The 111,030-nt window shown below is 37.4% G+C and carries 99 protein-coding genes, 2 tRNA genes and 1 pseudogene (1 of these 102 only partly in view); 32 read left to right on the forward strand and 70 right to left on the reverse strand.

What is annotated here, in order from left to right; genetic code table 11:
* Nucleotides 1-170 carry the 3' portion of an FtsX-like permease family protein gene (locus D017_RS10435; protein ID WP_035336401.1) on the forward strand. 1,063 nt of this gene lie to the left of the window's left edge, so the window shows 170 of its 1,233 coding nt (coding positions 1,064-1,233); the start codon falls outside the window, past its left edge; it ends in the stop codon at nucleotides 168-170.
* A 13-nt stretch (nucleotides 171-183) separates the two neighbouring features.
* Here D017_RS10435 and D017_RS10440 read toward each other — a convergent pair whose 3' ends face one another.
* From D017_RS10440 to D017_RS10455, 4 genes are read right to left on the reverse strand one after another with little or no spacing between them, the layout of a single operon-like run.
* Entirely contained in the window at nucleotides 184-681 is a 498-nt protein-coding gene (locus D017_RS10440; protein WP_035336403.1) for a hypothetical protein, read from the reverse strand.
* Between the two features lie 49 nt (nucleotides 682-730).
* Nucleotides 731-2,350, reverse strand: coding sequence for a M1 family metallopeptidase (locus D017_RS10445; protein WP_035336405.1), 1,620 nt, complete (start codon nucleotides 2,348-2,350; stop codon nucleotides 731-733).
* Between the two features lie 47 nt (nucleotides 2,351-2,397).
* Complete coding sequence (locus tag D017_RS10450) at nucleotides 2,398-2,937, reverse strand: DsrE family protein (RefSeq protein ID WP_051583874.1); 540 nt, start codon at nucleotides 2,935-2,937, stop codon at nucleotides 2,398-2,400.
* Between the two features lies 1 nt (nucleotide 2,938).
* Nucleotides 2,939-3,844: a Brp/Blh family beta-carotene 15,15'-dioxygenase gene (locus tag D017_RS10455; protein ID WP_035336409.1), complete on the reverse strand. Its 906-nt coding sequence runs from the start codon at nucleotides 3,842-3,844 to the stop codon at nucleotides 2,939-2,941.
* Nucleotides 3,845-3,958: 114 nt separating this feature from the next.
* Between D017_RS10455 and D017_RS10460 the strand changes: the two genes are divergently transcribed.
* Nucleotides 3,959-4,699, forward strand: coding sequence for a bacteriorhodopsin-like (locus D017_RS10460; protein WP_035336410.1), 741 nt, complete (start codon nucleotides 3,959-3,961; stop codon nucleotides 4,697-4,699).
* A 220-nt stretch (nucleotides 4,700-4,919) separates the two neighbouring features.
* Here D017_RS10460 and D017_RS10465 read toward each other — a convergent pair whose 3' ends face one another.
* The 3 genes from D017_RS10465 to D017_RS10475 all read right to left on the reverse strand — a co-directional run bounded on the left by D017_RS10465 (nucleotide 4,920) and on the right by D017_RS10475 (nucleotide 7,631).
* Nucleotides 4,920-5,270 (reverse strand): hypothetical protein, encoded by a 351-nt coding sequence (locus D017_RS10465; RefSeq protein ID WP_035336413.1) that lies wholly within the window; start codon nucleotides 5,268-5,270, stop codon nucleotides 4,920-4,922.
* A gap of 121 nt (nucleotides 5,271-5,391) precedes the next feature.
* Entirely contained in the window at nucleotides 5,392-6,966 is a 1,575-nt protein-coding gene (locus tag D017_RS10470; RefSeq protein WP_035336414.1) for a GMC family oxidoreductase, read from the reverse strand.
* A gap of 254 nt (nucleotides 6,967-7,220) precedes the next feature.
* A complete protein-coding gene (locus D017_RS10475; RefSeq protein WP_035336415.1) occupies nucleotides 7,221-7,631 on the reverse strand; it encodes a DUF4293 domain-containing protein in 411 nt (136 codons plus the stop codon).
* Between the two features lie 203 nt (nucleotides 7,632-7,834).
* Between D017_RS10475 and rho the strand changes: the two genes are divergently transcribed.
* Nucleotides 7,835-9,580, forward strand: coding sequence for a transcription termination factor Rho (gene rho, locus D017_RS10480; RefSeq protein ID WP_035336417.1), 1,746 nt, complete (start codon nucleotides 7,835-7,837; stop codon nucleotides 9,578-9,580).
* Nucleotides 9,581-10,320: 740 nt separating this feature from the next.
* Here the strand turns inward: rho and D017_RS10485 are convergent.
* The 3 genes from D017_RS10485 to D017_RS10495 all read right to left on the reverse strand — a co-directional run bounded on the left by D017_RS10485 (nucleotide 10,321) and on the right by D017_RS10495 (nucleotide 13,237).
* Nucleotides 10,321-12,192, reverse strand: a complete 1,872-nt coding sequence (locus tag D017_RS10485; RefSeq protein ID WP_035336419.1) for a SulP family inorganic anion transporter — start codon at nucleotides 12,190-12,192, stop codon at nucleotides 10,321-10,323.
* A 148-nt stretch (nucleotides 12,193-12,340) separates the two neighbouring features.
* A complete protein-coding gene (locus tag D017_RS10490; RefSeq protein WP_035336420.1) occupies nucleotides 12,341-12,547 on the reverse strand; it encodes a DUF2892 domain-containing protein in 207 nt (68 codons plus the stop codon).
* A gap of 75 nt (nucleotides 12,548-12,622) precedes the next feature.
* The gene (locus D017_RS10495) at nucleotides 12,623-13,237 is read right to left on the reverse strand and encodes a Crp/Fnr family transcriptional regulator (protein ID WP_035336421.1); all 615 of its coding nucleotides are present in this window, start codon (nucleotides 13,235-13,237) and stop codon (nucleotides 12,623-12,625) included.
* Between the two features lie 146 nt (nucleotides 13,238-13,383).
* On the opposite strand from D017_RS10495, the gene D017_RS10500 reads away from it, so the two are divergent.
* The 3 genes from D017_RS10500 to D017_RS10510 all read left to right on the forward strand — a co-directional run bounded on the left by D017_RS10500 (nucleotide 13,384) and on the right by D017_RS10510 (nucleotide 16,110).
* Complete coding sequence (locus D017_RS10500) at nucleotides 13,384-14,055, forward strand: hypothetical protein (protein ID WP_035336422.1); 672 nt, start codon at nucleotides 13,384-13,386, stop codon at nucleotides 14,053-14,055.
* Between the two features lie 84 nt (nucleotides 14,056-14,139).
* Nucleotides 14,140-14,769: a hypothetical protein gene (locus D017_RS10505; protein WP_035336423.1), complete on the forward strand. Its 630-nt coding sequence runs from the start codon at nucleotides 14,140-14,142 to the stop codon at nucleotides 14,767-14,769.
* A gap of 6 nt (nucleotides 14,770-14,775) precedes the next feature.
* The gene (locus D017_RS10510; protein ID WP_035336425.1) at nucleotides 14,776-16,110 is read left to right on the forward strand and encodes a 2TM domain-containing protein; all 1,335 of its coding nucleotides are present in this window, start codon (nucleotides 14,776-14,778) and stop codon (nucleotides 16,108-16,110) included.
* 78 nt (nucleotides 16,111-16,188) lie between these two features.
* On the opposite strand, the gene D017_RS10515 is transcribed toward D017_RS10510, so the two are convergent.
* The 3 genes from D017_RS10515 to D017_RS10525 form a co-directional block, all read right to left on the reverse strand.
* Nucleotides 16,189-17,034 carry a TerC family protein gene (locus D017_RS10515; protein ID WP_035328452.1) on the reverse strand — a complete coding sequence of 282 codons (846 nt, stop codon included), beginning with the start codon at nucleotides 17,032-17,034 and terminating at the stop codon, nucleotides 16,189-16,191.
* A complete protein-coding gene (locus D017_RS10520) occupies nucleotides 17,034-17,417 on the reverse strand; it encodes a hypothetical protein (RefSeq protein ID WP_035336426.1) in 384 nt (127 codons plus the stop codon). Before D017_RS10520 ends, D017_RS10515 begins: the two co-directional genes overlap by 1 nt.
* Nucleotides 17,418-17,556: 139 nt before the next feature.
* Complete coding sequence (locus D017_RS10525) at nucleotides 17,557-18,006, reverse strand: helix-turn-helix transcriptional regulator (protein ID WP_035336427.1); 450 nt, start codon at nucleotides 18,004-18,006, stop codon at nucleotides 17,557-17,559.
* Nucleotides 18,007-18,269: 263 nt separating this feature from the next.
* On the opposite strand from D017_RS10525, the gene D017_RS10530 reads away from it, so the two are divergent.
* The 3 genes from D017_RS10530 (at nucleotide 18,270) to D017_RS10540 (ending at nucleotide 20,556) form a co-directional block, all read left to right on the forward strand.
* Nucleotides 18,270-19,337 (forward strand): M14 family zinc carboxypeptidase, encoded by a 1,068-nt coding sequence (locus D017_RS10530; RefSeq protein ID WP_160164970.1) that lies wholly within the window; start codon nucleotides 18,270-18,272, stop codon nucleotides 19,335-19,337.
* Between the two features lie 132 nt (nucleotides 19,338-19,469).
* Nucleotides 19,470-19,952: a winged helix-turn-helix transcriptional regulator gene (locus tag D017_RS10535; protein ID WP_013751723.1), complete on the forward strand. Its 483-nt coding sequence runs from the start codon at nucleotides 19,470-19,472 to the stop codon at nucleotides 19,950-19,952.
* A gap of 82 nt (nucleotides 19,953-20,034) precedes the next feature.
* Nucleotides 20,035-20,556: a DinB family protein gene (locus tag D017_RS10540; RefSeq protein WP_035336428.1), complete on the forward strand. Its 522-nt coding sequence runs from the start codon at nucleotides 20,035-20,037 to the stop codon at nucleotides 20,554-20,556.
* Here the strand turns inward: D017_RS10540 and aroB are convergent.
* A complete protein-coding gene (aroB, locus tag D017_RS10545; RefSeq protein WP_035336429.1) occupies nucleotides 20,553-21,632 on the reverse strand; it encodes a 3-dehydroquinate synthase in 1,080 nt (359 codons plus the stop codon). The two genes, D017_RS10540 and aroB, sit on opposite strands and share 4 nt — an antisense overlap.
* 90 nt (nucleotides 21,633-21,722) lie before the next feature.
* Between aroB and D017_RS10550 the strand changes: the two genes are divergently transcribed.
* Nucleotides 21,723-22,892, forward strand: coding sequence for a proline dehydrogenase family protein (locus tag D017_RS10550; RefSeq protein WP_035338189.1), 1,170 nt, complete (start codon nucleotides 21,723-21,725; stop codon nucleotides 22,890-22,892).
* 98 nt (nucleotides 22,893-22,990) lie between these two features.
* On the opposite strand, the gene D017_RS10555 is transcribed toward D017_RS10550, so the two are convergent.
* From D017_RS10555 to D017_RS10565, 3 genes are all read right to left on the reverse strand, one after another.
* Entirely contained in the window at nucleotides 22,991-23,479 is a 489-nt protein-coding gene (locus tag D017_RS10555) for a hypothetical protein (protein ID WP_035336430.1), read from the reverse strand.
* Nucleotides 23,480-23,583: 104 nt separating this feature from the next.
* The gene (locus tag D017_RS10560; RefSeq protein WP_035336431.1) at nucleotides 23,584-23,955 is read right to left on the reverse strand and encodes a hypothetical protein; all 372 of its coding nucleotides are present in this window, start codon (nucleotides 23,953-23,955) and stop codon (nucleotides 23,584-23,586) included.
* 243 nt (nucleotides 23,956-24,198) lie between these two features.
* Complete coding sequence (locus tag D017_RS10565) at nucleotides 24,199-24,750, reverse strand: SGNH/GDSL hydrolase family protein (protein ID WP_225969297.1); 552 nt, start codon at nucleotides 24,748-24,750, stop codon at nucleotides 24,199-24,201.
* A 320-nt stretch (nucleotides 24,751-25,070) separates the two neighbouring features.
* On the opposite strand from D017_RS10565, the pseudogene D017_RS10570 reads away from it, so the two are divergent.
* Nucleotides 25,071-26,320 (forward strand): annotated as a pseudogene (locus D017_RS10570) (sodium:proton antiporter).
* A gap of 619 nt (nucleotides 26,321-26,939) precedes the next feature.
* On the opposite strand, the gene D017_RS10580 reads toward D017_RS10570, so the two are convergent.
* From D017_RS10580 to D017_RS10635, 11 genes are all read right to left on the reverse strand, one after another.
* The gene (locus tag D017_RS10580) at nucleotides 26,940-28,478 is read right to left on the reverse strand and encodes a hypothetical protein (protein WP_035336436.1); all 1,539 of its coding nucleotides are present in this window, start codon (nucleotides 28,476-28,478) and stop codon (nucleotides 26,940-26,942) included.
* A gap of 333 nt (nucleotides 28,479-28,811) precedes the next feature.
* Complete coding sequence (locus D017_RS10585; RefSeq protein ID WP_152023888.1) at nucleotides 28,812-29,375, reverse strand: hypothetical protein; 564 nt, start codon at nucleotides 29,373-29,375, stop codon at nucleotides 28,812-28,814.
* A gap of 799 nt (nucleotides 29,376-30,174) precedes the next feature.
* Nucleotides 30,175-30,417, reverse strand: coding sequence for a hypothetical protein (locus tag D017_RS10595; RefSeq protein WP_035336440.1), 243 nt, complete (start codon nucleotides 30,415-30,417; stop codon nucleotides 30,175-30,177).
* Nucleotides 30,418-30,707: 290 nt separating this feature from the next.
* Nucleotides 30,708-31,562, reverse strand: coding sequence for a HEPN domain-containing protein (locus D017_RS10600; RefSeq protein WP_035336441.1), 855 nt, complete (start codon nucleotides 31,560-31,562; stop codon nucleotides 30,708-30,710).
* 376 nt (nucleotides 31,563-31,938) lie between these two features.
* Nucleotides 31,939-32,012: transfer RNA gene (locus D017_RS10605), tRNA-Thr, on the reverse strand.
* A gap of 58 nt (nucleotides 32,013-32,070) precedes the next feature.
* Nucleotides 32,071-32,337, reverse strand: coding sequence for a hypothetical protein (locus D017_RS10610; RefSeq protein WP_035336443.1), 267 nt, complete (start codon nucleotides 32,335-32,337; stop codon nucleotides 32,071-32,073).
* Between the two features lie 105 nt (nucleotides 32,338-32,442).
* Nucleotides 32,443-33,141 carry a DUF4369 domain-containing protein gene (locus D017_RS10615; protein WP_035336444.1) on the reverse strand — a complete coding sequence of 233 codons (699 nt, stop codon included), beginning with the start codon at nucleotides 33,139-33,141 and terminating at the stop codon, nucleotides 32,443-32,445.
* Nucleotides 33,142-33,191: 50 nt separating this feature from the next.
* Nucleotides 33,192-34,442, reverse strand: coding sequence for a DUF819 family protein (locus D017_RS10620; RefSeq protein ID WP_035336445.1), 1,251 nt, complete (start codon nucleotides 34,440-34,442; stop codon nucleotides 33,192-33,194).
* Nucleotides 34,443-34,551: 109 nt separating this feature from the next.
* Nucleotides 34,552-36,744, reverse strand: a complete 2,193-nt coding sequence (locus D017_RS10625) for a DUF5916 domain-containing protein (protein WP_035336446.1) — start codon at nucleotides 36,742-36,744, stop codon at nucleotides 34,552-34,554.
* A gap of 56 nt (nucleotides 36,745-36,800) precedes the next feature.
* Nucleotides 36,801-38,705 (reverse strand): hypothetical protein, encoded by a 1,905-nt coding sequence (locus D017_RS10630; RefSeq protein WP_035336448.1) that lies wholly within the window; start codon nucleotides 38,703-38,705, stop codon nucleotides 36,801-36,803.
* Between the two features lie 77 nt (nucleotides 38,706-38,782).
* Nucleotides 38,783-39,742, reverse strand: coding sequence for an alpha/beta hydrolase (locus D017_RS10635; RefSeq protein ID WP_051583877.1), 960 nt, complete (start codon nucleotides 39,740-39,742; stop codon nucleotides 38,783-38,785).
* 128 nt (nucleotides 39,743-39,870) lie between these two features.
* On the opposite strand from D017_RS10635, the gene D017_RS10640 reads away from it, so the two are divergent.
* On the forward strand, nucleotides 39,871-40,644 hold the full coding sequence (locus D017_RS10640; RefSeq protein WP_035336450.1) for a S1/P1 nuclease: 774 nt from the start codon (nucleotides 39,871-39,873) through the stop codon (nucleotides 40,642-40,644).
* On the opposite strand, the gene D017_RS10645 is transcribed toward D017_RS10640, so the two are convergent.
* From D017_RS10645 to gcvT, 5 genes are all read right to left on the reverse strand, one after another.
* Complete coding sequence (locus D017_RS10645; RefSeq protein WP_035336451.1) at nucleotides 40,641-41,522, reverse strand: AraC family transcriptional regulator; 882 nt, start codon at nucleotides 41,520-41,522, stop codon at nucleotides 40,641-40,643. The genes D017_RS10640 and D017_RS10645 overlap by 4 nt on opposite strands.
* Nucleotides 41,523-42,040: 518 nt before the next feature.
* Complete coding sequence (locus D017_RS10650) at nucleotides 42,041-42,640, reverse strand: alpha-ketoglutarate-dependent dioxygenase AlkB (RefSeq protein ID WP_035336452.1); 600 nt, start codon at nucleotides 42,638-42,640, stop codon at nucleotides 42,041-42,043.
* A complete protein-coding gene (locus D017_RS10655; RefSeq protein WP_035336454.1) occupies nucleotides 42,641-42,988 on the reverse strand; it encodes a membrane protein in 348 nt (115 codons plus the stop codon).
* A gap of 64 nt (nucleotides 42,989-43,052) precedes the next feature.
* A complete protein-coding gene (locus tag D017_RS10660) occupies nucleotides 43,053-43,868 on the reverse strand; it encodes a sugar nucleotide-binding protein (RefSeq protein WP_035336455.1) in 816 nt (271 codons plus the stop codon).
* A 111-nt stretch (nucleotides 43,869-43,979) separates the two neighbouring features.
* Nucleotides 43,980-45,071: a glycine cleavage system aminomethyltransferase GcvT gene (gcvT, locus tag D017_RS10665; protein ID WP_035336457.1), complete on the reverse strand. Its 1,092-nt coding sequence runs from the start codon at nucleotides 45,069-45,071 to the stop codon at nucleotides 43,980-43,982.
* 128 nt (nucleotides 45,072-45,199) lie between these two features.
* On the opposite strand from gcvT, the gene D017_RS10670 reads away from it, so the two are divergent.
* A complete protein-coding gene (locus tag D017_RS10670) occupies nucleotides 45,200-46,780 on the forward strand; it encodes a hypothetical protein (RefSeq protein WP_035336458.1) in 1,581 nt (526 codons plus the stop codon).
* A gap of 167 nt (nucleotides 46,781-46,947) precedes the next feature.
* On the opposite strand, the gene thrC is transcribed toward D017_RS10670, so the two are convergent.
* The 4 genes from thrC to D017_RS10690 form a co-directional block, all read right to left on the reverse strand.
* Nucleotides 46,948-48,249, reverse strand: coding sequence for a threonine synthase (thrC, locus tag D017_RS10675; RefSeq protein ID WP_035336459.1), 1,302 nt, complete (start codon nucleotides 48,247-48,249; stop codon nucleotides 46,948-46,950).
* Nucleotides 48,250-48,461: 212 nt separating this feature from the next.
* Nucleotides 48,462-49,250, reverse strand: coding sequence for a DUF6503 family protein (locus tag D017_RS10680; RefSeq protein WP_035336462.1), 789 nt, complete (start codon nucleotides 49,248-49,250; stop codon nucleotides 48,462-48,464).
* A gap of 63 nt (nucleotides 49,251-49,313) precedes the next feature.
* Nucleotides 49,314-49,514, reverse strand: a complete 201-nt coding sequence (locus D017_RS10685) for a helix-turn-helix transcriptional regulator (RefSeq protein WP_035336463.1) — start codon at nucleotides 49,512-49,514, stop codon at nucleotides 49,314-49,316.
* Complete coding sequence (locus D017_RS10690; protein WP_035336464.1) at nucleotides 49,507-49,965, reverse strand: hypothetical protein; 459 nt, start codon at nucleotides 49,963-49,965, stop codon at nucleotides 49,507-49,509. Before D017_RS10690 ends, D017_RS10685 begins: the two co-directional genes overlap by 8 nt.
* Before the next feature lie 145 nt (nucleotides 49,966-50,110).
* Here D017_RS10690 and D017_RS10695 point away from each other — a divergent pair, with 145 nt between their 5' ends.
* Nucleotides 50,111-50,896: a TrmH family RNA methyltransferase gene (locus tag D017_RS10695; protein ID WP_035336466.1), complete on the forward strand. Its 786-nt coding sequence runs from the start codon at nucleotides 50,111-50,113 to the stop codon at nucleotides 50,894-50,896.
* A 26-nt stretch (nucleotides 50,897-50,922) separates the two neighbouring features.
* Here D017_RS10695 and D017_RS10700 read toward each other — a convergent pair whose 3' ends face one another.
* Nucleotides 50,923-51,648 (reverse strand): peptidylprolyl isomerase, encoded by a 726-nt coding sequence (locus tag D017_RS10700; protein ID WP_035336468.1) that lies wholly within the window; start codon nucleotides 51,646-51,648, stop codon nucleotides 50,923-50,925.
* Between the two features lie 2 nt (nucleotides 51,649-51,650).
* On the opposite strand from D017_RS10700, the gene D017_RS10705 reads away from it, so the two are divergent.
* Together D017_RS10705 and D017_RS10710 are read left to right on the forward strand one after the other, a co-directional pair.
* On the forward strand, nucleotides 51,651-52,298 hold the full coding sequence (locus tag D017_RS10705; protein WP_035336470.1) for a CoA pyrophosphatase: 648 nt from the start codon (nucleotides 51,651-51,653) through the stop codon (nucleotides 52,296-52,298).
* Between the two features lie 86 nt (nucleotides 52,299-52,384).
* The gene (locus D017_RS10710) at nucleotides 52,385-53,188 is read left to right on the forward strand and encodes a lysophospholipid acyltransferase family protein (protein WP_035336471.1); all 804 of its coding nucleotides are present in this window, start codon (nucleotides 52,385-52,387) and stop codon (nucleotides 53,186-53,188) included.
* A 119-nt stretch (nucleotides 53,189-53,307) separates the two neighbouring features.
* Here D017_RS10710 and D017_RS10715 read toward each other — a convergent pair whose 3' ends face one another.
* Together D017_RS10715 and D017_RS10720 are read right to left on the reverse strand one after the other, a co-directional pair.
* A complete protein-coding gene (locus D017_RS10715; protein WP_035336474.1) occupies nucleotides 53,308-53,922 on the reverse strand; it encodes a hypothetical protein in 615 nt (204 codons plus the stop codon).
* A gap of 3 nt (nucleotides 53,923-53,925) precedes the next feature.
* Nucleotides 53,926-54,420: a sigma-70 family RNA polymerase sigma factor gene (locus D017_RS10720; protein WP_035336476.1), complete on the reverse strand. Its 495-nt coding sequence runs from the start codon at nucleotides 54,418-54,420 to the stop codon at nucleotides 53,926-53,928.
* Nucleotides 54,421-55,008: 588 nt separating this feature from the next.
* On the opposite strand from D017_RS10720, the gene D017_RS10725 reads away from it, so the two are divergent.
* The 4 genes from D017_RS10725 to D017_RS15485 all read left to right on the forward strand — a co-directional run bounded on the left by D017_RS10725 (nucleotide 55,009) and on the right by D017_RS15485 (nucleotide 58,906).
* The gene (locus D017_RS10725) at nucleotides 55,009-57,174 is read left to right on the forward strand and encodes a TonB-dependent receptor (RefSeq protein WP_035336477.1); all 2,166 of its coding nucleotides are present in this window, start codon (nucleotides 55,009-55,011) and stop codon (nucleotides 57,172-57,174) included.
* A 64-nt stretch (nucleotides 57,175-57,238) separates the two neighbouring features.
* Nucleotides 57,239-57,607 carry a hypothetical protein gene (locus D017_RS10730; protein ID WP_035336478.1) on the forward strand — a complete coding sequence of 123 codons (369 nt, stop codon included), beginning with the start codon at nucleotides 57,239-57,241 and terminating at the stop codon, nucleotides 57,605-57,607.
* Nucleotides 57,608-57,730: 123 nt separating this feature from the next.
* Nucleotides 57,731-58,531, forward strand: a complete 801-nt coding sequence (locus tag D017_RS10735; RefSeq protein WP_035336479.1) for a TIGR00266 family protein — start codon at nucleotides 57,731-57,733, stop codon at nucleotides 58,529-58,531.
* Nucleotides 58,532-58,708: 177 nt separating this feature from the next.
* Entirely contained in the window at nucleotides 58,709-58,906 is a 198-nt protein-coding gene (locus D017_RS15485) for a hypothetical protein (RefSeq protein WP_035336481.1), read from the forward strand.
* A 45-nt stretch (nucleotides 58,907-58,951) separates the two neighbouring features.
* Here D017_RS15485 and D017_RS10745 read toward each other — a convergent pair whose 3' ends face one another.
* The 14 genes from D017_RS10745 to D017_RS10805 all read right to left on the reverse strand — a co-directional run bounded on the left by D017_RS10745 (nucleotide 58,952) and on the right by D017_RS10805 (nucleotide 72,202).
* Nucleotides 58,952-59,890: a hydrogen peroxide-inducible genes activator gene (locus tag D017_RS10745; RefSeq protein ID WP_035336482.1), complete on the reverse strand. Its 939-nt coding sequence runs from the start codon at nucleotides 59,888-59,890 to the stop codon at nucleotides 58,952-58,954.
* 132 nt (nucleotides 59,891-60,022) lie between these two features.
* Nucleotides 60,023-60,439 (reverse strand): DUF2141 domain-containing protein, encoded by a 417-nt coding sequence (locus D017_RS10750; RefSeq protein WP_035336483.1) that lies wholly within the window; start codon nucleotides 60,437-60,439, stop codon nucleotides 60,023-60,025.
* 148 nt (nucleotides 60,440-60,587) lie between these two features.
* Nucleotides 60,588-61,556, reverse strand: coding sequence for a Gfo/Idh/MocA family oxidoreductase (locus D017_RS10755; protein ID WP_035336484.1), 969 nt, complete (start codon nucleotides 61,554-61,556; stop codon nucleotides 60,588-60,590).
* 14 nt (nucleotides 61,557-61,570) lie between these two features.
* Nucleotides 61,571-62,284 (reverse strand): hypothetical protein, encoded by a 714-nt coding sequence (locus tag D017_RS10760; RefSeq protein ID WP_035336487.1) that lies wholly within the window; start codon nucleotides 62,282-62,284, stop codon nucleotides 61,571-61,573.
* Nucleotides 62,285-62,322: 38 nt separating this feature from the next.
* The gene (locus D017_RS10765) at nucleotides 62,323-64,032 is read right to left on the reverse strand and encodes a sodium:solute symporter (protein ID WP_035336488.1); all 1,710 of its coding nucleotides are present in this window, start codon (nucleotides 64,030-64,032) and stop codon (nucleotides 62,323-62,325) included.
* A 105-nt stretch (nucleotides 64,033-64,137) separates the two neighbouring features.
* The gene (locus D017_RS10770) at nucleotides 64,138-66,672 is read right to left on the reverse strand and encodes a PIG-L family deacetylase (RefSeq protein ID WP_035336489.1); all 2,535 of its coding nucleotides are present in this window, start codon (nucleotides 66,670-66,672) and stop codon (nucleotides 64,138-64,140) included.
* 78 nt (nucleotides 66,673-66,750) lie between these two features.
* Nucleotides 66,751-67,314, reverse strand: a complete 564-nt coding sequence (locus D017_RS10775) for a mechanosensitive ion channel domain-containing protein (protein ID WP_035336490.1) — start codon at nucleotides 67,312-67,314, stop codon at nucleotides 66,751-66,753.
* A 3-nt stretch (nucleotides 67,315-67,317) separates the two neighbouring features.
* Entirely contained in the window at nucleotides 67,318-68,037 is a 720-nt protein-coding gene (gene corA / locus D017_RS10780) for a magnesium/cobalt transporter CorA (RefSeq protein ID WP_343215418.1), read from the reverse strand.
* Entirely contained in the window at nucleotides 67,992-68,423 is a 432-nt protein-coding gene (locus D017_RS15580; protein WP_343215419.1) for a hypothetical protein, read from the reverse strand. Before D017_RS15580 ends, corA begins: the two co-directional genes overlap by 46 nt.
* The gene (locus D017_RS10785; RefSeq protein WP_035336492.1) at nucleotides 68,423-69,379 is read right to left on the reverse strand and encodes a hypothetical protein; all 957 of its coding nucleotides are present in this window, start codon (nucleotides 69,377-69,379) and stop codon (nucleotides 68,423-68,425) included. The genes D017_RS15580 and D017_RS10785 overlap by 1 nt, the downstream gene beginning before the upstream one ends.
* 33 nt (nucleotides 69,380-69,412) lie before the next feature.
* Complete coding sequence (locus tag D017_RS10790; RefSeq protein ID WP_035336493.1) at nucleotides 69,413-70,000, reverse strand: Maf-like protein; 588 nt, start codon at nucleotides 69,998-70,000, stop codon at nucleotides 69,413-69,415.
* A complete protein-coding gene (locus D017_RS10795) occupies nucleotides 69,993-70,913 on the reverse strand; it encodes a geranylgeranylglycerol-phosphate geranylgeranyltransferase (protein WP_160164971.1) in 921 nt (306 codons plus the stop codon). The genes D017_RS10790 and D017_RS10795 overlap by 8 nt, the downstream gene beginning before the upstream one ends.
* Nucleotides 70,914-70,923: 10 nt before the next feature.
* A complete protein-coding gene (locus tag D017_RS10800) occupies nucleotides 70,924-71,451 on the reverse strand; it encodes an HAD-IIIA family hydrolase (RefSeq protein ID WP_035336496.1) in 528 nt (175 codons plus the stop codon).
* Nucleotides 71,435-72,202, reverse strand: coding sequence for a DUF2520 domain-containing protein (locus tag D017_RS10805; RefSeq protein WP_035336499.1), 768 nt, complete (start codon nucleotides 72,200-72,202; stop codon nucleotides 71,435-71,437). The genes D017_RS10800 and D017_RS10805 overlap by 17 nt, the downstream gene beginning before the upstream one ends.
* A gap of 116 nt (nucleotides 72,203-72,318) precedes the next feature.
* Here D017_RS10805 and ccsA point away from each other — a divergent pair, with 116 nt between their 5' ends.
* Entirely contained in the window at nucleotides 72,319-75,621 is a 3,303-nt protein-coding gene (ccsA, locus tag D017_RS10810) for a cytochrome c biogenesis protein CcsA (RefSeq protein ID WP_035336500.1), read from the forward strand.
* Nucleotides 75,622-75,850: 229 nt separating this feature from the next.
* On the opposite strand, the gene D017_RS10815 is transcribed toward ccsA, so the two are convergent.
* Together D017_RS10815 and fumC are read right to left on the reverse strand one after the other, a co-directional pair.
* Nucleotides 75,851-77,188 carry a 7TM-DISM domain-containing protein gene (locus D017_RS10815; RefSeq protein ID WP_035336501.1) on the reverse strand — a complete coding sequence of 446 codons (1,338 nt, stop codon included), beginning with the start codon at nucleotides 77,186-77,188 and terminating at the stop codon, nucleotides 75,851-75,853.
* 98 nt (nucleotides 77,189-77,286) lie between these two features.
* Nucleotides 77,287-78,672 carry a class II fumarate hydratase gene (gene fumC / locus D017_RS10820; RefSeq protein ID WP_035336502.1) on the reverse strand — a complete coding sequence of 462 codons (1,386 nt, stop codon included), beginning with the start codon at nucleotides 78,670-78,672 and terminating at the stop codon, nucleotides 77,287-77,289.
* Between the two features lie 147 nt (nucleotides 78,673-78,819).
* Here fumC and D017_RS10825 point away from each other — a divergent pair, with 147 nt between their 5' ends.
* Nucleotides 78,820-79,002 (forward strand): hypothetical protein, encoded by a 183-nt coding sequence (locus tag D017_RS10825; protein WP_013751789.1) that lies wholly within the window; start codon nucleotides 78,820-78,822, stop codon nucleotides 79,000-79,002.
* A 94-nt stretch (nucleotides 79,003-79,096) separates the two neighbouring features.
* Here the strand turns inward: D017_RS10825 and D017_RS10830 are convergent, their stop codons facing one another.
* Both D017_RS10830 and D017_RS10835 read right to left on the reverse strand, forming a co-directional pair.
* A complete protein-coding gene (locus D017_RS10830; RefSeq protein ID WP_035336503.1) occupies nucleotides 79,097-79,594 on the reverse strand; it encodes a hypothetical protein in 498 nt (165 codons plus the stop codon).
* A 218-nt stretch (nucleotides 79,595-79,812) separates the two neighbouring features.
* On the reverse strand, nucleotides 79,813-82,680 hold the full coding sequence (locus D017_RS10835; RefSeq protein ID WP_035336504.1) for a pitrilysin family protein: 2,868 nt from the start codon (nucleotides 82,678-82,680) through the stop codon (nucleotides 79,813-79,815).
* 264 nt (nucleotides 82,681-82,944) lie between these two features.
* Here D017_RS10835 and D017_RS10840 point away from each other — a divergent pair, with 264 nt between their 5' ends.
* A complete protein-coding gene (locus D017_RS10840) occupies nucleotides 82,945-83,751 on the forward strand; it encodes an alpha/beta hydrolase (RefSeq protein ID WP_035336505.1) in 807 nt (268 codons plus the stop codon).
* On the opposite strand, the gene D017_RS10845 is transcribed toward D017_RS10840, so the two are convergent.
* Both D017_RS10845 and D017_RS10850 read right to left on the reverse strand, forming a co-directional pair.
* Entirely contained in the window at nucleotides 83,752-85,119 is a 1,368-nt protein-coding gene (locus D017_RS10845) for an alpha/beta fold hydrolase (protein ID WP_035336506.1), read from the reverse strand.
* Between the two features lie 169 nt (nucleotides 85,120-85,288).
* A complete protein-coding gene (locus tag D017_RS10850) occupies nucleotides 85,289-85,801 on the reverse strand; it encodes a hypothetical protein (protein ID WP_035336507.1) in 513 nt (170 codons plus the stop codon).
* A gap of 264 nt (nucleotides 85,802-86,065) precedes the next feature.
* Here D017_RS10850 and ychF point away from each other — a divergent pair, with 264 nt between their 5' ends.
* Complete coding sequence (gene ychF / locus D017_RS10855) at nucleotides 86,066-87,160, forward strand: redox-regulated ATPase YchF (protein WP_035336508.1); 1,095 nt, start codon at nucleotides 86,066-86,068, stop codon at nucleotides 87,158-87,160.
* 72 nt (nucleotides 87,161-87,232) lie between these two features.
* On the opposite strand, the gene D017_RS10860 is transcribed toward ychF, so the two are convergent.
* A complete protein-coding gene (locus D017_RS10860; protein WP_035336509.1) occupies nucleotides 87,233-87,646 on the reverse strand; it encodes a BLUF domain-containing protein in 414 nt (137 codons plus the stop codon).
* Nucleotides 87,647-87,706: 60 nt separating this feature from the next.
* Nucleotides 87,707-88,021 carry a hypothetical protein gene (locus D017_RS10865; RefSeq protein ID WP_035336510.1) on the reverse strand — a complete coding sequence of 105 codons (315 nt, stop codon included), beginning with the start codon at nucleotides 88,019-88,021 and terminating at the stop codon, nucleotides 87,707-87,709.
* A gap of 409 nt (nucleotides 88,022-88,430) precedes the next feature.
* Here D017_RS10865 and D017_RS10870 point away from each other — a divergent pair.
* Nucleotides 88,431-88,515, forward strand: a tRNA-Ser gene (locus D017_RS10870).
* Between the two features lie 584 nt (nucleotides 88,516-89,099).
* On the opposite strand, the gene D017_RS10875 is transcribed toward D017_RS10870, so the two are convergent.
* Nucleotides 89,100-89,459: a hypothetical protein gene (locus tag D017_RS10875; protein ID WP_035336511.1), complete on the reverse strand. Its 360-nt coding sequence runs from the start codon at nucleotides 89,457-89,459 to the stop codon at nucleotides 89,100-89,102.
* A 241-nt stretch (nucleotides 89,460-89,700) separates the two neighbouring features.
* Between D017_RS10875 and D017_RS10880 the strand changes: the two genes are divergently transcribed.
* The 6 genes from D017_RS10880 to D017_RS14995 all read left to right on the forward strand — a co-directional run bounded on the left by D017_RS10880 (nucleotide 89,701) and on the right by D017_RS14995 (nucleotide 99,069).
* Nucleotides 89,701-92,070, forward strand: coding sequence for a DEAD/DEAH box helicase family protein (locus tag D017_RS10880; protein WP_035336512.1), 2,370 nt, complete (start codon nucleotides 89,701-89,703; stop codon nucleotides 92,068-92,070).
* Entirely contained in the window at nucleotides 92,070-92,855 is a 786-nt protein-coding gene (locus D017_RS10885; protein WP_035336514.1) for a hypothetical protein, read from the forward strand. The genes D017_RS10880 and D017_RS10885 overlap by 1 nt, the downstream gene beginning before the upstream one ends.
* Before the next feature lie 9 nt (nucleotides 92,856-92,864).
* Complete coding sequence (locus D017_RS10890) at nucleotides 92,865-94,295, forward strand: class I SAM-dependent DNA methyltransferase (RefSeq protein ID WP_035336515.1); 1,431 nt, start codon at nucleotides 92,865-92,867, stop codon at nucleotides 94,293-94,295.
* Between the two features lie 213 nt (nucleotides 94,296-94,508).
* Nucleotides 94,509-96,251, forward strand: a complete 1,743-nt coding sequence (locus D017_RS10895) for a restriction endonuclease subunit S (RefSeq protein WP_035336516.1) — start codon at nucleotides 94,509-94,511, stop codon at nucleotides 96,249-96,251.
* Nucleotides 96,252-96,255: 4 nt separating this feature from the next.
* Entirely contained in the window at nucleotides 96,256-97,443 is a 1,188-nt protein-coding gene (locus D017_RS10900; protein WP_035336517.1) for an MBL fold metallo-hydrolase, read from the forward strand.
* 276 nt (nucleotides 97,444-97,719) lie between these two features.
* Nucleotides 97,720-99,069, forward strand: a complete 1,350-nt coding sequence (locus D017_RS14995; protein ID WP_051583878.1) for a RelA/SpoT domain-containing protein — start codon at nucleotides 97,720-97,722, stop codon at nucleotides 99,067-99,069.
* A gap of 239 nt (nucleotides 99,070-99,308) precedes the next feature.
* Here the strand turns inward: D017_RS14995 and D017_RS10910 are convergent, their stop codons facing one another.
* The 4 genes from D017_RS10910 to D017_RS10925 all read right to left on the reverse strand — a co-directional run bounded on the left by D017_RS10910 (nucleotide 99,309) and on the right by D017_RS10925 (nucleotide 103,358).
* Entirely contained in the window at nucleotides 99,309-99,875 is a 567-nt protein-coding gene (locus D017_RS10910; protein WP_035336518.1) for a hypothetical protein, read from the reverse strand.
* A 434-nt stretch (nucleotides 99,876-100,309) separates the two neighbouring features.
* On the reverse strand, nucleotides 100,310-101,116 hold the full coding sequence (locus D017_RS10915; protein ID WP_035336520.1) for an SDR family NAD(P)-dependent oxidoreductase: 807 nt from the start codon (nucleotides 101,114-101,116) through the stop codon (nucleotides 100,310-100,312).
* Between the two features lie 95 nt (nucleotides 101,117-101,211).
* Nucleotides 101,212-102,177, reverse strand: a complete 966-nt coding sequence (locus D017_RS10920; RefSeq protein WP_035336521.1) for a 2OG-Fe(II) oxygenase — start codon at nucleotides 102,175-102,177, stop codon at nucleotides 101,212-101,214.
* Nucleotides 102,178-102,374: 197 nt separating this feature from the next.
* A complete protein-coding gene (locus D017_RS10925; protein ID WP_035336522.1) occupies nucleotides 102,375-103,358 on the reverse strand; it encodes a zinc-dependent alcohol dehydrogenase family protein in 984 nt (327 codons plus the stop codon).
* A gap of 172 nt (nucleotides 103,359-103,530) precedes the next feature.
* Between D017_RS10925 and D017_RS10930 the strand changes: the two genes are divergently transcribed.
* Nucleotides 103,531-104,421 carry an AraC family transcriptional regulator gene (locus D017_RS10930; protein ID WP_035336523.1) on the forward strand — a complete coding sequence of 297 codons (891 nt, stop codon included), beginning with the start codon at nucleotides 103,531-103,533 and terminating at the stop codon, nucleotides 104,419-104,421.
* A 180-nt stretch (nucleotides 104,422-104,601) separates the two neighbouring features.
* On the opposite strand, the gene D017_RS10935 is transcribed toward D017_RS10930, so the two are convergent.
* The 3 genes from D017_RS10935 to D017_RS10945 all read right to left on the reverse strand — a co-directional run.
* Entirely contained in the window at nucleotides 104,602-106,524 is a 1,923-nt protein-coding gene (locus tag D017_RS10935) for an OmpA family protein (protein WP_035336524.1), read from the reverse strand.
* Between the two features lie 12 nt (nucleotides 106,525-106,536).
* Nucleotides 106,537-107,457 carry a type IX secretion system membrane protein PorP/SprF gene (locus tag D017_RS10940; protein ID WP_035336525.1) on the reverse strand — a complete coding sequence of 307 codons (921 nt, stop codon included), beginning with the start codon at nucleotides 107,455-107,457 and terminating at the stop codon, nucleotides 106,537-106,539.
* 24 nt (nucleotides 107,458-107,481) lie between these two features.
* On the reverse strand, nucleotides 107,482-111,030 hold a 3,549-nt coding region (locus D017_RS10945), incomplete at its 5' end, for a T9SS C-terminal target domain-containing protein (protein ID WP_035336526.1).

The raw sequence follows: 111,030 nt of genomic DNA on the forward strand, positions 1-111,030 counted from the left end.
TGAAGTTAGACCCATCTACTTATTATGTGAGTGAGGCGCCAGTGCTCATAGACTTCTGGCATATTCTCTCTCTTAATGTAGGCGTGTTTGTGGTGTGTGTACTTATACTCCTTATACCATCTTACATCATAACAAAAATAAGCCCGGTAAAGGCAATACGTTTTGAGTAAGTAGTAATAGCGTTTAGTTAGATTGAAACCCTTGTTCCCATTCGCTATTAATTATAGTTGCTCCGTAGACGAGCTTGTGGCCAAAGGTCCAGGCAGCCATTGTAAAGTCTTCTTTAATGATGGAAGGTTCCATACGCCATTCCTCGTTGTTATTAGGTTTACCCATTAGCGATTCGGCAAGGGATCGTACGGTGCTCATGTCTTTATATGCAATGGAGATAGCATATAATAACGGCTCTTTATCTTTTGTAAATAAATAGCTATACGATGTAATAGAGCTATCACTTACAGCTTCCATATATTCTATTTTAAACTCCGACTCTTTATCTAAGCGTGTCGCTTTGGGAGCCTTTTTTTTAAACTTTTTTAGAGTCATGCCTAGATATAGCTGCTTCTTTTTAAGTTCTTTTGGGAAGTGTTGTTGCTGTTTTCCTTTTGAAAATTCATCTAAGCTCACTGAAGGCGCAGTAATGAATAAGCATAAGAAGAGTAAACTCCATTTTAATAGCATGTGATAGGTGGTTGCTCATTATAAAGCAACATTGTGTTGTTGTGACTAATTATCGTTTTCTTGTATGTATGTAGAAATCCGCTGGAATACTTAAATCATTTATTTTCTTAGGCATTTTAAGCTCTTGCCACTGATCTGTAGGCTTTATTGACTTTGTTTTACCATTTATCGTTATAGAAAGTGGCATAGAGAAATCGCTTATCACATTTGTGTAGCGATAACTCAGTTTCTTTTTATTCACTTTATATTCAAAGGTTGGGATATTTACCGTTCTTAGGTATTGGTCAAATATAGGAGCAAGATTTTTATTCAGTTTTCTAGACATAAAATCTTCTACCATTGCGCTTGTAGTGGTTTTATGGTAAAACTCTTTATTAAGTCCACGTAAAGTCTCTCGCCACAGCTCATCGTTATCTACAATGGTGCGTATGGTGTGTAGCATATTTGCACCTTTATAGTACATATCGCCACTTCCAGAACGATTTACATCGTAAGTACCTATGATAGGTCTATCATTTCTAATGTTTTTACGCAGTCCAATTACGTACTCACTAGCAGCATCTTTTCCAAAATGATAATCTAGATAAAGATTTTCTGAGTAATTAGTAAAGCTCTCGTGAATCCACATATCTGCAACATCTTTATTTGTAATGTTGTTTGCAAACCATTCGTGACCAGATTCATGTATGATTATAAAGTCAAATTTAAGTCCTTGTCCTGTGCCAGATAAATCTCTTCCTAAATAGCCATTTGCAAACTTGTTTCCGTAAGTTACAGAGCTTTGATGTTCCATCCCTAAGTATGGAGCTTGCACGAGTTTAAAACTATCCTCATAAAATGGATAAGGACCAAACCAATGTTCAAAAGCTTCCATCATCATAGGGGCTTGTGTAAACTGAGCTCTCGCTTTTTCCTCATCTTCACGAAGCACCCAGTAGCTCATATCCAGTGGTCCTTTCTCTCCTTTATATACCTCTGAGAAGTTTACATAATCTCCTATATTAAGGTTAACTCCGTAATTATTTATAGGATTTCTTACTGCCCAGTGATATGTTTTTGAAGATGCTGTGCTGTCTATGCCCACGAGTCGTCCATTAGATACATCTACTAGATCTTTAGGAACGGTAACATGCATGTCTAAACTATCTACCTCGTCTGCTGGGTGATCACGATTAGGCCACCAGACACTAGATCCTATTCCTTGATTAGAAGAGGCAATGAAATGTTTTCCATTAGTGTCTTGTTGCCAAGTAATACCGCCGTCCCATGGTGGGTTTACGGCTATTTGCGGCTTTCCTTCAAAACTTAAACTTATACTTTTTATAGTTCCTTCTGGTTGAGGGTCTTCTAGTTGTATAAAATGAGCAGCACCTTCAGAGCGTACATCAAGAGAGTGTCCATCTTGCATTACAGCAGTGAGTTCCATAGGGGCTTGAAGATCTATTTGTAACTCGGTCACGCCTTCTTCTAGCACCCGATAGGTCATTATATTAGTGCCTATTAAAGATTTTGATTCTGGCATCACCGTGACAGAAAGATCATAGTGAACAAGATCCCACCAGGCTCGTTGTGGAGTGATTGATCCTCGAAGGCTATCTTGACGAGTAACTTCTTGAGAAAATACAGATAATGTGATAAAAGAAAATACTAATGTAAAGAGTAAGCGCATGTGGGTGTAATTATCTAATGGTTTAGATTTATGAAAGCAAAATATCTTTAAAAGGCGATGAGCGTGTATCCTTCCATTTGCGATTGACTTAAAACCGTCATTGCTGAAAGTCCTACGTCTATCATTTCTAGTCTTCGTTCTTTAGTGATATTGCGCGCTCCAGCAGTTTGACCACAAAGTATGAGTGATACGTTTGCTTCTTTCAATGCTTTTAGTAACTCAATGTTCGGATTATTTACGCCAAATTTTTCTTTGTATAATTCATTAGTGAGCATACCATAAGCTGCTTGTCCATGAATAGCGGCACGTATATTCATATTTGCTACAGGAACACCTGCTTTTTCTTGCATGTTGAGAAAGCGCGCCATAGTCTCAATATATGGATTACGCTGGCTTGGATTTTCAGGTGCCTTTGCTACATCAAACACTACTTTGAAAATAGCGCTAGTATCTGTTTTAAAATCAGGGGTGTCTACCTCATAGGTTTTACCAAAATCCTTTATCACATTTCCAGAAGTTGATACAGGTTGTTGTGCATACGCTTTCGCGAAAGCGAGACTTAAAACAAGTAAGAAAGTATATTTCATGTTAATGATTTTTAGTGTTATTGTTTTTCTTTTTGAACATCAATGATATTATCAATGAATGTGGAAATGTAACTGCGGCGATAAAGGAAAAGAAAATTGCAAAGAAAAGCACACTTTCCTGAAGCCAAAAGTAGCTTAAACCAATACCTATAATTGAAATAATCCAATAAGGCAGTGCATTTTTTATATAAAACCAAATGGTTTGATTTGTAAATCTACCGTATATAAAGTGTATTTGTTCAAAAAGAGATGGAAGACTATGCCACAATACGAAGTATATAGTAAAACCCCAGATGAGAGATGACATTTTGAAGATTACAATAAGCAAGCCTAAAAAGAAGAGTTCTTTTAATACTAGTTTTTTAAAACTATCACTTTTAAAAGTTAGTATGGCTCCTGTTATGATAAATACTGTGAGCACAATGTATAAGGTGTATAAGAGAAATAAATGAGGAAAAGTTACTCCAGTAATTGCCAAGACAATATCCTCCACTTGCTGCTCATTAAAATAGAATAATATCATGAGTATAAGCGCACCATAACTGAGTTGTAGTATAGCAGATAATAACTTGTGTTGTGCATCAACTTTAGACTCCCAATGTTGCTCGCCAAAATGATATGCACTAAAAAGAACAAATAAGATTACAGTAATAGAGGGTATGGTATAAAATGCAATAAATGTAAGTAGCACTGTAAGTACATAAAAGAAGAGCGATTTAATGAAGCTCCGTTTTTTCTCTTTAGTAAATAACTTCTTTATTAATAATAAATCATTTGAGCCGTGAATAATTCCAAAAGTTAGAATGAGTAAAAAACCCAAAACCAATTCAGCTTTAGTAGAAAATAGTGTGGCAACCCATAATCCTGCAAAACTGCCTATAATTGTGATATTATGAATTTTTGTCATTAATGATTTTTGTATTGATAATTTTAAGTAAAAAATTATGAGAAAATAATTATTTATTTGTTTAACATTATTTAAATTTACTTAAACAAATGTTTAATTAAAAATATCAATGCTATGAAATTTTTATTACAATTACTATTACTTGCCGACCCTACAAAACTAGATCCAAGTGATTATGTAGGATTTACATTTTTTGTGGGTGCGATGGCTATGATGGCAGCTTCTGCTTTCTTTTTTCTATCCCTCAACCAATTTAACAAGAAGTGGCGAACCTCAGTGCTGGTTTCCGGATTAATTACGTTTATTGCTGCAGTGCACTACTGGTACATGCGAGATTATTGGTTTGCTATTCAAGAGTCTCCTACCTTTTTTAGATACGTAGACTGGGTACTTACCGTTCCATTAATGTGCGTTGAATTCTACTTAATACTAAAAGTAGCTGGTGCAAAACCTGCACTTATGTGGAAACTAATTGTGTTTTCTGTAATTATGCTCGTAACAGGGTACTTTGGAGAAGCTGTATTTCAAGATCAAGCAGCATTATGGGGAGCTATCTCTGGAGCCGCATATTTCTATATCGTGTATGAAATCTGGTTAGGAAGCGCAAAGAAAATAGCTGTAGCCGCAGGTGGAGATATTCTCAAAGCACATAAAATATTATGCTGGTTTGTACTTGTAGGTTGGGCGATTTATCCACTAGGATATATGTTAGGTACAGACGGATGGTATACGAGCATCTTAGGAAAAGGAAGCGTAGATATCGCTTATAATATTGCAGATGCTATCAATAAGATAGGATTTGGACTAGTGATTTATGCACTAGCTGTTAAGAAGAATGAAGTTGAGGTTGTTTAAGTTTGATTAGTAAAAGGTGAAAACACTCAATTGGAAAACGCAACCAGTAATGGTTGCGTTTTTTTATGTTTACTCAATTATTAGATTGTATAGTGGGTTAATAACGCTTTCGCGAAAATAATCTAGTTGACTAAATAGTAAGCAAAACTTTATGTGTCATCATTTATGCATTCATCTCTAATGATGGAGTTCTATATGTTGAGATATTTACAACTAAATTTTACTCTTCCTCTTCTTGAAAAGTCTCTCTTGATAATAATTTGCTAGAAACCTTATATGTTCCAGCATACGTAAGACCAGCCTGACTCTTTCTAGAAGTTAAAAATGCTTTTTTATACCACTTGGCATCTGTAGCTTTCTTTCTGAAGTCCTCGTGCTTGAATACTTTATAAGAACTTCCATTGTGCCATGATTCCACGGTAAAGACACCTAAACCAAAGTGCTCTGCACGTTGAAGTACAATCTCAAAATCTGCTTCAGAGAACTGGTAAGAGTCATCTGCCTCAGATTCTTTGTTGAGATTAGTCAAACCATTAAATAAGTGCTGTTCTAAAAATTCTGTTTTTTCCATAGTGGCGGTGAAGGTACTGTTTAAAAGGGAAAAGTATCACTTTTTTGTTAGCACGAAGATGATTTTTAACGCTTACGGCATTTAAAAATGTTTAAGGTAGGCCCTCAAAGTACACTTTGTTTTATTGCTTGTTTGGTATACGATGCATCGCTCTTTCTGCAATAGCCGTAATGGTAAGTGAAGGATTCACACCAGGATTTGCCGAAATCATAGAGCCATCAACCACAAGCATGTTTTTATAGCCAAAAACGTTGTTGTCTTTATCGATTACTCCATGCTCTGCGTTTTCTCCCATAACTGCACCACCTAGTATGTGGGCTGTAGATGGTATTCCAGCCAGTGTCTCTAAAGCAAAAGAGGTACTTACACCTTTTATAGCCTTACTGTATGATTTAACAAGCGCTATAGATTCGGGTATAAATGGAGTAGGAGCCTTTCCAGAACTTACCGTAGATGTCATCTTACCAAATATATTTCTTTTAAAGCGCAATGTGCTGTCTAGCGTTTGCATGAATAATAAAACAACAGTGTTCTTTGCCCAGCCATTAGTAATGTAGATTTTAAAATAATCTTTAGGGCTTTTAATTAATTTGATAGCTGTTTTAAAAAGGCGTGAGAATATATTAGAGCCCGTAACATATGGTAAGTGAGCGAGCTTCCAAGCGTTAGAGCCTTCTCCATATCTACATATTTCTAGATGGCTATTTTCATCGGTATCGAGTATGCTTCCTATGGCAACTCCTTTTGAGAGGTTTTTGTCTTTCTCAAGTGTAGAGACACTTATAAGTGTTTCATTATTACTTCGTATGTCTTTTCCAAGATGATCTGAAAGCTGAGGTAGGGATTTGGTTTTTAAGTGTAATAAAAGCTTTACCGTCCCTAGTACACCACCAGAAAAGATAACGCCTTTGGTCGTTATTTTTTGACGTTTGCCCAGAATGCGAGTACTTCTTTTTATAGAGACCTCGTAGCCTAGAGCACTATTATTTTTATCTAATGGTTGTACGTCATAGACTTCATTTTCGGCAAGTATGGTAGCTCCTTGTTTTTGAGCAAGATATAGGTAGTTCTTGTCTAGTGTGTTTTTTGCATTATGGCGACAACCGGTCATACATGCACCACAAAAATTACACCCAGCACGATCTGGACCTTTTCCATTAAAATATGGGTCTTTAACGGTTTTATTAGGCACTCCAAAAAAGACTGCCACCCGCGTAGGATTGAACTTTTGTGCGATATTTAAATCATTTGCTACGGCTTTAAGCGCTTTATCTCCATCATATAAGGACGGATTTTGAGCAGCGCCTAGCATTCTCAACGCTTCCTTATAGTATGGTTTTAGGTCGTCTTCCCAGTCATTAAGCGACTTCCAGCTTCCAGAGTTAAAGAAGGTGCTTTTAGGAGTGGGCAACGTATTAGCATAAACTAGTGAGCCGCCGCCCACTCCTGTTCCAGAGATAATGGCAATGTGCTTGAATATGGACAGTTTCATAATCCCAAAAAACCGCAGGTAGGGCATCCAGAGCCATTTTCTTAGATTCCAGTTGGTTTTAGGAAAATCGGTTGCTTTGTACCATTTTCCTTTTTCAACCACGAGTACTTTATATCCTTTTTGAGAAAGACGAAGGGCACTTACAGAGCCACCAAAACCGCTACCTACTATGATATAATCGTATGCTAAGTCTTTTTGATTCATAAGGTTTTGATGTGTGCAAGGTTATTTGTCCTATAATTTACTAAACTTCATGATAACGGATGGTTGTAACTAGTTCAATCAATACCCTCGTCTGCTGCAAAATTTAATACATTTTGAGTAAAAATATAGAAGTGTAGCCTATTTCTATTTAAAAGATTATTGTTCTCGGGTTCAAATTTTCGCGCAAGCATAAAAAAAAAGCCTCTCAAATAAATGAGAGGCTTTACGCACTAATAAAACTTAAGATTATAGGCTTATCGTAATCTATCAACAGATTTTACGAGATCTTCATCGCGCTTGATTGCCTTGTTTGCCAAGACGAGTAAAACGATAGAAACAAGCGGAATGATCATCCCAATACCTTTCTCAAGAACCGCCGTTCCTCCAGATAAGATTTGTGATCGATATACCAAAATACCTAATAATGCAAAGTTTAATAAGATATTGAGACGCCCTAAGACGAATTGGTTCTTTCTATTATTCCATAAAAATATGGAAATAAATGAGAATACAGCACTAAGACTAAAAAGTGTTATGTAAGAAATATCATCTGTTGCCCATACAGCTTCTCCATTCACATCAGAATAAAGGCTAAAGGCATATGGCAATCCTAGTGAAACTAAGGCTGCTAGTAAAAGATAAATAGTTTGTATACGTTGTATCACGTGCTTCTCATTTTAAACTACGGTAAAAATAAGTCTCATTTTGTGATATTGCTAAGAAAACTTTAAAAATAAAATTGTATCATTGTCTTGTAATTATGTAAAAGGCTCTCCGCTTGTTACTTAATTATCTAATTTTTTTTAGTATCAAATTCTTCTTTTGGTACGCAATAATCACCCGATTAATAATTTACCCACATTACTAGATGTTTGATATTTCAGAATTAAAAGCAAAGAAGCTTCCCGAGCTTCAAGAGATTGCAAAAGGGATTAATGTTCCTAAATACAGATCATTAAAAAAGCTAGACCTTGTTTATAGAATACTTGATTTACAAGCGGCCGACCCAAAAAAAATTGAAGCAGTAGTACCTAAAGCAAAAGAAACAGTGGCTAAAACTCCAGCTGCTAAAACTGAGCGCAAACCTCGTACTCCTCGTCCAGCAAAAGCTGCAAAAGACACTAAGGATGCGCCATCATCAACAACTAAAGACGCCAAAGACGTTAAAGATGCTCCCGTAAAAGGAAAATCTCCTGCAAAAAAGGAAGCACCTGTAAAAAGAGAACCTCAAGCAAAAAAGGAAGCTGTAAAACGCGAACCTGCAAAAGGGAAAGGTGGAGATGATACAAAGTCACCACAAAAACGAGATAATCAGAAAGATACTCGTAATAACGACAAGCGCTCAAATAACGATCGTCAAAACAACGATAAGCGCAATTCTCGTGATAACAATCGTAATTCTCGTAACAACTCTCAGCGTAATAATCGCAACCAGAAAGACGGCAATTCACACGGAAATAAAGATAATCGCAACCGCTATCGCGAGCCAGATTATGAATTTGAAGGCATTATAGAAAGTGAAGGAGTTCTAGACATTATGCAAGACGGCTACGGCTTCTTACGTAGTTCTGACTATAACTACCTAGCTTCTCCAGATGATATTTATGTGTCACAATCACAAATAAGACTTTTTGGTCTTAAAACGGGTGATACTGTCCTAGGTGTAATACGCCCTCCTAAAGAAGGAGAGAAGTATTTTCCACTTATTAAAGTAAGTAAGATTAATGGCTTAAACCCTAACATCGTTAGAGATCGCGTTTCTTTTGAGCACTTAACGCCATTATTCCCTACAGAAAAATTTAACCTAGCAAATCGTCAAGCAAGTATATCAACTCGTGTAATGGACATGTTTGCACCTATAGGAAAAGGTCAACGTGGTATGATTGTATCACAACCTAAGACGGGTAAAACCATGTTGCTTAAGGATGTTGCAAATGCTATCGCAGCAAACCACCCAGAGGTGTATCAAATAGTACTTCTTATAGATGAACGTCCAGAAGAAGTTACAGACATGCAGCGCAATGTAAATGGAGAGGTTGTAGCCTCTACATTTGATAAAGAAGCGCATGAACACGTAAAAGTGGCAAATATTGTCCTTGAGAAAGCAAAGCGTCTTGTAGAGTGTGGTCACGATGTAGTGATACTTCTAGACTCTATCACTCGTCTTGCACGTGCGTATAACACTGTGCAACCAGCATCTGGAAAGATTCTTTCTGGAGGTGTAGATGCAAATGCATTACACAAGCCTAAGCGTTTCTTTGGAGCAGCTCGTAATATTGAAGGAGGTGGATCACTTACTATTCTTGCTACAGCACTTACAGATACAGGTTCAAAAATGGACGAAGTAATCTTTGAGGAATTCAAGGGTACAGGTAACATGGAGCTACAGTTGGATCGCAATATTGCAAATCGCCGTATTTTCCCAGCGATTGATCTTACGTCTTCATCTACACGTCGTGATGACTTACTACACAGTAAAGATATTACGCAACGTCTATGGGTATTGCGTAAATACCTTGCAGATATGAACCCTGTAGAAGCAATGGAATTTATGAGTGACCGTATCAAGAGCACAAAAAACAATGAGGAATTCTTGATCTCAATGAATCAATAAGCATCCTCTTTTTAGTATATCAAAAACCCTCTCAATAGGATTGAGAGGGCTTTTTTATGTCTAATATTTTTTTGTAGAAGCACTCGCGTGTTTTACCCTTACAAAAGTAGTTTCCCGCTTTACATTACAATTCCTCGTTACGCTATCGCTACACTTCGGGATTTTCATTTAAGTTTTTAATGTGTAGTTGGAGCGCTCACGTTTTGCTTCCTTACAAGAGTAGTTTCCCGCTTTGCATTACAATTCCTCGTTTCGCTATCGCTACACTGCGGGATTTTCATTGCAATCGGGGCTAGCAGCTAATGCAAGTGTTAATCTGCAAAAGCTCAATTTTATGCGCACTTAAAATCCTTACGTATAAAAAAAGCTCACCCTTCAGAGCTGGGGGAACATTAAAAAGAAAAAAGCTCGCCCTTTAGGGTCGGGGAAAAGCTTTTCGGAATCAAAAGCTGCTCCTTCATTACAATTTCTAGCTACACTGCGGGATTTTCATTGCAATCGGGGCTAGCAGCTAATGCAAGTGTTAATCTGCAAAAGCTCAATTTTCTGCGCACTTAAAAATTCTTACCTATAAGAAAAAGCTCACCCTTCAGGGCTGGGGAAAGCTTTTTAAAACAAGTTCACCCTTTAGGGTCGGGGAAAGCTTTTTAAAAACAAGCTCACCCATTACGGCCGGAAAAAGCTTTTCAAACTAAGCTCGCCCTTTAGCGCAAAGAAAAAGCTCTCCTCAAGCACATCTTTTAAGCCTCTGTCTCTAGCACTCCTGAAAGTACGTGATAACGAGGGTCATCTACACTTTCTTCAATTACTTTGTCAAATTTAGGAGAGGCTTTGCGCATTAAGTCTTTACACTCTGTACTGAGGTGCTTGAGAGTTATTGTTTTACCTACGGCTTCATACTTCTCAAGGAGTACAAAAATAGCTTCTAGGGCAGAGTGGTCTGCGACTTTTGCCTCTATGAAGTCAATTTCTATATGGTCTGGATCACCGTTGATGTCAAACTTAGAATTAAAACTCTGAATACTTCCAAAGAATAATGGGCCCCAGATCTCATATACCTTTGTGCCATCTGCTTTAAATTTCTTTCTAGCTCTAATTTTCTTAGCGCTACTCCAAGCAAATGATAAGGCTGCTATAATTACACCTACAAATACAGCAATAGCAAGATCAAAAAATACAGTCACTGCAGATACTATAATAAGAACAAACGCATCTGATACTGGTATTTTCTTTAAAATTCTAAAACTAGACCAAGCAAATGTCTCAATAACCATCATAAACATTACACCCACGAGTGCAGCAATAGGCACTTGCTCTATAAAGCGGTCTGCAAATAAGATAAAAGTAAGTAGTGTGACTGCCATCATTACACCAGAGAGTCTACCACGACCTCCAGCGTTAATGTTTATTACTGTTTGCCCTATCATACCACAACCACCAGTTCCTCCAAAAACACCACTCACGATGTTACCAGCTCCTTGTGCGACGCACTCTCTGTTTCCGTTACCTCTAGAGTCTGTCATCTCATCTACCAGGTTCATAGTCATCAAGGTTTCTATAAGTCCTACAGAAGCTGCAAGAAATGCATAAGGCGCGATAAATTTAAGTGTGTCAAGGTTAAATGGAAGGTTGCTCCATAGGTCAAATACATTGAGCTTGCTTGAGATTTCTGCCATACCATTTAAACCGGCACCACCACCATCTCTTATAAACTCACCTACGTTTACAGCATCTAAGCCTCCAAAAATCGATATTAAGGATACAATAACAATAGCGGTAAGTGCAGCAGGGATTTTAGGAGTTAATTTTGGTAATCCCCATACAATGAGCATTGTAAGCAGTACAAGGCCTATCATTGTAAAGAGGGATTTGCCTTTCATCCAGGTTTTTACAACTCCTTTGTCTTTTACAGAGTAAAAGCCATCTTGTGAAGCATTAAAAACTACCTTTTGTGTATTTGTATCATAAACTTGTCCGTCTGAGAGTACAAAAACTTCCTTGTTTGTTGCTTTGTTTATGACTGAGTTTCCTTCTATTGTAAATAGTACGGTATTAGAAACTTTGTCTTTTACCTCATTATCAGATACGGTATAAACGAGCTCTTTTGAGGCTGTTTTACGCATATTGTCGCCAGCATAATCTTTCTTATTTTCTTTAAACATCCCTAGTTGTGCAAGAAATATAACGATGGCTAGACCGTTTACAAACCCCATCATTACTGGGTGTGGTATCAAACGCACAAACTTCCCTAGCTTGAATAAGCCAGCAAAAACCTGAATAACTCCCATTAATACCACAGCCGCGAGTAAATAGAAGTACCCCATATTTTCAACAGGCTGATCAAATAGTAATCCCTTTGCGTGGCCTTCTTGTATCATCTGTACAAAAATCACAGCAACAGCTCCTGCAGCACCAGAGATTAACCCTGGTCTACCGCCAAAAAGTGCAGAGATAATACCAATAACAAATGCCCCAAATAAAGCAACAATAGGGCTTATTTGTGCTACAAAGGCAAAGGCAACTACCTCAGGTATCATTGCTAGAGAAACGGTGATACCAGATAGAATATCGTTTTTAGGATTTGCAGTAAAGTTGTTAAAAATACGTTTCATAGGTCGTTTTTAAGAAGCCGCAAAGATAGGGTATTCTTAAAGTATAGACAGTGCTCGTTTTAGGATAATTACGATACCTATTTTCGCGAAAGCGTATAAAAAACAAACCCTCACCATATGACTTGTGAGGGCTTGCGATGTAAGGGGGTTATTTTTTGGCTCTGTAGGTGCTCAGTTTAAATGGAGCATAAAGCGGGCAAAATGAGATAAAACTTGTCGCGATAAATACTAATGCTAGAATGCCTAATATAAGTGCAAGTGTGCCATTTATAACGTGGGTTGCATAGAGTATACCTATTATTACCGCTGCTGCAATACGTAAACCGCGGTCTAGATTTCCCATATTCTTTTTCATAATGTGTTGTTTTAGATAATAATACAGCACAAATGTAATGGGAGCTTTTCCATTAAACAGTGACTATGGTCACACTTACTTGATTTTTATGGTGCGTCCCTCTTGTGTGATATGATTTTCGGCCTCTAGTTTCTTTAAAATCCTGCTTACTACTTCTCGAGCAGTACCTAAGTCTGTTGCTATTTCTTTATGAGTGATATGTAATGTTTGAGAGGAGGTCACACGTGTTTTTTCTTTGAGGTAATCTAGTATGCGGGTGTCCATCTTATCAAACAGGAGGTGGTTTACGGCATTCATCATATCCAGATAGCGAGCATCATAATTTTTAAAGAAAAGGGTGTTGAGCGCTGGATAGGTTTTAAGCCATTGTTGTACATTTTTGACAGGCAGAAGGAGCAATGTAGCCGCTGTCTCTGTGATAGCATAGCCACGGCTAGGTAATTGTGAGATACCAGAAGAAAAAGAAATAATACAACTCTCTGCTGGATGAATGTAGTAGAGCAGGAGCTCTCTATCTCCATAACGAGAGTACACTTTTACAAGGCCTTCTATCACAATAGGTATAACCTTTGCATATTGTCCCTCGCGTAGTAACTCTGTTTGAGCAGGGAGCTCTTTTATGATGCCGTGCGTGTTGATCTCTTCTATAAGTTCTGGATGAAATCTAGGGAAAAGCTCTTTTACAATCATAAGTAAATGTACTGGTTGATACAAAACTACAACTCGGTAGCTTATTTGTTCAATTGGGTCGTATGGTTTTTGAAATGCTTAAGATACGGTTCATATTTGTAGTGTCAATCAATAGCCGATATCCTCAACATCAAAATATATCAATTATGGACTATGCTACTTTCTTTAAGATATTTATCACGCTACACGCATTAGGTGGGTTTATTTCTCTCATCTCTGGTACTATTTCTGTCATAGCTCGTAAGGGTAATGTGTGGCACAAAAAATCTGGGATGATTTTTTATTATGGGATGCTTACAGCGGGTATTTCGGGTATTGTGGCTTCGCTACTGCCAGATCACAACAATCCGTTTCTGTTTGTGGTAGGACTATTTAGTGTATATCTCGTGCTTTCTGGGTACAGAGCGCTTAGGTTTAAGAGCGTACGCAAAATGGCAGATCTACGCTGGGACAAAGTTATCTCTTGGTCTATGGCTATCATAGGTTTAGGTATGATAGGTTATGGATTGTATCTCGTTTTTAAAAGTTTTACAATGGGCTGGGTGCTTGTGATTTTTGGCGCCATAGGTTTACTCAACGCCATAAATGATTTAAGAGCAATGCGAGATTTAAAGCTATTGCGCAAGAAGTACTTACGACTACATATAGCAAAAATTTCTGGAGCATACATTGCTGCTTTTACGGCCTTTTTTGTCACAAATAGCGTGTTACCGTCATTGTTGAGTTGGCTATTACCTTCGGTTTTTGGGATTATTTTCATCTCTTACTGGATGCGTAAGACGAGACTTGGCAAGAAAATTACAGCTGAGACTGTATAAATGACAATTGGGTAGATTACGCTTTCGCGAAAGCGCACTTAAAACCATCTTTACATCATCAATCAAAACAAAAACAATACTATTATGAAACACTTACTTATTATTATCGCATTATGCAGCAGTACCTTCCTTGTAGCTCAAACTAAATATGAGCAGGGTATGCGCAAAGCAATGGAACTCTGGGATCAAGATAAACTTGATGAGGCTTCAAATCTTTTTGAGCGTATCGCAACGGTAGAAAAGGAAAACTGGTTGCCCTCGTACCACGTGGCGCAAATAGCCATTGTGAAGAACTGGCGAGATTTTGAAAACGAAAATGAAACAACGCTTAAAGTAAATGGAGATAAGGCGCAGGAGTATATCAATGCAATGCGTACGATAGAAAAAGATAACCCGTATGCAGATTATCTACAAGCGCAGCTATATACCGTGTGGGTAGCTTATGATGGTATGAAGTACGGAATGAAATATGCCGGTACCATAGGCGAACTTTACCAGAAAATGGTTAAGATAGATCCAGATAATCCCATTTTTATAGCAGATAAGGCACAGTGGGATATGGGGAGTGCAAAGTACTTTGGCAGCTCAATTGAGCCGTATTGCGTAGAGTTAAAACGCGCCATTGAGCTTTTTGCTACCTTTAAACCTGAGACGGAGTTCCATCCCAAAGGCAATATAAAAAGAGCTTTAGAAAGTGCAGAGGCTTGTAATTAAGAAAAAATGAAGTATTATCTAACAGAGTTTGCAAAGGCAAATATTGTAGGCTTAACCATATTTATCGTTCATAGTATTATACTGTACGTGCTGGGTAACCCTTGGTATGGAGATGGAGTAATAACCTTTTTTATCCAAAACCAAATCTTTTCTGTAGCGCTGTATGCAGTAAATACGATGGTTATAGTAAACTTTAGAAAACGTTTTACCGCTACTCTGTGGAATTTTAAGGTGCTTACTTATGCGCTTATTGCGCATATTGCTGTGACTTTAGTTACCGTGTTTGTTCTGCGATTGTTACTTATCACGAAGTATTACAACATTCCTTTAGATCAATATTGGGCTAGTGAAGGTCTGGAGGATTATATATTTCCTTTTATAATAACAGCTGTCGCAACAACCTCGTTTTATGCGGTGAGTCGCTGGAAGAGAAAGCAAGAGAGTAAAGTAAAGGAATCTAAAATTATTGCAGGAGCCGCTTCTGCAAAGTTTGATGCACTTAAAAATCAGCTGGATCCTCATTTTTTATTCAACAGTTTAAATGTGCTGGCAAGTCTTATTGAGGAAAACCCAAGACAGGCAACCAAGTTTACCACTTCGCTTTCAAAAGTATACAGATATGTACTAGAGCAAAAAAATAAAGAACTAGTGCCTCTAGAAGAGGAGCTTGCCTTTGCTCGTACGTATATGAATCTTATCAAAATGCGTTTTGAAGACAGTATTGTGGTAGACATACCTGAGCAATCTTCTCACTCAGAGTACAAGGTGGTGCCGCTATCGTTACAATTACTATTAGAAAATGCCGTAAAGCATAACCAAGTAACTCCTTCAAATAAGCTTCATATAAGAATCTATGAAGAGGGAAATACGCTATATGTGACTAATAACATCCAGAAAAAACAAGTAGTAAAGAAGAGTAGCGGTGTAGGTTTACAAAACATACGCCAGCGCTACGGCCTGCTCACGAGTAGTGATGTTGTTATAAAAGATGATGGAGCAAACTTTCAAGTGGGTGTGCCGTTACTTACACAAGCTGGACAAGCTAGTTTTGAACCTAAACAAACAGAGTATCTAGAGGATAAACGTTATCAACGTGCAAAAAAGAAAGTAGAAGATCTCAAAGGATTTTACATACACTTCACTATATATGCGATTATGGTGCCTGTCTTTATTTATTTTAATGTGATGTCTACCAGTTTTCCTTGGGCACTTTTTCCTATACTAGGATGGGGCTGGGGTGTTGTAGGTCACGCCTCTGAGGTGTACGGCTGGAGCCCTATATTTAATAAAACTTGGGAAAAGCGCAAGATAGAGAGACTTATGGATGATGATGATTTCTAAGTTCCGTAATCTGTCACATAAAAAAAGTGTCTTTAAGCCGTAGCCTAAAGACACTTTTTACATTCTGTAAGAAAGATGTTAGTCCTTTTTGAGGTGCTCTACATTTTTCTTCATTTGTATTTGTGCTCCAGAGTCCTTTGTTTTCATCGCTCTGTATTTGAAGTTTATAAACTCTACCAGTAATGAGAAAGCAATCGTAAAGTATAAATAACCCTTAGGGATGGCTCCTACGCTTGATCCAAAGATTTCTAGGTGTGATAGGTGCGCGCCTTCTGCAATAAGCATAAAACCTATTAAAATTAAGAATGATAGCCCTAAAATCTGTAAAGATGGGTGCTTTGCAATAAAGTTTCCTACAGGGTTTGCAAAGAGCATCATTATCCCCACAGAGATAACAACTGCTATCACCATAATGATTAATGCATCTGTTGGATTGTCAGAGAGTCCATTAGTCATCCCGACAGCCGTAAGTATAGAGTCAAAAGAGAATACAAGGTTGATAACTGCAATTTGTACAATGGCATTACCTAGCGTAGTAGAGCTCTTTTTTGAAATCTCTTCTTCTTCTAGTCCTGTTTCATCCACCTTCTCGTGTATCTCGTGTACAGACTTCCAGATAAGGAAGATACCTCCTGCAAGAAGTATAACCGCTTGCCAGCTTATCCCTCCTGTTATCCAGCTTGCGTTTATATGCCAGAAAGGAGCACTTAAGGCCACAAGCCACGATATCCCAAAAAGTAATGCGATACGCATACCCATTGCAAGTGCAAGACCAATATTAGTCGCTTTTTTACGATCCTTTTGCGGAAGCTTTTCTGCGGCGATAGATATAAAGATGATGTTATCTATACCTAATATGATTTCAAGAAAGGTAAGCGTAAGCAGTGCAATCCAAGCATCTGCAGTGGTAAGAATGTCAAACATTAGTTAGTCGTTTTTTTTGCGGTTCCGCGTTGTTTGTTGGTTTCTCCTACGAGGGAGTACTCAAAGGTATAAAAATCTCCGTCAGTAGCTATGATTTTCATATGGAGTGCTTTTTCCTCACTCATACTTTTTGGGTTCAACTTCTTAACGATGTACTCACAATCATTAATCCATCGCACAGAAGAGGAGTCTGCTTTACCTTTATAGTAATCAATCTCTAGTGTGTCGTTACGTTCAAAAGTGGTTGCTACGAGCTCTCCATCTAGTAGGGTTTCAAAAGTAAATGTGCCTGTTTTAAAATCTTTACAGCTACGTTCTGGGCTCTCACAGCTTAAAGCGAAAACACTAAATATTACAAAAAAAGCTTTCCATTGATTCTTCATAGATTACAAAAATAACACAGGGGCGTGAGTAATTAATAGTAAGTCTGAAGATATTTTTATGAGGATAAATAGCTGAATATTTTTAGTCAAAATTCATCTCACTTTAAGGTGGTTTTTTGAGATGTTGAAGAGATGGTTTTTACATCTCATAGCTCTCAAAAGTTCCATCTTCTAGAAAAATAATCACTCTCTTAATAGGTGATTTTGAGGAGGAAAAAGCAGTGATGTTTTTGACTGGTTTCTCTTCTGTATTTGATGGTAGAGTAGCACTTGTTTTTGATGCGAATTCTTGACCATTTTTTGAATGTGCATCAGTTGAGAAATTAGTGTCAGTTGATGGGGTAGGAGGGGTGGTTTTTGGACTTGCTTTTGTTCCGTAAAGAAGCCATTGTAATTCCACTTCTGGGAAGGTTGAAACTACGGTCATCACAAAGTCTAAACTTGGCTTATTTCTACCAGCCATAAGATGAGATATGGTAGCTCTTCCTACTTGCATTTTTTCGGCAAATGCGGTTGCGCTCAATTCGTTTGCATCCATGATTTCTTGGAGGCGTCGCGCAAATTTTTTGTTATTTATAAGTGTTTCCATTTGTATACAGCAAAGATACGTTACAAATGTAAACTATGAGTATTCTTATCTATAAAAGTCGTTTTAGTTGTATTTGAGTGTTTAATCAACACTTTAGTTTTGAGTATTTAAATATCTGAATTTAAATATATAAAGTGTAAAATAGTGAGATTTGGTTAAGTTTGGTGAAATTGTACGTTGCTACGTTACTACTGTATATAAAACGCACTGTTTACAATTGTAAACAGTGCGTTTTAATGAAGAGTTGTAAAAAAAGTATCTTTGTGCTCCAAAGAATACATATGGAGTTACTTGAGTTATTACAATTGTTTTCACACAGCCGAGAAAAATCTATTTCTGGCAGATATATATCACCAGATTTTATCACCGATTTTGTCTCTCAATTATCGTCAGATTTTACGATTGATACACTAGGTTATTCGGTAGAAAATAAACCTATTCATTCGGTGGTTTTTGGCACTGGGAAAGTGAAGATTTTTATGTGGTCACAGATGCACGGAAATGAATCTACAACCACAAAATCTATGCTTGACTTTTGCCGTTTTTTAGAGCAAAAAAAGGACTCGGATTTTTATAAAAAAGTGATTGAAAATTGCACCTTTTTTATGATCCCTATGCTTAATCCAGATGGCTCAAAAAACTGGACAAGGGTAAATGCAAATGATGTAGATCTTAATCGAGATGCACAAAATTTGAGTCAGCCAGAATCAAAAATTTTGCGTGATGTTTTTGATACTTTTAAACCTGATTATTGTTTCAATTTACATGGGCAAAGAACCATTTACGGTTTTGAAGAAACAGGTAAACCATCTATACTTTCTTTCCTCGCACCCTCGGCAGATGTGGAGAGGAGTTTCACATTTTCGCGAAAGCGGTCTGCAAGTGTAATCGCTCATATCTTTAAAAATCTCAAAGAAGATCTTGATGGGAATATAGGGTTGTATAATGATGCGTTTAATAATAATTGTGTGGGTGATGCTTTTCAAGAAGCTGGAGTGCCCACTGTATTATTTGAAGCTGGTCACTATCCAGACGATTATGCTAGGGAGAAAACTAGAGCCTACGTATTTGCAGCATTATTATATGCGATTGAAGCTTGTAGTAAGGAGCTGGTTTATGATATAAGTGCTTATAAAGAAATCCCTGAGCATAGTGCTTGTTATGTTGATGCACATGTAAAAGATGGAGAAGAAAAGCGTGGGGTCTATTATGTAGAACGAGTAGAGGATGGGGAGATAATTTTTGAACCTACAATGCTGGAGGCATCTCTGAGCAATGGTAAGTTTGCTCATGCTATACTGGATAATGCATCTGCGTTTAAACTTCCCTAATAAAAATCGATTTAATGCCCTTTTTTAGGGGTAAAATGGCTGCGATAACGTTATCGTGAATTAGATTAAAATATTACAGAATAATCAGTATTATTCTATTATTTTTGCATTATACTCAAAATATACAGTTGCATGGCAAAATTTAAATTAGACGAGGTAGACCACCAAATTCTCGATATGCTTATCGAAAATACGAGAACTCCTTTTACAGATATAGCAAAAAAACTTCTCATTTCTGCAGGTACTGTTCACGTACGTGTTAAGAAAATGGAAGAGGCTGGAATCATTACAGGTTCCTCATTAACACTTGATTACGGAAAATTAGGATACTCTTTTATTGCTTATGTAGGAGTATACATTAATAAGACATCACAAACTACATTTGTACTTGAGCGCATCGCTCAGATTCCTTTTGTAACTGTGGCTCACGTAACTACGGGGAAGTTCAATATCTTCTGTAAGATACGTGCAAGAGATACGAATCATGCAAAGAATGTAATATTCTTACTTGATGATATTGATGGTGTGTACCGCACAGAAACGATGATATCTCTAGAGGAAAGCATCAATGATAAAAAACGATTAATGCACTCTATCTTTCAAGATCTAGTGTAATTACAATAAGACTTCATTTACTAAAACCCTTTCTCTGTTGAGAAAGGGTTTTTTGTTACTTTTAGATTTTAAAACAAACAAGATGACACACACTAGCGAGCTTAAAGCAGGAGAGTATAATGAATATTATAAACAGTACATAGACCAAGTACCTGGCTCGCTAGGAATCGCTCAAGCGCTGGAAACAGGTATGGAAGACACTCGAGATTTCTTTACCTCGCTTTCTGAGGATGAGCTGTTATTACGTTATGAAGAAGGGAAGTGGACTCCTAAGGAAGTGTTGCTGCATCTTATAGACACAGAGCGCATTTTTAGCTATCGCGCATTACGTTTTTCTAGAATGGATAGTACGCCTTTACAAGGTTTTGAGCAAGATGATTTTGTGTTGTCTAGTGATGCAAACAGTCGCACTATAGACTCTCTAATTGCTGAGTATGTGGCTGTAAGGCAGTGTAGTTTATTACTATATGCCTCTATGACAGCGCAGACTATTGCAAACATAGGTACCGCTAGCGGAAGCCCTATGAGTCCTCGCGCAGCGGCATTTATCACAGCTGGGCATGAGCGTCATCACATTAGAATTATAAAAGAGCGATATCTTTAATTTGTAGTGCTAGCTTGGTAATAATCAAAGGCTGCGTGGATAAGGTCATTTGAGACTTGTTTATCGATTACAGGTTTTCCTATGCTTTCTAGAAGTACGAAGTTTATTTGTCCATTGCTGTTTTTCTTATCGTATTTTAAATACTCGATAATGGATGTGATGTCCGCTTTCGCGAAAGCTACCGCATCATACATATCATTAAAGGTTGCGGTAATTTCTTCTAGTTCATCCTGTGATAAACCAGAAAGCGCCACCGAAATGAAACTTTCTAAAATCATCCCAATTGCAATGGCTTCCCCGTGTAACAAGGTGGTTCTATCTTCAGATGCTAGACAATACGACTCAATGGCGTGACCTAATGTGTGCCCATAGTTAAGCGCTTTGCGAATGTTTTGCTCCCGTGGGTCTTCTATAACAATATTATTCTTGATGATAATACTCTCGTAGATGAGTTGGCTCAAGTCATCTGTTGTCATGGCGCTCAAGTCTTTGAGCTTATCCCAATACGTTCTATCTGCCACGAGACCGTGCTTGTACATTTCTGCAAGTCCAGAACGTAATTCTTCTGGAGGTAAGGTTGCAAGAAAGCCACCGTCTATCAATACCATCTGCGGATTGTTAATTACCCCGATTAAGTTCTTCAATGTACCTAGATCCACACCAGTCTTACCACCTACACTAGCATCTACCATTGAGAGTAAAGAGGTAGGAACGTTTATAAAATCCATACCACGTTTAAAAGTGCTTGCTACAAAACCACCAAGGTCTGTGACAACCCCACCACCTACATTTATAATAAGTCCTTTTCTGTCTGCATCTAGATTTGCAAGTGCATCCCATACACCAGTACAGGTTTCTATAGTCTTATTAATCTCGCCATGAGGAATCTCTATAACCTCAATAGGAATCTCTGTGGCGAGATTACCTAAAAACGGTGCAAGACAATGCTCGTGTGTATGCTCATCTACGATAACGAAGATCTTGCTGTAGTTGCTCTGTAGTAGTAATACATTAAGGGCATCATATCCAGATTCATTAAAAACGATGTCGTAAGAAGCGGCTTGTATGGCAGTCATTATTTTTGAAATTTTAACGATTGCAAATTACTCACTTTTGAGTAAAAAAAGTTTAAAGTGGGTGTATATTTGTGTAACAAATATATTGATATGCAAACCTCTCTTTTTGAAAATACTGAAACTGCATTTGCTCTTAAATCAGATAGCGAACTAGAACGCGCTTACTTTTTATTTAAAATGATTTCTAAAGAACCGCTTGTGCGCATAGGTACAGCGGCTGCCCGTTTTGCACTTGGTGCAAACTTACCTGTAGAAGGTCTTATACGCTCTACAGTATTTGATCATTTTTGTGGTGGTGTAAATGAGCAGGACTGTATGACCTCGGTAGATAAGCTTTATAGTGCAAATGTATGCTCTGTACTAGACTACTCTGTAGAAGGAAAAGAAGAAGCAGCATCTTTTGATGAGTGCATGAATAAGGTGATTGGTCTGGTGGAGTTTGCAGATGAGAAAGAAGCGATGCCTATTGTTGTTTTTAAACCTACAGGCGTTGGCCGTTTTGCTATCTGGCAAAAGCTTACAGAAGGAGAAGAACTAGATGCCAAAGAGCAAGTAGAGTGGGAGCGCATCAAAGAACGTGTAAACGCAATATGCAAGATTGCTTACGAGCGTGATGTAGAAGTATTGATAGATGGAGAAGAGTCATGGATGCAAAGCGCTGCAGATGATCTTGTGGCAGAAATGATGGCACTATACAATAAGGAAAAGCCTATAGTATACAACACACTACAGTGCTACCGTCATGATCGCTTAGACTACTTAAAGAAATTGCACCTAGAAGCCCGAGCTCGCGGATTTAAGATAGGTATAAAAGTTGTGCGTGGTGCTTATATGGAGAAGGAGAACAAACGAGCAAAAGAAAAAGGATACCCAACCCCTATATGCGATAGCAAACAGGCAACAGATGAAAACTTTAATGCTACTACACGCTATATAATTGAAAACCTAGATGACATATCACTTTTTCTAGGAACGCATAACGAAGACAGTTCGCTACTCGCTGTGAAACTCATGGGAGAAATGGGAATTGCCAAAGAAGACAATAGAGTATGGTTTGGACAGCTTTATGGTATGAGTGATCACATAAGTTTTAATCTAGCTAAGGAAGGCTATAATGTAGCAAAGTACCTTCCATTTGGTCCTGTAAAAGATGTGATGCCTTACTTAATGAGACGAGCAGAGGAGAATACCTCTGTAGCAGGACAAACTAACCGCGAACTCGAATTACTCAAAGCAGAGAAGAAAAGACGCCGATTGTAAAATAAGCGTTATTTAGTTAATTTACACTGAGAAGCAACCACTTATTACTAATTAAATAAAAATGAAAAAGCCCTATAGATTTTATAGGGCTTCTTTCTTTAACCCGCTATCTGTAGCCTTTTATTAATAACTGTACTCCAACTATCTGCAAGTTGTAGTTCGCCGTTAAGCTGCATATTATCTACGTCATATAATGTGAAGCTTACTTCTCGTTCGGTGGCATTAGATGGTGTAAAAGCTAGTGCTACGCGTTCTGTGATAGTAAGTTGCTCACCACCGCTTTTTACATTTCTATGCGCTTTTACTGTCTGGCAGTTCTTAATAGTGGATAAATCTACAGAGGATGATTGTGCTTGTCCATTACTCTCCTTGTAAAAGAAAATGGCATTCAACTCTTTATCTCTTCCTATCACAAAATCTCCACAAAACTCGTAATCACTTATAGTGTGATTTTGAGCATTTGCAATATGATTAAGTGCTTGTAGCATTTTATTTTCTTTCTTCTTTTTATTGATGGCCATGATAACAAATGGCACGATACAAATTGCTACAATGATTGTTCCTACGGTAATACTTCCTAAATCCATGATATTGTTTTTTTGATATTGATATACTGGGCATTGCAATTATTGCAATGCCTTATTTGTTTTCCAGAAGCAATTACTAGCGCCTGGAAGCAATACAAAAAAAATCACCAGAAATAATGAAAAGGAAAGATGTGATCTGCCTTACGATGATGTATTAAAACATTGATCGAGGTCTTTATGTACTGAGCATACGTACTGCTAGCGAGTGCATTTGTAGTATGGGATAAAGTTCCACAGCTAGAAACGAAGTTCTTGAGATGGGGAACACTAATACTACCCGGCGCCTCGATTACAACTTCAGACTGCGGTAACTCTCCAACAATAATTGCCGAAACTGCTGCAGTTACTTTTTCTGTAGACGAAGAAGTAGTAGTATTATCACTTAGATTAACAAATGATGTATCCATAGCACTCATTGCAATACTGCAAAGAGCGACTAGAATAAATACACTTATATGTCTCAGAGTTGTTTTCACGCCGCAAATGTAATTTAGTTTTTAATACTGAAGTTTAATTAATAAAACTTTGTGAGTGATTTTAAGAGTTGCCATTCATCATAAATGGGCGTTTAGGAGAAAGTAGCGCTTTTAAAAGAATAGTATGTGATTAGAGAAGCACTATTAGGGTTGTTGTTACGCTTTCGCGAAAGCGTACTTAAAATCAATCATAACTAATAAGAGTTGGCATAAATTTTAAAACAGCAATGTTGTGTTTTAAGACTAAAATAAATGAGAGATAATAGTAGCAGCAGCGGCTTTACTCCCTTTAAGCGAGGGATGAAAACCATCAGGTCCATAGTAATCATTGCTCTTGCTAGAGTTGAGATACTCTTTCCAAGTCATACCTACGGGAAGTATGATGGCGTTGTTGATAGTTGCGGCATCATGATAATTCTGTATGACAGCGTCTTGGGTGTGGTGATACTGTAATGAGGGCCATACCATAAAGTAAGCAAGTTTGGCATGGTGTTTATTACAAAGGGCAGCATACTTTTTACCATAGTCAATGAGCATGTCGCGACCTTCTTGCTGTGATGACGGCCCTTGCTGAATAATGACATAGTCATACCTGCCAGTGGCGATAAGTTGCTGTATGTTGCCATCATTCCAGTGATCTTCAAGTGCATAATTAGGCAATGCAACCATGTGTGTCTTAATCTTTATACCCTTGGTTTTCGCATGTGATTTTACAAGCTTTGGCAAATCATTAGTGTACGTAAGGCTATTGCCTATAAATAAGATGTGTACGGTGGGGTCTTTAATTTCACGCAATTTATTATTTGCGCTTGTAGTTGCACTGAAGCAAATACAAAGTAGGAAGATGAGGTGCCGCATGGAGGTACAATAAAAGTCTATTATTAAAAATCATACTGTGATACTCTAAAGATATCCAGATTTTAGACACTGTCCTATACTTGTCTCATCCGTTATGAAACAGACGTATAGAAAACTTAACAAGCTTTTATGGCACTAGTAGCGCTATTATTTTTAACATTGTAACGTGCCAGCTGGCTCTACACCTATAAATTAAATACAACATAGCAGTGCTACTATCCATGTGATAGAAGACTTGCGATTTAAGAATAGATACTATGGATTATTACATTATTATAGCAGCTTTGATATTTCTTGCAGCTTTATTTGGGTTCATAAATGCGCGTTTTCTTAAGTTGCCTACTACCATAGGGCTTATGCTCATCACCATTGTTTACACCCTAGCTGTTTTCGCTTTAAGCTATTTTGATGATACCTTACTCAAAGCCGAAATACAACTCATTAAAGAGATAGACTTTGAGAAAGTCCTTATGGATTATATGCTTAGTTTCCTCCTATTTGCAGGAGCGCTACACACTAATTTTGAACAACTCAAAGTGCAGCGCTGGCCTATACTAGCCTTTGCAACCTTAGGTGTGCTTGTATCTACATTTCTAGTAGGGACACTTGTGTTCTACGTGCTGCAGCTACTAGGTATGGAGGTTGACTTTATTTACTGTTTACTTTTTGGGTCTCTTATCTCGCCTACAGATCCTATTGCCGTACTTGGCATTCTTAAAAAAGCCAAAGTGCCTAAAAAACTAGAAACTAAAATCGTGGGAGAATCTCTCTTTAACGATGGGGTAGGAGTAGTGGTGTTTTTGACCATCTTTGGGATTGCAAGTGCAAAAGACAGCCCTGTGACACCGTTAGATATCTTGACGTTATTTGGTCAAGAAGTACTAGGAGGAATACTGCTAGGAATGATTATAGGGTGGATCACGTATAAAATGATGAAATCTATAGATGATTTTAGTACAGAAGTGATTATCACACTTGCGGCTGTGATGGTGGGTACAGTGCTAGCAACACAGCTGCACCTTTCTGCTCCACTAGCGATGGTAGTTGCCGGATTATTAATAGGGAATGATAGAGTGCGCACAGCCGCAATGTCTGAGACGACAGAGCATTATGTAGATAAATTCTGGGAGCTCATAGACATCTTGCTCAACGCTATTTTATTTGTACTCATAGGGATGGAAATGCTCATTCTCACCTATCAAAATAGTTATTTACTTGCCGGAGTAATCGCCATACCTCTCGTACTCATAAGCAGGTATATATCACTGTGGTTACCTATAAGAGTCTTTAAAGACAAGCTCGATTTTGTGCCAAAACAAACCTCATAATGACCTGGGGCGGACTGCGAGGCGGGATTTCTATAGCACTAGCGCTCAGTCTATCTGAAGATATGTACAGAGATATGTTTCTCGTGATGACTTATATTGTCGTGGTATTTTCCATCTTAGTACAAGGGCTTACAGTAGAGAAACTTGTAAAAAGGACCTCAATGTCTCAAGCCGACTAGTATTCTAATCATAAGGTAAAGCTAAACGTCCTATCTCCTTGTTTAGGGTTGAGGTAATAACGCTTTCGCGAAAATATGAATGGGTGATGCTATTTCTGTTTTTTTCAAGATAGCGAAATGGAAATTATTGTTTTTGCAACCATTTCCTGATTTCCTTACGTAATGAAACTTCAGGTTTAGGCAACGGAATTGATTGTCTAGCCTGTTTGCTTTTATTGAATTTTGAGAAAGTAATCTTATGTTTTTTCCAAACTTCGGGAAACAGCTCTAAGAACTTATTAAAGAAACTTTGTTCATTTACACGCCCTTCTATCTGCGATAGTACCTCTTTAAATTTTTCCTCCTGATCTATAAACATGTTGCTATTGCCCTAAAATAGGTTAGTGTAGTGTGGTTTATGGTCTTGTTTAGTCTAATTATGCTATTACCTTGGATATGGCTTATCTTTAGATGAAGAATAGGGGCTATGACAACCATGCGTAAACGATTGAGTTAAGCATATGCGGTGGTCATATATTTACTATTACCAAACACAAATTCTTTTAAAAATTTAAAAGAATTTTTAAAAGTAAATTAATAAATGCAACCATTGATAATCATTCTCGGCTATAGTTAGTTGCTATTCATACTTACCTTCTGGGTCTGTTTTGTAAATTAATAGTTCTGGTTTATCATCATTATAGTAATAATTTTTACCTAAACTTCCAATAATTCTATATCCACCATCTTCTTCTGGCAACACAGAACGACCATAAAGGTAGGTAAAACTTTCTTGATATTTCTTGTTCCATTCCTCAGCACCAGAACTAGAAAATTTGTAAATTCCTAAGGCACCATAATCACCGAAATCAACATGTCCTGTTGTAATGAATCCACCATCTATAGTTTCAGCGATAGAGAAAGTTGAAGATAATTCTGTAGAGACATTCCAAATTTCTGTTCCTTCTGAGTTGATTTCGAATATTCTACCTTCACTTATATCATAAGCACCCCAGCTATGCCCTGCAAAAACATAATTTCCATTACTCTTAACTATTATTTTTCTAGTGAAGTCATAGCGAATATCTCCAAAAGTATTTTCCCATATAACTTCACCTTCACCGGTTAATTTTAATACCCAAAAATCAATTTGTTCTTCATGTGTAGAAGACGCACCGTTAGTTTCAGTAGAGCCTAGAATTATCAGGTTATTTGTATTTGAAATAACAATATCATCAAAAAAATTCCTTCGTGAAGATTCAAAAATCTTCTCCCATTGAATTTCTCCAGAAGAATTAAGTTTTGTTAATACTGCTTGTTGCTTTATATCAGGATTTTCAGAGCCTCTACCGCCTACAATATAAATATTACCCTCAGAGTCCTGAGCAACTGATCTTATATCTGCGCTACCATCACTAATATCGTAACTGTCAATTTTTTTATACCAAATGGTATTACCCTCATTATCTAAACTTAAAACATGATGGTGACTGGCCAATATTATACCAGTCGGTGAATTTATAATTGTTGGTCTCCAGCCATCTGTTAAGCGATAATCATAATATTTTCTCCATAATATATTTCCTTCATAATCAGTTTTTGTAATTGAAAGGCGGTGTCCATTTCCATCTGGAAATACAGATGTTCCTGAAATTAAATAATTTTGGTCATTTGATTTGATCAAGGTGTTACTACTTCCATATGCATAACCATTTGGACCATAACTATATTCGCCATAATCATACTTTTTTAGATATTTTAAGAAATACTTTTCTGTTTGGAAAGAAAAGTTTACTTCAGTTAGATTATTATAGGTGTCTTTTGCAATGATTTTACCAGAGTATGTAGATAGTTCTTCAAGTTGATTTAGGTGATAAGTAAGATCTGTAATATTTTCTACCACTAAAATTTGATTAAGATACACACTGTAAGTTACAGAATCATTTTCTGGGTCAAGAGCCTCGCTCCAATTAATGGTTGCACCATCATGTAAAATATCACGAATGTCTACTTCAAAGTTATCCGGAGGTTGATTTATTATCTCCTCTTGTGCTTCAACTTCAACTTCAACTTCACCTTCTAAGGCTTCATTATTAATATCATCTTGGGAACATCCTATTATCAAACTAGTAATAAGGAGTGTGGTATAAAATTTTCTCATTTTAATAGTATCAAGCATACCTTTAGGTGAAAAGTGTGTAAACTGTAATAGTTCTAAATACTGTTGATTTGTTTAGTATTATGATCTTGTTTATATAGTTTAAATATACAATGAATTTTGGAGTTCTGTGGGGAGCATTTAGCATTTACAAGGTCCCTATTTACAAATAGGCTTTCTTGAAAGCGTAATGGAAGTAAGATAAGAGAGTAAGTATTGGTAACAAGCCTTTGATATCATAAAATCAGGAAGACCCTACGATGAGAATTATAGATCAAAATTAGCTTAAAAGCTTGTGCTGAGCGTAGCCGAAGTAGGCTTGGTTTTTAACTCAGTTCTTTGTTGGTAAACGTTTTATTTAAAATCATTATGAGTTGTTATTACTTCAGATTTTCGATATTCACCAATTTTTAAGAAATAACTGCCATTTGGTTTAATTATCACGAAACCGCCGTTCAGTCCGTCGTATCTAAAAAACAATTCTCTGATTAAGTCATTTTTATCAACAATCCAGTTAATTTTATTTCCGTGATAATAATGCAAGTCTTTAACTCTTTTATTTATAACCCAAAAGTGATTAGATTGACCAGACTTAGTCAAATCATTTTCCATATTTCCGTAAAAGATGTCCCAAGGAACTTGAAAGTTTTTTTTCTGTATACTTGGGTCATTGTCAATGAAGTTTATGATAATTTTTTTATCAAAATCTATAGCCTTGTCAGAAATATCATTTAAGTGATTTTTTAGGGTTTCATAATCCTCATTGTTAAGGCTGTCAGTCAAGTGACTTTTTACTTTAATTTGTGAGCCATCAAGATTTTCTATCGTGTATAAATATGGTTCTTTCTCAATCAAACTTTTAGAGGAAGAACATCCTATCATTGATATAATTAGGGAAATTTGTAGTAAGTTTTTCATGAAATGTTTGCCAACAGACCACTCCATAAAGCGATTACAACTCCCAATAGCTATCGTGATTGCTATTTTGCTTTAGTTTATGGTCTTGTTTGTTTGGTCTAAATATACAATGAATTTTGGAGTTGTGCGCCGCGCGTAGAGCTTTCAAAAATGTCGTATTCGCGTTATGTAATAGTTGTGGCTGGTTGCAACTACGTGTGAGCTTTCTATAATTGAGATGTATACCCTAGGCATTTTTGAGTAGTGGCCTGTGGACGGCTGATTGGTAGGGTGGGAGCTTTAAAATCTTAGCGGATATACTCCTTACTCGATCTATACCCAACTCTTCGATATTTCAACGACTTTTGAGGTGTTCTGATTTTGAAGAGGAGCCATACTCTGGCGGGAATTTACAAGTATGCTACTGCCTTGGATGTGGCTTATCTTGAGATGAAAAACATGTCCTTTGGCAATCAGCCGTCCACGGTCAAGGCTAAGCGTAGTGCGGTAGTAAGGAAACATTGAGTTTCCGTCTACGCACGAAGCTAAAGCTTATTGTTTTGCTTTTTCTTTTTTTTTGTCCAAAGCTAAATCCATAAGATTTAGCGACATTATAAATATACACAGACCTTGCGGTTTTGCCCTAAAGTCCGCATTACGTTTAGGTATTGTTAGCAAAATGTGGCGACACGCATGAGTAAGCACGAACGATTGCGTTTTCTTATTTTTTTCCGTCCGAGTGAAGTCCATCTGCGCACCAGTTGCGTCTGAGTAAAGTCCGTTCTCGTTAAAAGTCCATCTAATTTTTGGTTCCTTTAATCTATTCAGACTTTTCGTTCGTTTTCAATCTTTTCTTTAAATAGTCAATATTAAAGAGGCTCCAGAAAAGAATGACTAGGAAAATAATCATTATTTTATTGAAAGAAATTTTATCATTTAAAAAATATTCGACTGCCAAAATTACAATCGGTATAGTAACAGCCGAAATAAGGAGTCCGCCGTAGACTGCTAAAGCTTGTTTTAAACCCTTATCTGAGAAATTTTCATATATATTATCTAACATATTATTTTTTTTAAGCCATTTTTGCTAACAGGCCACTGCATAAAGCGAGTGCGGCATTTTGCTGGGTAGCCTGTATTTATTTGTTTATTAATTGATTGTCTAAATATACAGTTATTTGTGGTTCTGTCGCCGCGCGTAGAGCTTTCAAACTACTACTCATCGCAGTGGCAAATAAACTCTTAATACAAGCCTTTGCCATCATAAAATCAGGAAGACCATGCAATGAAAACTATGGATCAAAATTAGCTTAAAAGGGCTTGTTTTTGAACTCAGTTCTTTGATAGGTGCTCTTATTTAAATATTGCATTTTCAAAATCAATGTCCTTTATCAACTTGTTCTTTTCAATCATAAATACTATTAATTCAGAAAGTAACTCGAAAGATTCTACCAGAGCTTTTTCAATTTGAGAATCTTTTAAATTCGAACCGTGAACTACTTTAGAGCGTAATGTGTATAGTTTTTTAATTTCCTTAAATTTCTGAATCCTTTCATCTCCCCTTTCATATAAAAGTGATGAGATACTAAGAGATAATCTATAACTAATTTCTATAGAAACATTTACTATACTTTCTATTGCAGCCCATAAAATGGCTATTGCACTTTTAACATCCACACAATATCTCCAAGAATTAATAACCTCTAATGCGTATCTGAATTTTTCATTTTTAAATGCCAAAGTATTTGCATTTTCATAATATTTTTTTAACCATTCAATATCTCCATTCCCAACGTTTAATTCATTAAGACTTTCGGTTTTAAGCATTTTTACGTGATAATCACAAAGATTAGCTTGTACATTATTGATGTCTTTTAATTTATTCCAAGATTGATTGAGGAGAGCAATAGAATTAATACTCGTTTTTTTTCTTAAAACAAGTAAAGTATTTAATAGCCAAGCTCTATTCAAGATATCATATCCGAAACTCGATTCGTTTTCAGAACTTATTATTTCAAAATTGTTTTTTAGATAACAAAAAGGTTCAATTAATGACCATTGCTTGAAACCTTGTGCTCCCAAACCAGCTAATTCAAAAACAGACATTTTGCTTACCTTTCTAATTTTTAAATAAGATGATATTTCAATTTCATCTTCTTCAAAAGTAATTCCATTTCCTAATATGTAATATGTTGCTTTAGTTATCATTTTGAAGTATTATGTAATTGCACCTAACAATCCACTACACAAATCAAATACAGCCCCAGATAACTATCGGGATTGCAGATTTGCTTTAGTTTGCAGTCTTTTTTATGTGGACTAAATATACAATGAATTTTACTGCTGTGCTTTTATCGAGTAGGTCATAACTACACTACTTTATAAACGGTAGCATGACCATTTATTAAATGAGTTATAAAAGCAATTAAACGACAGTCTAGGAGATTATGAGAAGAGGAAGGAGGGAAGTGTTTATTGCGGCTTTTATGAGGTTATAATATCACATTTTCGCGAAAGCGTACCACACCACACCAAGAACTTATATAAAACAAAAAAGGCCTTCTAATAAAAGAAGACCTTTTTGAGCCGATGGAGGGACTCGAACCCACGACCTGCTGATTACAAATCAGCTGCTCTAGCCAGCTGAGCTACATCGGCATTGCGGGTGCAAATATAATATCATTTATTATATATGCAACCCTTTTTTTTAAAAAAATTATAGCTTGTTTATACGAGCTACAAGTGACTGTGCTTCCTTCTCAAGATCTGCACGTACTGCCACTAGATTTTTACTTCTATTCTCTACTTTGCGGTCGTTTACCTTTGCAATTAAAGTGTCAAAAGTTGCGATAGCGTCATCTATAACTGCTTCACTTTCCTTTCTATCTTCTTTAGGATTAAGTGCTTCCCAAACGTATACTGCGTCAATGATGTCACCTAGTACAAAATTGATATCCTTTTTTAAATCTCTAATATTTGCCATTGTTCTAATTTTGACTGCAAAAGTAGGTTAATTTATAATCATGAACCTTACATTTTTATGTAAAATCACATCATGCTTATAATAGTAGTACGATCTTAAAGGTGCTTACTGTTTCTTGCGCTCCTCTATAAGCTTCTTGAGCTGCTTCCCGTATTTAGAATTTCTAGTTTTTCTAGGGAAAGTCTTATATAAAGTGTCTAGGTAAGGAGTGGTAGCATCTGGTATCTGGGTCATTACAAGGTAAGGAGCAATCTCAAGTTCCTTGTTTGTTGTAGCAAAGTTACCCGTGTATAGATACTTTCTTTTAAGTAGTTGCTGTAAAGAATCATCATAAGCAAGAATCTCTTCTTGATCATCTCGCTGTCTAGCGTTAAAAGAACCTTTTATAAGATCAAGATTCTTATCATTAAACTGCTTGTTCATATTCTTAAACTGCGTCCAGTGCATCTGGTTCTCAGATCCTGTTACAGCAGCAAATCCTTCAAAGTTTTTAAGGGAGGTAGTGATATTAATAATACCAGCCTCTGCAAAGAAAGGAATACGGTCATCATAACCAGACTCATCTGCCTTATCAAGGTGTAAGTAGTATACCTCTGGTTCTTTTATGTCAAGTATAAACTCAAATTCTGGCTCACCGTCTATTACAAGAGAGTCTAGATTTACAAGCATGGTATCTTGCACGCGCTGTACATATAAAGTTCCTTTTTTAAGACCTTTTACCGTTCCAGTGACTGTAAGATTTCCTGTTTTTGAACATGAAACCATCAAGATACTTAATAAGAGAATGTATGCTATTTTATTCATAATTGGTTTTAATTATAGACGGCAAATATGCTACTATTTTACATATAATACTAGCCCGCAGCTGCCATTTCCATTAAAATTGTACAGAGTATAGCGCCATAAGTTCCCACCACATAGCCAAAAACTGCTAGCAACACACCCACACTAGCTAGCGATGGGTGAAACTCTGCCGCAACAATAGGAGCAGAGGCTGCCGCGCCCACGTTTGCCTGGCTTCCCACAGCAAGAAAGAAAAAGGGAGATCTTGTAAGTTTTGCCACCAGTATGATGAGTCCCGCATGTATACCCATCCACACAAAACCTATAGCTATAAGCCCTGGGTTTTCAAAAATAGTAGTGAGATCCATTTTCATACCTATACTCGCAACTAGTATGTAAATAAACACACTGCCTATTTTACTAGCTCCAGCACCCTCATAATTTTTGGCTTTTGTAAAGGAGAGTAAAATCCCTATCACAGTTGCAATCGTGACCATCCAGAAAAACGTAGAGCCAAAGGATGCAAGCGCAGAGTCCTTTGGGATATCAGAAAATAAAGCGCTCATAACACCAGCTCCCCAGTGTGCAATACCCACTGCGCCAAAGGCAAGACCCAGCATTACCATAAGATCAGAAAGCGTCGGGTTTTTCTTTACCCCTTCGGCAAAGATTGATACCTTTTCTTTTAATTTTTCTATAGCTGTGTTATCTGCCTTAAGCCATGCATCTATGCGTTTTGATTTGCCTATCCCTAGGAGTAATACCGCCATCCATACGTTTGCTACTACTATGTCTACGAGTACCATTTGCCCATACTTGGCAGGATTGTATTTATAAATCTCTAGCATCGCGGCTTGATTTGCACCGCCACCTATCCAGCTTCCCGCCAGTGTAGAGAGGCCACGCCATATTGCATCTGGTCCTGCACCACCTACTGTTTCTGGTGATACAGCAGAGATGAGAAGTATCGCTAGCGGGCCACCTATCACAATCCCTATCGTTCCTGTAAAAAACATGATAAGCGCCTTAGGGCCTAGGTTTACAATTGCCTTAAGGTCTATACTAAGCGTCATAAGCACCAGCGATGCGGGTAGCAAGTAACGACTCGCCACATAATACAGTTGGCTACTCTCTGCATCTATCAGCCTCAGGCTATTAAAAATCGCAGGGATGAGATAGCATAGCAGTAGGGCAGGCACAATGCCGTAAAATTTCCCCCAGAAGCCTGTCTTCTTACTCGAGGTATAAAATATAAATGCAAGTGCAAGCGCAATGAGGCCAAAAACAATGGCGTCATTTGTAAAATAAGGTGTGTTTTCCATAATAATGTGGGTAATTACGCTTTCGCGAAAATGGGATCACTTTCACTGCAAGAAGCATAAAAAATAAACTAAGGCTTACTGCCAAAGGAAACCGAAAATACCAAAATCCCTATAAATATAGCCAGTAAGTAAGTTTTAAATTAATACTCCGGAAGCGAGGAGCAAAGGTGGTATCTGTAAAATAGTTGTCATTATACACCAAAAATAAGTCTGAAAGCGGGGCAAATCGCCATTGCAAGCGTGAGTTAATCCCAAAGTTATCTTGCAAGGTACTGTACTGCACAAGCGTATTCCAGAACAGGTTTTTACTAAAGGTAACATCCACACGCGGGCTTACAAGCCAGATGCGATTATCTGCATAAGGAGCAGGGAGGTCTATGTTATCATAGCGGGCGTTTATACCTAGCACGAGTTTAGGTTGCAGGCGCAAGGTAGCTTCTGCTCGCAAGGTGAGTATCTCACCGTTAAAAAACTCGCCGTAGGTTGTATTTGCCGTGTAGTAAAACTTCTTCCGTTGGTCAGATTTGTACTCCACTTCCAGATTGGTATAACGGTACTCGCTTCCTTCTGGTAATTCTAGTCCGTCAGATCGCGATGGGTCAAAGCTGTCAAAGAGTTTTGTGTAGCGCGTTCTAGGTTTTGCACTCAGGCTGCTGGTATTTTTAAACTGGGCTTCCCACTGTGGTGAGAGCGTGCGGTCGCCAAGGGTAAAAGCGACTTCTGGCCGCCATACAAAGAAGGAGTTTAAAGAAAATATATGTCTATTAATTGGTCCCCCTTTCGGGAAAAAGAGCCTTTCTACCTTACTGAAGTTCCTAAAGATATCCTTACGAGGTATAAAGCCAAGCTCAGAGTTGAAGTCTTCATTTATAAATAGCGTAGCACTGGTCGCGCGCCAGTTGTTTTTATTGTACTCCATGCGCGCTCCGCCAGAGTAGTCCTTGCTATCAATCCCTGGAGTAAAGGATTTGTGGAGGTAAAATTTACCATTCCAGCTATTGTCTTTATTGGCTAGGTTATAATCAAGACCTATAAGCCTGTTGTATTCTTCATCAGGTTGTACAAAGGCAGCATTACTAGTATTCTGCTTGTTTACAAAAATGGCACTTATGTTTGACCTGCTGAAAACGCTGTGCTGTAAGGCTACAACGGTGTTATTTGTTGCAGCAATCTCAATAGGTTCATCATTTTCAGTTTGCATGTTGAGTATACCCACCCGTAGCTTGTTTGTGAGTTTACCGCTCAAGCGTGCACCTGCTACAATGTTATTCTGTACCGTGTTTCCATCAAGATCTTCGGCTATACCTATGCGCCTCGAGAAAAAAGGATTTGCCGCCCGCGGATCGCCAAAATCTGCAAAGAGGTCACTGTTTTCTATAAAAAACTGCCTGCGCTCTGGCAATCCTACTTCAAAACGAGAGAGGTTTGTAATAGCATTATCTACCTCTACTTGGGAGAAGTCTGGATTTATGGTGACATCAAGATTAAGACTATTGCCTATCGTAAAGCGAGCATCGCCGCCCACTTTAATCTCAGTAAAGTTATCGTCTAGTTCTCTGTCTTGCCCAGCAATGGCATTTACATAAGGAATTATAGAAATAGGACTTCTTGAGCTACCTAGCGGTTTCTCAAAGACCATATCGCCCATGTAAGCGAGATTAAAAATATTCTGATTCTGCGGTATTTGTATCCACGTATTGCGGGAGTTGTCTTGGGTGTCAAACTGATAGCTATTAAAACGCCATCGTGTTTCGCCTTCTCTATATTTAAAGGCGCTCATGGGGATTGCCCACTCACAAACGTAGTATCCGTCGTGTACCGTGGTTTCTCCCACCCACTTGGTATCCCAGCTAGTGGTAAAACCTCTCAAATCTTTTCCGCCGCCAGAAACTAGCGCTTCCCTGCGCACCCCAGCAGGGTTGGAGCCAAAAAGGAATGCATTATTACCATCATTAAAGGTGTCAAACATTAAGGTGATATTGTCACTACCGCCAGCTCTAAAGTCACGGCGCAACGATGGGACTATATAATCGTCGCCCTGCGAAGAGACTTTGATGCCTACATACAAGGTTTTGTCATTGTATAAAAAGCGTATCTCAGATTGATAAGGTGCCTGTATGGTATCTGTAGGGAAATATTGCCAGAAGTTTGTTGCTGGGACGGCTTTGTTCCATGCAGTTTCATCAAGTACACCATCTATCGTAATAGGTGTTTCTATAAAGGATACACCTACTTCTTTGGTTTGAGCGTAGTGCGCTGTACTTACTCCCGCAAGGAGTACACAGAGTAGCAATTTATACATCAGGAATGGTTAGTTCCCCCGAATGTATCAAAAAAATGTCTTGTAAGCGATAAAACTTAAGAACCTTTTAGCCACTTCTCACGTAGAACTTGCTCTAAGCCATCGTCGTACGTCTGTAATTCTACCAGTGTTGCCTGCGGAATTTGTGGTGTGATAATCGTTCCAGTAAGTTGCACATCTTCTCCATTTCTTAAGACCGTCATAGTAATAGCATCGCCTACTTTCCAGCTATTTGAGACTGTTATTAAATCGTATACGTTAGAAAGATCATAAGCAGTTCCATTTACTGCGGTAATCACATCATTTCCTTGTACGCCCAGCGCAGTGAGAAATGTATTGAGGTTTCCTGGAAGTACATAAATGGTATTGTCTTCTTTGTTTCCATTAATATAAGGACGTTCCTTTCCCAATAAGAAGCCTGTATCTACTAGCGTAGTGCTATAATCAAGTCCTACTAGATCAAAAAAGTCTTTGTACTGTATAGGTTGTGTGCCTATCACGTGGTTTGTAAAGAATTCGCCCACTTCAGGGTAGGTGAGTTGGGTGATTTGCGGGATCAGATTACTGTCCTCAAAAGGTCTGTGAGGCCCGTATTGATACGTAAGCTCCTTCATAAGGTCGAGAACACCACGCTCACCATTGCTATTTTTACGCATAAGTATATCAAGACACATCCCGATAAGAGCTCCTTTTTCATATACGTTACCATAATTTGATGCATATGGCTCTTCAAGAATGTTTGCGCTCATCTTAGTAAATGACATGGCATCATCATACCTTTTTGCATTGCTTATTTTTTGAACGAGTGTATTGTAAAACTCTTCTGGAGTAACAAGTCCTTGCTGCACTTGGAAGTGCTGTGCAAAGTACTCCGTAATCCCTTCATACATCCATAAGTGCATGCTCATCTCCGGATTATTGTACTTGAATTTATGAATCTGCGTAGCATGTAAATTAAGCGGAGTCACAATATGAAAAAACTCGTGTGATACCACATCTACCATAGCTGCATCGAGATTTTCTTGAGGCATAGACTCTGGAAGTACCACCACCGTAGAGGTGTGATGTTCTAGCGCTCCTAGATCTTGTGCATCATCTGCTTCGCCTGTGGTAAGGTATAGTAAGATTGTATAACGGTCTGTAGCATTAAAATCACCTAAATAGTTCTTTTGTGCTTTTATCATACGCTCTATATTAGGCTTAAGGCTTGACGCCTTTACCGTTCCAGAAGGACTGTACACACTAAGCTCGATTGTAATATCATCAACAGTAAATACCTCTTTGTTAGGTACATTATACATGATAGGATTATCGACAATGTCAAAATATCGATCGCCTTTGTAGGTATCTGTAATCCCTGTATTTCCAAAATCTTGCGCCACATACAGTGAGTCTGCAAAGCGTGGAAGGCTAGTAGTAGCTTCCATAACTTCTGGTCTATTGATATCTACATAATATGGCATTTCCTCTTGGTCTTTAAAGTACCCAAGAATTCCATGTAAATTGAGCATAAACTGCTCGTTTTCTTTAAAATTAGTCCCCGCAGGAGAAAAAATAGTATGTTCGGCCTCTACATCATAAGTGTCATTAACGTAGTAATCGATGTAGTCAAGAGTGCGGGCATTTTTAATATCCCACGTATTATCTGAAGTTTTTGTAACCTTAAGCTTCTTCCCAAAAGTTCCATAGGCAGCAACACTATCTATAAACATTCCATAATCATCATCAGAGTAAGTGCCTGGCACCGTCTCAGGAATGTAAAAAGTTGCTACGTCCTTATATATAGGTGCAGGTTGCACACGCACTTTAATACGATCATTGCTCAAGCTTACAAGATCTATTGCGCTACGGGTGAGTTTGTTTTTTTGATTTACTAGATTAGAGCTAGCAAGTGGTTTATTGAGAACATCACAGCTTACTATAAGTAATGAGCAAGCAATAATATAATAGATTTTTTTCATCTTAAAGATTGTAAACATGGTTGACTGTGAGTAGTCAAATGTAGTAATTCTATCTTATCTAGACAGCCTAAGGTATACTAGTGTGTTTTAATAAACCCAGCAACGGTATTTATAAGCTTTTCAGCTATAGGAAGCTTCGTATTATTATAAGACTTTGTGTTTTCTAGATCATCACCATCTATAATTCTAAGCACATGGTTCATACCTTCTATGATGGCAAGAGTTGCCTCACTATTTCCTTCTTGTAATAAAACGGCTTCCTGCTTTGAAGTCTGTATGTCGTTTGTACCATTAATAATGAGAGTTGGCACAGTAAGTTTACCTATTTCAACCTTAGGTTCATACTGCATCCAGCTTGCCATAAACGGCTGCACAGATGGACGGAAAATAGAGGTAAGTGCAGGAGAGTAATCTGTCACACGTCCATCTTTTTTGAGTGTGGCAAATGCGCTCATAGCCTTGTCCTTGAGATCTGGCATTTGTAAACCTATCTGATGGATGATGGATTGATCTATCGATTGCCCAGATCCAGAGAGCGAGATAACACCTTGTACTTCTGTACGCTGGGCGGCTACCATTCCTATGAGCGAACCTTGTTCATGACCTATTACATATAGTTCTTTAAAACGTCCTTGTTGTTTTACATAATTTATGGCAGCTACCGCGTCTTCTATAAACATATTAAAATCTAGACGTTCTTCTTGCAATGCGTTTTTCTTGAGAAGCGTAAGTACGCGTTTGTCATATCGTATGCTTGCAATACCTTCTTTTGCTAGTGATTCAGCAAGCAGTTTAAGGCTATTGTTACGCATCATTTGCTGGTTACCATTACGATCTGTAGGTCCTGACCCAGGAATGATAATCGCAATTTTTGAGGTAGGAACTTCAGGAGTAAGTAAGGTGCCATATACCATATCACTTATACGCAGATCACTGCTGCCGCCATATTCTTGCGCGATGAGCCCTTGTTGTATGAGGCCCAGGAGCAGGAGGGTAAAGAGTATTTTGGTTCTAGTGAGAAAAGTATATATAATCATAAGGGTGTTTATTATTGCCATGATAAAGATAGTGTAGTTTCACGCTTTCGCGAAAGCGTATCTATTCTTAATACTTTTATAACACGCAACACAGAAGTTTCATTGTACATTTGGCAAAAAAATATTCAATGCGTACACTTATTTCATTATTACTAGTTCTTGTTTTTACATCAAATGTCTCTGCTTACGACTGGGGAAAGACAGGCCACAGAGCTACAGGAGCTATTGCAGAAAAATATCTGTCTAAAAAAGCAAGAAAAGCTATTGCCGAAATACTTGATGGCGAGTCGCTTGCTCTAGTATCTACCTATGCAGATGAGATCAAAAGTGACTCTAAATATAGAAAGTATGGTACACAACATTATGTAAATGTACCTTTTGATAGTACATACGATGTACACCCTAAGAATGAAAGAGGAGATATTATTACAGGGATTGAATCATGTATTAATATTATAAAATCAGAAACCGCTACAAAGGAGGAGAAGGCTTTTAACTTACGAATGCTAGTACATTTTATAGGAGACTTACACCAACCGCTTCACACTGGCATAGGAGAAGATAAAGGTGGAAATGATTTTCAAGTACAGTGGTACAATGACGGGACCAACTTACACCGTGTATGGGATACACAAATGATTGAAAGCTACGGTATGAGCTATACCGAACTTGCAGATAATATGCCAGAAATTACAAAAAGACAACGAGAAGCAATGGCAGCTGGTACCTATAGAGACTGGATGGAGGATAGTAGAACTCTTGTTAAAGATATTTACTCAAAAACTAAAAAAGGTGATAAACTAGGCTACCGCTATATGTATGATTACTTTAATACATTGAGAGGTCAATTACAAAAAGGAGGAGTGCGCCTAGCTCAACTTCTTAATGAGTTACTGGGCTAGAGTGTATTTTCATCATTAATTACTTCGTCCTCTTTAGTTTTATATTGTTTTGGAGTCATCTCATTGTATTTTTTAAAAATTCTAGTGAGGTGACTTTCATCTGTAAAGCCTAGCTGGTACGCAATTTCTGAAACCGTGAAGTCTGTATTTTTTAATCTGTATTTTACAAGGTGTAATTTATACATGATGATATAATGATGTAGTGAATCTCCAGTCTTTTTCTTGAAGTATGCGCTTAATCCACTACTAGTCATCGATAATTTTTCTGCAATGGCGGCTACTTTCATTTTATCCTTATCATATACATGCTGCCTTATATAGTTTAGAATAACGTCTATAGTAGTATGTTGGTCTTTTCTAGAAGTAAAAGATCCTGGTTTGAGGTCACGTGTAATATTCCTCGCAATAATACTCAAGGTGGTACTTACCATATTTGAGATATTGTGTTTGTAAAACTCTTTGGCCATTTCATATTCAAGTACAATGGCATCATGAATTTGCCAGATGAGTTGCTTATCAGAGTCTGCAGTTATAACATCACCTGGTACAAGATTGGGATGCTGTATGATACGCTCTATGCGGTGCAACCAGTAAGATCGATCAGGCAAGTTCATCTTACTTGAGAATAAAGACTCTGTAAATTGGAAATAGCAAAATGTGGTGACCTCATTTATTTCAAACCAATGAGTATCATCTGGGGCGATTAAAAAAATATCTCCTGTATTATAAGAGACAATAAATTCATTGATAAAATGCTTTCCTTTTCCCTCTTCTATAAAAATAATTTCAAAATAAGTACGCTTATCTTCGTCTTGATGTCTGTCTAATTTCTTAAACTTTTTTATCAGAAAAGTATCTTGTAAACTGAATCTTTGCATATGATTTGGGGATTAAAGATTTGATACTGATTAAGATACAATTTAATTTTTAATAAACATTTAGTCAAATCTTAATGTTTTTCTAAATATTGTACAATTAAAAGTAAATTTTATACAAGTTAAAATATACTATGCACGCATAGCTTTGCACCGCAATAATACGAGAGAGCAGAGGTGCTGTGGTTTTTTTTGTTTTAAGGTTAGTTTGTTGGTTTTTTTTAGACATGTGTTAGAGTGAAGCACAACGTCTAGATGTTTCATAAACAGCACCTCTTTCTTTCTTGTAATAAATGTTCTGTGCAAAAATCCATAGCGGAAAAATACCGAGCATTTATCATAAAATATTTGGCCTTAGAAGATTTTGTTATAACGATGTCGAGTAACCCCTAGATTACTAACAGATAAATAACTTCTAAGGCTTTTTGAAAATACACGGCTTTCACCCCTAAGTTAAGAATGTTCCTTCTTGTAATGAGAAGTTTTTAAGAGCAAGCGTTTCCCCTAAACGTTTGCTTTTTCTATGCAATAATTCTAAAAGTAAGATTAATACGAGGAGCCACCTTTCTCGCAGTTTTAGGTAGCTGGTGATGCCAGTAATGTTGTGTGCTTCCTTGCATTAACAGCAAGCTGCCAGGCTCTAAAATAATCTTAGCTTGCTTAGTTCTATCAACTTTGTTTCTAAATTTAAATAGGCGAGGAGCTCCTAAACTTACAGAAGCTATAATAGGATTTTCACCTAACTCCTTCTCATCATCTGCATGCCAGCCGTTACTATCATTTCCATCACGGTATAAATTGAGAAGACAAGTAGTAAAGGTAACTCCAGCGATCTCTTCTACTCTTTTTTTAATGGCTTCTAATGCATCTGTAAAAGGCTCAGGCATCATGGTAATATTTGAGTAGGAGTATGATTTTGCATTGGAACTATAGAGTGCCGTAAGTCTCGGTTGTGGGTATACTTTTCCAAAAACCTTAATATCGTCATGACGCCACGAGATTTCTTCTAACAGCGTTTCATAATACGATGCTGCCTCTTCCTCTGTGAGCATGTTCTTGTAATAGGTAACGTCTGCATCTGGGAGGTTAAGTGAATATGGTTCTTCTGGAAATAATGACATCTATAAATATTGATAAGCCCAGTAAATTAATCCGAATTGTAATGGTAAGCGCATCCATAATGCCCACAAGGGAAATTTACCCTTCAGCTTTTCATTACTTAGCATATCGATATGAACCGTAAAAAAAACAATGAGCATCGCAATAATTCCCCAGATTGCAATAGCTCTAGTTTCTTCAAAGAGTAATCCTACGCCTCCAGCAACTTCTGCCACACCACTCCAAAAAACCATGCCTTTTTTATTAGGAATATAGGAAGGCATAATCGCTCCATATACTCGTGGTTTTATAAAATGCATGATTCCCGCGAGGATATACATGATAGACATAACATAAAAATGCCAAGGCATAAGCTATAAATTAGGGTGTTTTATAAAGGTACAACTGTGATTTGTAAATTAAGAAAGATGTTTCTTAAAACTCTGCGTTATATTTTTTGCTTCCAGCTACGACACCTTCATTAGTTACTTGTAAGTGTTTAGGTAGTTTATTATCTCTAGGTAAGACCGCAAGGTAGCGATCTGAGTTACTAGTAAATACATTTTTATACATAGGTTTCCTGTTGAGGTCTAGCATAATTACTAACTCATGGATAAACTCTTTATGATGTATAAGATCTGTGCTTCCTAAGTGAAAAATACCAGAGAGTTTCCTATTAATAATATAATGCACCTGCTGGCAGAGTTTAGTGTGCGTAGTAGTATTCATCACCAGATGCGGAAAAACTTCAATGGCATCGCCTAGTAATAATTGGTTTTTGAGCTCCTCAACTCTAGGTGAACCCACGCCAAAAACCATAGGCAGTCTCACAATTGCATATTGCGACTCTGGTAGGTGCCGCATTAAGAGCGTCTCAATTCTAATTTTTAATTTACCATAGATGCTTTCTGAGAGTGTTTTGTCATTCTCATAACTAGGATAATTTGTAAAAGCATCAAAAACGTTTGCACTAGAGATAAATACAATACGACAGCCAGATTCTTGAGCATAAGCAATCATAGATTCATGTGCCTCTAGCTGGTCTCCAAAAGGACCTCTAAGTGCCGCTATAATTACAGATGGTTTTATCTTGAGTAGCACTTCGTACACATCATCTTCTACAAGGTCAAACCGTAAATAGTGTTGGTTATCACTGTATATCTTTCCAGAGTGATAGGTACCATAGGTGTTGTAGTACCTATACAATTCCTTGTATAAAGCACCTCCTAGAAAGCCACTAGCGCCTAGTATTAAAACTTTATCTTTTGATTTTTTAAATGCGATAATTAGATTTTTTTAAATAAAAAACTCCCGAATTCTAAAAGATAGTCCTTTAGAATTCGGGAGTAGCTTTTTGGTTTGTTATCCTTTATAAAAAGGTGTCTTTACAACGGTGGCAGGTACTAGATTCTTACGTATTTGTATGAAAATTTTTGAGTCCGCTTTCGCGAAAGCGGTATCTACATACCCCATACCTATTCCTTTATTTACAGAAGGACCCATAGTTCCAGATGTTACGTGACCAATCTTGTTACTATCTGCATCTACAATATCATATCCTTGACGAGGAATTCCTCTTTCTGTAAGTTCAAAACCTATGAGTTTTTGCTTAGGTCCTTGTTCTTTTTGAGCTTTTAAATGCTCACTGTTTACAAAATCCTTAGTAAATTTTGTTACCCAGCCTAAACCTGCTTCAAGCGGAGAAGTGCTGTCATCTATATCATTACCATAAAGACAATATCCCATTTCTAAACGTAGTGTATCACGAGCAGCGAGACCAATAGGTTTGATTCCCCAGTTTGCACCAGCTTTAAAAACATTTTCCCAGAGTTGTGCAGCATCTTCATTTTTACAGTAAATCTCAAAACCACCACTACCAGTATATCCTGTAGCACTAATAATAACATTTTCAATACCCGCAAAAGGGGCCACCTCAAACGTATAAAACTTAATGCTTGCAAGATCAACATCTGTAAGTGACTGCATGGCTTCAATAGCTTTAGGTCCTTGAATTGCAAGAAGGGAGTGACCCTCAGAGATATTACGTAGCTCTGCATTAAAACTCTTTAAAGTATTTTGAGATTCTAGCCATGCCCAGTCTTTATCTATATTACTAGCATTTACCACAAGCATATATTGATCTTCCTTTATACGGTATACAATAAGATCATCCACAATTCCTCCTGTATCATTAGGAAAACAGTTATACTGCGCACCACCAACTTTTATTTTTGAAACATCGTTAGAACATACCCATTGTAATAATGATAGTGCATTTTCTCCAGATACAAGAAATTCACCCATATGTGAAACATCAAATACACCAACACCATTTCTCACAGTGTCGTGCTCTACATTAACACCTTCATAAGAAACTGGCATATTATAACCAGCAAATGGGACCATTTTTGCACCTAATGATTCATGTACTTGAGTTAAGGCTGTATTTTTCATCTTTATTATAGTTCTTTTGGTTACACAAATGTATGAAAAGGTCGCAGTTTGCGCGGTAAATAAAAAGTAAATTATCGATGTAATACCGCAATAAACGATGTCTGTGGTAATATGGGTAATAACCTTTTATGGCATCATCTGTTATTTATTTAATAATTAAATTTGACGGTTATGCTACAGTAATGATTATGAGAAATGTAACCGTTCTTTTTTTATTTGTTTTATTGCCTGCTCTTGTGTGGTCACAAGAAGGGGTTATATGGGAGAAAAGGCTAGATACTTATCCAGTAGATAGAACCACGGAGGCTCAATTAACCACAGATGGAGGATATATTATAGGTGGGCATACTAATAAAAAAACTACACTAGACCAGTATGCAACTGCAGAGACAGATGTATGGGTTGTCAAACTAGATGGAGAAGGCGTTGTAGATTGGGAACGACTTGTAGCTTCAAGAAATAAAGCAGTACTCAAAAGAATATTTCAGTCACCAGAGGAGGCAAGACTCATTAAATCTACAGTAATAAATGCAGATAGTACTGCATCTACAAATACAGACGAATTTACTATTTCTCAAAATCCAGAACCACCACAAAAGATTAAATCTAGAATGGTGCGTTCAAGTAGATCAAGTTATACTACACTAGAAGATAGCTACAGTGATCCTACATTTTTAGAACAAGAAGTTACAGAGGTTGAAATCACAGCATCTCAAGATGACCTGTGGAGACTGCATCTTGATCCAGCTTTACAGATGAACTGGAATAAAAATAAGCTTGCTGGTACGGAGCGCAAACTACGTAGTGTTACCATCTCTGAAGCTGGAAGTACGCTTGCCGCAGGCTATGCGACCAAGGCAACTGCAGAAAATACAACTACCCTAGGCGATAAAGATTTTTATGTAGCAAGTTATGGTAAGACAGGAAATTTAGAGTGGTCTACTACAATAGGTGGTTCAAAAGACGATCAGATTGTAAAGACCATTGCTACTCAAGACGGAGGTTTTATACTGGGCGGTATCTCTGAGTCTGGAATAGGAGGAACAAAAACAACAAAAAATCTAGGAGGAACAGACTGGTGGGTTGTTAAGATAGATAGTCATGGTAATATAGTATGGCAACGTAGTTTTGGGAATTTTACAGATGATAAGCTTACTTCGCTACAAGAGCTTGATAATGGAGATGTTTTGCTAGGAGGTACCAAGGCAATTATAGCAAAAGATCAATACCGTACCGCTCAGAATGGAGGTGTCACAGAAGACTTTTCTATTATTAAAATCAATAAGGTAGGTATTGTAAAATGGCAATTAGAATTAGGAGGCTCTGGTAGAGAATATCTTACTAGCGCATTGCAAAAAGAGAATAATGAGGTAATCATATCTGGCATGAGCTATACCGAATCAGACAACCCTAGCGGTCAGGAAGATGAGGTAAGTGATATCTGGGTGATTAATTATGGAATTAAGAACCTAGAATCATTTGATGAAATTTTAAAGAAACGATTTGGAAAAAAGCGTACAGTGTTTAGATCTAATGCTACAAAACGTTTCAACCGACTTGAATACTACGACGAGCAAGGTAATCTTCTAGATACAAGATATACCTATAAAATTAAGCGTCTTGCCCTGAAACATGCAGAGATCGTAAAAGGCACAAAATACATACGTGTACTCTCTGGCAATACAGCAGCCATTGTAGACTGGAACTAATCATCTAATTCGTTCATCATCTTGTGTGGTGTTTATATACCTACCCATAGGTGACAGAACTATTGATTCCTCATGTTAATTAGACTTAAAGATAAAGCCTAGCTTAGTTGAAATTAGGTTTTTTACGCTACGAGATGTGAATTTGAGAACATTTTCGCGAAAGCGAACTATGCCAACAAATACGTCTTTAACTCGTCATAATTCTTCACAGGAACGGTATCCATCGTTTTATCCATCAACTCCTTGATCTGTTCGGGGAGATCAATGTTACCCACTACGGGTGTGACTGCTGGTAAAAACTTAACAGGATGGGCAGTTTCTAAAAATACTCCGTAAGCGTCTGGTTTGTCTTGCAAATAGGCCTTGAGTCCTAAGTAACCAACGGCTCCGTGAGGGTCTGCTATATAATTATGATTTTCATGCAAATCGAGCATCGCACCGCGTGTGGCATTATCACAATAGGAGTATGACGAAAACTTTTGAGATAGTAATTGCCTGTCGTTTTCAAATAGCTGTAGTACTCTTATGAAGTTACTAGGGTCACTCACATCCATTGCATTACTTATCGTCGCAACCGTTGTCGTAGGGGTGTAGACTCCGCTTTGCATAAACCTAGGGATGGTTGTATTACTATTTACCGCAGCTACAAATTGGTGCACCGGCATTCCCATCATATGAGCTACCATACCAGCACATATATTACCAAAGTTCCCACTAGGAACAGAAAACACGAGAGAATCTGCTTTTCCTTGCTTCTTTAATTCTTTATAAGCAAATAAATAATACAAGGACTGTGGTAGCCATCGTGCGACATTAATACTATTTGCAGAGGTGAGTTGTTTTGTACTTGTAATTTCTTTGTCTAAAAAAGCCTTCTTGACCATCGCTTGGCAATCATCAAAAGTACCGTCAACTTCAAGTGCGGTGATATTTTCTCCTAATGTGGTGAGCTGTCGCTCTTGCACATCAGATACTTTGCCAGAAGGGTAGAGGATTACCACTTTTATCCCTGGTACTTTGTAGAAGCCTCTAGCTACGGCTCCACCCGTGTCACCACTGGTAGCCACTAATACGGTAACTTCTTCTTGTTGATTACGTTCTTTTAAGAAGTGACCCAGACAGCGCGCCATAAAGCGAGCTCCTACATCTTTAAAAGCCATGGTAGGCCCATGAAAAAGCTCTAGTGTTGCCGCATTATCTTCTATAGGAACTAACGGGAAATCAAAAGAAAGAACATCTGTTACTATTTCTTTAAGTGTAGCTTCGTCCATACTATCGCCCACAAAAGGTTTCATCACTTCGACAGCGATTTCTTCTTTGGATAATTGCTCAAGCTGCTCCCAAAAGGTAGCAGGAAGCACTGGGATATTTTCAGGAAAGTAAAGTCCTTTATCTGGAGCAATTCCTCGTATTACTGCATCATCAAAAGTGACCGTTTGCGCTTGCTTATTAAGGCTGTAGTATTTCATATATAGATAACTAGCTAACTAACATTATGCATTTTGTTTGTAAAGTAAATCTAATAGATTTTAATCAGAAATATGACTAAATAGCACTAAGATGCAGTATGCTGATAGTAATAGATTAGGGTTTTTGGTTTTGATAATCAGTAAGTTGTGGTAAAAATAAAACGCCATTCATTTAGAATGGCGTTTGTTTATATTTTGTGTAAGATGATTATCTACTCTACAAGTACTCCACCTTCAGGCTTTGAAAAAGTAGCAATATCTAGTTTAGTCGCAGTTGCTGTAGGATTTGTAAAATTCATAGCATTTCTCATTTCTGTAGGCTTGCCATCTACTACCTTGTACCATTGTAGTTCGCTAGGTAACTTAAGACCATTTACATTTTGCCATTTTGCATACTTAATAAAACTGTAGCGCTCACTTGGTCCATCACCTCCTGCAGTTACTGTATATGCTAGCCATGCCATTTCGTTTGTAGTTGGGTCATTATATAAGATATAATTGTCATCTGGACTGTCACCTACATCTTTGCCGTAGCTAATTTTTGTCCCAGGGTAGCTTACACCATCCATTTCTAACGCAGGAACCTCTGAGTATGTGATGCCTTCATCACTTAGTACAAATGGCATCGCATAAAAATAAAACATCAAGTTATGATAAAAACGGGCTCTCTCTGGTTGAAAAGCGATGGTATCTTGTTTTAACCATAAGTCTTTACCGTCAAATCCTAGTACAAAATCTTTAGTTTCAATACGTGTATTACGCGATTTAAGATCAACAGTGTGTATTTCATTTATGTCTCCTTTAGGTAAGGTAAAACATAAATTGTTCATGTTATTCCAAGTGTCAATTCCTCCGTGAGCTTCAAATACTTTAGAAATTTGATCTGGGTACACTCTTGATGGAGTCTCCACCACAGCAATTTCTTCTGTTTTTACGGTTGATTCATTTTTACAACTTGCAAAAGCAATAAGTCCAGCAAGCAATAGGATAGATTTGTTCATAGTATATTAATTGGTTAGAATTTGTAAGGTAGTCGTATGGAATTTATAGTCTTACAAAACTCGTCAATCATTTTCAGATAATGAGAAAAATTCATTTACTGGCTTTTTAAATAACTCAGAAAGTTTTAGTGCTAGTACCGTAGAGGGTACGTAGCGATTTTTTTCTATCGAATTTATGGTTTGCCTCGAGACACCTATTTTCTTTGCAAGATCATCTTGTGTAAGATTGAGGATAGCACGCTCTACTTTAAGTGTATTAGTCATCTGCACCACTTTTAAATAGATGAAAAAATAAAATCTGACAGAATAGCAACACCCATAACACAAAGAAATCATTTACTGGCTTTAAAGATGAGCCCCCGTTTATTAAAGCATCTGCTCCTAGATTTATAAAAGGCATCACAAGCGTTTGTAGCACGCCTACAATAAAGGCAATCATATAAGATCTCATGCGCATGCTCTTTATAAACTCATCTTCTATCGGTTCTTTAGATAGAGATACTGTAAGAAGACCAACGAGCATTGTATATTTTACAATAATTATAATGGTAGACTTTAGGGTATAATCTGTTACGATAATACTTGTTGCGATTAGAGAGAGAAAAGAAGCAATAAACAAAATCCAGCCTATTCTTTTGAATTTATGTGGTAATTGAAATTTACTAAGCTTCTCAAGGCTCTTGCGCTCGCAGGCAATTATTTTTTTAAAATTCATAATAATAACGTTTAAGTGAAAACAACCTAGCTTTACTTTATGTAAAGTAAATTTGTTATAATGTCAAATATACTTTACATTTTTGATACTTGAACTATTCTCTTCTAGTTTTTCTCTAATCTTAAGAATATTCTACATTTGTGCTATGTCAAAATATATTTCTAGTATCCAGAATCCAGCTGTAAAAAGACTGTTACAACTTCAAGATAAGTCACGCGCACGTAAGAAGGAGGGTGGTTTTATTATAGAAGGTGTGAGGGAGATAGCGCTTGCTATAGCCGGAGGATACGAGATTACAGAGGTTTATTTTAATGAAGCTGTAATTTCAGAAGATGAGGTTGCTGGGATGGTAAATGACACAGCGATGATGACAAGCTTATCTGCCGAGGTATACCAGAAAGTAGCTTACAGAGCAGGGACGGAGGGTGTTATCGCTTTCGCGAAAGCGGAAACTAAAACCTTACATGAGTTGGCGCTACCTGAAAATCCTCTACTATTAATCGCCGAAGCACCAGAAAAACCTGGAAATATAGGCGCACTATTAAGAACAGCAGACGCTGCTGGGGTAGATGCAGTAATTATTGCAAATCCCAAAACAGATTTATACAATCCTAATATCATACGATCAAGTGTAGGGTGTGTGTTTACCACACAAATAGCAACAGGGTCAACTGCTGAGGTGATTTCGTTTTTACAAGAAAAAGGAATAGCGGTTTACAGTGCTATTTTACAAGAAGCGGTAGACTATGCAGCACAAGATTATACAACGCCTACCGCAATAGTGGTAGGTACAGAAGCCACAGGATTATCTCAAGAATGGCGCAGGGTGGGTACAAATATTAAAATACCTATGCGAGGTAAAATAGACTCTATGAATGTCTCAGTTGCTGCCGGAATCTTAGTTTTTGAAGCACGCAGGCAACGTGGGTAGTAGGTATTTTAAGAAGGAAAAGACGCTTAATCAATAAGGGCAATCTTCATATATACATTGGCTAGTGGCCACTCGCTACCATCAACTTTTAGCTTATTGATTTCATCTACAACGTGCATTCCTTTAGTCACTCGGCCAAAAACGGTGTGATCTCCATCAAGGTGATGCGCTCCACGTGCAGGTTGTACAATAAAAAACTCAAAGGGAGCAGTCGCATTACTCACATTTTGCTCGGTATACTTAGCCGATGAAAATGCTCCACGGGTGTGTGTATGTGTAGGATTTGCTTCATTTGGTATCAAGTAACTCCCAAAGCTCGCTCTGTTGCGCGCAGTGCCTTGCGTATCATTGTTACCTCCTTGTACAACAAAATCAGGCGACACTCGGTGGAACTGCGTCGTATTAAAATAGCCGTTTTTTACGAGCATGATAAAGTTTGCTCTGTGTAGCGGAGTATCTGTAAAAAGCTCCACTTCTATTTCTCCAAAACGTGTGGTAATCTTAACCTTAGTCTCAGGATTCTTTTCCCCATAAGCTGTGAGAAAGTCAATAACCATTTCCTGTCCACTTATGGTAGGATTTTTTAAAGTACCCATTACTAGTGATGGATCTACTGTTTTTATGACTTTTTGTTGCAGTGCTATCGTGTCTTTTTTTGGCACTTCTTCCTCTACAGAAATAGGTGCAGATTTCTTATCTTGACAACTTGAGCTCGCTAGTAGCGCTATAATAATCCAGAGATACGTACGCATAAATGAAATTTGAATCATTTTTAGAATTAGCTTCAAAAATAGGAAATCTCCCGCTTCCAGGGCGCGATGTGCAACTAGAGATGGCGCCCAATGAACGCCTGAGAGAACTAGAAGAACTAGAGATTTCTACCCGCAAGCCTAGACAGGCTGGTGTGATGTGTTTATTTTATCCCACACCAGATGGAGATACGGAGTTTATTCTCATTTTACGTAAGACTTATAAAGGTGTTCATTCTAATCAAGTTGGGTTTCCTGGTGGAAAAGTAGAGCTTACAGATAGGGATCTTGCGCATACAGCATTGCGAGAGACCGAAGAGGAGGTAGGTGTCCCGCAATCTCATGTTACAATTACTCGTAAACTCACAAATATTTACATTCCACCTAGTAATTTCTGGGTGCAGTCATTTATAGGACATCTAGATCATACTCCTGCATTTATTGCTCAAGAAAGCGAAGTGGAGTCTTTAATCCCTGTACCACTTTCTGAATTTCTCACTGACGACTGTATAACCACTCAAAATCTCTCTACCTCGTATATGGATGATATGGAGGTACCAGCATATAAATTACAGGGTCATATCGTTTGGGGAGCTACGGCAATGATGCTCAGTGAGGTACGATCGCTTCTTAACACTTCTTTAAAATTGTAACGCCTTTTGTATCTTTACAGGCTGTTTGTAACCAAGTACGCTTTCGCGAAAGCGCACTCAAACACAACCAATTTTTAAACGATACAATGGGGCTATTTAAAAAAAATCCATTTGGACATATACTATTCTTAAAACGCTGGCTCATAAGAATTGCTGGTGCAATGACGCATAGACGTTATCGCGGTTTTAATGAATTACAAATAGAAGGGTCAGAAATACTGACTAATCTTCCAGATAAGAACGTATTATTTGTTTCAAATCACCAGACATATTTTGCAGATGTGGTTTCTATGTTTCACGTATTTAACGCAAGTTTAAGTGGCCGTACAGATTCTATAAAAAACATAGGATATCTGTGGGATCCAAAACTTAATCTATACTACGTGGCTGCTGGAGAAACGATGAAAACAGGCTTACTGCCTCGTATTTTTGCATATGCAGGGGCGATTACAGTAAGTCGTACTTGGAGAGAAAAAGGTAAAGAAATAGATCGCCAAGTAAACCTTAAGGATACTGAGAATATAGGTATTGCTCTAGATGATGGCTGGGTAATTACATTCCCTCAAGGAACTACAAAACCATGGAAACCTATTAGAAAAGGAACCGCTCACATCATTAAGAACTATAAGCCTATTGTCGTGCCTATTGTGATAGATGGTTTTAGAAGGAGTTTTGATAAGAAAGGACTGCGCATTAAAAAACGCGGTATTCTTCAATCTTTTGAAGTAAAAGAACCGCTAGTAATAGACTACGAAAACGACTCTGTAGAGAAAATTGTAGAGCAATTAGAATACGCAATCGAGCAACATCCGTCTTTCTTAAAGGTAATCCCTATGGAAGAGATAGAAGCAGAAGAAGAGCTTAATAAAAAGAGAAAGTGGGACTATTAATGTTTCAACTTACGAAGAAAAAAAAGCGAGAGCGACCTTTACGGTCGCTCTCGCTTTTTATATGCTAAAAAGGCAACAGCTTGACCTATTGCCTTAATCAGAACTCAAACCCCCTAGATTTAAAGTTCCAATTTTTTAAGTTGATTGTAATTTTCTTTGAGCCTTTTAGTCAAGCGTCCATATATAAGTCTATATATTAAAAGCAGGACTCCAATAAATAAACCTAACATTAATAATACTACAATTAAAAGAACCACTGGGCTGGCAATTTTAAAAGTGTCAGGACTATTATAATATGCTACGCCAGATATTAATAATGAACCAATGAAAATGAAGCTTACATTAAACCATATATAAAGCTTGACAGTACCTCTAGCTTTTAAGATGTTTTTCATCAAGTTTTTTGCATTATCTGTTGCTTTAATCGATTTATAATTCAAGTAAAAACAAACAACGAAGTAGGCTAAGGCGACATAATTTATAACTAATAAAACATTGTCTATCGTAGTTATTCCAGCTTTTTCTACAAATGCTATATTAGCATCTCTTTGTTCTAATACAAAGTTGAGTATAATCCAAAAGGCAAATTCAATGATACTTATAAAAAGTATCCACTTTACTACAGAAGAAGACTTCTTAAGTAGCATAGGGTATAATTCTTCTTTTGTATATTTTGGAAGTGATCCTTCCTGTTTTTGCCAATCTTTCTTTAGCATTTCTAGTTCATCTACCATAGCTTATGGATTTAATATTTTTTTGAGCTTTTTCTTCACTCTGTTCATCTTCACTCTTGCATTCACCTCTGTGATACCTAGGGTTTCAGAGATTTCACTGTAGTTTTTATCTTCTAGATATAAAAAGACGAGTGCCTTATCTATGTCATTAAGCTCTTTTACTGCGCTATACATCAACTTTAATTGTTGCTCGACGGTATCATCATATTCTTCTGATGATATACGAAACATGACAGAATCAAAATCTTGAGTCTGGACCGTTCTTTTAGATTTACGATATAGAGTGATGGCGGTATTTAATCCCACGCGGTACATCCACGTACTGAACTTTGAATCTCCTCTAAACTTAGGGAAGGCTCGCCATAATTGTATCGTAATTTCTTGAAAAAGATCATTGTGTTGATCCCGATTGTTGGTATACAAACGGCATATTTTATGCACAATATTCTGGTTCTCTTCCAGAAGGGTTACAAAATTTTCTTCGACTGTTTTATCCAATGGTTGGTGGCTTAGTTAATGGTAAGTAGAGATTTCTTACAAAGTGTTACAGAATATTGATAAAAGTTTTAGTCAAATCCCGGTAACGTCCAACTATCCCTATATAACTGATCCTTGAGATGATCAATCGGTACATTATTAAAAAGAAAAAAACCTCTGCTCCCTAATTGCAGAGGTTTTTTCTTACATGTTAAATCCTTGAACTTTTAACGGGATAAATATAGATATAATAGTTGTGTAAGTACATCCCCATATGTTACGTTTAAGTAAAATCAATTGCAAATTATTGTTGATTATAGCTTTAGTAAACACGTTTATAGTTCATTAAAAAAGGAATTTTAATTTAATTTTTTTTTTCAATTTTTTCGTTTTTCAGACAAAAGCAAATATTGTGGTAGTTACGCAAACGTTATAAATGATTTTTGATTTCAAAGCCTTCTCAAGTTGCTGTAATCAATAATGACAAAATACGCTCTCTATCGGGATAACTACAACTGAGAACTCAAAAATGACGGTTGGGAGTATTACGCTTTCGCGAAAGCGTAGTTCGCTTCATATTTGCTCAACAATCAATCAACCGAACTATTTATGAAATCGCTTTTACATATTCTCGTTTACCTAATTTGCTATCAACTAGCTGCTCAGACCGTCGTCTCAGGAAAAGTTACAGACTCAAAAGGAATACCCATAGAAGGAGCAAATATTTTTCTAGACGCGACTTATGATGGAACTAGTACTGCAGCAGATGGATCATTCTCATTTACCACGACCGAAGAGGGAACCCAACTGCTTAAAGTTACCTTCTTATCATATGAGCCATTTGAGTTATTCATGGACGTCACAACCTTTAATAATCTTAACATTGTTTTGAGGGAAGATGTAAACTCACTAGATACGGTTGTACTTTCGGCAGGGACATTTGAGGCTAGTGATAATAGTAAAGTATCTGTGCTTAAGCCGCTTGATGTTGTGACTACGGCAAGTGCGCTAGGAGATTTTGTAGGTGCATTACAAACACTCCCAGGTACAACCACAGTTGCAGAGGATGGTAGGCTCTTTGTACGGGGAGGAGATGCTGGAGAAACACAGATATTTATAGATGGCATACGTGTGTTTACTCCATATACACCTACAGCAAATAATACACCTACTCGTGGCAGGTATAGTCCTTTTCTTTTTGACGGGATTACATTTTCTACTGGGGGATACTCGGCCGAGTATGGTGAGGCTTTGTCAAGCGTTTTATTACTGAATACTATAGATGAACCAGATCAAAATAAGACAGATATCTCTCTCATGTCTGTAGGCGGCGGACTAGGAATTACCAGAAAATGGGAGAAGAGTTCGCTTAGTGTAAGTACATCATATATAAACCTTGCTCCCTATGTGGCATTATTTTCTAATCGTAATAATTTTAATAAGCCTTTTCAAACCTTTTCAGGAGAAGCGGTATATCGTTACAGAACTGAAAATGGCTTGTTTAAATTATATGCAGCGGGAGACACGACAAGTTTTGACATAACGCAAGAGGATATTAATAATCCAGAAGGGTTCACGTTAGGCTTAAAAAATACCAATGTTTATGTAAACTCAAATTATACAGGTATGTTAAGTGACACCTGGAGTATACAAACAGGAGGGAGTTATACAAGTGCTCAAAATAATAGGTCACTACAATCGACTACTAATATTGATAACAAAGAAAATAGCGCACATCTTAAAGTCAAACTTAAAAAGCGTTTTTCAAACAGACTTAAACTCGCCTTTGGTGCAGAACATTTTATAACAGATTTTAAAGAAAATTTTAGTGGTTCTTTTGAAGATCAGAATATTGTAGCTGCATATGATTTTAAGAGTAATATTTCGGCAGCCTTTGTAGAAAGTGACATCATCTTCTCTCGCAATTTTGCATTGAAGCTGGGCGCTAGGGCGAGTAATACAGATTATATGGAAAGAGTCACTTTTTCGCCTAGAGCGAGCGTAGCCTATAAAACAGGTAAGAACAGTCAGTTTTCTTTAGCGTATGGTGACTTTTATCAAAATCCGCTTAATGACTTTTTAAAATTCAGTCTTGATCTTGATGCTCAAAAGACAACACATTATATAGCAAATTACCAGTATAGCAATAATGGCCGAATCTTTAGAGCAGAGGCGTACCGTAAGAGTTATAGTAATTTGATTACCTCTAATACTATGTTTAATAGTCCAGAGAGCGTGCTTGCAAATGATGGAAATGGCTATGCTCAGGGAGTTGATGTATTTTGGAGAGATAACACGAGTATAAAAAATATGGATTACTGGGTGAGCTATTCCTACCTAGATTCAGAAAGGAAATACCTCAATTTTGAGGAACAAGCAAGACCGTCTTTTGCTAGTCCTCATAATCTATCAGTGGTAGGTAAGTATTTTATTAAAGATTGGAAGTCACAGGTGGGCGTAAGCTTCCAGCATAGTTCTGGACGTACCTACACAGATAAGAATAGTGTGGGCTTTTTACAAGCAAACACGAAGTCTTTTAATAGTTTAAGTGTGAACTGGGCTTATTTATTATCACAGCAAAAGGTTCTATATTTTTCTGTAAACAATGTACTTGGATTAAGAAACATAAATGGATATCAATATGCAGATACTCCTAGTCCGGCTGGTAACTTTGACCGCAGAGCGTTACGACCAGCAACAGATCAATTCTTTTTTGTAGGCTTTTTCTGGACCATAAGTGATGATAAAACTAGTAACCAACTAGATAATTTATAGATGTCATTTACGTTTTGAAGTAGTATTGTAAAAGAAGTATCTTAGTAAAAAATAATTAGAGTCTATGAAATATTTACTTGTTGTATGCTGTTTGCTGATGTTTGTTTCTTGTGGAGATGATGATCAACCAGACCCAATCGTAGAGATTTGTACTACTGAAGTGGTGCCATCCTTTAGAATTACCGTAAGAAATACTGAAGATAATTCTTTACTAGAAGGAGTAAGTGTAGTGGCTAAAGATCAGCAGTTTGAGGCTACGCTTACAGAAGAAAGTCCTGGAGTATACGTAGGACCAGATGAGCGTACGGGAAGTTATTTCTTAATTATTCAAAAAGATAACTTCCAGACCATCATTACAGAGACCTTTATGGTAGAGGAAGATGAGTGTCATGTAATTACTGTTGCAAGATCATTTACATTACAACCACTGTAATAAATAATTTTTTTATTCATAATGAAGCCCAAAGAAATCTTTGGGCTTTTTTTATGCTTGTATGGTTGTAACAAGTAAGAGCTTATAGCTACCTATAGATACACAATCAAAAAAACAACAAGTATGAATGCACATGAAATAGACTACGAGATCTTTGGAGAAGAGATGCAATATGTAGAGGTAGAGTTAGATCCGCAAGAAGGTGTAATTGCCGAGGCAGGTAGCTTTATGATGATGGAAGAAGGAATACGCATGGAAACCATTTTTGGTGACGGCTCTGCAAAGGATACTGGTGTGATGGGTAAGATTTTTGGAGCAGGAAAGCGTTTACTTACAGGAGAAAGCTTATTCATGACAGCCTTTTACAATGATGTAGTTGGTAAGAAGAAAGTAAGTTTTGCATCACCTTATCCGGGTAAAATAATACCAATAGACCTTGATAAAATAGGAGGGAAGTTTATTTGCCAGAAAGATGCATTTCTTTGTGCGGCAAAGGGTGTTTCTGTCGGTATAGAGTTTTCACGTAAGTTAGGAAGAGGTCTTTTTGGTGGAGAGGGTTTTATCATGCAGCGTCTAGAAGGTGATGGTATTGCATTTGTACATGCTGGAGGAACTACGCTTAAAAAGGAGCTTGCTCCAGGAGAACGTTTAAAAGTAGATACTGGGTGTATTATCGGTTTTGATAGTACAGTAAACTATGATATAGAATTTGTAGGAGGTATTAAGAATACCATTTTTGGTGGTGAGGGGCTCTTTTTTGCCACATTAAGTGGTCCTGGAACTGTGTATATACAGTCACTTCCTTTTAGTCGTCTTGCAAATCGTGTGCTGGCTATGGCTCCAAAGACGGGAGGTAAACAAAGAGGTGAAGGCTCTATACTAGGTGGTTTAGGAGATTTGCTCGATGGTGATAGTCGATTCTAGCGGGGCTTGCAACTTCCTATTTAACAAGTATTTAACTTAATTTTAAGAGAGCGAAATATACTCAAACACGTGTATTATCCCTTTTTATATCTTATATTTAGTGAGTTCAATATTATAAAATAACGCATATAGCATCAAACTACTTTTTATAATCTAACCCTATAAAACCCTTCGAATATGGCGAGAGCAATGTTTGAATACACAAAAACTATTTTAGATAAGGTAAGTTTTGATAGCTCACTATTTTGTAAAGAATTAGAGAAAGCAATTAAACGACTATTACCTTATGAAATAGATGAACTTAGAATCTGGATCAATGCATTGATTAAAACCAATCCTGATCTCGGTCATTGTCTAATTTATTTAAAACCATAAAAAAAGCCCCATTATTGGGGCTTTTTTACTATAAAATTATAAGTCTTATTTTGAAATAGGACTTATAATTTGAACGTTTTGAAAGGTAATAGCACCTTTTACTACGCCAGCAATGGTTGACCTTAGGGCTTCTATAATTTGTATTTTAAGTTCGCTCTTATGATAGATAATACTTATCTCCCTAGCTGGAGAAGGTTCTTTAAATGATTTAAAAAGCTCTTGCTCTTTTACAGGTATGTCAAGTGTGTGCAAGTAAGGTAAAAGCGTCATACCTAATCCTTCATTTGCTAGTTTAACGAGCGTTTCAAAACTTCCACTTTCTAATGAGAATTTCTCATTATTCATATTTCTAGGTGTTGCACATAGATTTATTACACCATCTCTAAAACAGTGTCCGTCCTCAAGTACAAGCATGTCTTGCATATCTAGATCTGTGGTCTCTAAGATTTCCTTATTGTTGAGTCTATGATTTTGTGGTACATAGGCAACAAAGGGTTCGTAATAAAGAGGTCTCTCTTTAATCATAGGGTTTTCAAGAGGAGTAGCAGCAATGGCTGCGTCTAGATGACCTTCCTCAAGCTTTTCCATGATTTGATCTGTGTTAAGCTCTTCAATCTTGAGTTTAACCTTTGGGTATTTTTTTATAAAATTAGTGAGAAACATAGGAAGTAGCGTAGGCATTACTGTAGGGATCACTCCCAGTTTAAACTCTCCTCCTATATAGCCCTTTTGTTGATCTACAATATCAGTAATACGATTTGCCTCGTTAACAATATTACGTGCTTGGTGTACAATTTTTGATCCTATTTCTGTAAGTTCTATGGGCTTCTTACTACGGTCAAAAATAAGGATGTCTAGTTCATCCTCAAGCTTTTGTATTTGCATACTTAGCGTGGGCTGAGTAACAAATGTCTTTTGCGCTGCTCTAGTAAAATTTTGGTGCTCTGCTACCGCAAGCACGTATTTGAGTTGAGTGATAGTCATGTTGTAATTTATAACACAAAAGTAAGAAAATCATTGAGTGTACCTATGTACAACATCAATTTATAAGTTTTTTCTTATAGCAAAAAAAAGCCAACAGATTACTGCTGGCTTTGTCATATGAAGAAACTAATATTACATTTTAATTTCTAGTTGTACATCTTCTGTACCTACCGTAAATTTTGCATTGTTCCAGCTAGGAGGTCCAAAGCCTGTACCACTACCAGAAGTTGCATAATCTTCTTTAGGCATCCCGTTTGCTTCAAAATCCATACGGTTATTTCCATTTTGATCATGTAGCGTTATAATTCCGTAATCTCCAGGTTGTACATTTTCAAAAACTAAGGTAACCTTATTGTTTTCTGGTGTTGCTGCTTGAGAAGCCAAAGGCGCTGCCTTCATAAAAGTTGCCTCGTTATATAGTGCTGCAGAGGCAGAACCGTCATTATTAGTTAAGTTAGGAATGGTTACCGTGATGGTAACTCCTTTTGTTTCTTGTCCAAAAGAAATTGTTGAAACAGCTGCGAGTAATAAAAAGATAATTGTTCTCATAATTGGTAGTATTAGATAGTTATTGTTTTTTGTTGATGATGTAAATGTATCATCACGCTTTCGCGAAAACAATCTTCCATTACCCAACTGTAAAAATCAATGACCGAACTGTAAAAATTTGGAATCTAAATCCGTTTGCAGCTATTTATCAGTATACTAGTCCAATATTTTTTCTAACGTTATCTAGCATTTTAATAAGATCTGTACTCTTGCGGAAAGTCATAATATCACTCTCTATTTTATTACTTTCCAGCATTTTCTGGCAGTGCAGTATCTCATAATGATACCCATTTACACCTTTTGGAATTGGGAAATCATATGTTTTTGAAGTACCATTGGTAATGATCGTCACATTGGTTGGCTCATGAAAACGGCTGTTTATCTGTATTTCGCCATGTTCTAAAGTAATGTTACAAGTAGTGTCTGTTTTCTCATCAATAGCCGAAAATAACTCTGCTTCTAATTGATTAGGATATTCTAATTGCATGGAGCAATGATGATCTACACCTGTGGGACCTATTAAAGCCTGAGCACTTATATTTTCAGTATATCCTAAAAGTGTTAGTGCGGTAAACACTGGGTAAATGCCTACATCTAGTAAACTACCGCCACCAAGTGATTTATTATACAGTCGGGCATTTACATCATAAATTGCATCAAAACCAAAATCGGCAGTAAGGTTTGTAATCTTTCCTAAATCTCCATTTTTAACCGTATCAAGTACAAATTGATAATGAGGTAAGAAGTTTGTCCACAGGGCTTCCATTAAAAAGATTTGTTGCGCTTTCGCGAAAGCAATCATTTCCTCAACTTCTTCAAGATTCATGGCAAAAGCTTTCTCGCAAAGCACTGCTTTCTTATGCTTGAGACATAAAAACGTTTGCTCTTTGTGAAACATGTGAGGTGTAGCAATGTAAACGATATCTACTTTAGGATCTAGAAGCATTTCTTCATAGCTACCATATGCGATAGTCGCGTTATGAGTATCCTTAAAAGCCGTTGCATTGTCAAGATTTCTACTTGCTACAGCATAAAGATGTGCACCTTGAGTAAGTTGTACATCGTTCGCAAATTTGTCAGCTATTTTTCCACAGCCTAGTATTGCCCAGTTGGTCATCGTTGTTTGTGATTTTAATCATTATTCATACACACCTGTCTGAATATCATTCTTGATTCTTGATTACCTAATTTAATAGATCTAGCAAAATTTAAACAAGAATTAATAGTATCTCTTTTACCAAGATATGCTTTACCTAAGAGTCGAGTTGCATCTTCCTTGTAATCCTTCAGTTTTACTACCCTTGCCAAATCGTCAATAACAGAATCATAATTTTGTAGTTGGATATTTGACAGAGATTTGTAATATAGAATCGCTAAATCATCAATATTATATGAAGCATCATTATCATATAATCTAGGATGCCAATTTGTATTAATTACAATTCCGTTGCCATCATTGTCTATATGAGCTTTTCTAGCACCAATAGTTTTAAGTGATTCATTAAAGTAGTTTACTGCTATTTGATGTTCACCAAAGGTTTGAAAATTTAATGCTATATAAAAATATGCTGCTGTATTATCAGGATCAAAACCTAATACTAATTTGTAATCCTCTGTCGCTCCTATAGAATCGTTTAATAAAGTTTTATAATGTGCTCTGTTGAACAGTGCTGGTCTAAAGTTAGGTTTCTGATTTATTGCTTTATCTAAACTTTTTATTGCATTTCTAAAATCATCTTTTTCAGCGTATTGAAATGATTCTTCATAATAAGCTTCAGGAGGTAAAAAGTTACAGCAAACAAGAAAAAAATAAAGCATTACTGATAATAAAGTCTCTTTAATCATAATTAATCACATTTTCGCGAAAGCATAATTACACATTGCTACTCATCTTGAGAACCTCCAAAGCTTACTTGTAGTAGCATTGCTAGTCCCATTACGAGGGCGCATCCTACAACGTTGAGCCATAAATACGGGAATTCTATAATCTCAAAATGTATGAGTCCGTAAACGATAATAATAATTACTTGCGTGATGAGTGCTGCTATGAAAACGGCATTACTTTTTACAAATTTGATAAAGAATGCAAGTAAGAATATCCCAAGAATATTACCGTAAAAGATAGAACCTATAATATTTACTAGCTGGATTAAGTTTTCAAATAGACTTGCCGTACAAGCCACGATAATTGCGAGCACGCCCCACATGAGTGTAAAGCCTTTTGTGCTGCGCACGTAATGTCTGTCTGTCATAGTTCCCTTATAATTACGCTTGTAAAGATCTACAGCGGTGGTGGCTCCTAGTGCATTAAGTTCTGACGCGGTAGATGACATTGCAGCGCTGAGTATTACAGCAAGTAGTAAGCCTATTAGTCCGTTAGGAAGGTTGTTGAGTATAAAGTGTATAAAGACGTAATCCTTGTCGTTATTTTCTACCTCTGGAGCGGCTTTTGCTATGAGCACTTTACCTACAGATCTTATTTCTTTATCAATACCTTCGTATTTATCTATTAAGGATTTTTGAGTGCCGTCTTCTTCATAAATATCTAGAGTAGGATCCTGAGCATAATTAAAGGCAGCTTCTTTTTGATTGTTTTGGTTTTGTGCAAGTTGTTGTTCTAGGGATTCAAATTCGCTTGCATAGATTGATGTTTTTACGGCTTCGGTCGCGGCAGGGTTAAAATGTAGCGGCGCACTATTAAACTGATAAAAAACAAAAACCATAACTCCTACTAGGAGAATAAAGAACTGCATTGGGATTTTTAAGGCTCCGTTAAAGAGAAGACCCATTTGCATTTCCTTTACATTCTTCCCAGAAAGGTAGCGTTGCACCTGACTCTGATCTGTACCAAAATAGGAGAGCATTAAAAAAGTACCCCCTAATAAGCCAGTCCACACCGTGTATCTATTGCTTAAATCAAAAGAGAAGTCTAATAGATTCATTTTTTCTCCAGCACCTGCGATGCTTAAGGCATCTGTAAAACTGATGTCCTCCGGAAGTTTATCAAGAATGAGATAAAAGGCAATTGCCATACCGGCGAAAATCACTGCCATTTGCTGCTTCTGAGTAATGCTAACTGCTTTCGTACCACCAGAAACGGTATAGATAATCACTACAATCCCTATGATAATATTGAGCATAGTGAGATCCCAACCCAATACCGCCGAAAGGATAATTGCTGGAGCATAAATAGTAATCCCTGCAGCGAGACTACGCTGTATTAAAAATAAAATAGCTGCGAGTGATCTCGTTTTTAAATCAAAACGACTTTCTAGATATTCATAGGCTGTAAAAACCTTTAGCCTGTGATAGATAGGGATAAAAACCAAACAAATCACAATCATAGCAATAGGAAGCCCAAAATAAAACTGGACAAACCCCATACCGTCATAAAATCCCTGACCTGTGGTAGATAAAAAAGTGATGGCACTTGCTTGTGTAGCCATTACAGAAAGGCCTACCGTCCACCATTTTGAGGTATTACCACCTCTTATATATTCTTCTGCGTTCTTACTTCCTTGTGTTTTATAGGTGCCGTAAACAACTATAAAAATGAGCGTGAATGCTAGTACTGCCCAGTCTATTATTTCCATATTAAGAGAATGAGGTCATTAATAGATAAAACACGATAACGTAAGCTAGATTAACCAGCAGTACTATGGTGTACTTCTTTTTCCATGGGTATTTGGATACATTTTTCATTGCTTTATCTCGCTCTTTTCTTGCTTTCCTATACTCAGCATATTTGCAAATAATTTATAAGCTCCAGACACTCCTGCCGGTAGTTCTCTAAAAAAGCTCAAGCCTGTATAAATGTAGTGACCTTCACCATATGGAGCGACTAGTAAACTACCATCCTTTGCCGTTTCTCCTTTATCATTCATAGAGAGAATAGGAGTATAGGCTTCATCCCACTTGTTTGGAAAATAAAGGCCACGTTCTTGCGTCCAGCCTTCAAAATCCTTTTGAGTAAGCTTATTTGGGAAATTCATGATAGGATGATTTTCGGCAAGGATTCTCACTTCGCTATTCTCATCCGTCACACGGTCTCTACTGAGCTGCATCTCATAAGGAGCACCTATTTTTGTGTTGCCCCAGCGACCAGACGTATTGTATTGTGCGATAAGCGTTCCACCAGCTTTGACATAATCGAGTAAAAGTGGCTGCTTTGCTTGCATCTCGTCTACTACATTATAAGCTCTTATGCCTACAACCACTGCATCAAATTGCGCAAGTAGTTCTGGTGTGATAGTGCTAGGTTCTATAATAGCTACTTGGTAGCCTATTTGTGTGAGATTATCTGGCACTGCATCTCCAGCACCTTGAATGTACCCTATATAATCTCCTTTACGCTCGATATCAAGACGTACAATTTTTGCTTTGTTAGGTAAAAAGAGCGACTGCAACGGGATGTGTGCATAATCTATTGTTACAAGCTCCTTGGTGTACGATTTATTTCCGGCGGTGACTACGGGAGTGAGATCTCCTTCACTATCAGTGCTAGGAGGTGTCACAGAGAACATAACTTGTTGTTCTGTGCCTTTCAATGCGATGGCTACGTTTGCACTTTTTGGTGTGATGGTCCATCCACTAGGAGCAGTGAGAGATACGGTTCCGCTAAAATTATCTTGATGGGCTGTTACCGTTACGGGAATGTTTTTTGATTCCGCTTTCGCGAAAATAATAACCTTCGAGTCTAGCTTTGATGAAACTGCTGGCACGATTTCAAAAGGCTCATACACTTCGCCCTTCACGCGATCATTGTATTTATAGATAATTGATTTTTCTATTGTGATAGGTACGCCAGCAATCGTGAGGTCAAACTTCACTGTGTTTTGTTGTGGAGTTTCTGGTTTACCTATCATAGTGCGATCATCTACTCGGTACATTCCTAATGTTCCTTCTTCACGTAACCAGTATGCAGAAGTATCTTTAAAAGAATTATCTATGGAAACTGTTGCTTCTGTAGAAAGTGGTGTATTGTTAGCTAGCGGTGTGTTGCTAGCTAGTTGTTGATTACTTGATGTAACAACTGCGCTGTTGAGGACTACGGACTGCATGCTTCTGTTTATCGCTTCAAGTTTTAATGTTACTTCGCTTCCTAGAGTTGCATAACCAGTATTTGCAGCTGCTTCTAGATAAATACCTGCGCAGGCAGTGATAATATCTTGCAGTTCTTTAGATTTAATAGCTTTCCAGTGAGCATCCTCTAATTGTTGTATAAGTGCATATGCTTTAGCTAGCTCAGGAATACTCTTTTCTGGAGCAGTAAAGTCATAGCCTTTCACAACTTGATCTAATAATGTTTTAATGGCTTGACCTCCTTTTACACGTGTCCAAGTTGTATTGATTCCTTGAAAAACGTCGTTATTAGTTGGCATCTCACCACGTAATAATTCAAAATAGGTGTCTTCTGTACCACGGCTTCCCGTATTTCCAAAACCTTGAGACTTGTGCTGACTTCTACTAAGTGAAGAGATTTCTGTATTAGAAAGTCCTAGGCTAGGGTAGTAGGTACCTACATCTACTTTTACCAGATTAGATTTATCTGCTGCTTCAAATTTTTCTCTACTTCCATAGAACCACCAAGAGGTATTAAAAAACTGTCTGCTAGGTTTCCAAGTGTCTGTATATTGTAACTGATCTTTATATTTTGAATTGTCACCGGCAAGGTCAAAAGCTTCAACAGATAGCATTGCGCTTGATGTATGATGCCCGTGTGTACTTCCTGGTGTTCTGTGATTAAAACGGTTAATAATCACGTCTGGTTTAAAAGTTCGTATTGCCCAGACTACGTCACCTAGAACTTCTTCCTTATTCCATATAGCCAGCGTCTCATCGGGATGTTTTGAGTATCCAAAGTCATTTGCTCGTGTAAATCGCTGCTCTCCACCATCTGTAGCTCGTGCAGCAAGTAGTTCGTTAGTACGTATCACGCCAAGCAGTTCGCGTAATTCTGGACCTATAATATTTTGACCACCATCACCTCTAGTCAATGATAAATAGGCAGTTCTAGCTTTGACTGTGTTTGCAAAATAAGAGATAGCGGTAGTATTCTCATCATCAGGGTGAGCAGCGACGTATAGTACGGAGCCTAGAAAGTTGAGTTTTTGAAGGTCTTGGTATATCTCGCTAGCCGTTGGTTTAACAGGTTGGACTGTAATGCCTTGAGCAGATATTTTCGCGAAAGCGAAGACAAATAAAAGGGCTAAAATCACATAGGATTTACGCATAATAATGAGGAGTTTGATACTTCTCAAATATACCGAATATGAAAGCTAGCCTAAGTTCTTTAAGGTTTCTTTAACAATCTATACCGGCTTATTAAAGGGATCATCCTCGTCCATTTGTTGATTCTGCTCTAAGATATTTGTAGAGATTCCCTCCTCTACAAGTGTGATTCCTTTTTGAAGAATTAAACTGTTTGGGTAGGTGTGTAGTCCGCCATCAGAGGTACGTAAATTAGTGTGAAACGCCTTGATGTCTTCTATAATCGCGATGATAGGAAAATCTTTGTCGTGAATTTTTATACGGTCACCTATTTTGTAAGGAAGTGTAAAAAAGATAATCACGCCAGATGTAAGATTACTTAGCACTGACCACTGCGCAAAAAAGGCAACACCTATAATAGCAAAAACAGAGCTCGCAATGACTCCAATGTCCTTAATTTTAATTCCCCAAATTAGTATACTTATGATGAACGCAATGATTAAAAGCACTGCGTCTACATATTTCATAATAAGATTTGCACGCTTCTTTACTTTGTTTTTACGCTCAGAAAAGCGGCGCACAAAATAAGAGATAATGATGCGCAGTATTATAAATACACCTAGTGTAAATGCACTCTGTACGATCTCGGGTCTAAACAATTCCATAAATTAGAGCCATTTTTTACGCTTAAAGTAAATGAGTGATGCAACAAAAATAACAATCATAGCTGCCCAAAAATAATAGTAACCACCTTTGATAGCTAGCTCTGGGATATGTTCAAAATTCATCCCGTAAATACCTGCAAGAAATGTCATAGGGATGAAAATTGTAGCAATGATGGTGAGCACTTTCATCACTTCATTCATTCGGTTTGCAATGTTAGTAGAGTTCATATCCATTAGTCCAGTAATGGTATCACGGTACACTTCTACTGTCTCGATTACTTGAATGGTGTGATCATATAAGTCTCTTACAAATATTTGCGTTTTCTTAAGAATAAGATGATTATCTACTTTTTCAAGCTTATTTACCACTTCACGTAAAGGAAATATAGAACGTCTTACTTGTATGACTTCTTTTTTAAGACTCTGAATTTCTTGAGAGTAGTTTTTTGAGGTGTCTGTGTAAATTTTATCTTCTAGTTCTTCTATTTTATTACTCAATTGCTCGATGATAATAAAGTAATGGTCAATAACGGCATCCATAATCGCATAGGTGAGATAATCTGCTCCATTAGAGCGCACTCTACCCTTGGCGTGTCTTATGCGTTCTCGCACTCCGTCAAAAACATCACCATCATATTCTTGTAAACATATAAGGTATGTCTTTCCTAGAATGAGACTTATGTGCTCAACATTGAGCTGATTTTGATCATCATAGTACAGCATTTTAAAGACGATAAATAGGTGGTCGCCATATCATCTAGTTTAGGTCGCTGGCTAGTGTTTGCAACGTCTTCCATCACTAGTGGGTGCAACTTATAACGCTCTGCAATTTGTGTAAGTGCAACAGTATCACTTAGACCATTAATATTAATCCAAGTTACAGTCTTTTCATCGGTATCCTTGTGATATTCTTCTAGGCGTGCAAGTGTTTCCTCATCTAGATAATCATCGTTATAGTCAAAGACATCAATGCTCACAGCTTTTTCAGCCTTATTACCTGTATAAATGACGTGCCCAGGAGCATGAGAAAGTTTTTCTTTTACGGTCTCCCTAGTAATATTATTTCTTACTAAGGCGTTTACCTTTCTTTTAATGTTTTTTCTAATCATTATAAGCCAAGTTCTTTACGTAACGCCTCATCCTCTTTAGTTTTTTTACCCCAGTAGGCACTTCTGATTGTTTTCATCTTAGTAGCTGTTGTGGTCATTTTATCTCCACCACGACCGTCTGGATACGTCTCTTCCCAGCCTTCAATCTGGTGAGGGAAATCACTAGTAAAATTAATGGTAAGCGTTCTGTCTAGTGATGGGTAATTGAGCGTATATGAAGTTGCTGTTAAGCTTCCCGTAACATTATAAGCTTTTATAGGAGTGTGCGTCATCGCGGCATAAGAAACGTCTGGAATACTTGTAAAACTCCCAGTAGGTAATAAGGTAGGGTCGATGCGCAATAATGCCCACAATTCATTTTCTAATACTGCTTTGTCTAAAGTATATTCCTCATCTGCTCGGCTTTCAAAATAAGAGTGAATCTGCACCTCAAATTGATCTCTGTTATTGAGTTGTGTGTACGTATTACCACACCATTCTTGCATACTTTGTGAGACCTTAATAGCGTGCAACTCCTCATTTACTGGTAAAAATGTACTACTCATAATGGAATACGGATAAATGCCTGTCACAAAATTTTTAGTAGCATTTAACTTGATAATAGGGATATTATTGTTGTCTTGGTTATCTGCTTTTACTTGTTTTTCTGGCAAGAAGTCTTCAGTTACAAAAATAAGTGCTGCTGTTCCTTCCCTTAACTCGCCATAACGAGCTTGCTGTAAGTCGTAGCTAGTGATTTCGGCAGTTCCAGCATACCAGTAATCTTTCCACTCTTGTGAGATGGAGCGCTGTGCTATTGGTAGCGTATTAATGCTTGTTGCGGTGTCCGCTTTCGCGAAAGCGGTATCATTTTTATCATTGTTCTTACATCCAAAAATCATAGCAACAACGACTAAAGCGCTACCTATTAAGAATGTACTTCGATATGCTTGATGTTGTTTTGTGGATATAGACATGATATAAATTTTAATATTAAAATTACAGAAATACTATGAGTCTGCGAGCAGCATTAACGTTTCATAAACTTTATGAAGCGGCATTCCCATAACATTGAAGTAAGATCCCTCTATGCTGGTCACTGCAATGTAGCCAAACCATTCTTGAATACCGTAACCACCTGCCTTATCATACGGCTGGAAGTTGTCTATATAATAGTCTATTTCTTCTTCGGTGAGGTCTTTAAATGTCACTTTTGTTGTGTCATTAATGACCGTTTGTGCAGTAGCAGTAGTAAATGCGACAGATGTTATTACCTCGTGTGTGCTGCCTGAAAGTGCAGATATCATGGCATAGGCTTCATCGCGGTCTTCAGGTTTATTTAAAGCAACTCCGTTAAACCAAACAATGGTATCACTAGTAACAAGAATATCTTGTGCTTTAAGATTTGAAAATGCAGAAGCTTTGAGTCTAGCAAGGTGATCTGTAATTTCTGGTCCTTCAAGCTCTTCTGGAAAAATCTCATCTACAGGTTTGATATCTATAGTAAAATCGAGTCCTAATTCTTTAAAAAAATCTTGACGCCTAGGAGATCCTGAGGCAAGTATGAGGTTGTGATTTTTAAGTTTTTCTTTAAGCATAGCGTTCTATAATTAGTATAAGTGGAAAAAGGAGAATGCCTAAAAGCATTAAACCTTTAAGTAGTCTAGCAATTAATTTATAATCTGATGTTTTTTCTGCGTTCCAGCATTGGGAGGCAATATATCCTAGTGGGATTATTGTAAAGATAAATAGTACGATAGTGATAGGTAGCGACCCATCTGCAAATATAAATGTGAATAATGCACTATTAAACAACAATCCTAGTGCAATGAGAGCGCACAAAAGCATCGTGCGTTTACTGCCAATTATTATAGGTAATGTGCGATACTCCATGGCATAATCCCCATTTATATCTTGGACATCTTTTACAAGTTCTCGCAGTACGTTAATCATAAAAGCAAGTACCACAACAAAAGTAAATAGGGTGTAGCCTTCTTTTGTGAGGATGTGTGCAGCTCCGGAAAGCTCAAGAGCTTTGGCTTCAAACAACCATATAATGACAAGCGAAAAAGCAACCAGCCCACTAGTTACAACGTTTCCCAGAATAGGAATTCTTTGTAAGTATGAGTTATATCCATAGAGCGCTACACTCACTCCTATAAACAGTAATGAATAATCCCAATGTCCTAAAATAAACGAACTATAAATGCCTAATAGAACTCCTAAGCTCCACAGTGAGATACAGTAGGCATAGGCATTTCGTGTCGAGATGTTGTCAACTACATAAACCTCATTAGGCTTGTTGATACGATCTGCTTTAATGTCAATTATGTCATTATGAATATATCCTGCAGCCGCTATACAAAGCGTAGCGAGAGATAGTGTCACAAACTCTAAAAAAGATAGCTGAGTGCCTACATCTCTCAAATAACTCAAAGACAACTTTAAAATAAGCTGAGCTATAAAAATCATAAACAGATTAAAAGGTCTTATGATTTTTAAATATGCCACAAATCTATTTTTAGTGTGCCGAGGCATCTATTTCTTTCATCCAGTTGTTTTGCACTTTAAGCACTTGCTCAATTACATCACGCACACAGCCGTGACCACCTTTTTTATGAGAAATATAGCTAGATATTTCTTTGATTTCTTTTACGGCATCTTGAGGACAACAAGGTAATCCGACTTTTTTCATCACTGGGAAATCAGGAATGTCATCGCCCATGTAGAGGATGTTTTCTAGGCGTATATTTTTTTTATCTATATACGCTTGTAGGTGTTCCATTTTAAGGTGTGCGCCTAGTGCAATATCTTCTATGCCCAGTTTTTGAAGTCTCGAGCGTACACCTTCGTCAGTACCACCGCTTATGATACATAGGTTGTATCCAGCCTCTAGCGCAGCTTTCATAGCATAGCCATCTTTTACATTCATGGTGCGATGCATCTGCCCATTTGATGTAATGTGTAATGATCCATCTGTAAGTACTCCATCTACGTCAAAAATAAACGTAGTAATCTGGTGTAGGTATTCTTTATAACTCTTTTCCATAGAAATGTGTAATCGCTTTAGTTATGTTTTTATAAACCGCTGTATGATCAGGATCAGTAAGTAAATTAATCTGTTGGTCAATGACCTGTTTGTCATCACGTTTTGCAGGACCTGTCTGACTGTTTTTAGGTCCTTGGTGTAATGCTTTTTCGGTAGTTTTCTGTATGAGTGGATACAAGGTGTCAAAAGGAACACCGTGTACGTCACAAAGTTCTTGAGCAATGGTGTAACAATGATTTGTAAAATTATTTGCAAATACTGCAGCAAGGTGTAATTGCCTGCGTTGCTCACTATTTATTACTTGTACATTATTTGATATAATCGCTGCTAAGGTCTTTAAGGTTTTTTCATCTTTTTGATCATCGGCTTCTATGAGAATAGGGATTTCGGTAAAGTCTATCGATGTGTCTTCTTTAGAAAAACTTTGCAGCGGATAAAAAACTCCTTTGTTATGCTTTCGCGAAAGCGTACTCATCGCCGTAAATCCAGAAGTATGTACCACCAGTGAGTTATCAAAGGGAATCTGCTCAGAGATGCTCTTAATAGCATCATCACTTACGGCAATAATCGTAACATCGGCAGGTTTGAGTTGGTCAATAGTGACGGTTTCTCGAGCAATATTGTTAAAGTTTTTGAGCTTTTCATGAGAGCGACCTGCAACCTGCATAAGTATAGCTTGATTTTGAGAGCCCAATGCCTTTGCAAGATGCCAAGACACATTACCAGTACCGACGATATTTACTTCAATCATAGGTGCAAAAATAGGCTTTTTTAAATGTGCTCAGCTTTCATTTTTTATGAAGCGTCTCTCTAAGGTTTTTCGAGCCTCGTAGGTTATCTTTGCACACGGTAAAATTGGCCTATATTATGCAAAAGAAAATCGCCTCTATTTTATTCTCCACAAGACTGATGGGGATATTGTTTATAGCTTACTTTGTCGCAATGGCAGTAGGTACCTTTTTAGATCAAGGGCAAGAAACTTCTCCTACTCCTTACTCAAGATATTGGATTTATGATGCTTGGTGGTTTACGCTAATTCACATCATGTTTGTGATCAACTTTGTAGGTAATATTTTTCGCTATAAATTGTTGCGTAAAGAGAAGATAACCACCCTTATTTTTCATGCCTCTTTTATCATTATTTTAATAGGAGCTGGTATCACAAAGTATATAAGTTACGAGGGCGTAATGGTTATAGAGGAGGGAGCATCAGAAAATACGTTTTTAAGTGAGAAAACGTATCTAGATGTGTTTCTAGATGGTGAGCGTGACGGACAGCCTATGCGTCGCCCATTAAAAAAGGAGTTGTCTTTGTCTCCACGTCTTGATAACGATTTTTCATGGACAGAGCGTTTTAATCATAGCGCTACAGACCGAAATGATTACACAGATATTTCTTTCAATTTTAATAAGTTTATTGATGGCGCAGAAGATGGTTTTGTAGAGGATGAAAACGGACTTTGGCATCTTAAGATTGTAGAAACTGGTACAGATAATCAGCGTCATGAGCACTTTCTAGTAGAGGGGGAGCTAGTAAATATTCACAATGTGTTGTATGCTTTTAATAAGCCTACAGATGGGGCAATAAATATAGGCTTTGATGGAGAAAACTATACGTTTTCATCACCATTTGCCGGTGATGTAACGGTCATGGCTACACAAGCTAAAAGCGAAGTTCCAGAAGCTGTAGAACAACCACTTAAATTAAGAGCATTATATAATTTAGGAGGAAAACTCTTAGTGATTCCAGAACCTGCAATACGTGGGCGTACAGGTATTGTTGCAAAGGAAGTAGCAGAGAAGAACCAAGAAGATGCATTGTTTGTAGATGTGACTGTAAATGGCGAGACTAAAACTGTAGGCTTGTTAGGAGGAAAAGGTTACAGTAATGACAAGAAGAAGGTTGAAGTGGGTGGCCTTACGGCTTACCTTTCTTATGGAAGTGAGGCAATGCCTTTACCATTTGCTATAAAACTCAATGATTTTATTGCAGAGCGTTACCCTGGAACAGAAAATAGCTATTCATCGTTCGAAAGTAAAGTAACTGTAGAGGATGGAGATGAGAACTTTGATTATGATATTTACATGAATCACGTACTAGACCACAAAGGCTTTCGCTTTTTTCAAGCGAGCTTTTTACCAGATGAGAGTGGAACTATTCTTTCTGTAAGTCACGATTTTTGGGGTACTTGGGTTACGTATATTGGATACTTTTTACTCTATATCGGAATGATGTTGATTTTATTTGACAAGGGATCTCGTTTTGGCGAACTCAAAAAGCGATTAGGTAAAATCAAGATCAAAAAAGCAAAACTAGCTGCAGTGTTGTTGTTTTTCGCTTTCGCGAAAGCGGGATACGCACAAGAAGATTTATCTAACAAAGCACCAGAAGTCTCAAACGGAAATGTTGAGGTGCGCGATACGGTTGCTACCAGTAGTGAGAATATTGAAGATATATTAGGCTTAGACGGTCACAGCGAGGTAACGCACCAGCAAACGATGCCTACGCAGGAGGAAATTAAGAAACTCATTGTTGAGAATGCAGTGCCACTAGAGCATGCCCAAAAGTTTGGAAAACTTGTGATACAAGAAGATGGAGGGCGTATGATGCCGGTAAATACTTTTTCTAGTATGCTCTTACGTAAGCTGAGTAGAAGTGATACTTATGAAGGTCTTACTGCAGACCAAGTAATGCTTTCCATGATTGAGAATCCTCAGATATGGACATTCACAGAGCTTATCTATCTCAAAAAAGGTAACGACAGCCTACGTAATATTGTAGGAGTACCATCAGACAGAAAGTACTTTAAACAGATGGACTTCTTTACTCCAGATTTTAAATACAAGTTAGGGCCATTCCTTGCAGATGCATATTCTGAAATTAACCAAACTAAAATAGCTAAGGAGCTTACAGAAATGGATCAACGTTTAGGGTTACTAGATAGAACCTTAGTAAAGGAGATTTTAAAGATTTTCCCAAAGCCAAATGATCCTAATAATAAGTGGATATCACCTATAGAAGTTAAAGATGCAGCATACAGAGCCACAGATTCTGTGATTGCAAATCAAATATTTCCTGCTTATTTAATGAGCTTGCAAAAAGGAAGACAGTCTGGAGACTACTCTGATGCAGATAAAGTGCTTGCTGGTATAGAGAAATTCCAGCGTACGCATAGTAATGATATCATGCCTTCAAAAGAAAAAATTGAAGCAGAGGTATATTACAACGAGCACGATGTATTTACTAAGCTATACTGGATGTATATGCTTGCAGCTGTGTTCATGATGATTTTTGTGATTGCTGCAATTTTTAACCCAAGTAAGTTTATTACGTTTATGGGTAAACTAGGAGCAGCTATTATCATTGTGCTATTTATAGTTCATACCGGAGGTCTTATATGGCGTTGGTATATTTCAGGTCACGCACCATGGAGTGATGCTTATGAGTCTGTATTGTATGTGGGATGGGCAACAGTATTCTTTGGTCTAGCCTTTGGAAAAGATAGTATGCTTACCATTGCCAGTACTGCTTTTGTAGGAGCATTTATTTTGTGGGCAGCTTCGTTAAACTGGATGAACCCAGAGATTGCCAATCTACAAGCGGTATTAAATAGTTACTGGCTTATGATTCACACGGCGGTAATTGTGGCGAGTTATGGTCCGTTTATACTTGGTGCTATTTTAGGTATTGTCTCTCTATTTTTAATGATTTTTACCACAGAGAAGAATAAAGAGAGAATGGATCTCAGCATCAAAGAGATTACCATTATTAATGAGCTTGCGCTTACTGTAGGTATGGTGTTACTTGCTATAGGTACCTTCTTAGGAGGACAGTGGGCAAACGAGAGCTGGGGAAGATATTGGGGTTGGGACCCTAAGGAAACTTGGGCGCTTATCTCACTTATTGTGTATGCCTTCGTCATACACATGAGACTCATACCAGGACTAAGAGGAAGATGGCTGTTTAATTTCTCATCTATTATTGCACTAGGGAGTATTCTCTTTACTTGGTGGGGAGTAAACTATTACCTATCTGGGCTTCATGCTTACCAGAGTGGAGGGGACATCGCTACTCAAAAGATATTTGTTACTCTAGGCGTATTGTCTGTGTTAGGTTTCTTCTCATATAGAAAATATAGAAAGTTTTACGTGAATAAAAGTAAAGCGTAGAAGGCTACAGTACTTGAATATGCATTTTACAGCCATTAATTCTATCTTGAATTAATGGCTGTGCACTTTAATACGAGTGCTATACTCGTACATATCTTGTATAATAATAATATAATGCGCAATTAAGGCTGGGAATGACTATAAGAAAATCTTGAGCTCTTACTTACAAAGTATAGATAGATAGGTTAGAAATAAAATGTGTCTACTTAACACATCTTTTAAAGCCCAGTTAGAACGATAAGTCCTTTAGATCAGTACCGTTATCAAGTCCAAGTTTTGAATAAAGACTGCTTGTTAATTGTTGTAGTTTGTCATCAGATAGACTGTGTTTTAAGGCAATCATCTCATTGCTGAGTCCTTTAGAAATATCGTTTAGTATACGCACTTCCATGTTTTCAAGGCCATATTGGTAAATCAAAGATTCCATATAATTATCATCTGCATCTTGTACGTTCTTGTAAGCACTCAGTTCTTTAATCTCCTTTACATGAAGCATTAATTTATGCTTCATCAAGACACTTTTTTTCTGGATGTCCTTAAAAGAAACAAGTAACAATATCGCGATAAGTGTAAAATTAAAAGATGCTGCTACAGCAACCTGTGCAGGTGTATAATTTATAAAGGATAAATTAAAAATATGAAGAATAAAATAGTCTGCTAGAAATAATATATTGATACTATAAACGCCTATAAGAATTAGTTTACGAGCTCCTTTTGCAATCATAAGCATCAATACCCACATTAAAATAACGGTTGCGATGCACGTAATATCTACCCCTATAAAACCGATTATGTTATCACTAATTAGATAAGTAATTAGGAATATAGTAGACAGTGTGCTCAGTGTGAGCATAGCATATTTGATCCACATTTGATGCGGTCTTACTTGTAAGTAAAACATCATAAAGCCAGTAGCAGAAAGACCTACTAAATAATGTCCAAATATTTCAAGAGATGTAGATATGCCACTACTAATCCCAAATAAATACAAAACATTATCCTTTGTAAGGATACTTAAGAGAACGGCAAGCACTAAGAAAGCAAAAAATAGGAATTGCGTGTTTCTAACTATAAAGTAAAACACTAAAATTGCTACTATAAGTGCTATTGCTGTACCGTAAAAGAAACCAATACTTAGTAAGCTTCTTTTTTCTCTACTCGCAAAAGAAGATTCGTCAGAGTGGTGAATAGGGAAATATGCTTCTACTGGAAAATTTGCTTTGAGGTAAAGTGGGAATTCAAGATTTCTTTTGATTAAAAAATATGAAGGAAAACGTGTATCCTTCATAATGTTAAGTTCTTTACCACTAGAATCGTATAATGCTAGATTATTAACGTGAGAAGATTTTAGTTCGAGAATCTCTCTATCTGCAGTTATACCATCTATCTTAAACCAGTAAATACCATTTTCTGTTCCTAGGTTATCTGAGGTAGTTGTATTAAAGCTAGTGTTCTTAACTTCATCTATGGTAAGTGTACCACTTGTATCTCTGAGGTAATTAATAGATTCAAATGGAGTGCCCGCACTGATGCATAGCAAAGCCAAAAGAACCATTAATATCTTCATTAGATCTAAAATTTGATAAACAATAATACGTTAAAACGCACTAAGTTACAACTTTGTCGGGTTCTTAGTGCATTTTAACGATATTTATTGTACAAAAATTAGACCATATCTTCAGGACGTACCCATTCGTCAAATTCTTCTGCAGTTACATATCCTAGGTTGATAGCTTCTACTTTAAGTGTAGTTCCGTTTTTATGAGCGGTGTTTGCAATCTCTGCCGCTTTGTAATATCCTATCTTAGTATTTAAAGCAGTCACTAGCATTAGTGAGTTGTCTAGAAGCTCTTTAATACGCTCATTGTTAGGTGTTATACCTGAAGCACAATGATCTGCAAATGATACACACGCATCGCCTATAAGCTGTGCAGACTGTAGTAAGTTTGCAGCCATCATAGGTTTAAAAACATTAAGTTCATAATGTCCTTGCATACCTCCTACACCTATAGCAACATCGTTACCCATTACTTGCGCACACACCATTGTTATGGCTTCACATTGCGTAGGATTTACCTTACCAGGCATTATAGATGATCCAGGCTCGTTTGCAGGAATTGAAATTTCTCCAATACTACTACGTGGTCCAGAAGCTAGCATTCTAATATCATTTGCAATTTTATTGAGAGATACTGCAAGTTGTTTGAGAGCTCCGTGCGTTTCAACAATAGCATCGTGTGCAGCAAGTGCTTCAAATTTATTTTCGGCAGTGCGGAAAGGGTGTCCAGAAAAATCTGCCATATAAGAAGCTACAAGCTCAGCATATCCTTTTGGAGTATTAAGACCAGTTCCTACTGCTGTACCACCTAATGCAAGCTCAGAAAGGTGGTCAAGCGTATTGTCTAGCGCCTTTAGACCATGATCAAGTTGTGATACATAACCAGAAAATTCTTGACCTAGTGTAAGTGGAGTAGCATCCATTAAGTGCGTACGCCCTATCTTAACCACGTCTTTAAAGGCTTCTGCTTTCGCTTTAAGGGTATCCCTTAATTTACGTACTCCAGGGATTGTAGTCTCAACTACTTTTTTATATCCTGCGATATGCATCCCAGTTGGGAATGTATCGTTAGAAGATTGTGATTTATTTACGTCATCATTAGGAGCGAGTGTTTTTTCCCCTTCGCCTATTACTTTTCCTGCTAGTTGGTGAGCACGATTTGCAATCACCTCGTTTACATTCATGTTACTTTGAGTTCCAGAACCCGTTTGCCAGATTACTAGTGGGAACTGATCGTCATGCATTCCTGTAAGAATTTCATCACAGGCTTGTGCAATAAGATCTCTTTTTTCGGTAGAAAGGACACCTAGCTCACAGTTAGTGTAAGCAGCTGCTTTTTTAAGAATGGCAAAACCGTGTACAACCTCGATAGGCATAGATGCAGGAGCACCTATTTTAAAATTGTTTCTTGAGCGCTCTGTTTGAGCTCCCCATAATTTATCTGCGGGTACTTTTACCTCGCCCATCGTATCTTTCTCGATTCTATATTCCATAATTGAATGTGTTAAAATTGGTACACAAATTTAAACATTTGGCTTCATTTCACATCGTTGATAAGCTGTCAATAAATGTGTTTTTTCTCTTGTGAAAAATAAATAATATCAACTATCTTTGCTGCAAACAAGAAAAGACACGATCCTATGTTCGATTTTGACCAATATTTAGGTTTTCTCGCATTTTTAACTATCCTTACTATAGGATTTTGGTTAATGATATTCCTTCTCACATTTGTAATCCCTTACTGGGTAGGAGGTTCATTTATTGAATTTATGAAAGAGAAAAGAGAAGAGCGCAAGCTTAAAAGAGAGCAAGAAAATAGCTAAGATATTTTTTACGCTTACGCGAAAATATATAAACCTTCAACACAAGCTATTGAAGGTTTTTTTATGCACTCATTATTCTCAACTAGAAACTTCCTTAATTGTTAAAAGCCAGCTGATCTCTTAAGGTTGTAGATCTAATACAGACTGCCTCAGAGGTGTCACCAAACTCATCTACAAACTTTATACATTGCATTCCATTTGGTAAGCAAGCTTCGCCAAAGGTGGTTTGTGAGGTGCACATCGTTGCTCCTGTGCTGTAGGTTCCTTTTTCATCTAGCTCTAAGGCAAAGGTTGATACGTAGTTGTCGTTGCTAAATACTCGTAAATACTTATTACCTTCTACATCTATCACCTTTAATGATGATGGAACAAGCTGTAGGCCCAGTGTTCGTGCTTTTGCCTGAAACGCATTTAAAAAGGAAACTTCAGAAACTGTAAATACAAAAGACTCTTTTTCTAGCATTCCTACAGCTGTAAGGCTTACTTCATCCACACTAGGTAAATGGTCTGCACTAGCGTTAAATCTAACATTTCCTTCACAAGACGTAAGAAGAACAGCCGCGATTAAAGAGGAGAGCAAATACTTTTTCATAATACATTATATGTTAGTTTATAATTTACAAGCATTCGGTAAATGGGCTAAATTTATTCTAATTGTGAATTGGTGATTTTCTTTTCTAGTTAAATTTTTCAGGTGTTTTAGTTAATTTTTTGTGGTTCATATTTTCGCGAAAGCGTATCCTTTATCACAAAAAAAAGAGTCTCCCTGTGGAGACTCTTTTAATGAAATTCACTGTACTTTTATTCACATTATTGCTTGACGTTCTTAAGATCTACTTCATTACCATCTTTGTCGAGCATTTTTACTTCGTCAAAGCCCATTTTTTTGAACTGTGCAAATTGTGTTGCGGCATCACCTACTACGAGGTAAGCCATCTTGTTTTCATCAAGATATTTATTTGCAAGCGCTTTGTGCTGCTCTAAGGTCATGTTACGTATTACGTCTTCCTCTTTCTCAATGTAATCTGTAGGAAGGTCATAAGCGCTACGTTCTTGTAGCATTCCTAATAAGGCAAATTGTGTCTCAAAACGACGTGCATTAGATTTAATGAGTGCATTTTTTGTAAAAGCAAGATCCTCCTCAGAAATTCCTTCTTTGTACTTTTTAATCTCATCTCTAAAAATCTCAACAGATTCTCCAGTTGTATTTGTACGCACACTTGAAGAAGCTGTAAACGTACCTGGAAGTTTAGATCCATTAAAGTAGGTGCGCGCTCCATAAGTGTATCCTTTTTCTTCACGTAAAATAAGGTTTACAGCACCAGAGAAAGATCCTCCTAGTTTGTAATTCATCACTTCGGCAGGGTAGAAGTCTTTATCTGTACGAGCCATCCCTATGTATCCTATGTTAATCACAGATTGCTTTGCATTAGGAATGTCTACAAATAGGAGTGAGGACTTATCTCTATTATTTGCTACAGGATATTCTGGGATTGTAACATCTTTTGCTTCCCACTTAGACTCAAGATCTGCAAGTGCTGCTAGTGCATCTTCTTTTTCAATTTTACCTACGATGTGGAAACGACTTACTGAAGGAGAGAAGTTAGTATTGTAAAAATCCTTTAAATCCTGCATGGTGATGCTATTTACAGACTCCTCTGTACCACTTGTAGGGTAAGAAAAGATGTGATCTTCACCGTATAGTACTTTGTTATATACGTTATTTGCTACTGCATTAGGATTTGCAGCGCTGCGCTTAATACCGTTAATAGTAGCGGTCTTGATACGTCCTAGCTCTTCCTCATCCCATCTAGGTTCAAATAAAATCTCTTCTATAAGGTCCATGGTAGCAGCAAAATTTCGCGTAAGCGTATTTCCCTGAATAGTGATCGCCTCACGAGATGTATACATATTGATACTTGCTCCTAGTAATTCTATTGCTTCTTCTAACTGTTCTGGAGTTTTATTTGCAGTACCCTCCATCATAATATCAGTCATAAGGTTTGCAACCCCATTTTTTTCCATACTATCTAGTAGGTGACCACCTTCTATCACGAGGTTAAAGTTTACCGTAGGGATTTCATTTTGAGAAATACCATACACTTCAATACCGTTAGAAAGTTCTGCTTCCCATGAAGATGGGATTTTAAGAGCAGGAGCGTCTCCTACAGATGGAGGCGTAGCACGATCAATTTTAGATGGTGTTTTTACTACCTCTGTAATTTCGTCTTTTACTACTTTAGTTACATTCTCTTTAATCTCTTCTTCAACAACATCTGCTTTTACAGAGTTTTCTACAATAAGATTAAGTTGGCCCTTAGGTACAAAACTCGTTTGCACATATGGCTTCCCTTTTACGTAAGTGTTATACACACGCATTACATCTTCCTTTGTAACCGCTTTGATGTTCTCAATATCTTTTTCAATAAAATCTGGCTCACCAGCAAATACATTATAGCTTGCTAGTTGGAACGCTTTACCATTTACACTGCTTATGCCGTTATAGAAACCAGTCTCAAGACCAGCTTTGATACGCTCTATATCTTTATCTGTAACGCCTTCTGCTTCAAATTTTGCAAGACCTTCGTCTATTGCTGCTTCAATTTGATCAAGATCTACACCGCTATTTGCAGTGATAATCACGTGAAATTCTCCTGCAATTTCCTGGCTATTATTGTAAGCTGTTGTTCTTGAAGTAAGATCTTTTTCTTTTACAAGAATCTTATATAAAGGAGCTTTCTTTCCGCTTGCAAGAATTTCAGCTAAGAAATCTAATGCGTAGGCATCATCTGTATACTGCTGCACTGTTGGGTACACACGGTGTAATTGTGGTGCTTGAGCAAAGTTATCCTCGTGGTATAGTTTCTTTGTTTCGGCGATTGTTACTGGCTGTGGCTCAAGTGGAGCTACATCTTGGCGTTTTTTGATCTCACCAAAGTACTTCTCAATAAGTGCTTTTGCATCTTCAGTTTTAAAATCTCCTGCAAGTACGAGTGTCGCATTGTTAGGACCATAAAACTTGTCGTAAAATTCTTTTACGTCTGCTACCGTAGCATTTTGTAAATCCTCTAGTTCGCCAATAACTTGCCAGTTATATGGGTGACCTTCTGGATAGATGTTTTTATCAAGTACCCATCCCGTGTGACCGTAAGGATTATTATCTACACGTTGTCTTTTTTCATTCTGAACCACCTCTTGCTGGTTTTCAAAAGCAGATTCGGTTACTGTATTAATCAAGAATCCCATACGGTCAGATTCTAACCATAAAACTGTTTCTAGTGCATTGTTAGGTACCGTTTCATAATAGATAGTTCCATCTTTCCAGGTACCTCCATTTAATGTTCCTCCGGCATCTTGCACCGTTTTAAAGAACTGATCTTGTGGTACATTTTCAGATTCTTGAAAGAGCATATGCTCAAAAAGGTGTGCAAAACCAGTGCGTCCAGTCTTCTCACGGTTAGAACCTACGGCATATTGTATGGCAAGCGATACAATAGGATCACTACTATCTTGATGCAAGATAACGTCTAGTCCGTTTTCAAGTTCGTATTTTTCATAGTCTATCGAGAGTTTTGCATCTGCTGCTTGTGCCTTGTCACCACTGGCATTGTCTTTACACGAGGTAACAACAAAGGCTCCTGCCATAAGGACAAAAGCAGCTGTTTTTAAGTTTTTCATGATCTGTGTTTTTTGATTTTTTAAGATTCTGTAAGATAATCTGCAACTTGATAACCTTTTCATAAAATTATGTTAATGGCAGATACTGAGATTGTTAATATTATTTTCGTAGCGATATAGACTTCATCTAGTATCACAAATACCTCATTATTTATGAATTTTTAATCCTACAGCATTTATTGAAGCCACGCCTCATTCTGCGGTATTTTCTGTAAACGAAAAGAAGAATAGTATTTTTGCAACGCATCCATCAAGGCAGCATTCATGAAAAAGCTCAAAAAACCATTGATTATACTATTTATTGTTGCAAACCTATACGCGATTCTCTGTGGAGGTTTATACTTCTTTCAAGACAATCTTATTTTTCATCCGCAGCAGTTGCCGCAGGATTATGCTTTTGATTTTGAACATCCGGCTGAGGAGGTTTGGCTTGATGCTCAAGATGGAGCACGCTTGCACGGACTTAACTTTCAGGTGGATGATGCCAAAGGAACCATTTTATACTTTCACGGTAACGCTTCAAGTCTTGCTCGCTGGGGAGAGATTGTGCAGTTTTTTGTTGAGAAACAATATAATGTCGTGGTGATGGATTATCGTCAGTATGGCAAGAGTGGAGGAGCGCTTACTGAGCAAAATTTATATGATGATAGTTTGCTGTGGTACGCTTTCGCGAAAGCGCAATATCCCACAACTCCAATAATAAGCTACGGTAGAAGTCTTGGGACAACCTTTGCGACCTATGTGGCGTCTAAAGAAAATGTGAGCCAACTCGTACTAGAAACCCCATTTTACAGTATTGAAAACGAGGCAAGCTCAAGATTTTCTATCCTTCCAGTCAAGAAATTACTTAAATATGAATTCCCAACGTATCGCTATATAAATGATGTGCAATCACCTATTGCGGTGTTTCATGGTACAGAAGATGAAGTGGTGGCATACGCCCACGGAAAACGATTATTTGACAGCATAGATCAACAAGAAAAGGTATTAATTACCATTCCAGAAGGTGGACATAATAACCTCATTGAGTTTCCTGCCTATGAGGAAGCTATAGATAAGGTTCTTAATTAATTATCGTATCGTTTCTTCCTTAATCCATTTTGCAATGAGCGTTAGTGCTCTTGGAGCCATGGTTTGCTCTATTTCTGAGTATTCCGTTAACGCGCCAGTGGTGCTTTCTTGAAAGAGATGATTAAGCCCTTCAAAGGCTACTGTTCTTGTGCGCTCATTATTACTAGATGCAAAAGCTTCTTTTATAGCTTCCAGATTCTCTTCATAAGGAACTTGTAAATCCTTTTTGCCATTCATTGCGAGAATAGGAGTTTTGATTTTACTTAAATATGTACTTGGCTTCGTTCTTAGTAGACTTATGATCTCGGGAGTAGTGATTTGATTTGTGATGGATTCCACTTGCTGTGCGGGTACATTAGGACCAAGTTTGTTAAGTAAGGCTGCATTTACTTCGTTTTTTAGGTCTCTATGATTTTCTGGAGCATTTACAATGATCTCATAAGCAAGTCCTATCATTTCTAGTCCTTGTTGTATTTGAGCTTCTGGTACATTAAGTAACCGTTCTAGCGCTGCTTTTTGTGAGAGCATGAGTTGGTCACCGGCTATTCCAGGTCCTGCGAGCATGACTGTAAAATCTACATCATCATTAGTTGCCGCAATTTGCGGAGCAATAATCCCTCCTATGCTATGACCTATAAAACCAAATTTAGACTCCTTGAGATAAGAACGCTTTTTAAGATACTCAAGTGCCTCCGTGGCATCTCTCGTAAACTCTGGGATACCTGCAGTTTTAAAAGTTCCAGTAGATTTACCTACGCCGCGCTCGTCGTATCTAAAAACGGCAATCCCTTGTCTGGTGAGATAATCTGCAAGGACGTAGTATAACTGGTGGCCAAACATATCTCCATCTCTATTCTGCGGGCCGCTACCACTTATGATAATAGCTACGGGAGGATTCTTAATATAATTAGGCAGCGTGAGTGTACCGGCAAGTTGGATATCGTCCTCCTTATTCTTAAAAACGAGTTCTTTTGTGGTGTAGTTAAAGGGCGCCTTCGGTTGTTGTGGTCTGTTTAATGTGATTACACCACGCTCGAGGTTGAGTGATACGGGAAAGTTATTTTGGATAATATTACCCGTAAAGCGATCATTTTCAAAAGCACCTTTGTATATGATATTAAAATCTGGAAAAGTCGCAACGAGAGTGTCATTTGTAAACGTAGTAGTTGCTGCTTTTCCCGCCATGAGTCCTTGGCTTGGGATATCCATTGTGGTGGCAAGAGCGCTATTTTCTTCTTGAATGTGAAAAGCAAAGTCCAGCTTTTTTCCTTGAAAGTCTACGGTACCTGTCCAGTCTCCTGTAATTTCTTGTGAGTAGGAGGTAAGCGCGATTAAAAAACCTAGGATGAGTGTAAATAAAGCTTTCATAATGTACTAATAAAGAATATCTAGGATACTAAGATACTTGTAAATGTATGGATTGAGGGTAAAGTGTTCAAATTTTGGCGAAAGCCTAACAAAAAGAAACCCGAGGCTCGCGCTCTCGGGAATCTAACCAACCAAAGTTGTCTATGGCTGTAATATCATGCGTTACTTCTTAAAACTGAGTAGAAGTTGGCGTTTTTTTGATTTTATAAGTCACAGTCTTTACAGAGTCATCATCATTGTTATACTCCTCAGACACCATATTTCCATCCTCATCAAAGTAGCTTACAGAAATTCCGTTTGCAGTTTTGAGCAAGTATACGTCACCTTTTGCAAGTTGGCGCATAGTTCCATACTCAGAGGTGTCATTATCACGAGTTCTCATAATCGTATATCCATCTTCAGATTCTTTAAGATTAAACTCAGAATCATTGTAAGTATACGTAACCTCACGTTTTACAACAGTATTTCCTCGTTGTAGCGTTTGGTTTAATTGTCCTTTTTCTGTAGGATCCAGTTGTGTAGGCGTTACGGTAGATACCTTTTCTGTTTTGTACAAAGTCTCATTACCTAGTGAAGACTTTACCGTCGTTCTTGTCGTTGTCGTTTCTTCTATCGTTTCTTGTGCTTGTGCTGCAGTGATTGTAAAAAGTGCTGCACATACCGTATATATTAACTTCTTCATGTTGTTTGTTTTGGTTCTGTACAAAGGTACCATGTAATCCCTCTATGAGGCTTAAGGGTATGGTAATGCTTTGCTAAGTCTTTGCCAAAGTTTGTGTAGCAACCTCCTCTTTCTCTTAAAATATCACAACTTTCGGTTGTTTATATAAGCTTGGTCTGGCAGTCGGTAGATCTATAAATAAGAATTATCTTTGCATCCTGAAAAAAGAGTGGAAAGGTATTTTTTCCGCTTTCGCGAAAGCGTACTATTAATACACATTATTTTATGAAAGCTGGAATCGTAGGATTACCTAACGTAGGGAAGTCAACCCTTTTTAACTGTCTGTCTAATGCCAAAGCGCAAAGTGCAAACTACCCGTTTTGTACTATAGAGCCTAACGTAGGTGTGGTAAATGTACCAGATGAACGTCTGTCAAAACTTGAAGAGCTTGTAAAGCCTGAGCGTGTAATCCCTGCTACGGTAGAGATTGTAGATATCGCAGGTCTTGTAAAAGGAGCAAGTAAAGGAGAAGGACTAGGAAATCAATTTCTAGGAAATATACGTGAGACAGATGCTATCATACACGTACTACGTTGTTTTGATAACGATAATATTGTACACGTAGATGGAAGTGTAGACCCTATACGCGATAAAGAAACCATCGATATCGAGCTACAACTTAAAGATCTTGAGACTACAGATAAGAAGCTTGAAAAAGTAAAAAGAGCATCGCGCACAGGTAACAAGGAGGCGCAAGCAGAAGAGGCAGTGCTTTTAAAAATAAAAGCAGGACTAGAAGCAGGTGTGTCTGTACGAGCTATTGAGATAGATGATGATGCCAGAGATGAGTATGTAAAACCATTACAATTTATCACAGACAAGCCAGTAATGTACGTGTGTAATGTAGATGAAGGCGCTGCTGTAAATGGTAATGAGTATGTAACTAAGGTACGCGAGGCTGTAAAAGAAGAAAACGCAGAGGTAGTAGTACTTGCTGTAGGTACAGAGGCAGATATTACAGAGCTAGATGATTATGAGGAGCGCCAGATGTTTCTTGCAGATATAGGTCTTGAAGAACCAGGAAGCGCTGTGTTAATACGTGGAGCCTACAAGTTATTAAACCAGCAAACATACTTTACAGCAGGTGTAAAGGAAGTACGTGCATGGACAATTAATATAGGAGCAACTGGACCACAGGCGGCAGGAGTAATCCACACAGACTTTGAGAAAGGCTTTATACGCGCAGAGGTAATACAATATGAAGATTTTATTACTTATGGTAGTGAGTCAAAAGTACGCGAGGCTGGAAAGCTAGCTGTACAAGGAAAAGAATATATCGTTAAGGATGGAGATGTAATGCATTTCTTATTTAACGTATAAGTACAAGCATCACTAAGTAAAAAGCCTCACTGTTTTCACAGTGAGGCTTTTTTTATGACGGTTATTTGATGGTTAATCAAGTATAATAAAAGATCGTAAAAGGCGTGATAGCTTATCTGAGGTAGTAGATTGTATCGAGTGTACTTTTAGATACGCTTTGATCTCATCTAGCTGCTCTCTATTTTCAATAGTTTGAAAACGTGAGTTATATTCTTCAAAAAGTGATTTAGGACTTTCCTTATTAATTACCTCAAACACGCTATGGTGACGCGTATCATGTTTGATTTTAGTAGTGTATAAGTTGGTGAGATACGCTTCGTCACCTTCTAGTACTTGGAAGAAGTTACCAAAAGAGTGTAGTAGTATACCACGCACACCACGCTCATTATTGCGCTCATTAGTATGATCAAAGATTTCTTGAATTTCTTCTTCAGATAGATCCTCAGAGGCTTTACTAAAGTAACAGATGGTGTACACAGATTTCATAACTAGGGATCTTCCGGCAAATATAAAAAGATTATGATAAATGTTTAACGCTTTTTAAAACTAGAGGGGCGTTATTGGAATTTTGATGAACAGAATTTTGGGGGTGGGTTTCTTACTGTTGTTTCTTACTGTTGTGTGCTCATTGTTGTGGGACATCTCTCTAAATCTCTCTTCAAAGAGAGACTTCATTTTTTTTTTCCTTGCGGGGAAGTTGTGTTGGGCTGTGGTGTTTTTTCTTTTCTGTTGTTGCTTACTGTTGTGAAACATCTCTCTAAATCTCTCTTCGAAGAGAGACTTCGTTTTTTTTCCCCTTGCGGGGAAGTGGTGGTTGGTTTTCTTCCCTTGGCAGGGAAGGTTTTCTTGTTGTTTTCTCACTGTTGTTGCCTACTGTTGTGAAACATCTCTCTAAATCTCTCTTCGAAGAGAGACTTCATTTTTTCTTTCCCTTGCGGGGAAGTGGTGGTTGGTCTTCCGCCCAAGGCAGGGAAGGCTGTCGTGTTGTTTCCTCACTGTTGTTGCCTACTGTTGTGAAACATCTCTCTAAATCTCTCTTCGAAGAGAGACTTCATTTTTTCTTTCCCTTGCGGGGAAGGTTTTTTTTGGTTGGGTAAGGATGTTAGGTGTTGAGGAAAGGTGTGTTTATATTTTTTTTAGTGCTAAAAGTGCTCGGGTAGTGGGAGTTATGTGGTTGATTTAAAAAAACTACAAAAAAGTGTTGTTGTAAAGGAAAAAGCACTGTATATTTGCACCCGCAATCAAGCAGATAGCTTGATGAGGCACTCTAGGAGAATTGGCAGAGTGGTCGAATGCGGCAGTCTTGAAAACTGTTGAGGGTCACACCTCCGGGGGTTCGAATCCCTCATTCTCCGCAAAAGAAACCCGCAACGTTGTTGCGGGTTTTTTGTTTTATAACCATACGTCAAGCTCCGCTTGAAAGTAGGGGTAGAAAACAAAAAACCTAACGAGCACCGCTCGTTGAAGCTCTCATGCTTGCCCAGGATTCCCTTCTGGGATCACCGCAGGTAATCCCCTTCTAATTTTCGCCAATTATTTATTTCTAATTTCCGCTTGAAAGTAGGGGTAGAAAACAAAAAACCTAACGAGCAGAGCTCGTTGTAGGTTTCATGCTTGCCCAGGATTCCTCTTCTGGGATCACCGCAGGTAATCCCCTTCTAATTTTCGCCAATTATTTATTTCTAATTTCCGCTTGTAAGTAGGGGTAGAAAACAAAAAACCTAACGAGCACCGCTCGTTGAAGCTCTCATGCTTGCCCAGGATTCCCTTCTGGGATCACCGCAGGTAATCCCTTTCTTATTCCATATTCGAATATAGAATACGTTACTTAAGCTATGCTACAACCGCCTATCGCCTACAAGCTACCGCCTACAAGCTACCGACTACCACCTACCAACTACCGCCTACTAACTACCGCCTACCGACTACGAGCTACCCCCTAATTAAGCATCTCCTTATTCACCCCTTTTCTATAGCAGCGTTCTTCACCTAGGTATAGCGGATTGCCGTGTTTTTCTGACCAGAAGCCTTCTAGTAGATCTTTGGTGATGCATTGATAGACGACGACACCTTTGTAGATGGTCTCGTCATCGCCCTTATAATTAAAATTAATCACCAGAATATTATTCTTAAAGAAACCAGTTCCTTGTTGGCGCTGATCACCACTTATTAGCCAATTAGCAACAATTCTTTTATGCTCATCTAGCGCTAGTGTGAGTTCGCCCTCATAACCAGCTGCATTTGCACTTTGGTTGCTTCCTGTGATGGTGTATGTGCCTGCTAGGTCTTCTATGGTCATAGGTGAGTGTTGGGTTTGATGGTGAAAAGTAGTTATAATTCTGTTCTTGGAAGATAATACTTATTAAATGTATGAATTGAGTGTAAATTAGGGTGGTTTTGTGCTGGGTTAGAGTTTGTTTTTGAGTTCCATCTAGTAAGTTTCTGGTTAAAGCCTATTTAAGTTGTTTTTCTTACACAGTTTATAATAATCTTCTTACAAAATATGTATCTTGAATTATCAAACTCATCATCAATCATCAATGAATAAAAAGAACCTTACTGAACGGGATATTTGTACTAAATTCATCAATCCCGCTCTTCAAAATGCAGGGTGGAATATGCGTACGCAAGTAAGAGAAGAAGTTTCTTTTACGGATGGTAGAATCATTGTACAAGGTAAAATGTACACTCGAGGAAAAAGTAAAAGAGCAGATTATATCCTTTATTACAAGTCTAACATTCCTATTGCGATTATTGAAGCAAAAGACAACAAGAAAGCAGTTGGTCATGGAATGCAGCAAGCTTTGGAGTATTCAGAAATACTACAAATTCCCTTTGTATTTACTTCAAATGGAGATTCTTTTGTTTTTCATGATAAAACAGATACCTCAGGATCTTTAGAACAAGAAATCTCATTGGATGATTTCCCTTCTCCAGAAGTTCTATGGATTAAGTATTTAAAACACCAAAGTCTAGACACACCACAAGCGCAAGAAATTGTTGAGAAAGATTATTATGCAGACGATAGCGGTATGTCACCTAGATATTACCAACAAAATGCAGTTAACAGAACTATAGAAGCGGTTGCAAAAGGCCAAGATAGGATAATCTTAGTGATGGCTACAGGAACTGGTAAAACCTACACAGCTTTTAATATTATATGGCGCCTTTGGAAAACAGGCGTTAAAAAGCGTATCCTTTTTTTAGCCGATAGAAATGCGTTATTAACACAAACTAAAAATGGTGATTTTTCACCATTTGGTAATGATATCATGCACATTATCAAGAATCGGAAAATTGATAAATCATATCAGATTTATTTTGCGCTTTATCAAGGGCTTACTAGTAACGACGAAGATAAAAATGCATATAAAGAATTCAGTCCAGATTTTTTTGATTTAATAGTGATTGACGAGTGTCATAGAGGCTCTGCTTCTGAAGCTTCTGCTTGGAGAGATGTGTTGGATTATTTTACAGCAGCAACTCAAGTAGGTTTAACGGCTACTCCTAAAGAAACTAAAGATGTTTCTAATATGGAATATTTTGGAGAACCTGTGTATACGTATTCTCTAAAACAAGGAATAGATGATGGTTTCTTAGCTCCATATAAAGTAGTGCGTATTACCACTAATGTTGACGAAGGCTGGAGACCTACAGCTGGTTTACTCGATAAGTACGGTAACGAAGTAGAAGACCGTATTTATAATTTAAAAGATTACGATAGAACATTAGCTATCGATGAGCGTACAGCATTGGTTGCAAAAAAAATCACAGAATACCTTAAAGCAACAGATCGATATGCAAAAACGATTGTCTTTTGTGTAGACATAGATCATGCTAATAGAATGCGTCAAGCGCTTATTAATGAAAATGCAGACCTCGTTGCAAAAAACTGGAATTACTGTGTGAAAATCACTGGAGATGATGAGGTAGGTAAGCAAGAGCTAGACAATTTTACAGATGTAGAGGAAACCTTTCCTGTAATTGCTACCACCTCAAAAATGTTGACGACTGGTATTGATACCAAAATGGTAAAGTTTATTGTTCTAGAATCTAATATCAATTCTGTAACAGAATTTAAACAAATCATAGGTAGGGGAACACGTATTAGAGAAGCAGAGGGAAAAGTCTATTTTACGATAATGGATTTTAGAAAGGCAACTAATATTTTTGCAAGACCAGATTTTGATGGTGACCCTGTTCAGATTTATGAGCCAAAGCCAGGTGAACCGGTTGTCCCACCAGATGAAGAAGAACAAACTCCACAAGATATAAGCCAACCAGAAAGTTTAGGTGGTTTTCAACCTACACAACCTAATGTGAATATTGATGAGGAAGGAGAAGTTATACGTAAGTATTTTGTAAATCAGATTCCTGTTTCTGTAGTAAATGAGCGAGTACAGTATTATGGTAAAGACGGAAAACTAATCACAGAATCTCTAAAAGATTATTCTAAAAAAAATATAACCGAAGAGTTTGCCTCACTTGATGATTTTATCCAGCGATGGAATAATGCAGAAAAGAAAGAGGAACTAATAAAAGAACTCGCAGAACATGGTGTGTTATTGGAAGCTTTACGTGAAGATGTAGGGCGAGATTTAGACGATTTTGACTTAATTTGCCACATCGCATTTGATCAACCTGCATTAACTAGACAAGAACGAGCAGACAATGTGCGCAAGCGTAACTACTTCACAAAATATAGCGAGACCGCACAAAAGGTGTTGAATAGCTTACTTGACAAGTATGAGCAAGAAGGAATTGTATCTATAGAACAAGGTTCTATTCTTAAAGTACAACCACTTAACCAAATAGGCTCGGCGGTAGAGTTAGTGAGAGCTTTTGGAAAAAAGAAAGACTTTGACCAAGCTATTAAAGATTTAGAAAACGAAATATATAATATAGCATAATGGCTAAAAGTGAATTTTCTGAAACACAATTCGTAATGGGATTCTTAGGTGAATATTTTCATCAATATAGAGTGAAATATCCTGGACGTAAACCACCATTCACATTGCCAACGACTTCAATGGAACCATTAACAGGATCTGATTTTATAATTAAAGGTTTATCAAACTTAGAATTTTATCAATTCAAAAGGAGTGAGCTTTTAAGAACCAAAAGAGGTAAGAGAGAAATCAAAAGTGGTATATCTAAGGATTTACTTCCTTACTATCGTTTTAAAGTCTACAATCATGGTAATATTCCGCAGTTTGACAGGTTAAGAGATATTGCTAAATGCCATCCTAGATTCAAAACTTACTATTGCGCCCCTAAATTTTCTACTAATAAGGAGTTTTATGACTTATTTTGGAATCAAAAAATAATAGAGAATACAGCAATTATTAATTGTAATCAATTTAATCAGGCAGGTTTCAATCCACCTCATTTTAATATCAACGATGGTGATCAACACTACATTGTTTTCAATTCTACTGATCCAAAAGGATATATGTGTTCAGATCTTAAAAAGTTTTTTTTTACCGAAAATATTTTAAAAGAAGGTTCTAATGAGAATTATGAATATGCATCAAGTGTTGAATTAATAAGCACTCTATTCAATATGGTTAAAGAGACAGAGAAAATTGATCAAAATTTGTCTTTAGAATATTCAAAAACACCGCTATCAAAGTTATATTATTCATCCGCAGTTTTAATGCAGAAATATGGAATAATAACTCAACTTAAATACTAAAAAATAACAATGAGCAACATAACAACAAACATAAAAGGCATACGCGATATTATGCGTAAGGACACAGGAGTAGATGGAGATGCACAACGCATCTCGCAAATGGTGTGGATGCTTTTTATGAAGATTTTTGCAGATAAAGAAGAAGAATGGGAAATCACCATAGATGATTACCAATCGCCTATTCCAGAAAACTTAAAATGGCAAAACTGGGCGGCAGACGATGAAGGCCTTACAGGTGATGCCCTTATGGAGTTTATAGAAAACGAGCTGTTTCCTACGTTAAAAGACTTAGACATTACCATAAGCCCACAAGCAAAAATTATACGTGCCGTTTTTGATGATACGTATAACTTTATGAAAAATGGAACGCTCTTCCGTCAGGTAATAAATGTTATCAATGAGATTGATTTCAATAGCACTACAGAGCGTCATCTATTTAATGATATTTACGAGACCATATTAAAAGACCTACAATCTGCTGGTTCTTCTGGTGAGTATTACACGCCTAGAGCCGTGACGCAGTTTATGGTAGATATGATAGACCCACAGTTAGGAGAAAGCGTTTTAGATCCAGCTTGTGGTACTGGAGGCTTCTTAACTTGTACTATTGATGCAGTACGTAGCCAAGTAAAAACACCAAAAGATAGAGACGTACTACAACAGTCCATACGTGGTATAGAAAAGAAACCACTACCGCATTTGCTATGTACCACAAATTTAATGCTACACGGTTTTGACTTGCCGGTAGTGCGCAGAGATAACCTACTCAGTAAACCCTATGCAGATTGGGGTGCGAAAGACAAGCTCGATATCATACTTTCTAATCCTCCTTTTGGTGGAGTAGAAGAAGATGGTACAGAAACCAACTTCCCAAAAAAGTTTAGAACTAAGGAAACGGCAGATTTATTTCTTGCCCTCATCATTAAGCTCTTAAAAGATAAAGGGCGTTGCGCCATTGTATTACCAGATGGCACCTTGTTTGGGGAAGGGATGAAAACACGCCTTAAAGAAGAGCTACTCGATAAATGTAACCTACATACCATAGTTCGCTTACCTAATGGCGTTTTTAACCCATACACAGGTATTAAAACCAACTTGTTGTTTTTTGAAAAAGGTACGCCTACTAAAGAAGTATGGTATTATGAACACCAATACCCAAAAGGTGCCAAAAGCTACAATAAAACCAAACCTATAAATATCAAAGAGTTTGATGTAGAAAAAAAATGGTGGAACAAACGTGTAGAAAATGAATACGCTTGGAAAGTTTCTATAGAAGAGATTAAGAAGCGCGGTTATAATCTTGATATCAAAAACCCACATCAAGAAGCAGATAATTTAGAAAGTCCAGAAGTTATTTTAGAAAAGTATCGAGCTACAGAAACTAAGATTTCTTCCATACAAGACAAAATCATAGACGTATTAACAGAAGCTTTAAAATAGACTCATTGTAAGTACGCTTTCGCGAAAGCAAAAAAATAAAAATTGAATGTCAGCTCGAGCGCAGTCGAGAGCTAAGTCAAGTAATCACTTTCAAGAACAATGACATTTCAATCACAGTCAAGAACAATGTCAGTTCGAGCGCAGTCGAGAACGATTTAGAGTCAAGAACAATTTAATGTCAAGAACAACCTAAGCAAGCCACCTCTTAACCATATGCAACTACTACAACATTTTAAAGAATTAACCCTACGTCCTAAAAACGCGCAAGAATTAAAAGGCTTAATAATTCGCCTCGCATTAAGAGGTAACTTAACTGAAAAATGGAGAAAAGAAAATTTACAGATTCTACACGCTTCTGAATTATTAGAGGATATTCAAGATGAAAAAGCTCAATTAATTGAAAAAAGAAAATTACGTGTAAAAAAAATTAGTGAAATCAAGGTAATTCAAGATATGAAGTATGCTATTCCAAAAAGTTGGGCTTGGTATAATTTCTCAGATGTAGCTTTTTTTCAAGAAGGTCCAGGTATACGTAAATGGCAATATAGAGAAACAGGAGTTAAATTATTGAATGTTAGAAATATCGTAGGAGATAATTTAATTTTAGATAACACTACTTTGCACGTTGAAAGAGAGGAATTTGAACAAAAGTATGAGCATTTTAAAGTTGAAGAAGGAGACCTCTTGTTTGCTAGTTCAGGAGGAAGCTGGGGAAAAAGTGCTTGGTTCACAGATCCTGGTTATGATGTGATGCTTAACACGAGTATGGTAAGAATGTGTTTCTATGGTCACGATTGGTATCCACAATATTTGAAAACTTTTATTTCATCTGGTTTTTTTGTTGACCAAATGTCGGAACAATTAGTAGGTATACAACCTAATTTTGGTTCAACACATTTAAGTCGAATTTATATACCTATTCCACCACTAGAAGAACAAAAAGAAATTGTAAAAGTCGTAGAAACGCTTTTTAAAGAAGTAGAGCAATTAGAGCAATTAACGGTAGCACGTATTGGGTTAAAAGAAGATTACGTAACATCTGCATTACAGCAACTCACCGCCAATAACACAAACCAAGATTGGACTAACCTACAAGACCATTTTAAAAGCTTCTTTAATGAAACCACAAACATTAAAAAGCTAAGAGAAACTATTTTACAATTAGCCGTACAAGGAAAACTCACAGCAGACTGGCGCTCCAGTCATCCTGAGCTTGTCGAAGGAACGCATCACGCAAGTAATCTCTTAAAACGCATCCAAGAAGAGAAAGCACAACTCATTGCAGACAAAAAAATAAAAAAAGTAAAAGCCTTACCACCAATTACAGAAGATGAAATTCCTTATGAGTTACCTGAAGGTTGGGTTTGGTGTAGGTTGAGAGAATCAGGTTTCACCCAAACTGGAAGCACTCCACCAAAAAGGAATCCTGAAAATTATGGTGATTTTATACCATTTATAGGTCCAGCAGATATTTCAAATCATTCAATGGAATATCCAGTTTCAGGTTTATCTGAATTAGGAATTTCAGTTGGTCGATTAATTCCGAAGGATTCAGTTATGATGGTATGCATCGGAGGAAGTATAGGGAAGTGTAATATCAATGATATTGACGTAAGTTGCAATCAGCAAATCAATACTATATCACCAGTTCTAATTCCATCAGTTTATATCAAAGTAATCTGCCAATCACCTTATTTTCAGAAATGTGTAATAGATAAAGCATCGGGTTCGGCAACTCCAATAATTAACAAAGGTAAATGGGAAACATTACCAATCCCACTTCCACCACTAGAAGAACAAAAAGCCATTGTAGAAAAAGTCAATGCTTTAATGGCTTTATGTGATGTGCTAGAGCAAGAAGTACAACAAAGCCAGCAACATAGCGAGATGATGATGCAAAGTGTTTTGAAGGAGGTTTTTGAGGGTGGAAAAGAGGTTGTTGTGGACAAAGAATAAAACTATGAATGGTAAATTTCAGTTTCAAAAAGTAGGTCAAGGTTGTTTTTATACTGGAGAAATAGGTTATAAATATCATAAACCATTTGTGATGGTTTATGATTGTGGATCAGTTACCAAAGGAACATATCTCAACGATGCTATTGATGATTTTAAAAGGGATATTGATAAAATTGATTTACTTATAATATCTCATTTACATAAAGATCATTTCAGCGGTATAAAAAGGTTAATGCAAGGCATGTATGTCAAAACTATTATTTTGCCTTATTTGCCACTGATTAAGAGATTAGCGCTTATAGGAAGTGATAATTCCTATGATCAAGATACTGTTGATTTTTTGAGAGATCCCCATGCTTATTTCCGCTCTTTTGGCTCTGAAATAGGTCAAATTGTATTTATCGAGCCAGATTCAATTAAAAAAAATGATAATAATTTAAATAGGGGAAATAATGATTCTAATTCAGAGAAACAAACTGATTTTGATTCGCTCCAATTTCAAGAAGATTCAGACTTCAAACAAAGAGCCTTAGAAGATGATCCTAGACTAGATAATTATGAAGAAGTTAGCTTTTTACCTTATAATAGTAGATTCACATTGGGCAACTCCATTTGGGAGTTTTTATTCTATCATAGAGAAACTAAGAAATTAACAGATTTAAGTGATTTCGAAAGTGCTATTCGGAATTATATGAGAATGCATAGTTTAAATTTAGTAGACATGTTTGAAGATAAACACAGGAGTGTACTACAAGATTTCTATAAAACTCATATAAATAAAAATCTTAACTATACTTCAATATGTTTGTATCATGGACCTATGGTTAATAAAAGATTTTATCTTTATAGAGGTAGAAATTTTTATGACTTTTTAAATCGTGATAAATCAGGAACAATTTTGACAGGTGATCAGTTCTTAAAGACTAAAATAGATTTTAATTTCTTTTGTGATTATTTTCAAAATAAATTGGAAAAAACTGGAATTTTTCAAGTTCCACATCATGGTTCAGCAGCTAATTGGAATCCTATGTCGAATCGATTGAATACCGCTAATATCCCCTATTATGCAATTAATCATGGTTTTGGCAGGGCGAAACATCCTAGTCGTAACGTATTAAATAATATTAATGCTCATGCTAGAAATTCACTTCTCTTTAATAATGAGTTTTATTATATACGCTATTATATTTAGTACTAAGAATTACTCAATTTATACATGAATACTATGTAGTTCTTTATTATAATAATTTAAATAAAGCATTGAAGATTTGATACAATGAGTGTCAAATGTAATAATATAAAACTATTTGTCGCTTCTACAGTGTATAACTTTCAGAGTGATTTAAACCGTATTTATAATTTATTTGGTGATTGTAATGATACAAAAGCTAAAACAATTGAGGATGTTGTAGAGCAATCTATTAGAGTCGATTCATAAAAGTAGTATTAGAAAAATATAAGATTTTTAATGATTTCAAACGAGAAAATAAATAGGTTAGGGAAGCGCATTAGAGTGAACCAAGGCGAACTTAATAATGATGATTTAAAGGATTTACAGGAGTTTAGAACATCATTTTATGAACCTATGCGTGACACCTTTAATCGTTTAGTTATGATTAAAAGTCAGGTAAGGACTAGTGCAATAGTGGCATTTAGATTAAAGCGAATAAGTACGATAGTGAATAAAGTTTTTAGAGAAAATGGAATGAAACTATCTCGTATGGGCGACATCGCTGGCTTAAGAGTGATATTTGATAGCGATAGAGAAGTTTATAAAGCTCTAGACCTTATTTTAAAAGAGTTTGAGTTATCAGGAAAAATAAGAGATTATATTTCGGATCCTAAGCCCATTGGTTATCGAGGCATTCATATTTATGTTAAAGATAAAGCATCTGGAAAACGCATTGAAATTCAATTACGAACAGTAACCCACCATAATTGGTCCACTTTAGTGGAGATTACAGATTTGTTATACGGAACAAGACTTAAAGAACTAGGTTATAAAAGTGATCCAGAGTTTGCAGAATTCCATTCATTGATGTCAAGTGATAAAGAATTGAGTACAACTGAAGCAGAGTTAATTTATAAGGTTTTAGAGGAACGTAATTTTATTAATAAACTAAGTAAGTTGTTTAGAAAAAACTCATCTAAAGTTCGTGATCAATGGAATAGCAGCAGTAGCAAGAATAAATATTTCTTAATTGAAGCATCAAAAAACACAGTGCCAGTAATAAAAGGATTTAAAATTTACTCTCATGCGGAAGAGGAATATTTCAAACGTTACAAAAGTAATGACAATAAAGAAATAGTTTTAGCCACAATCAATAAACCAACTTTTAATCAATTATCCTTAGCTTATTCAAACTATATACTTTCTTATCATACATTTATTTCCGATGCAGAAAGTATTATTAAAAATTTAGCTATTAGGGCATTAGAGGATAAAAATGTAAAACGTTTTAAGACTGTATTTTGTACTTATGAAACGATACAAACTAATGTTTTTATAGGTATACTTTCTGAAGGATTTAATGTCTTTATGATGAAAAAAGATGGTAAAATCATTTTAGCTCCAGAACGTAAGTTGAGTAAAACAGAAGAGATAAAATTGAAAAGCTCATTAAGTGAAAAAGCGAAAAAAAGGACTCAAGAACATAAAGACTTTATAAATGAATTAGAACTATACATACCTAATGGTTTTATAAAAAAATGGAAGTGTGAAAAGTTTTTAAAGGAACATGGAAAACGAACTTTAAATATTCTAAAAGAACAATCAATCTCAGTAGAAAATCAATCTGATATACAGGCACTTCTATAAATTATTATTGAGTACTTTACTAGATTAAGCCTTTAAGGGTGGGTTATAAGGGATCGCTATTTTATTTAAATGATTGATAAAAATTTAAATCAATTACTTTCTTGATAAAACTACGTATCGGCAATTAGCTAATTTATTTTCAACTTAATAACTTGTGAACGTAATTGTTATGGTACCAAGAAGGTGGTTTTAATCTATAATAAATTGCTTCACAGGTTTCTACTTTGCATCAAATATCATCAATCCTTCGCACCACGCCCTACATACAACTCCATCGCTTTCTTATACTTTATCGCACCTTTCATACTCAGGTCATTAATAAAATTATCTAGCTCAGGGTGATTGCGGGCGGTCCAGGCTACTAGGGAGTCGCGTTCTTGTTGCCACACATCCCAGTTTACATCGATGCAGGTGATTTCTTCTAGCTTAGTGATCTTGCCATCATGTAGGTAAATATTATGACTGCAGGTGAGTGGGTTATTCTTTAAAAATTCAAAACGCAGTGAGCTCACCGCTACCGTTGCGATTACTTGCGCGCTGTCGTTTTCTATGGAAACCACCTCGTAGGAAGGCTTAAATATGGAGTCCCATTTAAAGTGCTCGTAGTAACTCTCTTTATCAAAAGGCATCACATAATCTCCCGCCGTGATGGTGATGCTATCGCTTATCAAGCTGCTTATTTCTTTATAATTCCCTTCGGCAACAGCCTTGTAGTAGGCTGCGACGGTTTCTTGTGAGGTCGCTTCTTTCTGTGTGCATCCCGTGAGTATGCAGAGTAGGGTGAGGAGGAATAGGGTATATTTCATAGCGCGTGGTTAGATGAATACTGCCCTAAATATACCATCTTTTATAGTGCCGTAGCTTGCAAATGAGGTGCTGTTTGTGAGGTGTTTATGGTACGCTTTCGCGAAAGCGTAAAAACTCCACACACCATGAGTCTACAACTATTAAAGACTTGCAAAAAAAAAAGCCTTCACTAGCGTTGGGGGAACTAGGAAGGCTTACAGTTATTGGGCAAATACAAGGTGTTGCTACCTGCTTACCACAATAAGACCTGAATGTTTATTTTCTAAATACTGCACCTCTGTACAGCTATCGTCTGCCTCATCACAAATGTGTATGGGCCTAGATTCACCAAACCCTTTTGCACTCTCAATGCGCGAACTCGTGATACCATTTTTAATCAAATAGTCTCGGGTAGAGATGGCTCTGTTTTCTGATAAGTAAAGCTTTTTGTGGTTTATGAGATTTTTTTTAAAATCTGCTGTGTTGTGGTGATTAAGTGTGTGCGTTTTTGTTCACTGTAGGCATCTGTATGCGCCCTGCCAAAGCTTCCTTTGTCATTATCAAAATAGTCACCGCTATGACTCGCATAACTAGGGTTTGTAGCGAGGTCTTGTAAAATAGTCGCCCCTTTATCTGCTGGTGACCAGTGGTGACCGTAGGCTTCTTTAACCATATTTGTATTAAGTAAAGAACCTGGGTTTACAGGGATAACCGTAAGTGCTGGCTCTTGTATTGCTAGGTCAAAGCTCCACATTAATAAAGCAAGCTTACTCTGTGCGTAGGTCTCTTGCTGGATCTCTTCTTTAGTACCTGCTAGTACGCTATCTATTACAGATGACTGTGCTGCAGAGCTCAAGTTGATAACGCGCGTGCGCTTGCCTTTTTTAAGAAGATCGAGTAGGGAAGTGGTGAGCAGGTAAGGCGCTATATAATTTACCGCCATACGCATATCAAGCCCATCTGCTGTAAACAGCTCGCGGCTTTTAAAAACCCCTGCGTTATTTATGAGTACATCTAGTGTTGTGAGTTTTTCATTTACCTCACTAGCTATAGCACGCACTGCTGCCATACTAGAAAAATCTGCAACAAAACCGTCTATGTGTTCATTGTTAGTTTCGGCTTTTATGGTGGCGATGGTCTCTGCTACTTTTGTAGCATTACGACCGTGTATGTACAAGGTATGTCCCTGTTTGGCTAGCTGTATGGCGGCTAGTTTACCTATGCCGTCAGTACTTCCAGTGATTAATATGGTCTTGCTCATTCCTATATGTTTAAGTTGATGAAAACTGGCACTCGTTGTAGTGCCAGTTCTTTTTATTTTATTCTTTTTCTAAGATAATAATTAACCTACGTTTCTTAAAAAGGTGCAATGGTATCTTTAGGACCATCAGGTAAACTCCATCGCTGGCGAGCGGTTACACTTTCTAAAGCAGCATCTTTAATAGTGTCGCTGTTGCTAATATTTCCGTAGCTGCTTTTACTACCACGTGGTATTTGCATACGATCTCCATATAACCACACTACTAAATTACTACGTTGCCCGCTTGTAATGGGATGCGTTGCGTGTGGCACATTCCCTCTATGGATGATTGCTTTTCCAGGCTCAAAAATAGCTTGCACCGTTTTCCCTGAAGCTTTATCATAAAAATCAACCTCAGATCCTGTAAACTTTTCATCTGGTAAGTTGATATTGATATTCAAGGTAGCTGCAGAGGCATCGGTATGTGCGTGTAAATCCTTGTCTTTATCTGGGTTGTACTGTATTGAAAAACCAAAAGTCTGATTGTCATAACCGTAAGTTCCTAATAACAAACGCGCTATAGGACGCATAAAACGGTCCATCATATCATTATAAAATGCCTGAAAATTAGGTGCTGCCAGATGACCTTCAGAACGAGGGTCTAACATCATTCCATATCGGTTTAATTGTATACCATAAGGTGCACGTTTTGGCACTCCTGAGTTTGCTACAGCTTCTAGATAGTTACGAAAATCTGCTAAACGATCTAGATCAAAAAACTGTGCTACATAAACACCAGGTATAATTTCTTCCCATAAATCGGCAACAGCAGATTCTTTTTCTGGGTTTTCCCAAGCGTCTTTAATGGCTTTACGTAATAGTGGGTCTAGCAAGGTTTCGTCAGGAACTAATAAATCATCTTTGTTTTCTATTTCCCATTCTGCCCAAGCAGCTTCTAGTAGTTTGCGATTTTCGTTCCAAAATTGAGAAACAGATGGATCGCGTCTTAATGATAATTCTCGTGATGGTACTTCTAAAGCACGAGCTTCTGCAAGTGCATTTGTATGTTCTATGGTACTCATAATATTATGTTTTACATATAGCTACTGCTATTATATTTTAAATTTATAACAGAACTACGCAAAAATGGCTGTTGGCTTTGGTAGTTAAAATGTTGGTTATTATGAAGAGCAAAGTTCTGTATTTTCAAACCTTAAACACTTATTTTATAGGTGTTTAAGGTTTAATTGCTTTCCGTAGTAAGCCTATGGATGAGGTCTTAGTTAGTTACAACTACTTTACCTATTGCTTTACCACTCTCTAGTCTTGCATAAGCATCACCTACATTCTCTAGCGCAAATGTGCTGTCTACTAGAGGTACTAGTGCTTTGGCTTGTGCGATGTTGCTTAGCTCTTTTAAAATCGCTCCGTGCTCTTCACGCTTGTAGTTGTGTAACATAGGGATGAGCATAAACACAACGTGTAGTGATAATCCTTTAAAGTGTGCTGGAGTAAGATCTAGGTTGCACATAGATACTGTAGTAGCAATTTGTGCATTAAGTGCTGCTGCCTCAAAAGACTTTGTAAGGTTATCTGCACCTACGGTATCGTAAATAAGGTTAAAACCTGCACCATCTGTATATTTTGCTACATATGATTCAACCGTTTCTTCTTTATAGTTAATTGCCGTTGCTCCATATCCTTCTATAATCTTTTGTTGCTCTGGTCCTCCACAAGTAGCATATACATCTGCCCCAAAGTGAATAGCTAGTTGTACCGCAACGTGGCCTACACCTCCAGAACCTCCGTGTACGAGTACTTTCTGCCCTTTTTTAATCCCTGCGCGTATTAATCCTTCATAAGCAGTAATTGCCACAAGTGGTAGTGATGCTGCCTCAGTCATAGATAAGTTGGCAGCTTTGTGAGCAATAAGTTTACTATCTGCCACGATATATTCGGCTAGCGTACCTTGTAAGTCGGCAAGGCCACCTACACAACCGTATACCTCGTCGCCTACTTTAAAGTCATGTACACCTTCACCTACCGCTTCTATCACTCCTGCAAAGTCCATTCCTAATATAGCTGGTGCTGCTGGTGATAGTGGTAGGTCTGATCCCATCTTGCGTATCATGGTATCTACCGTGTTCACACTAGAGGCTGCAATCTTGATACTCACGTGACCTGGAGTTACTGCTGGTTTTGCTACTTCGCTTGCTGTGAATGCGGCATTCTCACCGTATTCGTTCATAATCATTGCTTTCATATATGCTTTATTTTATAGTTTGTGTTTTTCTTTGATGATACAAAGGTAGTGGGATAGGTCGCTAGTCTATTTGTATATAAAATGGTTAATTAGGTATAAATAGAGGTTATTAAGTGTGTTATGATAATTTTAACGCTATAAAACCCTAAATTTGTCCCTAAATTATACTACTATGCAAGTATTAGAAGCTTATAAACCTTTTGAAATACAAGAAATGGAGTTATCTGAGTGGAAACAACGCCCAGTTAAAAACAACTTTTTTGAACTTGTGCTTATAGAAAGTGGAGAGGGTACGCAGTGTATTAATTACAACCTCTACGATTATAAAAAGGATAGTATCTTTTTACTACCTCCCTTAAAGTGTCACTCTTTTAATATAGAGAAGCGTACAAAATTTGTCTTTTTAAAGTTTACAAATTCGTTTTTTAAAAGCTCTAATAAAATGACGCTCGATAAGTCTGAGTGGTTTAAAGAAGCCGCCTACATCTTATCTAACTATAACCAGCTGCCTGGCGATATCATTAAAAGTGATGCAGATAGGGAGCATCTCAAACAGCTTACGGCAATTATTTTAAGAGAGACTAGAAACTATCGAGAGGTCTCTGTATCGCTTATCTCAAGTCTTATGGTAAGTATCTTAGAAGTGGTTATTAGAAATATAAAAAAGGGGAGTCACTATGAGATTGTAAATACAACAAGTGATGATAGAGCAACAAAAATGCTCACCTACATCAACGAGAACATTGCAAAAAGTGAGTTACTTAAAGTAGATAGACTTGCAGAAACATTTATGATGTCTGCCACCTACGTAAGTGAGTTTTTTAGAAAACAGGTAGGGATGTCCTTGCGTGAGTATATTATGAAAGCCAAACTTAGACTAGTAGAGATACGTCTTCTCAACTCAGATTTTACCCTCACTGAAATCGCAGATGAGCTAGGCTTTACAGATGTAAGTCACCTCTCAAAAACATTTAAACGCTATACAGGTACTTCTGTAAGAGACTTTAAAAACGCAGGGGAGTATATGCTACTTAAAAGAGCCTCTTGTGGTGTGAGTGTTTAAGACTTGCTCGTTTGTTATAACCAATCAAATATTCATGTATGAGTGGCACGCTTTCGCGAAAGCGTGAAAACTCCACACACCATTAGTTTACATTTATAAACAGCTTGCATAAAAATAAGCCTTCACTATAGCTGGGGAACTAGGAAGGCTTACAGTTATTGGGTAAAGAACAAGGTGTTGCTACCTGCTAACCACAATAAAATCTGAACGTCTATTTTCTAAATACTGCACCTCTGTACAGCTATCGTCTGCCTCATCACAAATGTGTATGGGCCTTGACTCACCAAACCCTTTGGCGCTCTCAATGCGCGAACTCGAAATACCATTTTTAATCAAATAGTCTCGGGTAGAAATGGCTCTATTTTCTGATAAGGTCTGGTTATATGACGCTCCACCACGTTGATCTGTGTGGGATTCTATCTTGATGATAAGCGCAGGATATTCGTTCATAATGTCAATAATGCGCTGGAGCTGTTGTGCGGCAAATATGTTGATTGCATAACGGTTAGACTCAAAATTAATAGGGTTGATTTTGATCTTTTCTATCTCACCATCTGTAACAAAAATGTCTGAAAGGTTAGCCAGTTTAAAATCTACAAAGTTAATGAGCCCATTAGGCTCTGTGCCTGTGTTCAAGTCCAGCTCATCTTTTGAGTAGCCTATTTTTGATGCTTTTATATTGTATTTAATATTACAACCCATCTGTAGGGTGTAGGTTCCTGCCGCGTCAGTAAGTGTTTCGGCTACTTGCTTATTACTTGTATCATAAGCGATGATAGTCACTGCTGGTAATGGTGCGCCTGTTTGTGAGTCTGTAACGGTTCCTTCCAGGGTCTGGAAGCACTCACCGCGATCATATACAAAGGAGTAAATGTCATCGTCGCCCTTACCGCCTTCTCTGTTTGAGCTAAAATATCCTTCATTTTTAGTGTTACTCGCCACATAAGCAAAGTCGTCTGCATTGCTGTTGATCCCAAGTCCGAGGTTGCGGGCATTACTATAAATGCCGTCTCTAAGCTGCGCTTTGTAAATATCAAGGCCGCCAAAACCTACGTGACCCTTAGAGGCAAAATAGAGTACTTTGTTTTTTACAAAAGGGAAAAAGTCATCATATGGTGTGTTTACCGCATCACCTAGATTGCGAGGTGTGGAGAGTGAGCCATCTGCTCGTATGTCACACACATAAATATCTGCACGGCCATAACCACCCGGCATGTCTGACACAAAATACAGCTGACTACCATTTGTAGTTACAAAAGGCTGCCCTATGGAATAGCCATTACCATTAATGGGAAGTTCCTCCTTGTCAAATTTGTCCTTATTAATCTGCACGCGGTAAAGCTTAAAGAAGTTTCTCTTTTTTTTTGTATAAATCTTACGAGATCCAGATTGTGCACTTGAAGCATAGACCAGCGTTTGATCATTATTATAAAAAGTAGCCGTGGCGTCGTGATACTGGGTTTCTAGCTCTTCATTAAAAAGCTTAACATTTGAGTAGGTACCAGTACTATCTATGGTGGCTTCATAAAGCGATAGGTAAGGGGTGTTATCTCTTTTGTAAATTTTATTTTCTTCATCATTGCGCGCCGTTGAGAATACCAGTTTATTCTTATACAAGGATCCGCCAAAATCTGCATAGCTAGAGTTAATATCAAGATTTGTAATCTGATAGAGCGTATCATTTGCTAGGATATCATTAAACCTAGACTTTTCTTCATAGTATCTATTGAGCTCTTTGTCTTTTTTGGATAGTTTTAAATAACCAACATAAAAATCATCTGCCGTTTCATACTTTTTTAAGAAGCGTAGTACATCAAAATACTGCCAGATGTGTGCAGGTTCCATCGTGTATCCTAGTGCTTCAAAGGTGTTCTTGTATGCAATCTCTGCACGCTCATAATTCTTAAGGTTATAATGCGTGTCTGCAATATGCTGCCAGGTAGTAGGCGCTATCTTCTCTGAGTCATTGAGGTGCTCATCATAAAGTACTGCAGCATCTGCATACATATGTCTGTCATAAAGCTCATCTGCTTTTTTTAAATCATTCTGTGCATAACTAGAACATACACACATCATGAATAAAATATATAGTGATTTCTTCATAGTGGTTTGATATTAAAAGAATCTAGGTGAGAATGACATTCCCTTTTTCTTAAACAAAGAGAATTTTAAAATAACTTCATGGGTACCATCATTATAATTTGTGAACTCTGTAGTAGCATAATCAAATGAATAGCCTAAAAACAGATTGTCAGAAATTTGAAAACCAGCCAGCGCACTTACCGCAGCATCCACTTGATAACTAGCACCTACGGTGAGCTTGTCATGAAAAAGAAAATTGGCCGAAAGATTATATCGCAACGGACTACCATTTACATAATTTACAAGTGCAGCTGGTTTAAAGCGTATGTTATCACTTAAGCCAAACACATAACCCGCGGTGAGGTACGATTGGCGCTCATCTGCCACGACAGCTTCCTCCACATTATCATAATACTCATCACTAAAAAAGTCAGGTACAGAGACTCCTACATACCAATTGTATTTATACAAAAAGGCACCAGCTCCTAGCGTTGCCAGCAGTCTGTTATCTACATTATTTGTGAGTAGGGGATCGCCTTGGTTTACAAATTCTCCTTTAGAAAAATCTACATTGAGTAACTGAGCACCTGCTTTTATTCCAAATGCGAGGTTGAGATCTCTATCTAACTGAATGTTATAAGAGAAATTCCCATCAAAGTTGAATCTTTCGGCAGGACCATTTACGTCTTTAGTGACATTGACTCCTAGCCCTACGCGCTCCGTGAGCGGAGTTTCAACACTGAGATTATAAGTCTCAGGTGCGCCATCAAAACCAGCCCACTGAGAACGATATATCCCCACCACATTCAACCCTTCTGAAGATCCTGCATATGCTGGATTTATAGCCATGGTATTATACATGTATTGTGTATAGTTAGGTGCTTGTTGCGCATCCATGTGTATGCTTACACAACACATAATAAGTACTAAGTAAATCTTATATATTTTAAACATAGTCGTTGTTTTTAAGTTAGATTGTTAAAGTGCAATGTATACCCATCCCGTAAGCGGCTCACTGCCATCATTTAAGTCTAAGATGTAATAGTAGGTGGATGATGGAAGGCCATCGTTTTCATTTACAGTACCATTAGAAGTAGAAGTTCCTCTCCACACATTTGCATAGCCATCCATTTCATACACCATGTTTCCAGCTCGATTGTAAATTTTTAAGTTGTTTTCTGGATATGATTCAATACAGCGTATGGTAAAGGTGTCATTAAAGCCATCACCATTGGGTGAGAATTCATTAAACACTTTAATACAACTTGGCGTGATATCAACTTCCGATACATTGTTAGTAAGATCACTATCCATAGGACTAGACTGCGTGATGGTCGCGATATTTAAATAATCTCCATCCTCTAGCACTACAGCACTTATCGCTAACTCCACAGTTGCATTAGCCACCACTGAAGGAATAAGCCAAACACCAGTCGCACTATCATAGGCCCCACTATCTGTCACCGCCGATACAAATTGCAATCCAGAAGGTAATAAGTCTTCAATCTCAACATCTGCAAAGTCTGTATCACCTGAATTAGTCACCGCAATGGTATACACAACCTCTGTGTTGAGCTGTGGCAAGGCATTATTTACAGTTTTGAGAATAGTAAGATCAGAACAAGAAGCGACCTCAACGTCTAGCGTAGCTTCTGCGAGAGGCATGCAACTATTACTAGACTCATAATTTACAGCAACAGATTGTTCGCCAAGTTCGTCCCATATCACAGTCACAAAATCATCTGTAAGATTGCCACCAGTGATGATTGTTCCTCCAGAAGAAATGGTCCATAAATAACCACTCATATCTGACTCAGTCTGGTAAGTGATTGCGTTACCCACACAAGTCATGTCAGTACTGCTCGTAATGCTTGCACTAGCGATCTCATCTATCGTAATACTCACCTCTAGACGTGTGCTGCTCTCACAACCATTATTTACAAGAGCTCCGTAATAATTACCAGAAACTAAAAGTGTATCTGCTGGTAATGGACTGCCGCCAGTAGCTTGATTATACCATATCACGTCTGGTTCATTCACTTCAATATCACTTACGGTAGCCAGAGCATCTACACAAAATGACTGCGTGGTAGCTGCAGTAGTAGGCGTAGGCGCACTAATAACAGTGACTGTAATCGCCAGTCTGTTTGCACTCTCTATATCGTTTGTAACAAGTGCCGCATAGTAAATTGTGTTGTCCATCAATGCAGTATCGGTAGCTAAAACTGTTCCACCAGAAGCACTGAAGTACCAATTTACAGTGGTCTCATTTACCTGAATATCTGCAATTGTAGGGTTTTCGCTTTCGCAAAAAAGTTGCTGGTCATTATCTGTCGTTACGATACCAGATTCTATGGTAAGCTCATCTACGGTCATATCTGATGCCAAATTACCTACCAAATCCTCTGCAGTGGCTTGCACATCGTACGTGCCATCTCCAAGTTCATTTTCATCTGGAATCTGTAAGCTCCAAGTATCATCACCATTATCGGTAAGGTTTCCATCACTTTCCATGTAATTGTTTCCATCTACAATGATGGAAAGCATATCATCAGAATCTGCAGTTCCTGTAATCATTGGTGTAGTGTCACTAGTTTCTTGAGGAGTCACCGTAGGTGTAATAGGAACAGTGGTGTCAACCGTCAACTCATTAGTAGTTACATCTGATGCCAAGTTTCCAGTCATATCTTGAGTTGTGGCTTGTACATCATATACACCATCTGCAATGTCATTAGCTCCTGGAATTTGCAAGCTCCATGTATTATCACCATGATCGGTAAGATGTCCATCGTTTTCTACATACGTTGCATTGTCTACAATCACTGTCAGCTCATCTTCCGAATCTGCAGTACCCTCAATAAGTGGGGTCGTATCTGTCGTTATTTGAGAGATTACCGTTGGAATAGTAGGAGTATCGGTATCGATTATCAATTCGTCGGTTGTAATATCAGAAGCAGTATTTCCAACCGTATCTTCGACAGAAACCTCAACATCATAAGTTCCGTCTGGTAGTTCGCTTCCGTCAGGTATTTGTAAAGACCAAGTATCATCTCCGTTGTCTGTAAGATTTCCATCACCTTCGGTGTAGGTTACTCCATTTACAATTACTGTTAGCTCATCGTCAGAATCTGCCGTACCTGTAATTAGCGGTGTAGAGTCATTTGTAGTTTGCGCAGTAACCGTTGGAGTGGTAGGCGCAGTTGCGTCAATGGTTAATTCATCTGTAGTAATATCCGAAGCAGTGTTTCCAACAGTATCTTCCACAGAAGCATCTACATCATAGGTTCCATCTGGAATTTCACTTCCACTAGGTATTTGTAGAGACCAAGTATCATCACCATTGTCGATGAGGTTTCCATCACCCTCGGTGTAGGTGATTTCATTTACAATTACCGTCAGCTGATGATCAGAATCTGCCGTACCAGTAATCAGCGGAGTGCTGTCATTTGTAGTTTGAGGAGTAACTGTTGGAGTAGTTGGGGAAACAGAGTCAATGGTTAATTCATCAGTTGTTGAATCTGAAGCGGTATTTCCAACCGCATCTTCCACCGAAGCGTCTACATCGTACGTTCCATCTGGTAGTTCGCTTCCATCCGGAATTTGTAGAGACCACGTATCATCTCCGTTATCTGTAAGATCCGCTCCAGTTTCCAAATAAGTAACACCATTTACAATTACCGTCAGCTCATCATCAGAATCTGCTGTACCTGTAATCAGCGGAGTGCTGTCATTTGTAGCTTGTCCAGTAACCGTTGGAGTAGTAGGTGCTGCTGCGTCAATTATCAACTCGTCTGTTGTATTATCAGATGCAGTATTCCCAACCATATCTTCCACCGAAGCGTCTACATCATAAGTTCCATCTGGTAGTTCGCTTCCATCAGGTATTTGTAGTGACCAAGTATCATCACCGTTATCTGTAAGATCCGCTCCAGTTTCCAGATAAGTAACTCCATTTACAATTACAGTTAGCTCATTATCAGAATCTGCAGTTCCTGTAATCAGTGGTGTACTGTCGTTTGTAGTTTGAGGATCTACTGTTGGAGTTGTAGGTGCAGTAGCATCAATTACTAATTCATCGGTTGTATTATCAGAAGCAGTATTTCCAACCGTATCTTCTACCGAGGCGTTGACATCATAGGTTCCATCTGGTAGTTCGCTACCATCAGGAATTTGTAAGCTCCAAGTATCATCACCGTTATCTGTAAGATTTGCTCCAGTTTCTAAATAAGTAACTCCATTTACTATTACAGTCAGCTCATCATCAGAATCTGCTGTTCCTGTAATTAGCGGTGTAGAGTCGTTTGTGGTTTGCCCAGTAACTGTTGGAGTACTTGGGGAAATAGAGTCAATGGTTAATTCATCAATTGTATTATCAAAAGCAGTATTTCCAACCGTATCTTCCACCGAAGCGCCTACATCATAAGTTCCATCTGGTAGTTCGCTTCCATCAGGTATTTGTAGTGACCAAGTATCATCACCGTTATCAGTGAGGTTTGTATCACCTTCGGTGTAGGTTATTCCGTTTAC

Origin of the sequence: Dokdonia sp. PRO95, from assembly GCF_000355805.1 — a bacterium.
Taxonomy (GTDB): Bacteria; Bacteroidota; Bacteroidia; order Flavobacteriales; family Flavobacteriaceae; genus Dokdonia.

Excerpts from the sequence above, each read along its gene's own strand:
- D017_RS10930 (WP_035336523.1), top strand. The coding sequence starts at position 103,531 with ATGCAAGTATTAGAAGCTTATAAACCTTTTGAAATACAAGAAATGGAG.
- D017_RS10650 (WP_035336452.1), bottom strand. The coding sequence starts at position 42,640 with ATGTCATTATTTCCAGAAGAACCATATTCACTTAACCTCCCAGATGCA.
- D017_RS10625 (WP_035336446.1), bottom strand. The coding sequence starts at position 36,744 with ATGTATAAATTGCTACTCTGTGTACTCCTTGCGGGAGTAAGTACAGCG.
- D017_RS10815 (WP_035336501.1), bottom strand. The coding sequence starts at position 77,188 with ATGAAGATATTAATGGTTCTTTTGGCTTTGCTATGCATCAGTGCGGGC.
- D017_RS10655 (WP_035336454.1), bottom strand. The coding sequence starts at position 42,988 with ATGCCTTGGCATTTTTATGTTATGTCTATCATGTATATCCTCGCGGGA.
- D017_RS10910 (WP_035336518.1), bottom strand. The coding sequence starts at position 99,875 with ATGAAATATACCCTATTCCTCCTCACCCTACTCTGCATACTCACGGGA.
- D017_RS10735 (WP_035336479.1), top strand. The coding sequence starts at position 57,731 with ATGAATGCACATGAAATAGACTACGAGATCTTTGGAGAAGAGATGCAA.
- fumC (WP_035336502.1), bottom strand. The coding sequence starts at position 78,672 with ATGGAATATAGAATCGAGAAAGATACGATGGGCGAGGTAAAAGTACCC.
- D017_RS15485 (WP_035336481.1), top strand. The coding sequence starts at position 58,709 with ATGGCGAGAGCAATGTTTGAATACACAAAAACTATTTTAGATAAGGTA.
- D017_RS10725 (WP_035336477.1), top strand. The coding sequence starts at position 55,009 with ATGAAATCGCTTTTACATATTCTCGTTTACCTAATTTGCTATCAACTA.
- D017_RS14995 (WP_051583878.1), top strand. The coding sequence starts at position 97,720 with ATGATTTCAAACGAGAAAATAAATAGGTTAGGGAAGCGCATTAGAGTG.
- D017_RS10805 (WP_035336499.1), bottom strand. The coding sequence starts at position 72,202 with ATGATTGAAGTAAATATCGTCGGTACTGGTAATGTGTCTTGGCATCTT.
- D017_RS10895 (WP_035336516.1), top strand. The coding sequence starts at position 94,509 with ATGCAACTACTACAACATTTTAAAGAATTAACCCTACGTCCTAAAAAC.
- D017_RS10555 (WP_035336430.1), bottom strand. The coding sequence starts at position 23,479 with ATGGATTTAGGAAGTATTACCGTAGGAACAATCATTGTAGCAATTTGT.
- D017_RS10505 (WP_035336423.1), top strand. The coding sequence starts at position 14,140 with ATGAAACACTTACTTATTATTATCGCATTATGCAGCAGTACCTTCCTT.
- D017_RS10690 (WP_035336464.1), bottom strand. The coding sequence starts at position 49,965 with ATGAATTTTAAAAAAATAATTGCCTGCGAGCGCAAGAGCCTTGAGAAG.
- D017_RS10510 (WP_035336425.1), top strand. The coding sequence starts at position 14,776 with ATGAAGTATTATCTAACAGAGTTTGCAAAGGCAAATATTGTAGGCTTA.
- D017_RS10925 (WP_035336522.1), bottom strand. The coding sequence starts at position 103,358 with ATGAAAGCAATGATTATGAACGAATACGGTGAGAATGCCGCATTCACA.
- D017_RS10875 (WP_035336511.1), bottom strand. The coding sequence starts at position 89,459 with ATGACCATAGAAGACCTAGCAGGCACATACACCATCACAGGAAGCAAC.
- D017_RS10500 (WP_035336422.1), top strand. The coding sequence starts at position 13,384 with ATGGACTATGCTACTTTCTTTAAGATATTTATCACGCTACACGCATTA.
- D017_RS10830 (WP_035336503.1), bottom strand. The coding sequence starts at position 79,594 with ATGAAAAAGTATTTGCTCTCCTCTTTAATCGCGGCTGTTCTTCTTACG.
- D017_RS10460 (WP_035336410.1), top strand. The coding sequence starts at position 3,959 with ATGAAATTTTTATTACAATTACTATTACTTGCCGACCCTACAAAACTA.
- D017_RS10850 (WP_035336507.1), bottom strand. The coding sequence starts at position 85,801 with ATGAAGAAGTTAATATATACGGTATGTGCAGCACTTTTTACAATCACT.
- D017_RS10705 (WP_035336470.1), top strand. The coding sequence starts at position 51,651 with ATGAAATTTGAATCATTTTTAGAATTAGCTTCAAAAATAGGAAATCTC.
- D017_RS10620 (WP_035336445.1), bottom strand. The coding sequence starts at position 34,442 with ATGGAAAACACACCTTATTTTACAAATGACGCCATTGTTTTTGGCCTC.
- D017_RS10710 (WP_035336471.1), top strand. The coding sequence starts at position 52,385 with ATGGGGCTATTTAAAAAAAATCCATTTGGACATATACTATTCTTAAAA.
- thrC (WP_035336459.1), bottom strand. The coding sequence starts at position 48,249 with ATGAAATACTACAGCCTTAATAAGCAAGCGCAAACGGTCACTTTTGAT.
- D017_RS10615 (WP_035336444.1), bottom strand. The coding sequence starts at position 33,141 with ATGAATAAAATAGCATACATTCTCTTATTAAGTATCTTGATGGTTTCA.
- ccsA (WP_035336500.1), top strand. The coding sequence starts at position 72,319 with ATGCAAAAGAAAATCGCCTCTATTTTATTCTCCACAAGACTGATGGGG.
- D017_RS10755 (WP_035336484.1), bottom strand. The coding sequence starts at position 61,556 with ATGACCAACTGGGCAATACTAGGCTGTGGAAAAATAGCTGACAAATTT.
- D017_RS10490 (WP_035336420.1), bottom strand. The coding sequence starts at position 12,547 with ATGAAAAAGAATATGGGAAATCTAGACCGCGGTTTACGTATTGCAGCA.
- D017_RS10920 (WP_035336521.1), bottom strand. The coding sequence starts at position 102,177 with ATGAGTACCATAGAACATACAAATGCACTTGCAGAAGCTCGTGCTTTA.
- D017_RS10900 (WP_035336517.1), top strand. The coding sequence starts at position 96,256 with ATGAATGGTAAATTTCAGTTTCAAAAAGTAGGTCAAGGTTGTTTTTAT.
- D017_RS10525 (WP_035336427.1), bottom strand. The coding sequence starts at position 18,006 with ATGGAAACACTTATAAATAACAAAAAATTTGCGCGACGCCTCCAAGAA.
- D017_RS10885 (WP_035336514.1), top strand. The coding sequence starts at position 92,070 with ATGGCTAAAAGTGAATTTTCTGAAACACAATTCGTAATGGGATTCTTA.
- D017_RS10630 (WP_035336448.1), bottom strand. The coding sequence starts at position 38,705 with ATGAAAAAAATCTATTATATTATTGCTTGCTCATTACTTATAGTAAGC.
- ychF (WP_035336508.1), top strand. The coding sequence starts at position 86,066 with ATGAAAGCTGGAATCGTAGGATTACCTAACGTAGGGAAGTCAACCCTT.
- D017_RS10775 (WP_035336490.1), bottom strand. The coding sequence starts at position 67,314 with ATGGAATTGTTTAGACCCGAGATCGTACAGAGTGCATTTACACTAGGT.
- D017_RS10450 (WP_051583874.1), bottom strand. The coding sequence starts at position 2,937 with ATGAAATATACTTTCTTACTTGTTTTAAGTCTCGCTTTCGCGAAAGCG.
- D017_RS10595 (WP_035336440.1), bottom strand. The coding sequence starts at position 30,417 with ATGTTAGATAATATATATGAAAATTTCTCAGATAAGGGTTTAAAACAA.
- D017_RS10680 (WP_035336462.1), bottom strand. The coding sequence starts at position 49,250 with ATGAACAAATCTATCCTATTGCTTGCTGGACTTATTGCTTTTGCAAGT.
- D017_RS10550 (WP_035338189.1), top strand. The coding sequence starts at position 21,723 with ATGCAAACCTCTCTTTTTGAAAATACTGAAACTGCATTTGCTCTTAAA.
- D017_RS10610 (WP_035336443.1), bottom strand. The coding sequence starts at position 32,337 with ATGGCAAATATTAGAGATTTAAAAAAGGATATCAATTTTGTACTAGGT.
- D017_RS10915 (WP_035336520.1), bottom strand. The coding sequence starts at position 101,116 with ATGAGCAAGACCATATTAATCACTGGAAGTACTGACGGCATAGGTAAA.
- D017_RS10835 (WP_035336504.1), bottom strand. The coding sequence starts at position 82,680 with ATGAAAAACTTAAAAACAGCTGCTTTTGTCCTTATGGCAGGAGCCTTT.
- D017_RS10495 (WP_035336421.1), bottom strand. The coding sequence starts at position 13,237 with ATGATTGTAAAAGAGCTTTTCCCTAGATTTCATCCAGAACTTATAGAA.
- D017_RS10715 (WP_035336474.1), bottom strand. The coding sequence starts at position 53,922 with ATGGTAGATGAACTAGAAATGCTAAAGAAAGATTGGCAAAAACAGGAA.
- D017_RS10845 (WP_035336506.1), bottom strand. The coding sequence starts at position 85,119 with ATGAAAGCTTTATTTACACTCATCCTAGGTTTTTTAATCGCGCTTACC.
- D017_RS10455 (WP_035336409.1), bottom strand. The coding sequence starts at position 3,844 with ATGACAAAAATTCATAATATCACAATTATAGGCAGTTTTGCAGGATTA.
- D017_RS10670 (WP_035336458.1), top strand. The coding sequence starts at position 45,200 with ATGGCATCATCTGTTATTTATTTAATAATTAAATTTGACGGTTATGCT.
- gcvT (WP_035336457.1), bottom strand. The coding sequence starts at position 45,071 with ATGAAAAATACAGCCTTAACTCAAGTACATGAATCATTAGGTGCAAAA.
- D017_RS10645 (WP_035336451.1), bottom strand. The coding sequence starts at position 41,522 with ATGCAAAGATTCAGTTTACAAGATACTTTTCTGATAAAAAAGTTTAAG.
- D017_RS10600 (WP_035336441.1), bottom strand. The coding sequence starts at position 31,562 with ATGATAACTAAAGCAACATATTACATATTAGGAAATGGAATTACTTTT.
- D017_RS10580 (WP_035336436.1), bottom strand. The coding sequence starts at position 28,478 with ATGCTTGATACTATTAAAATGAGAAAATTTTATACCACACTCCTTATT.
- D017_RS10470 (WP_035336414.1), bottom strand. The coding sequence starts at position 6,966 with ATGAATCAAAAAGACTTAGCATACGATTATATCATAGTAGGTAGCGGT.
- D017_RS10700 (WP_035336468.1), bottom strand. The coding sequence starts at position 51,648 with ATGCGTACGTATCTCTGGATTATTATAGCGCTACTAGCGAGCTCAAGT.
- D017_RS10520 (WP_035336426.1), bottom strand. The coding sequence starts at position 17,417 with ATGAAGAATCAATGGAAAGCTTTTTTTGTAATATTTAGTGTTTTCGCT.
- D017_RS10535 (WP_013751723.1), top strand. The coding sequence starts at position 19,470 with ATGGCAAAATTTAAATTAGACGAGGTAGACCACCAAATTCTCGATATG.
- D017_RS10730 (WP_035336478.1), top strand. The coding sequence starts at position 57,239 with ATGAAATATTTACTTGTTGTATGCTGTTTGCTGATGTTTGTTTCTTGT.
- D017_RS10465 (WP_035336413.1), bottom strand. The coding sequence starts at position 5,270 with ATGGAAAAAACAGAATTTTTAGAACAGCACTTATTTAATGGTTTGACT.
- D017_RS10685 (WP_035336463.1), bottom strand. The coding sequence starts at position 49,514 with ATGACTAATACACTTAAAGTAGAGCGTGCTATCCTCAATCTTACACAA.
- D017_RS10640 (WP_035336450.1), top strand. The coding sequence starts at position 39,871 with ATGCGTACACTTATTTCATTATTACTAGTTCTTGTTTTTACATCAAAT.
- D017_RS10765 (WP_035336488.1), bottom strand. The coding sequence starts at position 64,032 with ATGGAAATAATAGACTGGGCAGTACTAGCATTCACGCTCATTTTTATA.
- D017_RS10880 (WP_035336512.1), top strand. The coding sequence starts at position 89,701 with ATGAATAAAAAGAACCTTACTGAACGGGATATTTGTACTAAATTCATC.
- D017_RS10790 (WP_035336493.1), bottom strand. The coding sequence starts at position 70,000 with ATGCTTAAAGAAAAACTTAAAAATCACAACCTCATACTTGCCTCAGGA.
- D017_RS10485 (WP_035336419.1), bottom strand. The coding sequence starts at position 12,192 with ATGAAACGTATTTTTAACAACTTTACTGCAAATCCTAAAAACGATATT.
- D017_RS10770 (WP_035336489.1), bottom strand. The coding sequence starts at position 66,672 with ATGCGTAAATCCTATGTGATTTTAGCCCTTTTATTTGTCTTCGCTTTC.
- D017_RS10760 (WP_035336487.1), bottom strand. The coding sequence starts at position 62,284 with ATGATTAAAGAGACTTTATTATCAGTAATGCTTTATTTTTTTCTTGTT.
- D017_RS10445 (WP_035336405.1), bottom strand. The coding sequence starts at position 2,350 with ATGCGCTTACTCTTTACATTAGTATTTTCTTTTATCACATTATCTGTA.
- D017_RS10785 (WP_035336492.1), bottom strand. The coding sequence starts at position 69,379 with ATGTCTATATCCACAAAACAACATCAAGCATATCGAAGTACATTCTTA.
- D017_RS10540 (WP_035336428.1), top strand. The coding sequence starts at position 20,035 with ATGACACACACTAGCGAGCTTAAAGCAGGAGAGTATAATGAATATTAT.
- aroB (WP_035336429.1), bottom strand. The coding sequence starts at position 21,632 with ATGACTGCCATACAAGCCGCTTCTTACGACATCGTTTTTAATGAATCT.
- D017_RS10585 (WP_152023888.1), bottom strand. The coding sequence starts at position 29,375 with ATGAAAAACTTACTACAAATTTCCCTAATTATATCAATGATAGGATGT.
- D017_RS10440 (WP_035336403.1), bottom strand. The coding sequence starts at position 681 with ATGCTATTAAAATGGAGTTTACTCTTCTTATGCTTATTCATTACTGCG.
- D017_RS10635 (WP_051583877.1), bottom strand. The coding sequence starts at position 39,742 with ATGATTATATATACTTTTCTCACTAGAACCAAAATACTCTTTACCCTC.
- D017_RS10800 (WP_035336496.1), bottom strand. The coding sequence starts at position 71,451 with ATGGAAAAGAGTTATAAAGAATACCTACACCAGATTACTACGTTTATT.
- D017_RS10940 (WP_035336525.1), bottom strand. The coding sequence starts at position 107,457 with ATGTTTAAAATATATAAGATTTACTTAGTACTTATTATGTGTTGTGTA.
- D017_RS15580 (WP_343215419.1), bottom strand. The coding sequence starts at position 68,423 with ATGATTAGAAAAAACATTAAAAGAAAGGTAAACGCCTTAGTAAGAAAT.
- D017_RS10840 (WP_035336505.1), top strand. The coding sequence starts at position 82,945 with ATGAAAAAGCTCAAAAAACCATTGATTATACTATTTATTGTTGCAAAC.
- corA (WP_343215418.1), bottom strand. The coding sequence starts at position 68,037 with ATGCTGTACTATGATGATCAAAATCAGCTCAATGTTGAGCACATAAGT.
- D017_RS10825 (WP_013751789.1), top strand. The coding sequence starts at position 78,820 with ATGTTCGATTTTGACCAATATTTAGGTTTTCTCGCATTTTTAACTATC.
- D017_RS10750 (WP_035336483.1), bottom strand. The coding sequence starts at position 60,439 with ATGAGAACAATTATCTTTTTATTACTCGCAGCTGTTTCAACAATTTCT.
- D017_RS10515 (WP_035328452.1), bottom strand. The coding sequence starts at position 17,034 with ATGTTTGACATTCTTACCACTGCAGATGCTTGGATTGCACTGCTTACG.
- D017_RS10890 (WP_035336515.1), top strand. The coding sequence starts at position 92,865 with ATGAGCAACATAACAACAAACATAAAAGGCATACGCGATATTATGCGT.
- D017_RS10860 (WP_035336509.1), bottom strand. The coding sequence starts at position 87,646 with ATGAAATCTGTGTACACCATCTGTTACTTTAGTAAAGCCTCTGAGGAT.
- D017_RS10935 (WP_035336524.1), bottom strand. The coding sequence starts at position 106,524 with ATGAAGAAATCACTATATATTTTATTCATGATGTGTGTATGTTCTAGT.
- D017_RS10695 (WP_035336466.1), top strand. The coding sequence starts at position 50,111 with ATGTCAAAATATATTTCTAGTATCCAGAATCCAGCTGTAAAAAGACTG.
- rho (WP_035336417.1), top strand. The coding sequence starts at position 7,835 with ATGTTTGATATTTCAGAATTAAAAGCAAAGAAGCTTCCCGAGCTTCAA.
- D017_RS10745 (WP_035336482.1), bottom strand. The coding sequence starts at position 59,890 with ATGACTATCACTCAACTCAAATACGTGCTTGCGGTAGCAGAGCACCAA.